The 115,343-nt window shown below is 42.5% G+C and carries 105 protein-coding genes, 1 tRNA gene, 1 other RNA gene and 1 pseudogene (2 of these 108 running past the window's edge); 91 read left to right on the top strand and 17 right to left on the bottom strand.

Translation table 11 applies throughout. The features are described 5' to 3' along the window. Positions 1-714, bottom strand: the start of a protein-coding gene (nrdE, locus tag D8785_RS01755) for a class 1b ribonucleoside-diphosphate reductase subunit alpha (RefSeq protein WP_125374275.1). 1,446 nt of this gene lie to the left of the window's left edge; only the first 714 of its 2,160 coding nucleotides appear in the window; it begins with the start codon at positions 712-714; its stop codon lies beyond the left edge, outside the window. Between the two features lie 131 nt (positions 715-845). Further along, complete coding sequence (gene nrdH, locus D8785_RS01750; protein WP_006596951.1) at positions 846-1,064, bottom strand: glutaredoxin-like protein NrdH; 219 nt, start codon at positions 1,062-1,064, stop codon at positions 846-848. Positions 1,065-1,494: 430 nt separating this feature from the next. On the opposite strand from nrdH, the gene D8785_RS01745 reads away from it, so the two are divergent. The 26 genes from D8785_RS01745 to D8785_RS01615 all read left to right on the top strand — a co-directional run bounded on the left by D8785_RS01745 (position 1,495) and on the right by D8785_RS01615 (position 32,179). Then, on the top strand, positions 1,495-1,758 hold the full coding sequence (locus D8785_RS01745) for a phosphocarrier protein HPr (protein WP_006596636.1): 264 nt from the start codon (positions 1,495-1,497) through the stop codon (positions 1,756-1,758). A gap of 2 nt (positions 1,759-1,760) precedes the next feature. Then, complete coding sequence (gene ptsP, locus D8785_RS01740; protein ID WP_125329618.1) at positions 1,761-3,494, top strand: phosphoenolpyruvate--protein phosphotransferase; 1,734 nt, start codon at positions 1,761-1,763, stop codon at positions 3,492-3,494. 388 nt (positions 3,495-3,882) lie between these two features. Next, positions 3,883-5,784, top strand: coding sequence for a 1,4-alpha-glucan branching protein GlgB (gene glgB, locus D8785_RS01735; RefSeq protein ID WP_125374274.1), 1,902 nt, complete (start codon positions 3,883-3,885; stop codon positions 5,782-5,784). Between the two features lie 117 nt (positions 5,785-5,901). Next, positions 5,902-7,044 carry a glucose-1-phosphate adenylyltransferase gene (locus D8785_RS01730; protein ID WP_048689275.1) on the top strand — a complete coding sequence of 381 codons (1,143 nt, stop codon included), beginning with the start codon at positions 5,902-5,904 and terminating at the stop codon, positions 7,042-7,044. Continuing rightward, a complete protein-coding gene (glgD, locus tag D8785_RS01725; protein WP_125374273.1) occupies positions 7,034-8,170 on the top strand; it encodes a glucose-1-phosphate adenylyltransferase subunit GlgD in 1,137 nt (378 codons plus the stop codon). Before D8785_RS01730 ends, glgD begins: the two co-directional genes overlap by 11 nt. Then, positions 8,170-9,597, top strand: a complete 1,428-nt coding sequence (gene glgA / locus D8785_RS01720) for a glycogen synthase GlgA (RefSeq protein ID WP_125374272.1) — start codon at positions 8,170-8,172, stop codon at positions 9,595-9,597. Before glgD ends, glgA begins: the two co-directional genes overlap by 1 nt. Before the next feature lie 243 nt (positions 9,598-9,840). Next, positions 9,841-15,618, top strand: coding sequence for a ZmpA/ZmpB/ZmpC family metallo-endopeptidase (locus D8785_RS01715; RefSeq protein WP_125374271.1), 5,778 nt, complete (start codon positions 9,841-9,843; stop codon positions 15,616-15,618). A gap of 272 nt (positions 15,619-15,890) precedes the next feature. Further along, positions 15,891-16,091 carry a F0F1 ATP synthase subunit C gene (locus D8785_RS01710; RefSeq protein WP_006596628.1) on the top strand — a complete coding sequence of 67 codons (201 nt, stop codon included), beginning with the start codon at positions 15,891-15,893 and terminating at the stop codon, positions 16,089-16,091. A 32-nt stretch (positions 16,092-16,123) separates the two neighbouring features. Continuing rightward, the gene (gene atpB, locus D8785_RS01705; RefSeq protein ID WP_125374270.1) at positions 16,124-16,840 is read left to right on the top strand and encodes a F0F1 ATP synthase subunit A; all 717 of its coding nucleotides are present in this window, start codon (positions 16,124-16,126) and stop codon (positions 16,838-16,840) included. 15 nt (positions 16,841-16,855) lie between these two features. Further along, positions 16,856-17,350: a F0F1 ATP synthase subunit B gene (atpF, locus tag D8785_RS01700; RefSeq protein WP_125374269.1), complete on the top strand. Its 495-nt coding sequence runs from the start codon at positions 16,856-16,858 to the stop codon at positions 17,348-17,350. Beyond that, the gene (locus tag D8785_RS01695) at positions 17,350-17,886 is read left to right on the top strand and encodes a F0F1 ATP synthase subunit delta (protein ID WP_125374268.1); all 537 of its coding nucleotides are present in this window, start codon (positions 17,350-17,352) and stop codon (positions 17,884-17,886) included. Before atpF ends, D8785_RS01695 begins: the two co-directional genes overlap by 1 nt. Before the next feature lie 15 nt (positions 17,887-17,901). Next, positions 17,902-19,407 carry a F0F1 ATP synthase subunit alpha gene (gene atpA, locus D8785_RS01690; RefSeq protein ID WP_023022746.1) on the top strand — a complete coding sequence of 502 codons (1,506 nt, stop codon included), beginning with the start codon at positions 17,902-17,904 and terminating at the stop codon, positions 19,405-19,407. A 15-nt stretch (positions 19,408-19,422) separates the two neighbouring features. Next, the gene (locus tag D8785_RS01685) at positions 19,423-20,304 is read left to right on the top strand and encodes a F0F1 ATP synthase subunit gamma (protein ID WP_006596944.1); all 882 of its coding nucleotides are present in this window, start codon (positions 19,423-19,425) and stop codon (positions 20,302-20,304) included. A gap of 88 nt (positions 20,305-20,392) precedes the next feature. Beyond that, positions 20,393-21,799, top strand: coding sequence for a F0F1 ATP synthase subunit beta (gene atpD, locus D8785_RS01680; protein ID WP_125374267.1), 1,407 nt, complete (start codon positions 20,393-20,395; stop codon positions 21,797-21,799). Positions 21,800-21,812: 13 nt separating this feature from the next. Next, positions 21,813-22,232: a F0F1 ATP synthase subunit epsilon gene (locus D8785_RS01675; RefSeq protein ID WP_125374266.1), complete on the top strand. Its 420-nt coding sequence runs from the start codon at positions 21,813-21,815 to the stop codon at positions 22,230-22,232. A gap of 242 nt (positions 22,233-22,474) precedes the next feature. Next, positions 22,475-22,705 carry a DUF1146 family protein gene (locus D8785_RS01665; protein ID WP_125374265.1) on the top strand — a complete coding sequence of 77 codons (231 nt, stop codon included), beginning with the start codon at positions 22,475-22,477 and terminating at the stop codon, positions 22,703-22,705. 66 nt (positions 22,706-22,771) lie between these two features. Next, positions 22,772-24,055, top strand: coding sequence for a UDP-N-acetylglucosamine 1-carboxyvinyltransferase (gene murA, locus D8785_RS01660; protein ID WP_125374264.1), 1,284 nt, complete (start codon positions 22,772-22,774; stop codon positions 24,053-24,055). After that, entirely contained in the window at positions 24,045-24,233 is a 189-nt protein-coding gene (locus D8785_RS01655; RefSeq protein WP_125374263.1) for a DNA-directed RNA polymerase subunit beta, read from the top strand. Before murA ends, D8785_RS01655 begins: the two co-directional genes overlap by 11 nt. A 104-nt stretch (positions 24,234-24,337) precedes the next feature. Then, positions 24,338-25,150, top strand: coding sequence for a DNA/RNA non-specific endonuclease (locus D8785_RS01650; RefSeq protein WP_185759610.1), 813 nt, complete (start codon positions 24,338-24,340; stop codon positions 25,148-25,150). A gap of 166 nt (positions 25,151-25,316) precedes the next feature. Continuing rightward, positions 25,317-26,036, top strand: coding sequence for a matrixin family metalloprotease (locus D8785_RS01645; protein ID WP_125374261.1), 720 nt, complete (start codon positions 25,317-25,319; stop codon positions 26,034-26,036). A 2-nt stretch (positions 26,037-26,038) separates the two neighbouring features. After that, positions 26,039-26,410 carry a hypothetical protein gene (locus D8785_RS01640; protein ID WP_125374260.1) on the top strand — a complete coding sequence of 124 codons (372 nt, stop codon included), beginning with the start codon at positions 26,039-26,041 and terminating at the stop codon, positions 26,408-26,410. An 82-nt stretch (positions 26,411-26,492) separates the two neighbouring features. Further along, positions 26,493-28,400 (top strand): ABC-F family ATP-binding cassette domain-containing protein, encoded by a 1,908-nt coding sequence (locus tag D8785_RS01635; RefSeq protein WP_125374259.1) that lies wholly within the window; start codon positions 26,493-26,495, stop codon positions 28,398-28,400. A gap of 57 nt (positions 28,401-28,457) precedes the next feature. Next, on the top strand, positions 28,458-28,811 hold the full coding sequence (locus D8785_RS01630) for a hypothetical protein (protein ID WP_125374258.1): 354 nt from the start codon (positions 28,458-28,460) through the stop codon (positions 28,809-28,811). Between the two features lie 4 nt (positions 28,812-28,815). Further along, positions 28,816-29,688: an XRE/MutR family transcriptional regulator gene (locus D8785_RS01625; protein WP_125374257.1), complete on the top strand. Its 873-nt coding sequence runs from the start codon at positions 28,816-28,818 to the stop codon at positions 29,686-29,688. Between the two features lie 25 nt (positions 29,689-29,713). Beyond that, entirely contained in the window at positions 29,714-30,892 is a 1,179-nt protein-coding gene (locus tag D8785_RS01620; protein ID WP_125374256.1) for an MFS transporter, read from the top strand. A 108-nt stretch (positions 30,893-31,000) separates the two neighbouring features. Then, complete coding sequence (locus tag D8785_RS01615) at positions 31,001-32,179, top strand: MFS transporter (protein WP_125374255.1); 1,179 nt, start codon at positions 31,001-31,003, stop codon at positions 32,177-32,179. Between the two features lie 84 nt (positions 32,180-32,263). Here D8785_RS01615 and D8785_RS01610 read toward each other — a convergent pair whose 3' ends face one another. The 3 genes from D8785_RS01610 to murT are packed head-to-tail and all read right to left on the bottom strand — an operon-like array spanning position 32,264 to position 34,704. Then, positions 32,264-32,566 carry a LapA family protein gene (locus D8785_RS01610; protein ID WP_117744063.1) on the bottom strand — a complete coding sequence of 101 codons (303 nt, stop codon included), beginning with the start codon at positions 32,564-32,566 and terminating at the stop codon, positions 32,264-32,266. A gap of 9 nt (positions 32,567-32,575) precedes the next feature. Beyond that, positions 32,576-33,364, bottom strand: coding sequence for a lipid II isoglutaminyl synthase subunit GatD (gene gatD, locus D8785_RS01605; RefSeq protein ID WP_117744064.1), 789 nt, complete (start codon positions 33,362-33,364; stop codon positions 32,576-32,578). Continuing rightward, entirely contained in the window at positions 33,364-34,704 is a 1,341-nt protein-coding gene (gene murT / locus D8785_RS01600) for a lipid II isoglutaminyl synthase subunit MurT (protein ID WP_023026640.1), read from the bottom strand. Before murT ends, gatD begins: the two co-directional genes overlap by 1 nt. A 181-nt stretch (positions 34,705-34,885) precedes the next feature. Here murT and cdaA point away from each other — a divergent pair, with 181 nt between their 5' ends. The 11 genes from cdaA to whiA all read left to right on the top strand — a co-directional run bounded on the left by cdaA (position 34,886) and on the right by whiA (position 43,193). Beyond that, positions 34,886-35,734 (top strand): diadenylate cyclase CdaA, encoded by an 849-nt coding sequence (gene cdaA / locus D8785_RS01595; RefSeq protein ID WP_125374254.1) that lies wholly within the window; start codon positions 34,886-34,888, stop codon positions 35,732-35,734. Beyond that, the gene (locus D8785_RS01590; protein WP_125374253.1) at positions 35,731-36,471 is read left to right on the top strand and encodes a CdaR family protein; all 741 of its coding nucleotides are present in this window, start codon (positions 35,731-35,733) and stop codon (positions 36,469-36,471) included. The genes cdaA and D8785_RS01590 overlap by 4 nt, the downstream gene beginning before the upstream one ends. A gap of 27 nt (positions 36,472-36,498) precedes the next feature. Then, positions 36,499-37,854 (top strand): phosphoglucosamine mutase, encoded by a 1,356-nt coding sequence (gene glmM, locus D8785_RS01585; RefSeq protein WP_125374252.1) that lies wholly within the window; start codon positions 36,499-36,501, stop codon positions 37,852-37,854. Positions 37,855-37,937: 83 nt separating this feature from the next. Next, positions 37,938-38,210: a hypothetical protein gene (locus tag D8785_RS01580; protein ID WP_125374251.1), complete on the top strand. Its 273-nt coding sequence runs from the start codon at positions 37,938-37,940 to the stop codon at positions 38,208-38,210. A gap of 14 nt (positions 38,211-38,224) precedes the next feature. Further along, complete coding sequence (locus D8785_RS01575) at positions 38,225-38,356, top strand: DUF4044 domain-containing protein (protein ID WP_006596603.1); 132 nt, start codon at positions 38,225-38,227, stop codon at positions 38,354-38,356. A 45-nt stretch (positions 38,357-38,401) separates the two neighbouring features. Beyond that, positions 38,402-39,715 carry a GTPase ObgE gene (gene obgE / locus D8785_RS01570; protein WP_125374250.1) on the top strand — a complete coding sequence of 438 codons (1,314 nt, stop codon included), beginning with the start codon at positions 38,402-38,404 and terminating at the stop codon, positions 39,713-39,715. A gap of 23 nt (positions 39,716-39,738) precedes the next feature. After that, positions 39,739-39,900, top strand: a complete 162-nt coding sequence (locus D8785_RS01565) for a hypothetical protein (RefSeq protein WP_023022771.1) — start codon at positions 39,739-39,741, stop codon at positions 39,898-39,900. A 16-nt stretch (positions 39,901-39,916) separates the two neighbouring features. Further along, positions 39,917-40,294, top strand: a complete 378-nt coding sequence (locus tag D8785_RS01560; protein ID WP_125374249.1) for a RidA family protein — start codon at positions 39,917-39,919, stop codon at positions 40,292-40,294. 111 nt (positions 40,295-40,405) lie between these two features. Beyond that, the gene (rapZ, locus tag D8785_RS01555; RefSeq protein WP_125374248.1) at positions 40,406-41,302 is read left to right on the top strand and encodes an RNase adapter RapZ; all 897 of its coding nucleotides are present in this window, start codon (positions 40,406-40,408) and stop codon (positions 41,300-41,302) included. Then, positions 41,299-42,276, top strand: coding sequence for a YvcK family protein (locus D8785_RS01550; protein ID WP_123160112.1), 978 nt, complete (start codon positions 41,299-41,301; stop codon positions 42,274-42,276). Before rapZ ends, D8785_RS01550 begins: the two co-directional genes overlap by 4 nt. After that, positions 42,273-43,193 (top strand): DNA-binding protein WhiA, encoded by a 921-nt coding sequence (gene whiA / locus D8785_RS01545; protein WP_125374247.1) that lies wholly within the window; start codon positions 42,273-42,275, stop codon positions 43,191-43,193. Before D8785_RS01550 ends, whiA begins: the two co-directional genes overlap by 4 nt. A gap of 42 nt (positions 43,194-43,235) precedes the next feature. Here the strand turns inward: whiA and D8785_RS01540 are convergent, their stop codons facing one another. Further along, positions 43,236-44,204: an NAD(P)/FAD-dependent oxidoreductase gene (locus D8785_RS01540; RefSeq protein ID WP_125374246.1), complete on the bottom strand. Its 969-nt coding sequence runs from the start codon at positions 44,202-44,204 to the stop codon at positions 43,236-43,238. Between the two features lie 204 nt (positions 44,205-44,408). Between D8785_RS01540 and gla the strand changes: the two genes are divergently transcribed. The 3 genes from gla to rpsU all read left to right on the top strand — a co-directional run bounded on the left by gla (position 44,409) and on the right by rpsU (position 45,994). Continuing rightward, positions 44,409-45,278, top strand: coding sequence for an aquaglyceroporin Gla (gene gla, locus D8785_RS01535; RefSeq protein ID WP_125374245.1), 870 nt, complete (start codon positions 44,409-44,411; stop codon positions 45,276-45,278). An 80-nt stretch (positions 45,279-45,358) separates the two neighbouring features. Then, positions 45,359-45,670: a hypothetical protein gene (locus tag D8785_RS01530; RefSeq protein WP_125374244.1), complete on the top strand. Its 312-nt coding sequence runs from the start codon at positions 45,359-45,361 to the stop codon at positions 45,668-45,670. Positions 45,671-45,817: 147 nt separating this feature from the next. Beyond that, complete coding sequence (gene rpsU / locus D8785_RS01525) at positions 45,818-45,994, top strand: 30S ribosomal protein S21 (protein ID WP_000048054.1); 177 nt, start codon at positions 45,818-45,820, stop codon at positions 45,992-45,994. Between the two features lie 103 nt (positions 45,995-46,097). Here rpsU and mscL read toward each other — a convergent pair whose 3' ends face one another. Beyond that, positions 46,098-46,478, bottom strand: coding sequence for a large conductance mechanosensitive channel protein MscL (gene mscL / locus D8785_RS01520; protein ID WP_125374243.1), 381 nt, complete (start codon positions 46,476-46,478; stop codon positions 46,098-46,100). A 228-nt stretch (positions 46,479-46,706) separates the two neighbouring features. Between mscL and dnaG the strand changes: the two genes are divergently transcribed. The 11 genes from dnaG (at position 46,707) to lepB (ending at position 59,097) form a co-directional block, all read left to right on the top strand. Continuing rightward, positions 46,707-48,494, top strand: coding sequence for a DNA primase (gene dnaG, locus D8785_RS01515; RefSeq protein WP_125374242.1), 1,788 nt, complete (start codon positions 46,707-46,709; stop codon positions 48,492-48,494). Positions 48,495-48,496: 2 nt separating this feature from the next. Beyond that, positions 48,497-49,609: an RNA polymerase sigma factor RpoD gene (gene rpoD, locus D8785_RS01510; protein WP_125374241.1), complete on the top strand. Its 1,113-nt coding sequence runs from the start codon at positions 48,497-48,499 to the stop codon at positions 49,607-49,609. Between the two features lie 246 nt (positions 49,610-49,855). Beyond that, positions 49,856-50,185, top strand: a complete 330-nt coding sequence (locus tag D8785_RS01505) for a metal-sulfur cluster assembly factor (protein ID WP_006596590.1) — start codon at positions 49,856-49,858, stop codon at positions 50,183-50,185. A 156-nt stretch (positions 50,186-50,341) separates the two neighbouring features. Beyond that, positions 50,342-51,049: an ABC transporter ATP-binding protein gene (locus tag D8785_RS01500; RefSeq protein WP_125374240.1), complete on the top strand. Its 708-nt coding sequence runs from the start codon at positions 50,342-50,344 to the stop codon at positions 51,047-51,049. Between the two features lie 9 nt (positions 51,050-51,058). After that, positions 51,059-51,859, top strand: coding sequence for an ABC transporter ATP-binding protein (locus D8785_RS01495; protein WP_125374239.1), 801 nt, complete (start codon positions 51,059-51,061; stop codon positions 51,857-51,859). Between the two features lie 76 nt (positions 51,860-51,935). Beyond that, positions 51,936-52,283, top strand: a transfer-messenger RNA (tmRNA) gene (ssrA, locus tag D8785_RS01490). A gap of 131 nt (positions 52,284-52,414) precedes the next feature. After that, positions 52,415-52,502 (top strand) — tRNA-Ser (locus D8785_RS01485). Positions 52,503-52,630: 128 nt separating this feature from the next. Next, a complete protein-coding gene (locus D8785_RS01480; protein WP_125374238.1) occupies positions 52,631-55,732 on the top strand; it encodes a DNA polymerase III subunit alpha in 3,102 nt (1,033 codons plus the stop codon). Positions 55,733-55,816: 84 nt separating this feature from the next. Further along, entirely contained in the window at positions 55,817-56,830 is a 1,014-nt protein-coding gene (gene pfkA, locus D8785_RS01475) for a 6-phosphofructokinase (protein ID WP_125374237.1), read from the top strand. A gap of 59 nt (positions 56,831-56,889) precedes the next feature. Continuing rightward, complete coding sequence (pyk, locus tag D8785_RS01470; RefSeq protein ID WP_125374236.1) at positions 56,890-58,395, top strand: pyruvate kinase; 1,506 nt, start codon at positions 56,890-56,892, stop codon at positions 58,393-58,395. 144 nt (positions 58,396-58,539) lie between these two features. Beyond that, positions 58,540-59,097 (top strand): signal peptidase I, encoded by a 558-nt coding sequence (gene lepB / locus D8785_RS01465; protein WP_125374235.1) that lies wholly within the window; start codon positions 58,540-58,542, stop codon positions 59,095-59,097. A gap of 93 nt (positions 59,098-59,190) precedes the next feature. Here lepB and D8785_RS01460 read toward each other — a convergent pair whose 3' ends face one another. Further along, positions 59,191-60,384: a cation diffusion facilitator family transporter gene (locus D8785_RS01460; protein ID WP_023022808.1), complete on the bottom strand. Its 1,194-nt coding sequence runs from the start codon at positions 60,382-60,384 to the stop codon at positions 59,191-59,193. 185 nt (positions 60,385-60,569) lie between these two features. Here D8785_RS01460 and pcrA point away from each other — a divergent pair, with 185 nt between their 5' ends. From pcrA to D8785_RS01440, 4 genes are all read left to right on the top strand, one after another. Further along, the gene (gene pcrA, locus D8785_RS01455) at positions 60,570-62,855 is read left to right on the top strand and encodes a DNA helicase PcrA (RefSeq protein WP_125374234.1); all 2,286 of its coding nucleotides are present in this window, start codon (positions 60,570-60,572) and stop codon (positions 62,853-62,855) included. Positions 62,856-63,192: 337 nt separating this feature from the next. After that, the gene (locus tag D8785_RS01450; RefSeq protein WP_125374233.1) at positions 63,193-64,467 is read left to right on the top strand and encodes a DUF2130 domain-containing protein; all 1,275 of its coding nucleotides are present in this window, start codon (positions 63,193-63,195) and stop codon (positions 64,465-64,467) included. Positions 64,468-64,840: 373 nt separating this feature from the next. Then, positions 64,841-65,602, top strand: coding sequence for a hypothetical protein (locus D8785_RS01445; RefSeq protein ID WP_125374232.1), 762 nt, complete (start codon positions 64,841-64,843; stop codon positions 65,600-65,602). A 161-nt stretch (positions 65,603-65,763) separates the two neighbouring features. After that, positions 65,764-66,477, top strand: coding sequence for an alpha/beta fold hydrolase (locus D8785_RS01440; RefSeq protein ID WP_125374231.1), 714 nt, complete (start codon positions 65,764-65,766; stop codon positions 66,475-66,477). A 189-nt stretch (positions 66,478-66,666) separates the two neighbouring features. Here D8785_RS01440 and D8785_RS01435 read toward each other — a convergent pair whose 3' ends face one another. Then, complete coding sequence (locus tag D8785_RS01435) at positions 66,667-67,983, bottom strand: FAD-containing oxidoreductase (RefSeq protein WP_125374230.1); 1,317 nt, start codon at positions 67,981-67,983, stop codon at positions 66,667-66,669. Positions 67,984-68,162: 179 nt separating this feature from the next. Between D8785_RS01435 and truB the strand changes: the two genes are divergently transcribed. The 13 genes from truB (at position 68,163) to D8785_RS01370 (ending at position 80,597) form a co-directional block, all read left to right on the top strand. After that, positions 68,163-69,059: a tRNA pseudouridine(55) synthase TruB gene (gene truB, locus D8785_RS01430; protein WP_185759609.1), complete on the top strand. Its 897-nt coding sequence runs from the start codon at positions 68,163-68,165 to the stop codon at positions 69,057-69,059. Between the two features lie 4 nt (positions 69,060-69,063). After that, positions 69,064-69,981, top strand: a complete 918-nt coding sequence (locus D8785_RS01425; protein ID WP_123160127.1) for a bifunctional riboflavin kinase/FAD synthetase — start codon at positions 69,064-69,066, stop codon at positions 69,979-69,981. A gap of 127 nt (positions 69,982-70,108) precedes the next feature. Next, entirely contained in the window at positions 70,109-70,510 is a 402-nt protein-coding gene (locus D8785_RS01420) for a Spx/MgsR family RNA polymerase-binding regulatory protein (protein ID WP_040803090.1), read from the top strand. Position 70,511: 1 nt separating this feature from the next. Beyond that, a complete protein-coding gene (locus D8785_RS01415; protein ID WP_023026658.1) occupies positions 70,512-70,790 on the top strand; it encodes a UPF0223 family protein in 279 nt (92 codons plus the stop codon). Further along, complete coding sequence (locus tag D8785_RS01410) at positions 70,780-71,553, top strand: inositol monophosphatase family protein (RefSeq protein ID WP_125374228.1); 774 nt, start codon at positions 70,780-70,782, stop codon at positions 71,551-71,553. Before D8785_RS01415 ends, D8785_RS01410 begins: the two co-directional genes overlap by 11 nt. Then, a complete protein-coding gene (locus D8785_RS01405; RefSeq protein ID WP_125374227.1) occupies positions 71,550-72,854 on the top strand; it encodes an RsmF rRNA methyltransferase first C-terminal domain-containing protein in 1,305 nt (434 codons plus the stop codon). Before D8785_RS01410 ends, D8785_RS01405 begins: the two co-directional genes overlap by 4 nt. A gap of 130 nt (positions 72,855-72,984) precedes the next feature. Then, positions 72,985-73,851 (top strand): phosphate ABC transporter substrate-binding protein PstS family protein, encoded by an 867-nt coding sequence (locus tag D8785_RS01400; RefSeq protein ID WP_125374226.1) that lies wholly within the window; start codon positions 72,985-72,987, stop codon positions 73,849-73,851. Positions 73,852-73,868: 17 nt separating this feature from the next. Then, positions 73,869-74,780, top strand: coding sequence for a phosphate ABC transporter permease subunit PstC (gene pstC, locus D8785_RS01395; protein ID WP_006596571.1), 912 nt, complete (start codon positions 73,869-73,871; stop codon positions 74,778-74,780). Next, positions 74,770-75,654, top strand: a complete 885-nt coding sequence (gene pstA / locus D8785_RS01390; protein WP_023022836.1) for a phosphate ABC transporter permease PstA — start codon at positions 74,770-74,772, stop codon at positions 75,652-75,654. Before pstC ends, pstA begins: the two co-directional genes overlap by 11 nt. Positions 75,655-75,665: 11 nt before the next feature. Next, on the top strand, positions 75,666-76,469 hold the full coding sequence (pstB, locus tag D8785_RS01385) for a phosphate ABC transporter ATP-binding protein PstB (protein ID WP_023026660.1): 804 nt from the start codon (positions 75,666-75,668) through the stop codon (positions 76,467-76,469). Between the two features lie 29 nt (positions 76,470-76,498). Continuing rightward, positions 76,499-77,257, top strand: a complete 759-nt coding sequence (gene pstB, locus D8785_RS01380) for a phosphate ABC transporter ATP-binding protein PstB (protein WP_003003393.1) — start codon at positions 76,499-76,501, stop codon at positions 77,255-77,257. A 12-nt stretch (positions 77,258-77,269) separates the two neighbouring features. Continuing rightward, positions 77,270-77,923, top strand: a complete 654-nt coding sequence (gene phoU / locus D8785_RS01375) for a phosphate signaling complex protein PhoU (protein ID WP_123159314.1) — start codon at positions 77,270-77,272, stop codon at positions 77,921-77,923. Positions 77,924-78,053: 130 nt separating this feature from the next. Continuing rightward, the gene (locus D8785_RS01370; protein WP_125374225.1) at positions 78,054-80,597 is read left to right on the top strand and encodes a M1 family metallopeptidase; all 2,544 of its coding nucleotides are present in this window, start codon (positions 78,054-78,056) and stop codon (positions 80,595-80,597) included. 53 nt (positions 80,598-80,650) lie between these two features. Here the strand turns inward: D8785_RS01370 and D8785_RS01365 are convergent, their stop codons facing one another. Beyond that, positions 80,651-81,193, bottom strand: coding sequence for a biotin transporter BioY (locus tag D8785_RS01365; protein WP_125374224.1), 543 nt, complete (start codon positions 81,191-81,193; stop codon positions 80,651-80,653). A gap of 208 nt (positions 81,194-81,401) precedes the next feature. On the opposite strand from D8785_RS01365, the gene D8785_RS01360 reads away from it, so the two are divergent. From D8785_RS01360 to D8785_RS01335, 5 genes are all read left to right on the top strand, one after another. Further along, a complete protein-coding gene (locus tag D8785_RS01360) occupies positions 81,402-81,998 on the top strand; it encodes a hypothetical protein (protein WP_125374223.1) in 597 nt (198 codons plus the stop codon). Positions 81,999-82,110: 112 nt separating this feature from the next. Continuing rightward, positions 82,111-82,785, top strand: coding sequence for a response regulator transcription factor (locus D8785_RS01355; protein ID WP_125374222.1), 675 nt, complete (start codon positions 82,111-82,113; stop codon positions 82,783-82,785). Beyond that, on the top strand, positions 82,775-84,148 hold the full coding sequence (locus D8785_RS01350; protein WP_125374221.1) for a sensor histidine kinase: 1,374 nt from the start codon (positions 82,775-82,777) through the stop codon (positions 84,146-84,148). Before D8785_RS01355 ends, D8785_RS01350 begins: the two co-directional genes overlap by 11 nt. Positions 84,149-84,397: 249 nt before the next feature. Next, positions 84,398-84,784, top strand: a complete 387-nt coding sequence (gene gloA / locus D8785_RS01340; RefSeq protein ID WP_023022851.1) for a lactoylglutathione lyase — start codon at positions 84,398-84,400, stop codon at positions 84,782-84,784. A 191-nt stretch (positions 84,785-84,975) separates the two neighbouring features. Further along, positions 84,976-86,361 (top strand): polysaccharide deacetylase family protein, encoded by a 1,386-nt coding sequence (locus D8785_RS01335; RefSeq protein WP_125374220.1) that lies wholly within the window; start codon positions 84,976-84,978, stop codon positions 86,359-86,361. Positions 86,362-86,542: 181 nt separating this feature from the next. Here D8785_RS01335 and D8785_RS01330 read toward each other — a convergent pair whose 3' ends face one another. Both D8785_RS01330 and D8785_RS01325 read right to left on the bottom strand, forming a co-directional pair. Continuing rightward, positions 86,543-87,631 (bottom strand): DEAD/DEAH box helicase, encoded by a 1,089-nt coding sequence (locus tag D8785_RS01330; protein WP_125374219.1) that lies wholly within the window; start codon positions 87,629-87,631, stop codon positions 86,543-86,545. 1 nt (position 87,632) lies between these two features. Further along, positions 87,633-88,610, bottom strand: a complete 978-nt coding sequence (locus D8785_RS01325; protein ID WP_125374218.1) for a Gfo/Idh/MocA family protein — start codon at positions 88,608-88,610, stop codon at positions 87,633-87,635. Between the two features lie 208 nt (positions 88,611-88,818). On the opposite strand from D8785_RS01325, the gene udk reads away from it, so the two are divergent. The 5 genes from udk to D8785_RS01295 all read left to right on the top strand — a co-directional run bounded on the left by udk (position 88,819) and on the right by D8785_RS01295 (position 92,931). Next, positions 88,819-89,454: a uridine kinase gene (gene udk, locus D8785_RS01320; RefSeq protein ID WP_023026667.1), complete on the top strand. Its 636-nt coding sequence runs from the start codon at positions 88,819-88,821 to the stop codon at positions 89,452-89,454. 68 nt (positions 89,455-89,522) lie between these two features. Next, positions 89,523-90,194: a YoaK family protein gene (locus D8785_RS01315; RefSeq protein ID WP_125374217.1), complete on the top strand. Its 672-nt coding sequence runs from the start codon at positions 89,523-89,525 to the stop codon at positions 90,192-90,194. 312 nt (positions 90,195-90,506) lie between these two features. After that, on the top strand, positions 90,507-91,004 hold the full coding sequence (locus D8785_RS01305) for a GAF domain-containing protein (RefSeq protein ID WP_125374216.1): 498 nt from the start codon (positions 90,507-90,509) through the stop codon (positions 91,002-91,004). After that, positions 91,004-92,680, top strand: coding sequence for a DNA polymerase III subunit gamma/tau (dnaX, locus tag D8785_RS01300; protein WP_125374215.1), 1,677 nt, complete (start codon positions 91,004-91,006; stop codon positions 92,678-92,680). Before D8785_RS01305 ends, dnaX begins: the two co-directional genes overlap by 1 nt. 38 nt (positions 92,681-92,718) lie before the next feature. After that, positions 92,719-92,931, top strand: coding sequence for a DUF3272 family protein (locus D8785_RS01295; protein WP_042507443.1), 213 nt, complete (start codon positions 92,719-92,721; stop codon positions 92,929-92,931). Between the two features lie 43 nt (positions 92,932-92,974). Here the strand turns inward: D8785_RS01295 and birA are convergent, their stop codons facing one another. Together birA and D8785_RS01285 are read right to left on the bottom strand one after the other, a co-directional pair. Further along, positions 92,975-93,916 carry a bifunctional biotin--[acetyl-CoA-carboxylase] ligase/biotin operon repressor BirA gene (birA, locus tag D8785_RS01290; RefSeq protein WP_125374214.1) on the bottom strand — a complete coding sequence of 314 codons (942 nt, stop codon included), beginning with the start codon at positions 93,914-93,916 and terminating at the stop codon, positions 92,975-92,977. 29 nt (positions 93,917-93,945) lie between these two features. After that, positions 93,946-94,947 (bottom strand): LacI family DNA-binding transcriptional regulator, encoded by a 1,002-nt coding sequence (locus D8785_RS01285; RefSeq protein ID WP_125374213.1) that lies wholly within the window; start codon positions 94,945-94,947, stop codon positions 93,946-93,948. A 141-nt stretch (positions 94,948-95,088) separates the two neighbouring features. Between D8785_RS01285 and D8785_RS01280 the strand changes: the two genes are divergently transcribed. The 9 genes and pseudogenes from D8785_RS01280 (at position 95,089) to D8785_RS01235 (ending at position 107,193) form a co-directional block, all read left to right on the top strand. Next, a complete protein-coding gene (locus D8785_RS01280; RefSeq protein ID WP_125374212.1) occupies positions 95,089-96,255 on the top strand; it encodes a galactokinase in 1,167 nt (388 codons plus the stop codon). Between the two features lie 16 nt (positions 96,256-96,271). Further along, positions 96,272-97,744, top strand: a complete 1,473-nt coding sequence (galT, locus tag D8785_RS01275; RefSeq protein ID WP_125374211.1) for a UDP-glucose--hexose-1-phosphate uridylyltransferase — start codon at positions 96,272-96,274, stop codon at positions 97,742-97,744. Positions 97,745-97,808: 64 nt separating this feature from the next. Beyond that, positions 97,809-98,807 (top strand): UDP-glucose 4-epimerase GalE, encoded by a 999-nt coding sequence (gene galE / locus D8785_RS01270; RefSeq protein ID WP_023026681.1) that lies wholly within the window; start codon positions 97,809-97,811, stop codon positions 98,805-98,807. Positions 98,808-98,936: 129 nt separating this feature from the next. Then, positions 98,937-99,548, top strand: a complete 612-nt coding sequence (locus tag D8785_RS01265; protein WP_023026682.1) for a DUF1307 domain-containing protein — start codon at positions 98,937-98,939, stop codon at positions 99,546-99,548. 127 nt (positions 99,549-99,675) lie between these two features. Continuing rightward, positions 99,676-100,014 (top strand): annotated as a pseudogene (locus D8785_RS01260) (DUF4767 domain-containing protein); the annotation flags it as partial. Between the two features lie 705 nt (positions 100,015-100,719). Further along, positions 100,720-102,951 (top strand): glycoside hydrolase family 31 protein, encoded by a 2,232-nt coding sequence (locus tag D8785_RS01255; RefSeq protein ID WP_125374210.1) that lies wholly within the window; start codon positions 100,720-100,722, stop codon positions 102,949-102,951. Between the two features lie 68 nt (positions 102,952-103,019). Then, positions 103,020-104,627, top strand: coding sequence for an alpha-glucosidase (locus tag D8785_RS01250; protein WP_123160150.1), 1,608 nt, complete (start codon positions 103,020-103,022; stop codon positions 104,625-104,627). Between the two features lie 324 nt (positions 104,628-104,951). Next, on the top strand, positions 104,952-105,680 hold the full coding sequence (locus D8785_RS01240; RefSeq protein WP_123160151.1) for an ABC transporter ATP-binding protein: 729 nt from the start codon (positions 104,952-104,954) through the stop codon (positions 105,678-105,680). Next, positions 105,673-107,193 (top strand): ABC transporter permease/substrate-binding protein, encoded by a 1,521-nt coding sequence (locus D8785_RS01235; RefSeq protein WP_125374209.1) that lies wholly within the window; start codon positions 105,673-105,675, stop codon positions 107,191-107,193. The genes D8785_RS01240 and D8785_RS01235 overlap by 8 nt, the downstream gene beginning before the upstream one ends. 63 nt (positions 107,194-107,256) lie before the next feature. Here the strand turns inward: D8785_RS01235 and D8785_RS01230 are convergent, their stop codons facing one another. Continuing rightward, positions 107,257-107,589: a glucuronide permease gene (locus tag D8785_RS01230; RefSeq protein WP_125374208.1), complete on the bottom strand. Its 333-nt coding sequence runs from the start codon at positions 107,587-107,589 to the stop codon at positions 107,257-107,259. A gap of 32 nt (positions 107,590-107,621) precedes the next feature. Then, the gene (locus tag D8785_RS01225) at positions 107,622-108,167 is read right to left on the bottom strand and encodes a TetR/AcrR family transcriptional regulator (RefSeq protein WP_125374292.1); all 546 of its coding nucleotides are present in this window, start codon (positions 108,165-108,167) and stop codon (positions 107,622-107,624) included. A 137-nt stretch (positions 108,168-108,304) separates the two neighbouring features. Between D8785_RS01225 and D8785_RS01220 the strand changes: the two genes are divergently transcribed. From D8785_RS01220 to D8785_RS01205, 4 genes are all read left to right on the top strand, one after another. Then, positions 108,305-109,204, top strand: a complete 900-nt coding sequence (locus tag D8785_RS01220) for a cation diffusion facilitator family transporter (RefSeq protein ID WP_125374207.1) — start codon at positions 108,305-108,307, stop codon at positions 109,202-109,204. 111 nt (positions 109,205-109,315) lie between these two features. Beyond that, the gene (locus D8785_RS01215; RefSeq protein ID WP_125374206.1) at positions 109,316-111,841 is read left to right on the top strand and encodes an ABC transporter ATP-binding protein/permease; all 2,526 of its coding nucleotides are present in this window, start codon (positions 109,316-109,318) and stop codon (positions 111,839-111,841) included. Positions 111,842-112,160: 319 nt separating this feature from the next. Further along, positions 112,161-113,255, top strand: coding sequence for a ferrochelatase (hemH, locus tag D8785_RS01210; RefSeq protein ID WP_125374205.1), 1,095 nt, complete (start codon positions 112,161-112,163; stop codon positions 113,253-113,255). Positions 113,256-113,356: 101 nt separating this feature from the next. Continuing rightward, the gene (locus D8785_RS01205; RefSeq protein WP_125374204.1) at positions 113,357-114,394 is read left to right on the top strand and encodes a zinc-binding dehydrogenase; all 1,038 of its coding nucleotides are present in this window, start codon (positions 113,357-113,359) and stop codon (positions 114,392-114,394) included. A gap of 200 nt (positions 114,395-114,594) precedes the next feature. Here D8785_RS01205 and D8785_RS01195 read toward each other — a convergent pair whose 3' ends face one another. Continuing rightward, positions 114,595-115,343 carry the 3' end of a DEAD/DEAH box helicase family protein gene (locus D8785_RS01195; RefSeq protein WP_125374203.1) on the bottom strand. 1,966 nt of this gene lie beyond the right edge of the window, so only the last 749 of its 2,715 coding nucleotides appear in the window; its start codon lies beyond the right edge, outside the window; its stop codon occupies positions 114,595-114,597.

Genomic DNA, 115,343 nt, shown 5'->3' with positions numbered 1-115,343 from the left:
GTAAGAGAAGCTATCTTCGAAGAGTTTCATGACTGGCACGACCCCAGAAGCGGCTCCTTCATAGCCCTTGATTGGTGCACCAGCTTCGCGAAGATTGCTGAGGGAGATTCCAACCCCACCACCGATACGTGAAAGTTGGAGGGCCGAGTTGATAGAGCGTCCGATCGCATTCATATCATCAGTTACCTGGATCAAGAAACAAGAAACCAATTCCCCACGGCGGGCACGTCCAGCATTCAAGAAAGAAGGAGTAGCTGGTTGGTAGCGTTGGTGGATGATTTCGTTTGCGATGTCTTTGGCGATATCTTCATTTCCATCTGCAAAATAGAGAGCATTGAAGAAGACACGATCTTCCATGCTTTCGAGATAGTATTCACCATCATTTGTTTTTAGAGCATACTGGTTATAGAATTTATAGGCAGCCATGAAGGACTTGAATTGGAATTTTTGGTCTTTGATAAATTGATAAAGTTCTTCTAAGAATTCTGGACGATATTTCTTGATAAAGGCTGTCTCGATATAGTTGTGTTCAATAAGGTAGCTGATTTTATCCATTACTGAATCAAAAGACATGGTATTTGGCACAACGTTTTCTTTGAAGAAAGCATCCAAGGCTTCCTTATCTTTATGAAGCATGATTTGACCATTTACTGGACGGTTGATTTCATTATTAAGACGGAAGTAGGTTACGTCTTCAAGTGATTTTAATCCCATAATGTTCCTTTTTCTAATTCAAAAACAAAGGGGAGGCAAGCTCCCCTGTACAAGTAAAAGGGCCAGGGAACACAGTAGTCAAGGACTACAGTTATTCATTCCCTAGACCAATCAGATCCTGTTTGATAATGTTAAGATAATTTCTTGAGCTTAGCTGGTTGGAAGCCAGAGAAGACTTCATCTGCCGTTTGGATAACTGGCGCAGCATTGAAACCAAGGTTCTTCACATGGTCTACAAACTCAGGTTGCTCATCTAGATTAATTTCACGGTATTCAACGTGATTGGTATCTAAAAAACGCTTGGTCATTTTACATTGAACGCAATTATTCTTTGAATAAATTGTCACCATAATGTGATCTAACTCCTCTAAATTCATAAATCTGTATCTAGTATAAACAAAAGGTTTTTCCTTGTCAAGAGTTTTAACTAAATATTGTGCACATAAATTAACTATACTGGAAGATACCACAACATGTAGTATTGTAAGAATTAGTGAAAATGAAGGAAAACGTGATAAAATATAGGTTTTTAAAGTCAAAGGAATTCCTATCTTTTTCCTAAAATTCTATATACTGTGTCCATGAAACTAATTCTATCTATTTAATAGAAGAAAGTAAAAAAAGAAGATCAAAAGAAGAGAAAAATTGAGTGCTTCCTGTAAGTATTTTCAGTAAGTGTGTGATAAAAATCTTGAAAAATAATGAAGAAGATGATATAATAGCAAATTGTAAGGGTTATCACAGATAACTCAAAACTAATTTTAAAAGGAGAGTCAAACTATGGCTTCTAAAGATTTCCACATCGTGGCAGAAACAGGTATCCACGCACGTCCAGCAACTTTGTTGGTTCAAACTGCTAGCAAATTTGCTTCAGATATTACTCTTGAATACAAAGGTAAATCAGTTAACTTGAAATCAATCATGGGTGTTATGAGCCTTGGTGTTGGTCAAGGAGCTGACGTTGTAATCTCAGCTGAAGGTGCTGACGCTGATGATGCTCTTGCAGCAATCGCTGAAACAATGGAAAAAGAAGGATTGGCATAAACATGACAGAAATGCTTAAAGGAATTGCAGCATCTGATGGTGTTGCCGTTGCTAAGGCATATCTACTTGTTCAACCCGACTTGTCATTTGAAACAATCTCAGTTGAAGATACAAATGCAGAAGAAGCTCGTTTGGATGCAGCTCTTGAAGCTTCACAAAACGAGCTTTCTCTTATTCGGGAGAATGCAGTAGCGAGCCTTGGTGAGGAAGCAGCACAAGTATTTGATGCTCACATGATGGTTCTTTCTGACCCTGAAATGGTTGGTCAGATCAAGGAAACAATTCGCACGAAGAAGGTGAATGCTGAGGCTGGTTTAAAAGAAGTTACAGACATGTTTATCACCATCTTTGAAGGAATGGAAGATAACCCATATATGCAAGAACGTGCAGCAGATATTCGCGACGTGACCAAACGTGTTCTTGCAAACTTGCTTGGTAAAAAATTGCCAAACCCTGCGACCATCAATGAAGAAGCAATTGTGGTTGCGCATGACTTGACTCCATCAGATACAGCTCAATTGAACAAACAGTTCGTTAAAGCTTTTGTTACAAACATTGGTGGCCGTACAAGTCACTCAGCGATCATGGCGCGTACACTTGAAATCGCAGCTGTTCTTGGTACAAACAACATTACAGATCTTGTAAAAGATGGTGATGTTTTGGCCGTATCTGGAATCACTGGTGAAGTGGTCATCAACCCAAGTGAAGAACAAATTGCAGCCTTTAAAGCAGCTGGTGAAGCTTACGCGAAACAAAAAGCTGAATGGGCTCTTTTGAAAGATGCGAAAACCGTTACTGCAGATGGGAAACACTTCGAGTTGGCTGCGAACATCGGTACACCTAAAGACGTTGAAGGTGTAAATGAAAACGGTGCAGAAGCAGTTGGACTCTATCGTACTGAATTCTTGTACATGGACTCTCAAGACTTCCCAACTGAAGATGATCAATACGAAGCATACAAAGCGGTTCTTGAAGGTATGAACGGTAAGCCTGTTGTCGTTCGTACGATGGATATCGGTGGGGATAAAGAACTTCCTTACTTCGATCTTCCTAAAGAAATGAACCCATTCTTGGGTTACCGCGCTTTGCGTATCTCAATCTCTGAAACTGGTAACCAAATGTTCCGTACTCAATTACGTGCCTTGCTTCGTGCATCTGTTCACGGTAAATTGCGGATCATGTTCCCAATGGTTGCTTTGTTGACGGAGTTCCGTACTGCTAAAGGTATTCTTGAAGAAGAAAAAGCGAAATTGGTTGCTGAAGGTGTTGCCGTTGCTGACGACATCGAAGTAGGTATCATGATTGAAATCCCAGCTGCAGCTATGCTGGCTGATCAATTTGCTAAAGAAGTTGATTTCTTCTCAATTGGTACAAATGACTTGATCCAATACACAATGGCTGCTGACCGTATGAACGAACAAGTATCATACCTTTACCAACCATATAACCCATCTATCCTTCGTTTGATCAACAACGTGATCAAAGCGGCTCATGCTGAAGGCAAATGGGCTGGTATGTGCGGTGAAATGGCCGGCGACCAAACGGCTGTTCCACTTCTTGTCGGAATGGGCTTGGATGAGTTCTCTATGTCAGCTACATCAGTCCTTCGTACACGTAGCTTGATGAAGAAATTGGACACAGCTAAAATGGAAGAATACGCTAACCGTGCACTTACTGAATGTTCAACAATGGAAGAAGTGCTTGAACTTTCTAAAGAATACGTGAACGTAGACTAATCGATCTGAAGAGTCTGATCACAAAGTTATCACCTTGATAGAGGTGGTAACTTTTTTGTTTTGCCACTTTATTCGTCCTGTAAATGAAGTAGCTGAACAAAAATAAAGTAGATGTTGCTATATCAAAATAAAAAATCTAAATTTTCTAAAAATTTTCGGAAATAGGTTTAATTACTATTGTTTTTATAGTATAATATTGAAAAGATGGTTTGAAAGCTGAACAATTCTGAATTGATTTTAGGAAATTTCAGGGAAAACTTGGAAGTTTTGAATCATTTTCATAAATTTTCATCACATTATTCAAGAAATAATCTTGAATATTTCAACTATTTATAGTAAAATAATACTATTAGGAAGCGCTTTCATAAGAGGCAGGAGAGGTGAGTGAATGGATACGAAACAAGCATTGTACACATTTGGAACCGGAGAGAACTTTCATCTTCAACATTATCTAGGGGCTCATAAAGAGCAAGTAGATGGTGTGGAGGGGTATTGTTTCCGCGTATGGGCTCCAAATGCCCAGGCAGTACACTTAGTAGGTGATTTCACCCAATGGGAAGAAAATGAAATTCCTATGGAGCGAAATGAAGCTGGTGTTTGGGAAGTTTTTACAACTGCACCTCAAGTAGGGGATATTTATAAATACCATGTTACAAGACAAAATGGCCACCGCTTGATGAAGGTGGATCCTTTGGCGGTTCGCATGGAAAAACGGCCAGGAACAGGAGCAGTCATTACAGATATCCCTGAACGAAAATGGAAAGATGGATTATGGATGGCGAGACGAAGAAAACTTGGCTTCAGATCGCGTCCAGTAAATATTTATGAAGTTCATGCCGGTTCTTGGAAACGAAATGAAGATGGAAGCCCCTATTCATTTGCTCAGTTGAAGGAAGACTTGATTCCTTACTTAGTGAAAATGAACTATACCCATGTGGAGTTCATGCCTGTGATGGCTCACCCGCTTGGACTAAGTTGGGGCTATCAATTGATGGGTTACTTTGCTTTAGAGCATACTTACGGAACACCGGAAGAGTTTCAGGATTTCGTTGAGGCCTGTCACTTGAATAACATTGGGGTGATTGTGGACTGGGTACCAGGACACTTTACGATTAATGATGATGCCTTGGCCTATTATGATGGGACACCAACCTTTGAATATCAGGACCATCATCGGGCTCACAACTATGGTTGGGGAGCAATGAACTTTGACCTAGGGAAAAACCAGGTCCAATCCTTCCTTATTTCTAGTGTAAAATTCTGGATTGAGTTTTATCATTTGGATGGAATCCGGGTCGATGCGGTCAGCAACATGCTCTACTTAGATTACGATAGTGGACCATGGACACCAAACATCGATGGTGGAAATCTCAACTATGAGGGTATTCATTTCCTTAAACGAATGAATGCTGTGATTAAACTTGAGCATCCTGATGTGATCATGGCTGCTGAAGAAAGTTCATCTGGAACTAAGATTACTGGTCCAGAAGAATACGGTGGCTTAGGTTTTGACTACAAGTGGAATATGGGATGGATGAATGATATCCTTCGCTTCTACGAGGAAGATCCTATTTACCGGAAATTTGATTTCAATTTGGTGACCTTTAGCTTTATGTATGCCTTCTCCGAGAATTTCTTGTTGCCGTTTTCTCACGATGAAGTGGTGCATGGCAAGAAGAGTCTCATGCATAAGATGTGGGGAGATCGCTACAACCAGTTTGCTGGCTTGCGAAACCTTTTGACCTATCAGATTTGTCACCCAGGTAAGAAATTGCTCTTCATGGGTTCAGAGTTTGGCCAATTTTTAGAATGGAAGTCTGAAGAACAGCTAGAATGGTCCAATCTAGAAGATGACATGAACCGCAAGATGCAAGAGTTTACTTCACAGCTCAATCAATTCTACAAAGATAACAAGATGCTCTGGGAAATTGATGATAGCTATGATGGTATTGAGATTATTGATGCAGATAACCGAGATCAAAGTGTCTTGACCTTTACTCGTAAGGATAAAAAAGGAAATCATCTGCTATGTATCTTTAATATGGCACCAGTAGAGCGTAAGGACTTTACAGTCGGCGTCCCTGTTGCTGGGGTCTATGAAGAAGTTTGGAATACAGAATTAGAGAAATGGGGAGGTGTCTGGAAAGAGCACAACCAGGAAGTGAAGACTCAAGAGGGATTATGGAAAGATTATCCACAAACCTTGACCTTCACCTTACCGGCTCTTGGAGCTAGTGTATGGAAAGTGAAACGAAAACTTCGTTCCAATGTGTCTAAAACAAAAAAATAGTTGTTGGTGATCTACTGATCGCAGTCTATGATCCCATTCCTAAGTCTGTAGAAGAGGCCACAGTGCCTCTCCTCAGAGGTGGGAAGAAGGTCTCGTCAATCCAAAAAGGAGTAATCAATGAAGAATGAAATGCTAGCTCTGATCCTTGCTGGTGGGCAAGGAACTCGCCTTGGAAAACTCACTCAAAGCATTGCCAAACCTGCAGTGCAATTTGGTGGACGTTATCGTATTATTGACTTTGCCTTATCCAACTGTGCCAACTCAGGTATCCACAATGTTGGCGTGATTACTCAGTATCAACCGCTTGCCTTAAACAACCATATCGGAAATGGTTCCAGTTGGGGTCTTGATGGTATTAATACTGGGGTTTCTATCCTTCAACCTTATTCTGCAAGTGAAGGAAATCGTTGGTTTGAAGGAACAAGTCATGCGATTTTCCAAAATATCGACTACATCGATAGCATCAATCCAGAGTATGTGTTGATCCTTTCTGGAGACCATATCTACAAGATGGACTATGACGACATGCTTCAGTCTCACAAAGATCACAATGCCAGCCTTACAGTAGCTGTATTAGATGTACCTTTAAAAGAAGCTAGCCGTTTCGGAATTATGAATACGGATGCCAACAATCGAATTGTCGAATTTGAAGAAAAACCTGCAGAGCCAAAATCAACAAAAGCTTCTATGGGAATTTATATCTTTGACTGGTCTCGTCTTCGCAACATGCTAGTGGCTGCAGAGAAGAGTGACATCGATATGTCTGACTTCGGTAAAAACGTTATTCCAACTTACCTTGAATCTGGAGAAAGTGTCTATGCTTATGAATTCAATGGCTATTGGAAAGACGTGGGAACTATTGAATCTCTCTGGGAAGCGAATATGGAATACATTGATCCAAACAATGCCTTGGACAGCCGGGATCGTCACTGGAAGATCTATTCTCGTAACTTGATTTCACCACCAAATTCCTTTGGCGAACATGCCCAAATTGAAGATTCCTTGGTAGTGGATGGATGCTTGGTAGACGGAACAGTAAAACGTTCTATCCTGTCTACGGAAGCACAAGTTCGTAAAGGTGCAGTCGTTGAAGATTCTGTCGTCATGAGTGGTGCCATTATCGGTCAAGGTGCTGTGATTAAACGTGCTATTATCGGTGAAGGAGCAGTTGTTTCAGAAGGTGTTGTCATCGATGGAACGGAAGAAGTACAAGTCGTTGGATATAACGAAAAAGTGGGGGTAGCAACAGATGAAGATTGATAAGTATTCAGCTATTTTAGGAAACACAGTGGGCTTCCACGATATGTCGTCATTGACAGATCATCGTCCTGTTGCCAGTCTGCCATTTGATGGGAAATATCGTTTGATTGACTTCCCGCTTTCTAGCCTCGCTAATGCAGGAATCCGTAGTGTATTTGGTATTTTCCAGCAAGAAAATATCAGTTCTGTCTTTGACCATATCCGCTCTGGTCGTGAGTGGGGCTTGTCAACTCTTTTGAGCCACTACTACCTTGGAATTTATAACACACCAGTTGAAAGCTCTAATGTTGGGAAAGAGTACTATGAGCAGTTATTAACTTATTTAAAACGCTCAGGGTCTAATCAAACAGTCGCTCTTAACTGTGACGTCTTGGTGAATATTGATTTAAACCAGGTTTTCCATTTGCATAATACCATTGATGCACCTATTACTGTCGTCTACAAAAAGATGCATCATCGTGACATCTCTGACGTAAATGCTATCTTGGAGATTGATGAGACTGACCATGTTACGGGTCAAAGATTGTTTGATGGAACAGATGCAGATGCTCTCTATAATATGTCAACGGATATCTTTATCGTGGATACACCATGGTTGATTGAAAAATTAGAATCAGAAATCCATAAAGAACATCCAGAAAAATTGCGTTATATCCTTCGTGATTTAGCAGTAGAACATGGTGCCTTCGCTTTTGAATACACTGGCTATATTGCCAATATTCATTCAGTTGAATCTTACTATCGTGCTAACTTGGATATGTTGGAAACCAATAAATTCATGTCCCTCTTCTCACCAAACCAAAAAGTTTATACCAAGGTGAAAAATGAAGAGCCTACTTACTATGCTCCTGGTTCGCAAATTAAGAATTCGCAATTTGCCTCAGGAAGTATTGTAGAAGCTTTGGTGCATGATTCTGTCATTTCTCGTCGTGTTCATCTCCATAAGGGGGCAGAAATTCGTAGCAGTCTCTTGTTCCCAGGTGTTGTTGTCCATGAGGGAGCAGTCGTCGAGCATGCGATTCTTGACAAGGGAGTTGTGGTTGAGACTGGCGTTACGATTCGTGGAACCAAAGAGGCACCTCTTGTGATTAAAAAAGGTGCTGTGATTACAGAGGATATTGGATAATGAAATTATTGTTTGTTGCCGCAGAAGGAGCTCCCTTTTCAAAAACAGGGGGCTTGGGAGATGTGATTGGAGCACTCCCTAAATCCTTGGCTAAAAAAGGTCATGATGTTCGTGTCGTCCTCCCCTATTACGACATGGTAGAGGCGAAATTTGGCGAGCAAGTTGAAGATGTTTTACATTTCGAGACCAGAGTGGGATGGAGAAGTGAATATGTTGGTGTGAAACGCATCCATCGTGATGGTGTTACCTTCTATTTTATTGATAACCAGAAATATTTCTTTAGAGGACATGTCTACGGAGATTTCGATGATGGGGAGCGCTTTGCCTACTTCCAATTGGCAACGCTTGAGATGATGGAACGAGTAGACTTTATTCCTGACATCATCCATGTTCATGATTATCATACAGCCATGATTCCTTTCCTACTAAAAGAGAAATACCGTTGGATTCAAGCTTACAATGGAATTAAGTCTGTCTTGACCATTCATAATCTGGAGTTCCAAGGTCAGTTTGACCCAGGAATGTTGTGGGATCTGTTTGGAGTTGGATTTGAGCGCTACGAAGATGGTACCCTTCGTTGGAAGGAATGCTTGAACTGGATGAAGGCCGGAATCCTCTATGCAGATCGTGTGACGACGGTTTCACCAAGTTATAGTTATGAAATCAGGACAGCTGAATATGGTTGCGGCCTTGATCAAATCTTGCGCATGGAATCTGGTAAATTGACGGGGATTGTGAATGGAATCGATACTGACCTCTACAATCCTGAAACAGACCCGCTCTTGACCTATCATTTCAGTAAAGATGATTTATCAGGAAAAGCAGCAAGCAAGCGAGCTCTTCAGGAACGTGTCGGACTTCCGGTTCGTGATGATGTTCCCTTGTTTGGGATTGTTTCTCGTTTGACTCGTCAAAAAGGCTTTGATGTAGTGGTTGAAGAACTCCATAACCTCTTACAAAAGGATATCCAAATCGTTCTTTTAGGGACAGGAGATCCTGGCTTTGAACATGCCTTTTCTTGGTTTGGTCAAGCTTATCCAGATAAACTCTCTGCCAATATTATGTTTGATGTCCAGTTAGCGCAGGAAATTTATGCTGCTTCTGATGTCTTCTTAATGCCAAGTCGTTTTGAACCATGTGGCCTATCTCAAATGATGGCTATGCGCTATGGTACCCTGCCATTGGTTCACGAGGTAGGAGGACTTCGAGACACAGTACAGGCCTATAATGTGCTTGATGGTAGTGGTACTGGCTTTAGTTTTAACAACCTATCTGGTTATTGGTTAAACTGGGCTGTAGACCAAGCTTTGACAGTCTATACTCATGATAAGGCTGCTTGGTATGGTCTCCAAAGAGAAGCTATGAGCCGTGACTTCTCATGGGATACAGCTAGTCAACATTATGCTGATCTCTATCAATCATTATAAGATCAATAAAAAACGCCTATTTAGGCGTTTTTTACTTGTGGAAGGAAGAGTTTACTACTGAAATATAGGAAATCAAAAAAGGGAAGAAATCTGAGTAAGATAAGTTGATAAAAGATGCGAAAAAAGATAAGATAGATAAAGGTAATAATCACGGGAAGCGGTTTTAGGGGAAGTGTTTGTCATCTACAATACAAAACTAGACTTCTTATGATTTGCTAATATTACTATGTAGGAAGTTATAGGATGAAACAAACAAGAAAAGCTGTTGAAAAGATTACGAAGTATTCGATTCGAAAATTATCTGTCGGAGTAGGACCGGTTGCTATTGGAGCCTTTTTCTTTGCAACTAGCTTATTAGGAGCACCATCCGTACAAGCAGATCAACTGACTCGAGAAGCGACAGTTCATTTAGGCTATGTTACGGAAAATGAGTTAACACCCGAAGAACAAGCCCAGGTGATTCATGCTATTCCTGAAGAGTATCAAAATGAAGATACCTTTTATCTGGTGTATAGGAAGAAAACAGCTAGCCAAGGTATACTGCCACAAACAGGCACGACAGAATTGGCGATTGCAGGCCTTAGTATTGCAACTGCCTCCTTTGCAGTTCTTTTGCTGTCCAAGAAACATCGTAAAAAAGTAATGGGACTTTTATTAATTGGTTCCATGGGGCAAAGTCTGCTCTTGTCAATCGATGTCGCGGCCTTGCAAAATATTGAATTACGAAGCTACAATCATACTCTTTCCATTGCAAGCGATAAAGAATTAGCCAATGGTGTTATTCCGATTGAAGGTTATGACTATGTCGGCTATCTTCGATATTCAGCTACTCCTAAATTAGATGGGCAAGCGCCTGTCGTGAAAGGCGAAGAAAAGCCGGCGATCTCTGGTCTCCATCAACCTTCAACGAAAGAGGAGACTCTATCTCAGGTTACACCAACAGAAGGTCCTACTTTCCCTCTAGTGGAAAAGCCAAGAGTTGAAGTATCAACAGAAATTATTCCATTTGAAACTGTAGAACAAGCAGATCCTACTTTGGCAAAAGGTCAAACGACAGTCCTAAGAGCTGGGAAAAATGGGGAACAAACTGTTTTAACAGAAGTGAGTACGGTAAATGGTCAGGAAGTTCGCAAAGTACTTGAAAGAACTGCAACAAAAGAAGCAGTTCCACAAATTGTTGCTATTGGAACAAAGGAGGAGATTCAACCAAGTCCTCAACCTGCTCCAGTTGTAACTGCTAAAGGAACCCAGGAAGAAGGTCATGTAGGTGAAGCTCCTGTACAACCAGAGAACCAAGCCTATACTGGTGTCATTGAAGCTAAAGGAACGCAAGAAGATGGTCATGTAGGTGAAGCTCCTGTACAGCTAGAAGCTCCCACCTATACCGGTGTAGTAGAAGCCAAGGGAACCCAGGAAGAAGGTCATGTGGGCGAAGCTCCGATTCAGCCTGAGAATCCAACTTACCAAATAACGGAAGGAACGGTTACAGAAACAGAAACAGTGGTCCTTCCGTATGAAACCGAATATGTATCAGATGCAAATCGCTATACTGATGAAGAAAGTGTCCTTCAAAAAGGAGAGGCTGGTAGCCAGGAAATTCGTCGTGTCTATAAAACGGTCAATGGCGAGAAAGTTGGAGAGCCTCTCAGCACAACAACTGAAACGGTAAAAGCTCCTGTGACAGAAAAAATTAGTCGTGGGACCAAGGCGATTGAAGGGCAAACAGAGGAAGTTGCTTTTGAGGAAATTCCATTTAAGACGGTAACCGAACAAGACGCCACCCTGCTAAAAGGAAGCGAAACAGTTTCTCAAGCAGGAAAAAATGGGAAGAAGAAAATCACCAAAGTCTATAAGACCATTAAAGGTGTAAAAACTACGGATGCTCCAACGGTTTCGGAAGAAGTAGTTGAACAAGCCCAAGATCAGATCATTAAAAAAGGGACCAAAGAACTAGACAAGCCAACCTTGACCTTGACCCAGGTTGATAAGGAAGAATTGAAGCGTAGTGCCACAGCTATCTATCAGTTAGACAAACCAGAGGGTGTGACCATCAAGTCCATCCAGGCTGTATTGAAGAAGGGTGGTCAAGTTGTGAAAACTTTTGCCCTTTCAGAGTCTGATTTAGCAGCGGCCTTAGCAGACTTAGACTACTACAAGGATTATACGCTTGCAACGACCATGGTCTATGACCGTGGAAATGGGGATGAAGAAGAGGTTCTCAAGGAAGAACCAGTCAGAATTGACCTTAAAAAAGTTGAAGTCAAAAACATCAAGGAAACCAGTCTGATTAGAGTGGATGACCAAGGCCTTGAGAGCGATCGTAGCCTCTTGTCAGAAACACCGTCCGATGTGAAACCTTATTACTTAAAAGTTACCACTCATGATAATAAGGTCACAAAACTGGCCGTTGATAAAATTGAAGAAGTCACAATTGGCGGAAAAGCATTATACAAGGTGACTGCTAAAGCACCTGATCTTATCCAACGAACAGCAGATAAGCAGTTCAGTGAGGACTATGTCCATTACATTGCGAAGCCAAAAGCTCATGAAGGAGACGTCTACTATGATTTCAATGAACTTGTAAAAGCCATGCAAGCCAATCCGACTGGTACCTTTAAGCTTGGTAGCAATATGAATGCGGCGAATGTGCCGGCAGCAGGAAAATCCTATGTGACCAATGCCTTCAAGGGGATTTTGGAAAGTACAGAAGGTAATAAATTTGCTATCCATAACATTACGAGACCATTATTTGGGAACATCGAAGGTGGTTCGGTTAAGAATATCTTGCTTGAAAACGTCGTGATTGACCTGCCTGGAACAGATCGAGTAGCACCAATTGCAAATGTTATCAAGAATAATGCGACTGTCGAAAATGTTAAAGTAACAGGTAATGTTGTTGGGGGCAATGATGTAGCTGGTATTATCAATAAAATTGATGGCAGTGGGAAGGTAAGTAATGTTGCCTTTATCGGAAAACTTCACGCTGCCGGCAATAAAGGAGGATATTTAGCTGGTATTCTTGGTGAAAACTGGAAGGGTGTTGTTGAGAAAGCATACGTTGATGCTGAAATTACTGGTAATAAAGCAAAAGCTGCAGGACTAGTCTATTCATCTCAAAATGGTGCTAATAACTACACGGTCGGTAAAGAAGGGGTCCTCAGAAATTCAGTTGCTAAAGGGTCGATCGAACTGAAAGAAGCTATTCAGTCTGGTGGATTGCTAGGTACCAACTGGGCCTTAGGTGCTATTGAAGACAACATCACCATGATGAAAGTCAAAACAGGTGAGATGGTGTTTGGTCACTCAGATATTGATGCAGATGATTACTTCACCTATTCAAGAACCAAACGTAATTATAGTGTAGAGGACGTGAGTGAAGGTAAAAAATCCTTTAACAATTCACGTAAAATTCCAAGTATCTCCCTTGCAGAAGCTGAGAAGAAAATTGAAGCAATGGGGATTACTGCTAATACATTCACCAGCGACAAACCGATTGAAGACAAGCTCAATAACCTTGTTAACAAAGAGGATCAATATAAGGCAATTGATGGCTACGACGCCGCTCGCGAACTTGCTTACCGCAATATAGCAAAATTACAGCCTTTCTATAACAAAGAGTGGATTGTCGACCAAGGAAACAAATTGGCTGCGGGCAGTCCTCTCTTGACCAAGGAGGTCTTGTCTGTGACGGCCATGAAGGGCAATGATTTTGTAACAGAATTGGCTGATGCCGACCACATTCTGATCCATTACTCGGATAAGACAAAAGACATCTTTACTATTTCGCTGAAAGAATCTAAGGTCAAACAAGTGAAAGAGTACAGCATTGCTGAACTCGGAGAAGTTGTTTATACGCCTAATATCGTTGACAAAGACCGTAGTGATCTTATCAATGCTATAGTTGAAAAATTAAGCCCAGTTGAGCTACAATCAGATCCAATTTACCAAAAACTTGGTAGAACAGGACCAAATAAAGTTAACGCTATAAAAGATCTTTACCTAGAAGAAAGCTTCAAAGAAGTTAAGGATAATCTAGCTAAATTTGTGAAACAGTTGCTTGAAAATGAAGATCATCAATTAAACACAGATGAAGCTGCTAAACGTGCTTTGATCAAGAAAATTGATGACAACAAGGCAGCGGTTCTTCTTGGTCTATCTTATCTTAACCGTTATTACGGAGTGAAGTTTGATAACTTTAATATCAAGCAACTTATGTTGTTCAAACCAGATTTCTATGGTAAAAATGTAAGTGTGTTAGACTTCTTGATTCAGATTGGTTCTAAAGAAAGTAACATTAAAGGTGATAGAACTTTAGAAGCCTATCGCGAAGCTATCGGTGGAGTTATCGGTATCAGCGAGTTAAATAGTTTCTTAGACTATAATATGCGTCTATTCACAAATGATACAAACTTGAACGATTGGTTTATCAAAGCAACCAAAGACAATGTCTATATCGTTGAACCAGCAACAACAACTCCTGAGTTTGCCGATAAGAAACACAGAGCTTACGAAGGTTTAAATAACGATGTGCATGGTAAGATGATCTTGCCACTCTTGAATTTGAAAGATGCACATATGTTCTTGATTTCAACTTACAATACAATGGCTTATAGTTCATTTGAAAAATATGGTAAGTATACTGAAGCAGAACGTAATGTCTTTAAAGCTGAAATCGATAAGGTTGCAAAAGGTCAACAGAATTATCTAGACTTCTGGTCACGTCTATCAATCGATAAAGTTCGTAATCAACTTTTGAAGAGCAACAACATGGTTCCAACACCTGTTTTAGATAACCAAAACTATAAAGATATTAGTACTGATAAATACGGTCACACTAATAGTGGTAAAGATGTTGCTCCTATTCGTGAATTATACGGACCTACAGGCCGTTATCATGCGACTGACTGGCGTATGGGAGCTGTGGCTCGCGTTTATCAGAATCCATATAAAGATGATTCTGTCTTCTTTATGGTGACGGATATGATCAGTGATTTTGGGGTATCTGCTTTCACTCACGAAACGACTCACGTCAATGACCGTATGGTCTACTTGGGTGGTTCAAGACACCGTGAAGGTACTGATTTGGAAGCATTTGCTCAAGGAATGTTACAAACGCCATCCGTATCCAATCCAAATGGTGAATACAAAGCCCTAGGTCTAAACATGGCTTATGAACGTCCAAATGATGGCAATCAATGGTACAACACAAATCCAAATGATCTTAAATCACGTGACGAAATTGATCGTTACATGAAGGGCTACAACGACACTCTTATGCTTCTGGATTATCTTGAAGGAGAGGCTGTCCTCGATAAAGCAAATCAAGATTTAAACAATGCTTGGTTCAAGAAGGTTGATAAGCAATACCGAGGAAATAACACCAAGAACCAATTCGACAAGGTTCGACCTTTAAGTGATGAGGAAAAAGCTATTCCTTTACGCACAGTAGATGACTTAATTACGAACAACTTCATGACCAACCGTGGTCCAGGTAACAGAGTTTATAATCCTACTGACTTTGATTCTGCTTATGTGAATGTTCCAATGATGACTGGTATCTATGGTGGTAATACAAGTGAAGGTGCTCCTGGAGCTATGTCCTTCAAACACAATACCTTCAGAATCTGGGGTTACTATGGCTACGAAAAAGGCTTCCTAAACTATGCTTCTAACATGCTAAAAGCTGAATCTAAAAAAGCTGGTAAAGATACTCTAGGTGATGACTTCATCATTAACAAGATTTCTGAAGGAAAATTCAATAATCTTGAAGAATGGAAGAAAGCTTACTTCAATGAAGTTGTGACAAGTGCCAAAAAAGGAATTAAATCTATTGACATCGATGGTAAAACCTACAATAGCTATGAAGACTTGAAACGTGCATTTGCTGAAGCAGTTGATAAAGATAAAGCAACCCTAAGTAACGGTTCTGTCAAATTCGACAATACTCTTTCACTGAAAGAGAAAGTCTTTAAGAAATTGCTGCAAGAAACGGACAGTTTCAAAACCTCTATTTTTAAATAGGGAGAAAATGCTCATCTGCTTAGCAGGTGAGTTTTTCTATTTTTTATAAAAATGGGTCTCCTGCTGATAAAAATAGTATAAATTNTTATTGAAAACAAAAAATAGACAAAGTGTCTAAAAATGATTAGAATCTTTTGAAAGCTAGTGATAAGAGGAATTTTGAAAGTATTGACAGAATTGCTATAAAACGTTTTCTTTCTAGGCAAACATTTGACTATTATATCTTTTAGGAGTAAACTAAGGGAGTAAAATTTATTTAAGGAGAATTCATCATGAATTTAACATTTTTAGGTCTCTGTTTTGCCTGCTTCGGCGTGTCCATTGCTGAAGGATTGATTATGAGTAATCTTTTCAAAGCTGCTTCTCGTCAGCCAGAAATTATCGGTCAATTACGTAGCCTTTTAATCCTTGGGATTGCCTTTGTAGAAGGTACCTTCTTCGTAACCTTGGCTATGGCCTTCGTTATTAAATAGACTTCTCTATTTAGGAAAGGAGGTGTCAAACCTTGGAAGAAAGTGTGAATCCAACCCTAAATATTGGACCAGTATCCTTTGATTTGACCCTACTTGCCATGTCTCTTGTAACTGTTTTGATGGTCTTTGCCTTTGTCTATTGGGCAAGTCGCAAAATGACCCTCCGTCCTAAGGGCAAACAAAATGCTCTGGAGATGATTTACGACTTTGTCATTAGTTTTACCAAGGGGAACATTGGAGAGCATTATATGAAGGATTATTCTTTGTTCTTGTTTTCTCTCTTTCTCTTTATCTTGGTGGCCAATAATATTGGCTTAATGGCAAAAATCCAAACAACAAACGGTTATAACTTGTGGACTTCCCCAACGGCTAACCTCGGCTACGACTTATCTCTCTCCTTTATGATCACCTTGATCGCTCATGTGGAAGGAGTGCGTCGTCGAGGCTTTAAGGAATACTTGAAGGCCTTTGCGACTCCTGGTTTTATGACCCCGATGAACCTCCTAGAAGAGGTGACCAATTTTGCTTCCTTAGCAATTCGGATCTACGGGAATATTTTTGCCGGTGAAGTATTGGCAGGCTTGCTCTTAGCCTTGTCTCAACAAGCCTTTTATTGGTATCCAGCAGCCTTTATTGGAAGCATGTTATGGACAGCCTTTTCAATTTTCATTTCATGTATCCAAGCCTATGTATTTACCATGTTGTCATCCATGTACATAGGTAAAAAAATAAACGGTGAGGAAGAGTAAGTAGAGGAGTAGAAGATGGATTTAACAATTGGTACCATTATTGGTGACTTTATACTGATCGCTGGTTCCTTCCTCTTATTAATCTTTTTAGTAAAGAAATATGCTTGGGGTAATATTACTAGTATTTTGGATGCGCGTGCTGAAAAAATTACCAACGATATTGACGAAGCAGAGGCAGCCCGTAAAAAGGCTGAGGAACTAGCTGCAAAACGCGAAGCGGAGTTGGCAGGTAGTCGTCAAGAAGCAACAACAATTCTTGAAACGGCTAAGGAAACAGCCGAAAAAAATAAGGCTCATATTCTCAGTGAAGCTAACCAAGAAGCCCTTCGCTTGAAAGAAAAAGCGCAATTAGAAATTTCGCAAAATAAAGAAGAAGCGATGAACAGTATCAAGGGGGATGTCGCAGACCTAACTGTCAACTTGGCAGGTAAATTGCTAAGCCAACAGTTGGACACTGAAGGCCATCGCCAACTGATTGATCGCTACCTAAATGAATTAGGAGATGCCTAATGGACAAAAAGCAATTAATGGTAATTGAGAAATATTCCCAGCCTTTTGTTCAATTGGTATTTGAAAAGAATCAGCAAGATGACGTTTATGAAAAATTAAGTCAAATTAAGGCTGTTTTTGAAGAAACAGGCCTTGCTGCATTTTTAGCTCATATCGGTGTAGAGGATGAAGAGAAAGCGAAGAGTCTTCGACTCTTTCAAAACTCGGATTCAGCGTTACTAGACCATTTGATTGAAGTGGTTATTCTCAATCATCGTGAAGCCTTATTTTATGACATTGTCAGAGTTAGTATGGATCAAATTCAACAGCTGAGCAACTGTTTCGAAGTAACCGTTTCTTCGGTTGCCGGACTGGATCAGGCTCAAAAAGAAAAGTTGATCCCTATTATTGAAAAGAAATTTGGTATCCAAGTTCGTTCTCTGAAAGAAGAACTGGATCCGAATTTGATTGGTGGTTTTGTGGTTTCAGCAAATCACAAGACGCTTGATACCAGTCTCAAACGTCAATTGCAAGTCATAAAAGCAAATTTGAAATAGAAAGTGGTGTGAATTTTGGCGATTAACGCACAAGAAATCAGCGCTTTAATTAAGCAACAAATTGAAAATTTCCAGCCAAATTTTGACGTCACAGAGACCGGAGTCGTTACCTATATTGGTGACGGGATTGCGCGTGCTCATGGCCTTGAAAATGCAATGAGTGGGGAGTTGTTGATCTTTGAAAACGGCTCATACGGAATGGCGCAAAACTTGGAAACGACAGATGTCGGGATTATCATCCTTGGAGACTTCACAGACATTCGTGAAGGAGACTCGATTCGTCGGACTGGTAAAATCATGGAAGTCCCTGCTGGGGACGCCTTGATTGGTCGGGTTGTCAATCCTCTTGGTCAGCCAGTGGATGGCTTGGGAGAAATCGTAACTGATACCTTCCGTCCAGTTGAAACACCAGCTCCTGGTGTTATGCAACGGAAATCTGTATCAGAGCCTCTTCAAACAGGTTTGAAAGCCATTGATGCCCTCGTTCCGATTGGACGAGGCCAACGGGAATTGATCATCGGAGACCGTCAAACAGGAAAAACCTCAATTGCCATCGATACTATCTTGAACCAAAAGGATCAAGATATGATCTGTATCTATGTAGCAATTGGACAAAAAGAATCAACGGTTCGGACACAAGTAGAAACACTTCGTAAGTATGGAGCCATGGATTACACCATTGTGGTGACGGCATCAGCCTCACAACCATCTCCACTCTTGTTCCTTGCACCTTATGCAGGGGTTGCTATGGCCGAAGAGTTCATGTACAATGGCAAACACGTTTTAATCGTCTATGATGATTTGTCTAAACAAGCCGTTGCCTACCGTGAATTGTCTCTTCTTCTTCGTCGTCCGCCAGGACGGGAAGCCTTCCCAGGGGATGTTTTCTACCTTCACAGCCGTTTATTGGAACGTTCTGCGAAAGTATCGGATGAATTGGGTGGTGGATCCATTACTGCGCTTCCAATCATTGAGACACAAGCAGGGGATATTTCTGCTTATATCGCGACTAACGTAATTTCGATCACAGATGGCCAAATCTTCTTGCAAGATAGCCTCTTTAACTCAGGAATTCGTCCAGCCATTGACGCAGGATCATCTGTGTCACGGGTTGGTGGATCTGCCCAAATCAAGGCTATGAAGAAGGTTGCGGGGACTCTCCGTATTGACCTAGCTTCTTACCGTGAGTTGGAAGCCTTCACCAAGTTTGGTAGTGACTTGGATGCCGCTACTCAAGCTAAGTTGAACCGTGGTCGCCGGACAGTAGAAGTCTTGAAGCAACCAGTCCATGAACCATTAACTGTCGAAAAACAGGTAGTCATCTTGTATGCTTTGACACATGGATTCTTGGATAGTGTACCTGTTGATGATATCCTTCGCTTTGAAGAGGAATTGTTTGCCTTTGTAGAAGTGCATCATCCAGAAATCTTTGAAACCATTCGGACGACCAAAGATCTTCCAAGTGAAGAAACAATGGATGCAGTGATTACTGACTTTGTCAACCAATCAAGTTTCAAATAGAAATAGGAGTGGCAGATGGCAGTTTCTTTAAATGATATCAAAAATAAAATTGCATCGACAAAGAATACCAGTCAAATTACAAATGCTATGCAGATGGTATCTGCTGCCAAACTTGGGAAGTCTGAGCAAGCTGCCAAGGACTTCCAAATTTACGCATCTAAGGTTCGTAAGCTATTGACCGACCTCTTACATGGACATGAGGCTGAGAATGCTAAGTACCATCCATTTTTAAAGAGTCGTCCTGTCAAAAAGTCTGCTTATATTGTCATCACTTCTGACCGTGGACTAGTTGGGGGCTACAATGCCTCTATACTCAAGTCTGTCATGGAATTGAAGGAAGAATACCATCCAACGGGTGAGGATTTCGAAGTCATCTGTATTGGAAGTATTGGGGCAGATTTCTTTAGAGCAAGAGGCATCCAACCGGTTTATGAACTACGTGGCCTAGCTGATCAACCAAGCTTTGATGAAGTGCGGAAGATCATTAACAAGACAGTCCAAATGTATCAAAATGAATTGTTTGATGAATTGTATGTCTGTTATAACCACCACGTCAATAGTTTGACCAGTCAATTGCGGGTTGAGCAAATGCTTCCGATCATTGACTTGGACCCCAACGAAGCAGATGAAGATTATATTTTGAATCTGGAGTTGGAATCAGACCGAGATGCGATTTTGGATCAATTGCTTCCACAGTTTGCTGAAAGTATGATTTATGGAGCCATCATTGATGCCAAAACAGCTGAAAATGCTGCCGGTATGATGGCCATGCAAACAGCAACAGACAATGCCAAGAAGGTAATTGATGAATTGACCATTCAATACAACCGAGCTCGTCAGGCAACCATTACGCAAGAAATTACGGAAATTGTTGCAGGAGCGAGTGCGCTTGAGTAGTTGATTCGATGCACATTTTAACAATACAAAAATAAGCTTGCTTATATGTATGACCAAGCTTAGAAACTTAATAGAATAGGAGAATGACATGAGTTTAGGCAAAATTTCTCAGGTTGTAGGTCCTGTCGTTGACGTAGCTTTTGCTGCGGGCGATAAACTCCCTGAGATTAATAATGCGCTTGTAGTCTATAAAAATGACCAACAAAAATCAAAAGTCGTTCTTGAAGTAGCTCTTGAACTTGGGGATGGTGTCGTTCGCACCATTGCCATGGAATCAACAGATGGTTTGACTCGTGGGATGGAAGTATTGGACACTGGTCGTCCAATCTCTGTGCCTGTCGGAAAAGAAACTCTTGGACGTGTTTTCAACGTCTTGGGAGATACCATTGACTTGGAAGAAGCATTTCCAGAAGATGCTCCTCGTGAATCCATTCATAAAAAAGCTCCATCCTTTGATGAGCTTTCTACTTCAGAAGAAATTCTTGAAACAGGGATCAAGGTCATTGACCTCTTGGCCCCTTACTTGAAAGGTGGGAAGGTTGGCCTCTTCGGTGGTGCCGGAGTTGGGAAGACCGTCTTAATTCAAGAATTGATCCACAACATTGCCCAAGAGCACGGTGGGATCTCCGTCTTTACCGGGGTTGGTGAACGGACCCGTGAAGGGAATGACCTGTACTGGGAAATGAAGGAATCTGGCGTTATCGAAAAAACAGCCATGGTCTTTGGACAAATGAACGAACCACCAGGAGCACGGATGCGTGTAGCCTTGACTGGTTTGACCATTGCGGAATACTTCCGTGATGTGGAAGGTCAAGACGTTCTCTTGTTTATCGATAATATCTTCCGTTTCACCCAAGCCGGATCAGAAGTATCAGCCCTTTTGGGACGGATGCCTTCTGCCGTTGGTTACCAACCGACCTTGGCAACTGAAATGGGTCAATTGCAAGAACGGATTACCTCAACCAAGAAAGGTTCTGTTACATCAATCCAGGCCATCTACGTTCCAGCCGATGACTATACAGACCCTGCACCAGCAACAGCCTTCGCCCATTTGGACTCTACGACCAACTTGGAGCGTAAATTGGTTCAATTAGGGATTTACCCTGCCGTGGACCCATTGGCATCAAGCTCGCGTGCCCTTTCCCCAGATATCGTTGGAGAAGAGCACTATGCAGTGGCTTCTGAGGTCAAACGCGTCCTTCAACGTTACCATGAATTGCAAGATATCATTGCTATCTTGGGGATGGATGAATTGTCTGATGATGAAAAGACCTTGGTGGCTCGTGCCCGTCGTATCCAATTCTTCTTGTCTCAAAACTTTAACGTGGCGGAACAATTTACTGGTCAACCAGGTTCTTATGTACCAGTTGCAGAAACTGTTCGTGGCTTTAAGGAAATTTTGGATGGGAAATATGACCACTTGCCAGAGGATGCTTTCCGTGGTGTTGGATCGATCGAAGATGTGATCGCCAAAGCTGAAAAAATGGGATTCTAAGAAGAGGTGAAAGATGAATCAAATGAACGTCCAAATCGTTACACCGGATGGACTGGTTTATGATCATCATGCCGCATTTGTATCTGTCAAGACAATTGATGGTGAATTAGGGATTTTACCTCATCATATCAATACCATTGCGGTTTTGGCTGTAGACCAAGTCAAGGTTCGTCGTGTCGACGATGACAAACATATTGATTGGATTGCAGTCAATGGTGGGATTATCGAAGTAGCGGATAATGTCATTACCATTGTAGCGGATTCAGCTGAACGCGCCCGAGACATTGATATTAGCCGGGCTGAGCGTGCAAAATTGCGTGCGGAAAAGGCCCTTGAAGAAGCCAAAGATCAACATTCTGTTGATATGGAGCGTCGTGCAAAAATTGCCCTTCAACGCGCTATTAACCGGATTAATGTCGGAAATCGATTATAAAAAGTTAAAGAGGCTGGGACAAAAGTCCTAGCCTCTCAATTGTCTTTGGATTGTCGCGCAAGACACAGTGGTTGAGTGGGCTCTACTACGCTGATTTCATCAGCTTTTACAGCCATACTCAACTGTACGGAGGTGGGACGACGAAATCGAATTCTAACGAATGACCGATTTCTGTCCCACTCTCTTTTTTTTTGAATCTAAAGAATATGAAGGGAAACTTTTTCTTATGGTATAATAGGGGTATGATTCAATTGATTTTTACTTTTTGCAGTCACCTATTATTTATTTCTTTTGCCTATCACCTTCTTTCAACGGTGGTTCAGTGGGAGCGTTTTTTAAAGGTAAGTGCTGATACAGCCGTGAAAATTCGTCTTCTAATTCTATTGATCAGCATTAGTTTAGGGTATTTGACCAGTAGCTTCTTTATCAGTATTTATGAATTTAGTCGGCAGTTGTTTAACGGGAACTTTTAGCTTCTTTTTTGATGAATTTATGGTATGATAGTAATCGTGACTGAATGAAATGGAGTAATAACGAGTATGGATAAAATTATTGTAAACGGTGGTCAAAATCGCCTAGTTGGAACTGTGAAGATTGAAGGAGCAAAGAATGCCGTCCTTCCCCTTTTAGCAGCAACTGTTTTGGCCAGTGAAGGAACATCGACTTTGACCAATGTTCCTGTTTTATCTGATGTCTTTACCATGAATAATGTCGTTCGTGGCTTGAACACTCAAGTGACATTTGATGAAGAGACTAATACAGTCGTCGTTGATGCAACTCAACCATTAACAGAAGAAGCGCCTTACAAATATGTCAGCAAGATGCGGGCTTCGATCGTTGTTTTAGGTCCTGTCTTGGCTCGGAATGGTCATGCTAAAGTTTCCATGCCGGGTGGATGTACCATTGGTAGTCGTCCAATTGATTTGCACTTGAAGGGATTGGAAGCCATGGGAGCGAAGATCACTCAAACTGCGGGCTATATTGAGGCAAAAGCAGATTGTCTTCATGGGGCCCATATTTATATGGATTTCCCATCTGTAGGTGCCACCCAAAATATCATGATGGCAGCAACTTTGGCAGATGGAACTACTGTTATTGAAAATGCAGCCCGCGAACCTGAGATTGTGGATTTGGCCTCTCTTTTGAATAAGATGGGTGCTAAGGTGCGTGGAGCTGGAACAGAAACCTTGACGATTGTTGGGGTGGATCGCCTGCATGGAGCAGTTCATAATGTTGTTCAAGACCGAATTGAGGCAGGTACCTTCATGGTTGGTGCAGCCATGACAGGTGGTGACGTTTTAATTGAGGATGCTATTTGGGAACACAACCGCCCTCTTCTTTCTAAGATGCAAGAAATGGGTGTTGAGGTAACGGAAGAAGAAAATGGTATTCGCATTCGCTCAGATGTCTCGAAGTTGAAGCCAGTGACTGTAAAAACCTTGCCTTATCCAGGCTTTCCTACAGATATGCAAGCCCAATTTACTGCTTTGATGGCCATGGCCTCTGGTGAATCGACTATGATTGAAACAGTCTTTGAAAATCGTTTCCAACACTTGGAAGAGATGCGTCGGATGGGCTTACACTCAGACATTATGAGAGATACAGCCCGCATCCAAGGTGGAGCTAGCTTACAAGGGGCTGAAGTGATGTCGACTGACTTGCGTGCTAGTGCGACCTTGATTTTAATGGGACTTGTAGCTGAAGGAGAAACCAAAGTTAGCAAATTAACACACCTTGACCGTGGATATTTTAAATTCCATGAGAAATTGGTGGCTCTTGGAGCAGATGTACGTCGTGTGAAGGAAGATGATGATGAAAACTAAATTAAAAGCAATTGGAAAACAGTTGGGAATCGTCCTATTGGTTCTTACTATTTTAGCGATTGTCTTCGCTCTTGGCTTGGTCATTGGATATGGTGTCATTGGTAATGGGAAGGATCCTTGGTCTATTCTCTCGCCAGATACATGGAAGGAAATCTTTCAGAAATTTACAGGTAAGTAACTATTTATCAAAAGAGGAGCTTGAGATCTTGATCCCAGGCTCTTTCCCATTCAGTAGAAATAGAGGAACCCATTGTGGCAAATAATCAACAAAAACCACTTAAAATGAAAAAATCGGGACAAACCTTACTAGGCTTGGTGGTGGCTGCAGCTCTCTCGATCGGCGGGTATTATTTTNGTCAACCCCAGCCAGTCGCTAGTCACTCTCAAGTTCAAACAGTTGTCACTTCGAGTCAACAAGCAACACCGAGTAAGGAACTAGCGGAGAGTGTTCTGACGGATGGTGTTCGTACGAAACTAGGAAAGAACATTCAATGGAACGAAGCAGGAGCCTTCATCATTAACCAGAATAAAACCAATCTGGATGCGGATGTTGCCAGTCTACCTTATGCAGATACCAAGACAAAGACTGTAAAAGGACGAGAAATTCCAACAGTTGCCAATGCTTTGATGACCAAGGCGACTCGTCAATACCAAAAAAGAGAACAAACGGATATAGATTGGACGCCAGCTGGCTGGCACCAAGTAACCAATTTGGCTGGGGAATATGATCATGCGGTTGATCGGGGCCACCTTCTTGGCTATGCCTTAATTGGCAAGCTAGATGGTTTTGATGCCTCGACAAGCAATCCAAAAAATATAGCGGTTCAAACAGCTTGGGCGAATCAAGCGCGTGATAGTTTTTCGACAGGACAAAATTACTATGAAACCCTTGTTCGGAAGGCCTTAGACAATAATAAGCGGGTTCGTTATCGAGTGACTCTCCACTATGCATCGGATGATGATTTGGTACCAGTCGGCAGTCAAATTGAAGCAAAATCTAGTGATGGTAGTCTAGAGTTTAACGTTTTTGTTCCAAATGTTCAGAGTGGGATTAGTTTGGATTATCGTACTGGAAAAGTAACAGTGCATCGCTAAGCTAAACGGAAAAGAAGAAGCATGAATAGAAGGGTTCGGTTGACTTTGCAGTCAACTGGATCTTTTTCTTTTCCTGACTTCAATCTTTAGTTTATTTTAAGAAAACTAAGGTATACTATTCCCTTCTAGACCCAAATAGAGGTCTTCCTAAGGAAAGGAGGCGCTTGTGAGAACTATTATAGCCATGATTCGTTTTCTAATACGGGCCATTTGGAGTCTTGTTTGGGGCTTGTTTTGGACCCTAGCCCTCAGCTTTGCCCTAGTGGTTGGTGTTCTATTCTTTAGTGGCAAAACCGGTAGAGGGATAGATGGCGTCAGTCGTGCAGCCCAAACAGTAGTCACGCAGGTAGATGCTTACTTTCATCGAACTGGTCCTATGCTAGGTCAGGGGAGCCCATCTGTTCAAGAAGGTCTAGCAACAGATGGTCATACCTCTACAGGAGCAAGGTGGGATCAGGCAACTGCAAAAGTTTATCTCGATCCTGCAATGGATGAGACCTTTACCCTTGCTTATGAGGAAGCTCTTGAGTCTTGGAATCAGACAGGGGCCTTCACTTTCCAACTTGTCACCAGTGAAGAAGAGGCGGATATCCTCCTAACAGAGATGGATGATAGCACGGTTTCTGCAGCAGGTGAAGCAGAATCCCAGACCAATGTTTTAACCCATCGATTTAAACGAGTGACTGTTCGTTTGAATCGCTATTACCTATTAAATAAGCAGTACAACTATTCCCATCAACGGATTGTGAATACAGCTGAGCATGAACTGGGCCATGCCATTGGTTTGGACCACAATGAAGAAGAGTCCGTCATGCAGTCAGCTGGTTCCTTTTATAGCATCCAAGCGAGGGACATTGAGGCTGTTCGTCAACTATACAAGGAGTAAGGATGATCAAACGAATACTGTATCTTATTCGAACCTTTCCAGAACAAGTGGCGCTCTTCGTGTTTAACTCTGGAATCTTTCTATGGATATCCCAAAAAGGGCAAGCAATTTCCCATGAATTAGGCATTCAACAGGCTTGGGAGAACTATGCTCCTGAGGGAGTCCGTCAATTTTTTGGGGACAATAAGGAAGCTGTCCAAGCTTTCTTCTCTAATTCGGCCATTACTTGGCTGATTGGCTCTATGATGATTCTGCTTGTGATTCGCTTTGTGAAGGGAGTCATCAAATGGGGCTTGATATTGCTGGTGATTGGCATCGGACTTTTCCTAGCTTATCAGTACAGTCAAATGGCTTCCAATATCCCAGCGATTTAAAAAGTGAGGTAAGGTCAAGCGCGTCTAGCGTTTGGCCTTTTCTTCAATTGTCAATTTGTCAAAAGTAAGGTACAATGAAACTATGATTATTTTACAAGCCAACAAAATTGAACGCTCTTTTGCAGGGGAGGTTCTTTTTGATAACATCAGCCTGCAAGTGGATGAACGGGACAGGATTGCCCTGGTCGGAAAGAACGGAGCCGGCAAGTCTACGCTCTTGAAGATCTTGGTGGGAGAAGAAGAGCCGACTTCTGGGGAAATCAATAAAAAGCGTGACCTTTCCCTCTCTTATCTGGCCCAGGATAGTCGCTTTGAGTCGACCAATACCATCTACGATGAAATGCTCCATGTTTTTGATGATCTCCGTAAGACAGAGAAAACGTTACGGCAGATGGAGCTTGAAATGGGGGAAAAAACTGGAGCCTATTTGGAGAAACTCATGCAGGATTATGACCGGCTTTCGGAAGAATTCCGTCAGGCTGGTGGCTTTACCTATGAGGCAGATATCCGTGCCATTTTAAACGGCTTCAAGTTCGATGAATCTATGTGGCAGATGAAGATTGAAGAGTTGTCTGGAGGGCAAAATACCCGTTTAGCTCTGGCCAAGATGCTCTTGGAAAAGCCAAATCTTTTGGTACTGGATGAGCCGACCAACCACTTGGATATTGAGACCATCGCCTGGTTGGAAAATTACTTGGTCAATTATAGTGGGGCCCTTCTCATTGTCAGTCACGACCGCTATTTCCTAGATAAGGTAGCAACCATTACTCTGGACTTGACCAAGCATTCTTTGGACCGCTATGTCGGTAATTACTCCAGCTTTGTCGAGCAAAAAGAGCAAAAACTCCTGACCGAAGCCAAGAACTACGAGAAGCAACAAAAAGAAATCGCTGCTCTCGAAGACTTTGTTAATCGCAATTTAGTGCGGGCTTCGACCACCAAGCGGGCCCAGTCTCGTCGTAAGCAGTTGGAAAAAATGGAGCGCCTAGACAAGCCCGAAGCTGGGACCAAGTCTGCCCATATGACCTTCCATTCTGATAAGACCTCTGGCAATGTCGTTTTGACAGTAGAAGAGGCAGCTGTCGGCTATGACGATCAAGTCCTATCAGAGCCCATCAATCTGGATATCCGCAAGATGAATGCGGTCGCTATTGTAGGACCAAATGGGATCGGGAAATCGACTCTTATCAAGTCCATCGTTGGACAGATTCCTTTTATCAAAGGAGAAGCCCGTTTTGGGGCCAATGTCGAGGTAGGCTACTATGACCAGACCCAAAGTAAGCTAACCCCTCACAACAGTGTTTTGGATGAACTCTGGAATGACTTTAAGCTAACACCAGAAGTGGAAATTCGCCATCGCCTGGGAGCCTTCCTTTTCTCAGGCGATGATGTCAAGAAAACCGTCGGCATGCTGTCGGGTGGAGAGCGGGCGCGTCTGCTCTTGGCTAAACTATCCATGGAGAATAACAATTTCTTGATTCTCGATGAGCCGACCAACCACTTGGATATCGATAGCAAGGAAGTACTGGAAAATGCCTTGATTGATTTTGACGGGAGTCTTATCTTTGTCAGCCACGACCGCTACTTTATCAATCGGGTAGCCACCCAAGTCTTAGAACTCTCAGAAGAGGGCTCGACTCTTTACCTAGGAGACTATGATTATTATCTGGAGAAAAAAGCAGAGTTAGAGGCCCTTGCTGCAGCGCAAGCAGAAGCTGAGCCGGCTTCTTCAACGGAAGAAGTCACCAGCAATGATTATCACTTGCAAAAGCAAAACCAAAAAGAGCTCCGTAAAATCACCCGTCGCATTGAGCAATTGGAAGCGGAGATGGAAGAGCTGGATCAAAACATCCAAGCCATCACCGAAACCATGCATAACACCAATAATGCAGACGATTTAGTTCAACTGCAAAGCGAGCTGGACCAACTAACTGTCCAGCAGGAAGCGGTCATGGAAGAGTGGGCAGAACTGGCGGAGCAGGTGGAATAAATGGAAGATCTAGCGGAGAAAGTGTAGTTTTCTAATTTGCCTAAGGAGAACATTGTGATGACTGAAAATGATTGGTTTATGAAGCAGATTAAAGGTGTAGCCGATATAATTGGTACAACTTTGCGCCTGCAGATTCAGAATTTAGATTTGGGGCAGTATGAGGATGAGGAAGGAAAACTCATCAACGGGAATCACTATCTTCAGCAAGTTCTAGAAGAGCAGCGATTTGCAGAGGCCATTTCTTTAGTTGAAGAGCAGATGAAACGCCTACTTCTTCATCAGTATGATCTATTGGTTGATTGGCTGATTTCCTACTTAAGACAATTAGATGTTTCCGTGAAAGAAGATCAAGGATTCTACGAAGGGTACTTGCAAGAGTTAGAAAGGCACTTAAAGGAATTTAAGTGGTAATCAGATGGAAGATTTAGGCAAAGTTTTTCGCGAATTTCGAATCAGTAAAAAATATTCATTGAAAGAAGCTGCAGGAGAAGCTTGCTCGACTTCCCAATTATCCCGTTTTGAATTGGGGGAGTCGGATCTGGCTGCTTCGCGCTTCTTTGACATTTTGGACAATATCCATGTGACGATTGAGAATTTTATGGATAAGGCCAGAAATTTTCAACACCATGAGCATGTTGCTTTGATGGCTCAGATTATTCCATTTTACTATTCAAATGATATTGATGGTTTTCAAAGGCTTCAAGGAGAACAACTTGAAAAGGCTAAACGTTCGACCAATCCCCTTTATTTTGAATTGAACTGGATTTTGTTACAAGGGCTGATTTGCCAGAGAGATGCCAGTTACACGATGAAGCAGAGTGATCTGGACAAGGTGGCGGACTATCTCTTTCAGACAGAAGAATGGACCATGTATGAGTTGATCCTCTTTGGCAATCTTTATAGCTTTTATGATGTGGATTATGTCACTCGGCTTGGTAGAGAAGTGATGGAGCGTGAAGATTTCTACAAGGAAATTGGTCGCCATCGAAAACTGGTCTTGATTCTAGCTCTGAATTGTTACCAGCATTGTTTAGAACACCGTTCTTTTGAAAATGCTAGTTATTTTGAAGCCTATGTTGAAAAGATTATCGGCAAGGGAATTAAACTCTACGAACGCAATGTCTTTCATTACCTCAAGGGATTTGCCCTCTATCAGAAGGGACAAAAGAAAGAAGGCTGTCAGCAAATGCAGGAAGCCATGAATATTTTTGATGTGTTGGGACTACCAGAGCAGGTAGCTTACTATCAAGAACACTTTGATAAATTTGTAATAGATGAATGTTCCTAAATAAGCAAGAGATAAAGGAGATTTTATGAATCGACATGCGGTCCAATTAATTAGTCGTGGAGCGATTAACAAAATTGGAAATATGCTTTATGATTATGGGAATAGTGTCTGGCTGGCCTCAATGGGGACTATAGGAAAGACGGTATTAGGAATCTATCAGATTTCTGAGTTAGTGACAGGGATTCTCGTGAATCCTTTTGGAGGAGTGATTTCAGACCGTTTTTCTCGTCGCAAGATTTTGATGACGACCGACTTGGTTTGTGGACTCCTTTGTTTGGCGATTTCTTTTATCAGAAATGATCGTTGGATGATTGCGGCACTGATTTTTGCCAATATTGTTCAGGTCATTGCCTTTGGTTTTTCTCGACCTGCCAATAAAGCCATTATTACAGAGGTGGTAGAGAAAGAAGAGATTGTAACCTACAATGCGCACTTGGAGTTGGTCTTACAGGTTGTTAGTGTCAGTTCACCTGTCTTTTCTTTCCTAGTTCTACAATTTGCCAGTCTCCATGCGACCCTCTTACTAGATGCGCTGACCTTTTTCATTGCCTTTGTCCTAGTGGCATTCCTTCCGAAAGAAGAAGATAAGGTTCAAGAAAAGAAACAGTTTACGGTGAAAGATATTTTTTCTGATATCAAGGAGGGGTTAGACTATATCTGGCATCAGAAAGACATCTTCTTTCTCCTCTTGGTGGCTTCCGGCGTTAATTTCTTTTTTGCAGCTTTTGAGTTTTTACTTCCCTTTTCGAATCGACTTTACGGAGTCAAGGGGGCTTATGCGACTATTTTAACACTGGGTGCAATTGGGTCTATTCTAGGAGCACTTGTTGCCAATAAAATTGCATCAAGTATGAAAATTCTCCTGTTTTTACTGATTATGGCGGGGGTCGGAGTGTTCATGATGGGCTTGCCTCTTCCGACTTATTTTTCCTTTTCGGGAAATCTGGTCTGTGAATTTTTTGTGACCATTTTCGACATCCACGTTTTTAGTCAAGTGCAAACCAAGGTGGAAGATGATTATCTGGGGAGAGTCTTGAGCACGATTTATACTTTGGCTGTTCTTTTTATGCCCATAGCCAAAGGTTTGATGACTTGGTTACCAAGTGTCCAAGTAGAATCCTTTCTCCTGATTGGAGCTGGAGTTATTCTCTTTTCACTCTTTGCTCAGCTAGTAGCTAAGCAGTTTCAATCAAAAGAACAGTAGGTATCCTTTTATAAAATTGCAATCTATTATTTTTCCCAAATAAGGGACAAAATGAAAACCTCTTTCATGAACTGATACAATAGTTTCAGAAAATGAAGGAGGTTTTTTATGAAGCGACATGCAGTCCAATTAATTACTCGTGGTGCGATCAATAGAATGGGAAATATGCTCTATGATTATGGGAATAGTGTCTGGCTGGCCTCGATGGGGACGGTAGGAAAGACAGTATTGGGGATTTATCAGATTTCTGAACTTGTGACCTCCATTCTAGTTAATCCATTTGGAGGCGTGATCTCGGACCGTTTTTCCCGTCGCAAGATTTTGATGACGACCGACATGGTTTGTGGCCTTCTTTGTTTGGGCATTTCTTTTATCAGAAACGATCGTTGGATGATTGCAGCCCTGATTGTTGCAAATATTGTCCAGGCCATTGCCTTCGCTTTTTCTAGAACTGCCAATAAAGCCATTATCACAGAAGTTGTGGAAAAAGATGAGATTGTGACCTATAATGCCCACTTGGAGTTGGTCTTACAGGTTGTCGGTGTTAGTTCACCTGTCTTCTCTTTTCTTGTTTTACAATTTGCCAGTCTCCACGCGACCCTCTTACTGGATGCACTGACCTTTTTCATCGCCTTTATTCTGGTGGCATTCCTTCCGAAAGAAGAAGCCAAGGTTCAAAAAAAGAAACGGTTTATGGCAAAGGATATTTTTTCTGATATCAAGGATGGATTGCACTACATCTGGCAGCAGAAAGAAATTTTCTTTCTCTTATTGGTGGCTTCCAGCGTCAATTTCTTTTTTGCAGCTTTTGAGTTTTTGCTTCCCTTTTCCAATCGACTTTACGGAGTCAAGGGGGCTTATGCGACCATCTTAACTTTGGGGGCTATTGGCTCCATCATCGGAGCCTTGATCGCTAATAAATTTAAATCAAGCATGGAGATGCTTCTCTTCTTATTGATCTTAACAGGAGTAGGAGTATTCATGATGGGCTTGCCTCTTCCTCCTCTTATTTCCTTTTCTGGAAATTTAGTCTGTGAACTCTTTATGACGATTTTTAATATTCACTTTTTTACCCAAGTGCAAACCAAGGTGGAAGGAGACTATCTGGGCAGGGTCTTAAGCACTATTTTTACCTTGGCCATTCTCTTTATGCCCATCGCCAAAGGTTTGATGACCTGCTTGCCAAGTGTCCGAGTAGAATCCTTTCTCCTGATTGGCGCTGGCGTCATTCTCTTTTCCTTCCTAGCCCAACTCGTAGCAAAGCATCTACCATCAAAAAGTCATTAGATCAGTATGAAAAAAGCACCGACTGGTGCTTTTTTGATCTAGACAAACTGTTTTACAGAAAACAACCGAAGCGATGCTAAAAAATCAATCGGTGCTTTTGTTTTCGATTTGTTCGATTTTTTCTTCTTTTTCACCCGACATCTTTTGTTCTAGTTGTTTTTTCGCAGATTTTAATTCATGTTTTAATGAGAAATTTTTTGGAAGGCTGACTAAGAAAGTCACCAGCGAACCGAGAAGGACACAGACCAGAATCAAAATGATGAGAGGGAGTTTAAATTGGACCAGCAAAAAGTTCACAGTCACCGTTTGCATATTGGCCAAGGAAATAATTGCAATGAGCAGTACAGAAATCAGTAGTGCAACATATTGTAGTTTTCGTTTATTCATTTTGTCTCCTTATTCTTCTAATTCAGCCTTGCTTTTCACATCAGCGTATTCTTCTGCTTTTTCAAGGCTTAAGATATCATTGTAAGTCGCTAGGTCGATGTCTTGCCCATATTTTTTCTTTAGAGCGGTTGTCACCAAGCGATAGGCTAAATTGGCGTTACGAGAGAGGATAGGGCCGTGGAAGTAGCTACCAAAGACGTTTTTGTAATGAACGCCTTCGCACCCATCTTTCTTGTTGTTCCCATTTCCATAGACGACCTTGCCCAGCGGTTTTTCATCCTCTGCCAAGAAGGTCCGACCCTGGTGATTTTCAAAGCCATAGTAGGTTTCATTGAACTCTTCGTTATGGATCTTGATATCGCCAATATAGCGGTTGTTTTCTTGGTTGAGAGTGTAATGCCCCATAATACCAAGACCTTCAATGCGTTTACCAGAAGCTTCAATGTAGTACTGGCCTAGAAGCTGAAAGCCACCACAGATAGCAAGGACTACACCATCGTCGTGAATAAAGCGTTCGAGATCTTCTTTTTTATCTGGCAGATCTTCTGATACAATGGTCTGTTCGTAGTCTTGGCCTCCACCAAAAAAGGCAATATCGTAGACTTCTGGATCAAAGCGGTCTTTGAGAGAAACGATATCCACAGTGACACGAGCACCAAGCTTCTCAGCAACGTACTTGAGCATGAGGATATTTCCATTGTCCCCATAGGTATTCATCAGATTCCCATAAAGATGGGCGATTCTCAATTCGAATTGGTAGGTTTCCTGATCAGGGGATTGTAGTGAAGTGTAGGTCATTAATTCATCTCCTTTCCAATCAGGTGTTCTTGAGCTAGAAGTTCACGGAATTCTAGCATGGCCGTATAGGTGGCTAAAATATAGGCGTGAGGGGTTTCCTGTTGCTGGATGCGTTGGAAGACCTCTTTTAATTCAGCTATTTCTGTAATCTTTTCAGCAGGATAGCCTGTAACCCGAAGTCGCCGAGCAATTTCAGAGTGGCGCACCCCTCCAGCATTGATCTCTGGAATGTCCATTTGAGTGATTTGTTCAAAGTCCGCATCCCAGATCCAGCTGGTGTCGATCCCGTCAGCATAGTTGGCATTGAGAAGCACGGACAAGCTGAATGGATAAGGTGCTAGCTTGATCATTTCAATAGCCTGCGTCGCACCGACTGGATTTTTGATCAGGACCAAGGTACATTCCTTGTCCCCAATCTTAAAGGTTTCTTGACGACCAAAGACAGCCTTACTCTTGTCGAAACCACGCTTAATGACGTCTGGACTTACTTCAAAATAATGGGCAACAGCAACTGCAGCAAGGGCATTATAAATATTATAGAGGCCCCCGATATTGATGTGGTAATTTGTGCCGTTAATCTTGAAGTGAGAAGAAGTATTGGTTAACTCGGTCAATTCATCGACAGCGACTGTCAAAGGAGGACGGTGGAAGCCACAGTTTTCACAGAGGTAATCCCCTAGATTCGCATAGGTATTCAACTGGTAGGTCAAAATGCCATGACATTCTGGACAGACAATTCCTTCCGTATTGTAATGGGCCAACTTGGGAGCAGTTTTTTCTGTATCAAAGCCAAAATATTGAACGGTATTTGGTAGGGGAAGGGTATGGAAAAGAGGACTATCCCCATTCATCAGAACAGTCGCCTGTGGCGCTTTTTTAATCCCGTCCAAAATCATCCGATAAGTTGTGTAAATTTCCCCATAGCGGTCCATTTGATCCCGGAAAATATTGGTTATTACAAACAAGGTCGGAGTGATGTAGTCACAAATTCGAGATAGGCTGGCTTCATCGATTTCAAGAACAGCGATAGGACGACCAGAAGAACCCTTTGCGTTCAAGAAAGTAGTCGTAATCCCTGAAATCATATTGGCTCCACTAGGATTGGTCACGATAGGTCCGAAAGCCTCCTGAAGAATTCCAACAGTGAGAGCTGTTGTCAGTGTTTTCCCATTCGTACCAGTGACAACCACAATTTCGTAGTTCTGGGCCAGGTGTTGTAAAATGTCTTTATCGATTTGAAGGGCGATTTTTCCAGGAAGGGTAGAGCCACGTCCAAGCATACGCAAGAGGTGACTACTCATTTTTCCGGCAATAAGCCCCATACTAGTCTTAATCTTCATAATTCATATTTTATCACAAAAACCAATAGAAGGTTACAGAAAAATCTGTTGAAACATGATATAATGATGTAGAGTAGTTTGAACGCGCTATCTTTTTTCTAGAATCCTTACTGTTGCTAGTAAGCATCCACAATTGTTAGTTGCGCGAAAAGCCTAGAAGAGAAGTGGTAGGTATGAGATTGTGAATATCCAACAATTGTCAAATCCCCAGTATTGGGCCAGTTTATTTCCCACTCCCTGGAGTGTGGTTGTCAACCTTATTGACATTGCCCTGGTAGCCTGGTTATTGTATTATTTTATAAAAGCCATTGTCGGCACTAAAATTATGATTTTAGTCCGTGGTGTTTTGACCTTTTTCTTATTTGAGTTAGTTGCCAATATGATTGGTCTGACGACTATTTCTTGGTTGATCAACCAAATCATCACCTACGGGGTCATTGCTGCGGTAGTGATTTTCTCTCCGGAAATTCGGACGGGATTAGAACGATTAGGTCGAGCAACTGAATTTTTCTCAACCAACCAGATTAGTACAGAAGAAAAATTGGTTCAATCCTATGTAAAAGCCGTTGCTTATATGAGCCCTAGGAAGATAGGTGCCTTGGTTGCTATTCAAGGGAGTAGAACTCTTCAAGAATATATTTCTACTGGTATTCCCCTCGATGCAGATGTTTCGGGTGAACTTCTGATTAATATTTTTATCCCCAATACCCCGCTTCACGATGGCGCAGTGATTGTCACTAATGATAAAATTGCAGTATCTTGTGCTTATCTTCCCTTAACAGAAAGCACGGGAATTTCAAAAGAGTTCGGTACGCGGCACCGGGCAGCAATCGGCTTGTCAGAGGTAAGTGATGCCTTCACCTTTGTTATTTCGGAAGAAACGGGTGGTATCTCTATTACGAGAAATGGAAGTTTTAGACACGACCTCAGTATCGAAGAATTCGAACAAGAATTGCGTACCTTCATTATTCCGGAAGATCAAGAGAAGAAAGATTTGAAATCAAGAATTTTTGGAGGACGCATCAAATGATTCCAAAAAGAAAAATAATCTATATTGTGACCTCTGTCTTTTTCTCAAGTCTCTTGTTCATCAATGCAACCTCTGTTAACTTTCAGAATAACAGTAGTGCGCGTCAAGTGAGTTCTGAAACTTACACGAATACCTTGACCAATATTCCAATTGACGTAAAGTACAATGAAAGTAAATATTTTGTCAGTGGGATTAGTTCAGAAGTGACCGTCTTTCTTAAAGGGTCTAACCGTGTTGCTTTAGCATCCGAAATGCAGGCTAGTACTCGTAAATTTAAAGTGGTAGCCGATTTAAGCGATCTGAAAGAAGGCACGCATGAAATCACTTTAAAGGTCGAAGACCTACCTTCAGGATTGACTGCAACTATCGAACCTCAGAAAGTAACTGCAAAAATTGGTAAGAAAATGACGAAAAAGTTTGATGTTTCCGTCACGATACCGGATAAACAAATTGCTCCAGGGTGGAACCTCTCGCATGTTACATTCTCTGAAGACGAAGTATCTGTAACAAGCGACCAAGATACTTTAGATAAAATTGATCATGTGGAAGCCATCTTTCCTGAAGGAGATCTTTTAAGCAATACCTACACGGCAACCGTATCAATGAAGGCGGTAGATAGTGAGGGAAATGATTTGCCAGTCATTATCTCTCCGTCAGAACTATACATGAAGGTTGAGTTGAAACAGACAAGTTCTAGCTCTTCTTCATCCAGTTCCTCATCAAATAATAGCAATTAATAAAGAATCATCGAAAGGATTATCATAATGGGTAAATATTTTGGAACGGACGGAGTCCGTGGAGAAGCAAACGTCGAATTGACACCAGAGTTGGCCTTTAAGCTCGGTCGATACGGAGGTTACGTTCTCAGCCAACATGAAAAAGAAACTCCGCTTGTTTTCGTAGGACGAGATACCCGTATTTCTGGTGAAATGTTAGAAAGTGCTCTCGTAGCAGGTCTCTTATCTGTAGGGATTAAAGTTTATAAACTCGGTGTTATTGCGACACCAGGTGTAGCTTATTTGGTTCGTTCTGAAGGTGCAAGTGCTGGGGTCATGATTTCAGCCAGTCATAATCCAGCCTTAGACAATGGGATTAAATTCTTTGGGAATGACGGCTATAAATTAGACGATGACCGTGAATTAGAGATTGAAGCCTTATTGGATGCAGAGTCTGATACTCTTCCTCGTCCTAGTGCAGAAGGTCTTGGAACGGTAATGGACTATCCTGAAGGACTTCGAAAGTATCAAGAATACTTGGTTTCAACTGGAACCCAGCTGGAAGGGATGCACGTGGCTCTGGATGCTGCGAATGGTTCAGCATCTACAAGTGCCCGCCAAGTCTTTGCTGACTTAGGAGCACGGTTAACAGTTATTGGAGAAAGCCCAAATGGTCTCAATATCAATGACCAAGTAGGATCTACCCATCCTGAGGCTTTGCAAAAAGCTGTTCGAGAATCTGGTGCGGCTATTGGTTTGGCTTTTGATGGTGATAGTGATCGTTTGATTGCAGTTGATGAAAATGGGGACCTAGTTGATGGTGATAAAATCATGTACATCATTGGGACTTACCTTTCTGAGAAGGGCCTCTTAAAAGATAATACCATCGTAACGACGGTCATGTCCAATCTTGGATTCCATAAAGCCTTGGATGCCAAAGGTATTAATAAGGTTGTGACTGCTGTAGGAGACCGCTATGTAGTTGAAGAGATGCGGAAGTCTGGATACAATCTTGGTGGAGAGCAATCTGGTCACGTGATCGTCATGGACTACAATACCACTGGAGATGGTCAGATGAGTGCTGTTCAATTGACTAAGATTATGCAAGAAACTGGTCGTACTTTATCAGACCTTGCATCAGAAGTGACCATTTATCCTCAAAAATTGGTCAATATCCGTGTTGAAAATAGCATGAAAGATAAGGCGATGGAAGTTCCGGCCATTCGCGCAATTATTGAAAAAATGGAAGCTGAGATGGCTGGGAATGGCCGTATCTTAGTGCGTCCAAGTGGTACTGAACCACTTCTTCGTGTCATGGCAGAAGCTCCGACTGATGAAGAAGTGGATTACTATGTGGATACTATTGCTGCTGTAGTCAAAGATGAAATTGGTCTTGAAGATTAAAACAATAGAAGTAAACTTTCTAAAATAGAGCTTAAAAAGTTGGCTGAAAATATTTACGTTTAGTGATGAGGCCCCTAGACCTTATGGCAACTGTCCTCTTTACAATTACTTTTGTTCAAGCCATTCAAGCAGGAAACACCCAGATGTTGGCTTTGCCTAAAGAATTAACCTTGATTATAGTTGTTTTTAAAAGGCTGGAATTTTCCAGTCTTTTTTATTTGACACATGAAAAAGCGTTTTTAACAAACCTGGATGTAGGATATTTAATCTATACAATAACTCCTTTTCTTCTAGAGGGTGGATGTTTGAAAAATGCCCTTTTTCGTGGTAAAATAGGGCTAATGAATTTATTGTAATTGAGGTAAAAAACGTGGCTTTTGGAGATAACGGAAAACGCAAAAAAACTTTTTTTGAAAAATTGACTATGCTAGTCATTGTGATTATGTTGATTGTAACAGTTGGAGCAATCTTTGCTGCAGCTTTGGGTGCACTATCCTATTAAGGGACTACCAAGCAATACTTGGTTATAAAAGGAAAACGATAAACTATGAGTATGTTTTTAGATACAGCCAAGATTAAGGTCAAGGCTGGAAATGGCGGTGATGGCATGGTGGCCTTTCGCCGTGAAAAGTATGTTCCCAATGGCGGTCCTTGGGGAGGTGATGGTGGACGCGGAGGCGATGTCATCTTCGTTGTAGACGAAGGCTTGCGCACGCTGATGGACTTCCGCTATAACCGGCATTTTAAAGCTCAAAATGGCGAGAAGGGGATGACCAAAGGGATGCACGGACGGGGAGCAGAAGACCTCTATGTGCGAGTACCGCAAGGGACAACTGTACGAGACGCTGAGACTGGTAAGGTCATTACCGACTTGGTTGAAAATGGACAGGAGTATATTGTAGCCCATGGCGGACGTGGAGGACGCGGAAACATCCGTTTTGCAACTCCTAAAAATCCAGCACCTGAGATTTCAGAAAATGGGGAACCAGGTCAGGAACGTGAACTCGAATTAGAACTCAAGGTCTTAGCAGACGTTGGTTTGGTTGGCTTCCCATCAGTAGGGAAATCAACACTTCTTAGTGTGATTACTTCAGCTAAGCCAAAAATTGGGGCTTATCATTTTACAACGATTGTTCCAAATTTGGGCATGGTTCGGACGCCGTCAGGTGAGTCCTTTGCAGTCGCAGACCTCCCTGGATTGATCGAAGGGGCTAGCCAAGGTGTCGGTCTGGGTACCCAATTCCTTCGCCACATCGAGCGCACCCGTGTTATCTTGCATGTCATCGATATGTCAGCGAGTGAAGGACGAGATCCTTATGAAGATTACGTTCAAATCAACAAGGAGCTTGAAACCTACAATCTTCGCTTGATGGAGCGACCACAGATTATTGTCGCTAATAAAATGGATATGCCAGAGAGCCAAGAAAACTTGAAAGAGTTCAAGAAAAAACTGGCTGCCAATTACGACGAGTTTGATGAATTGCCACAGATCTTCCCAATCTCTAGTTTGGCACATCAAGGCTTGGACAATTTGTTGGAAGCAACAGCAGACTTGTTAGATAAAACACCAGAATTCCTCTTGTATTCAGAAGAAGATATGGCGCAAGAAGAAGTCTACTATGGCTTTGACGAGGATCAACCAGCCTTCGAAATCAATCGAGATGATGATGCTTCTTGGATCTTGTCTGGTGATAAGTTAGAAAAACTCTTCAATATGACCAATTTTGATCGGGATGAGTCTGTCATGAAATTTGCGCGCCAATTGCGTGGAATGGGTGTCGATGAAGCCCTTCGAGCACGTGGTGCTAAAGACGGCGATATCGTTCGAATCGGTAAATTTGAATTTGAATTTGTTGACTAGTTAGAGCTAAAGAGGAGAAGAAGATGGGAGATAAACCTATATCCTTTCGTGATAAAGACGGAAATTTTGTCTCTGCTGCAGACGTTTGGAATGCAGAAAAATTGGAAGAACTCTTTAATAAGTTGAATCCCAATCGTAAGTTACGGTTAGAACGGGAAAAGCTAGCAGCATCCAGTGAAAATTAGGAATGAGGAGAATAAAATGGCAAAAACAATTCACACAGACAAAGCCCCAGCAGCAATTGGTCCCTATGTTCAAGGAAAAATAGTGGGCAATCTCTTATTTGCAAGTGGGCAAGTTCCCCTTTCACCAGAAACAGGTGAAATTGTTGGTGAAACCATTCAAGAACAAACCCAACAAGTCTTGAAAAATATTGCTGCTATCCTTGAAGAAGCTGGAACGGACTTTGATCACGTAGTGAAAACCACCTGCTTTTTAAGTGATATGAATGATTTTGTACCTTTTAACGAAGTATACAAGACAGCATTTTCAGGTGAATTTCCAGCACGTTCTGCAGTAGAAGTGGCTCGCTTGCCACGCGATGTCAAAATCGAAATCGAAGTGATTGCAGAAGTTTAGTCTCAAAAGAAGGGATGCATTCGGGTAAAAAGAATGCTGGAGTGAGAGCCATCGACTGACCAACTGGAAAGAGATGCCCTCCTCCTTTTTTGTAAGGAAAAGGTGATTAGGATGACAGATAAAGAAAATACAATTCAACTGGTCATTGTAACAGGAATGAGTGGAGCAGGAAAGACCGTAGCCATTCAGTCCTTTGAAGATATGGGCTATTTCACCATCGACAATATGCCACCAGCTCTCTTGCCGAAGTTTATTGAGCTGATTCAACACTCGATGGACAATAACAAGTTGGCTCTCGTAGTGGATATGCGAAGCCGGTCTTTCTTTGCAGAAATTCGCTCCATTTTGGATGAATTAGAGAATCACAAAGGCATTGATTTTAAAATTCTCTTTTTGGATGCGACCGATAGTGAATTGGTTGCTCGCTACAAAGAAACCCGTCGTAGTCATCCACTGGCTGCTGATGGGCGTGTCTTGGATGGGATTACTCTAGAACGTGAACTTTTGGCTCCGCTTAAAAACATGAGTCAAAATGTCATTGATACGACGGAATTAACTCCCCGTAATCTTCGTAAAGTGATTGCTGAACAATTTTCCAGACAAGATAGCCAGCCTGAGTTTCGGATTGAAGTCATGTCCTTTGGCTTTAAGTATGGTCTGCCTTTAGATGCGGACTTGGTCTTTGATGTTCGTTTCCTACCTAATCCTTACTACCAACCAGAGCTACGGAACCAAACAGGGCTAGATGATGATGTCTATAACTATGTCATGGATCACAAAGAATCAGAGGAGTTTTATCGTCATCTTTACGAGTTGATTGCTCCCATCTTGCCAGCATACAAACGAGAAGGGAAGTCTGTCTTGACTATTGCTATGGGATGTACAGGAGGTCAACACCGTTCAGTCGCCTTTGCGGCACGGCTCGGACGTGATTTAGCTAAAGATTGGACAGTTAATATGAGTCATCGCGACAAAGACCGACGGAAAGAAACGGTGAATCGTTCATGAGAAAACCAAAAATGACCGTCATCGGGGGAGGTACAGGGATTTCCGTCATCTTGAATAGCTTACGGAAAAAGGATGTTGAAATTACAGCCATTGTGACAGTGGCGGATGATGGTGGTAGCTCTGGAGAACTCCGAAAAAATATTCATCAATTGACACCGCCAGGCGACTTGCGAAATGTTCTAGTAGCCATGTCTGACATGCCTCGCTTTTATGAAAAAGTCTTTCAATATCGTTTTGCGGAAGACGATGGGCCACTAGCTGGTCATCCTCTAGGGAATTTGATTATTGCCGGGATTTCTGAAATGCAAGGCTCAACCTATAATGCCATGCAATTGCTTACTAAATTTTTCCATACGACAGGAAAAATCTATCCTTCCAGCGATACACCGTTGACCCTTCATGCCGTCTTTATGGATGGGTCAGAGGTCGCTGGAGAGAGTGAAATCGCCCATCATGAGGGCATGATTGATTATGTCTATGTCACCAATACCTATAATGATGAGACGCCGAAAGCGAGTCGAAAAGTAGTAGATGCGATTTTAGAAAGTGATATGGTTATTTTAGGGCCTGGTTCTCTCTTTACATCAATCCTTCCTAATCTGGTGATTGAAGAAATTGGACAAGCCTTGCTTGAGACAAAAGCTGAGGTGGCTTATGTCTGCAACATCATGACCCAACGGGGAGAGACAGAACACTTTACTGACAGTGACCATGTATCTGTCCTTCATAAACACTTGAAGAAGCCTTTTATTGATACTGTTTTGGTCAATATTGAAAAAGTACCTCAAGAATATATGAACACGAATCGATTTGATGAATATCTGGTTCAAGTAGAACACGATTTTGCAGGTTTAAAAGCTCAAGTGCCCCGAGTTATTTCAACCAATTTCCTTCGTTTGGAAAATGGCGGAGCCTTCCATGATGGAGAAGCTGTTGTGGATGAACTGATGCAAATGGTACAGGTGATTAAATGAGTTTTACCATTAAAGTAAAAGAAGAGCTCTTGACCCTTCACCGCTTTGAGAAAAGTGAGTTATCTGCTCTGATTAAGATGTCAGGTAGTTTGGGCTTGAGTATGGGGGGCTTAAGTTTGTCTTTGACAACGGAGAATGCTAAGATTGCCCGCCATATCTATGAATTAATTGTAGAGTTTTATCAGGTCAAATCGGACATTCGTCACCACCAAAAAACCAATTTGAAAAAGAATCGCGTCTATACTGTTTCTATTGATGAAAAAGTCGAAGAGATTCTTGCAGACTTGCATTTGGCTGATTCTTTCTTTGGTATTGAGACTGGCATTGACCCAAGAATCTTAGAAGAAGATGAAGCGAGTCGAGCTTATCTGAGGGGAGCTTTCTTAGCAAGTGGGACTATCAAGGATCCGGAATCAGGACGCTATCAATTAGAAATTAGCTCTGTTTATTCTGACCATGGCCAGGATTTGGCCAGCCTGATGCAACACTTTTTGTTAGATGCCAAGACCATAGAACGCAAAAAAGGAGTTGTAACCTATTTGCAGCGGGCTGAGGATATTATTGATTTCCTCATCTTGGTAGAAGCGAAGCAGGCCTTGGAAGAATTTGAGTCTGTCAAGGTCATGCGAGAGGCGCGCAATGATCTTAATCGAGCCAACAATGCTGAAATGGCCAATATCGCGCGGACGGTCACAGCTAGTATGAAGACCATCAACAATATCGTCAAAATCATGGATACTATTGGATTAGGTGGTCTTCCTGTCGAACTTCAGGAAGTTGCTTATGTTCGAATTCAGAATCCCGACTACTCTATCCAACAAATTGCGGATGCCTTAAAAACGCCCTTGACCAAGAGTGGCGTCAATCATCGCTTGCGTAGAATCAATAAGATTGCAGAAGAATTGGATAATTTGTAAGCAAAAAAAATCCTTTGAATCAAAAGATTCAAAGGATTTTTCTTATAAGCTAGTCGAGTGAACTGGTTGAACTTTCTTATCTGGATAAATGTAATTAATGGCGTTATTCACTGCTGTAGGGGCTTCGCCTAAGCCGGTTGCAATTAAATCAATTTTCCCATCATAGAAGCAACAGTCGCCACAAGCATAGATTCCTTCACGACTGGTCTCCTGTTTGCGGTTCACGAGGATTTTATGACGTTGGAGATCCAAGCCCCATTCTTTTAATTTGCCGACTGACGATTTGAAGCCGTAGTTGACAAAGAGTTCATCGATAGGGAGTAATTGGGTTTCATCTGATTTGACCTTGGTGATTTCCAGGTGGCTGGCACGGCCATTTTCTCCGATTAAGCGACTAGGAACATAAGGAGTTTGAATAGAAACAGAAGAAGCCTTTAATTCCTCAACGCTATGTTCGAGAGCTCGGAAATTATCACGACGATGGACCAGAGTTGTAGGTGCGATTTTTTCAAAGGCCAGGGCCCAATCGACAGCCGAATCTCCTCCACCTAGAATAGCAACTTGTTTGCCAGCATATTGTTGGATATTTGAAACATGGTAGTGGACGTTCTCAAATTCTTCAGCCCCATCCACTTCTAATGGACGGGGTTTGAAGGCACCGCCACCCATAGCAATAATGACAGCACGACTGAAATGTTGGCCTTTATTGGTTTCAATTAGGAAGTGCTCCTCGTTTTTATGAATGTCCAAAACAGTTTCATTCAAACAAATGTCAGTCTCGAATGTTTTTAATTGACCGATCAACCGATTGGACAATTCTTCCCCTGTTAGGTTGGTAAAACCAGGGACATCTAGGATACGTTTCTCAGGATAGAGAATAGCAGGTTGACCACCTAGTTGAGGGAGGGAATCAATCAATTTCACTTTTACTTGACGCAGATGGCCATAGAAGGCAGCAAAGAGCCCTACAGGGCCACCGCCGATAATGGTAATGTCATAGATTTCAGACATGGTATCTCCTTTGTGATGTGTAACTAATCCTATTGTATCATAATTCGGAGTTAAATAGAAAGTGGAGGAGAGTACAAGGATTAAAAAGGATGAATCAGGAGATTGAGATATATTTTTTAAAAATAATGTTCGGTTTATTTACAAGTGTTCGATATTCTGATAGAATAAATTATTATTATTTTTTTATAAGGAGATTATTCAAAAATGCAATTTGATTTTTGGGTTAAAGTTGCGACCGAATTTATTGCAACAGCTTTATTGATTATTTTAGGAAATGGTGCCGTTGCAAACGTTGAATTGAAGGGGACCAAAGGGCATCAAAGTGGATGGCTCGTGATTGCAATTGGATATGGAATAGGTGTTATGATGCCAGCCTTGATGTTTGGTAATGTATCAGGAAACCATATCAACCCTGCTTTTACGATTGGACTTGCAGTTAGTGGCCTCTTCCCTTGGGAAAATGTTTTATACTACATCGTTGCTCAAGTTCTTGGAGCCATGTTTGGACAATTGGTTGTCGTTGCGACTCACCGTCCATATTACCTTCAAACTGAAAATCCAAACAATATCTTGGGAACTTTCTCAACGATTTCTAGCTTGGATAAAGGAACTCCTGAATCACGTAAAGCAGCAACTATCAATGGTTTTATCAACGAGTTTGCAGGATCATTCGTCCTTTTCTTTGGAGCCCTTGGCTTGACAAAACACTTCTTCGGTGCTGAGGTTGCTGGTCTAGCTCAAAGAGCAGCGACTGAGCAAGGAGGGATTTTTGATGCTTCTTCAACAGCTGCAAAATTGGCTTTGTCACAAGCACATGCTCCTGGTCTAGGAATTGCTCACTTGGCACTTGGATTCCTCGTTATGGCTTTGGTGACATCACTTGGTGGTCCTACAGGACCTGGTTTGAACCCTGCACGTGACCTTGGTCCACGTTTGGTTCACGCCTTCCTTCCAAAATCTGTCTTAGGTGAACACAAGGGAGATTCAAAATGGTGGTACGCTTGGGTACCAGTTGTAGCACCAATCTTGGCTGCAATCGTTGCCATTGCCCTCTTTAGCTTCCTTTATAAGTAAGACCAGAACACTTTTCGTAGACATTACGGAAAGTGTTTTTATCTTTCGTTAAGTAAAAAGTTTTTATAAAGGGAGTAGGGATGAAAGAAAAGAATTTAATCAAAGATAATCGAAGAGCTGATCATTTTAGTTTTCTATACTACTTGCATGAGAAGAAAGTGTTTCATTCGGAGTCACTTGCTGCTCTTTGTCAGTATCTAGTAGGATTGGAATCAGTTAATATCGAGCAACTAAGGGATTTGCGCTGGATAGAAACTCAAATTTTGCGTCATCTGGTCTATCATTTTGATGAGAATGACCTTAGTAAAATTAGTAATCTCCCAATGGATTATTGGGAGGAATTAGAAGCATTTGAACAAGTAGTATCAAACCTTTATGATCGTTATGAATGACAGGAGTTCAGAAAAGAATGAATCCTCGAACAGATTTGATAAACGTTTAGCTAGTGACAAGAGATGAATTCCTTTAACTTTTTCTTGACAATCTATAGAATTCCGTGTAGAATAGAATAGATCTTGAACTTGAAGGGAGTGAAAAACATGTCAAAAACAGTAGTACGTAAGAATGAATCTCTTGACGATGCTCTTCGTCGTTTCAAACGCGCGGTTACTAAAGCTGGTACTCTTCAAGAAACACGCAAACGTGAATTCTATGAAAAACCTTCTGTAAAACGTAAACGTAAATCAGAAGCAGCTCGTAAACGTAAAAAATTCTAATTGAATACAAGAACAGACTTCGGTCTGTTTTTTGTTTTCTCTAGAAAAATCGAAGACAAAAAAAGCCGACCTTCAAATTAGAAGATCGGGTCTTTTTGTTTAATTATTTGTTTGCAAGCAAGTCGCGGATTTCAGCAAGCAACTCTTCTTGAGTAGGAGCAGCAACTTCTTCTTCAGTAGCTTCTTCCTTTTTACCAAGGTTTTGAGCTTTTTCAGCAGCTTTCACTACGAAGAAAAGAACAGTACCGATAACAAGGAAGTTGATAACAGCGCTCAAGAAGCTACCGTAAGCAACACCATTCCATGTCAATTCAGCAATTTTTTCAACACCAGCAGCTTTCAAAGCTGGGTTCAAAATAAGTGGAGTGATGATGTCGTTTACAAATGATGTAACGATAGCTCCAAATGCAGCTCCGATAATAACTGCAACAGCAAGGTCAACAACGTTCCCACGAAGGAGAAAAGCTTTCAATTCTTTTAACATATCCTAAATATGTCCTTTCATAATAAATTTTACAGAGCATAGTATAACTGAAAATTTTTTCGTATTCAATAAATATGCTCAAATTTTTTTAAAAAGTTGATTTAAGAAAAATAGAGGCTTTCAAAACTATAGAAAAATAGGGTGAAAATCAATCTGAATGATTTACAATTGACAAAAATTAGTTTAAAATAGTTAATGATATTCTATGGTAAAATGGAGGCACTGTTTATGGTTGACAAACAACTGATTTCAGAAATTAAAAACAGTGTGAATATTGTAGATGTAATCGGAGAAGTCGTTCAATTGACAAAGGCAGGACGAAACTTTTTAGGTCTCTGTCCTTTTCATGGTGAAAAGACGCCTTCTTTTAATGTAGTCGAGGATAAACAGTTCTATCATTGTTTTGGTTGTGGCAAATCAGGCGATGTTTTTAAGTTTATCGAAGACTATCGTGGTGTCTCCTTCATGGAAGCTGTTCAAATTGTTGGAGATCAGGTAGGCATTCAGGTGCAAGCTCTTGCTCCATCTCAGTCCAGGGCACAGCAAGCAGATGGAAAACAACCCTTTTATGAGATTCATCAAGAGGCTGCCAAATTCTATCATGCGATCCTGATGACGACAAAGATGGGAGAGGCTGCTCGGCAATACCTTTATGATCGTGGTCTTGATGATGAGGTGCTTCGGCATTTTCAAATTGGACTAGCACCAGCAGAAGGGAATTATCTGTATCAGAGTGTTTCTGGAAAGTTTTCAGAAAACATTATGGCCGAGTCGGGTCTCTTTCATATTAGTGATATGGGGACTATGTATGATGCTTTTCAAGATCGCATCATGTTTCCCTTATCGGACGATACTGGCCGAGTCATTGCTTTTTCTGGTCGACTTTGGCGTGAACAAGCTGAAGGGACAAAGCCTCAGGGGAAATATAAGAATAGCCGTAGTACGCTCCTCTTTAATAAGAGTTATGAGTTGTACCATTTGGATAAGGCCAAGCAGGTTGCGAAGAAGAACCATGAACTTTACCTGATGGAAGGATTCATGGATGTCATCGCAGCCTACCGGGCTGGGATTGAGAATGCGGTTGCTTCCATGGGGACAGCTCTCACGCAGGAACATGTGGCCCATCTCAGCAAATTTACCAAAAAAGTGATTTTGGCTTATGATGGAGATAAAGCGGGAAAGCTAGCGACAGCAAAGGCTATAGAGGTTCTGGAAAAACAGGAGGTAGAGGTTGTCCAAATTCCTGATCAGATGGACCCTGATGAGTATCTCAAAAAGAATTCACCGCAAGCTTTAGCAGACTTATTGGAAAAAACACGTCTTAGCCGCGTAGAATTTCTCATGGATTATTGGAAGCCAGACAATATTGAAAATTTGCAGGCGCAGATTGAATTTGTTGAGAAAATGGCTCCTTTAATTGCTCAGACACCTTCTGTAACGGCACAAAACACCTACATTTATAAATTAGCCGACCTCTTAGTTGATTTTGATTATTTGCAGGTGGAACAAACGGTTAATGCTAGTCGTCTTCAGATGCGGAGTCAGCGTCAGGATCAAGGGCCAATCCATACACAGGCTCCAGTTGCTAGTCCAACTATTGTACAGAAGCAGTTGCCTCGCCTGGTTCGGGCTGAGAATCATCTTCTTCATCGGATGAACGCTTTTCCTTATGTTTTGAATGAATATCGTCTTCGGACAGATTTTTCATTTGATACCCCTGCCTTGCAAACCTTGTACCAACTTCTTTGCAAAAATGGAGAAGTGACATCGCAGGATTTGTCAGAGCAGACAGAGGAAGTCCAACGAGCCTGGTATCTGATGTTAGAAGAAAATTTACCGGATGAAATAGCGGAGAATGAGCTGGAAGAAGTGGAAGAAACGAGAAAACGTGAGCTTCTCCGTAAAGAAAGTCAACAAATAGGGAAAAAAGTTCGAGAAGCGTCTCACAGTGGAGATGCAGATCAGGCTTTATTGGAACTCGAGCGACTAATCGCTCAAAAAAGAAGAATGGAGTAGGAATGGCGAAAGAACAAAAAGATATCACAACTTTAGATGTCCAAATTGCAGAGTTTATTCGTAGTCATAAGAAAAGTGGTACTGCAACAGATGATGAAATCAATGATCAATTGGTCATTCCTTTTACTTTGGATGCCAATGGAATTGATGATTTGTTGCAACGGATTCAAGATGCTGGGATTTCCATCACTGATAAAGAAGGAAATCCAAGTGCGCGTGTCCTGAACAACGAAGAAGAAGAACCAGAGTTGACAGATGAGGAATTGCTTGGAAGCAACTCTGCTAAAGTCAATGACCCAGTACGGATGTACTTGAAGGAAATTGGGGTCGTTCCTCTTTTGACCAATGAAGAAGAGCAAGAATTGGCTATCTTGGTGGAACAAGGAGATTTGGAAGCTAAGCAACGTTTGGCAGAAGCCAACCTTCGTTTGGTTGTTTCTATTGCGAAGCGCTATGTTGGTCGTGGGATGCAATTCTTGGATTTGATCCAAGAAGGAAACATGGGCTTGATGAAGGCCGTTGATAAGTTTGACTATACCAAAGGATTCAAGTTCTCTACTTATGCGACTTGGTGGATTCGTCAGGCTATCACCCGTGCCATTGCAGACCAGGCTCGTACCATTCGTATTCCTGTCCACATGGTAGAAACTATTAACAAGTTGGTTCGTGAACAACGCAACCTCTTGCAAGAATTGGGACAAGATCCTACACCAGAACAAATTGCGGAACGCATGGATATGACACCTGATAAGGTGCGCGAAATCTTGAAGATTGCCCAAGAACCTGTTTCTCTTGAAACACCAATTGGGGAAGAGGACGATAGCCATTTGGGAGATTTTATCGAAGACGAAGTGATTGAAAATCCAGTAGATTACACCACTCGTATGGTACTACGCGAACAATTGGATGAAGTCCTTGATACTCTTACCGACCGGGAAGAAAATGTCCTTCGTTTACGTTTTGGTTTGGATGATGGTAAAATGCGGACCTTGGAAGATGTTGGGAAAGTCTTTAACGTGACCCGTGAACGGATCCGTCAGATCGAAGCCAAAGCCCTCCGCAAACTGCGCCACCCAAGCAGAAGCAAACCATTGCGTGATTTTATAGAGGATTAAAAAGATCCTGTGGATCTTTTTAACGGCCACCCAAAAACAAGAGAGTGGCCAGATTCAGTGGACCTTTTTAACCCGAGCCGAGAAATTCGGAAGCGAGGAATGCCCAGTTGACATTTTTAACGGTCGCCTAGACATAAAAAAGCGACCCAGGTTCGGGCGGTCTTTTATAGAGTACCCTTAATATTGGGGTTCCCGTAAACAAAGAAATTCTTCTTAGGGATGAACCCAAGGATGAAGGAGTGAAGAATGAGTTATACGACTGAAGAAATCGAACAAATTAAAAACCGTATTCTTGAAAATCTAGAGCAGGTTATCGATCCGGAATTAGGTATTGATATTGTCAACCTTGGTTTGGTCTACGAAATTCGGTTTGATGGTGAAACTGGTGAAACAGAAATCGATATGACCCTAACCACTATGGGTTGTCCATTGGCAGACTTGCTGACGGATCAGATTTATGATGCCTTAACAGGAATGGAAGAAGTGACTAAGGTAGATGTAAAATTGGTCTGGTATCCAGCTTGGACGGTTGAAAAGATGAGCCGCTATGCGCGGATTGCTTTAGGAATCAAATAAGATTACTTTAAAGGAGGGACGGATGTTTCTCCTTTTTTTGGATAGATGATTTGATTATCAAATAGTACGAATATTCGATTTTCTTTTCCGATTATATCTTGCAATCACTTCTTAGTAAGGTTATAATAGAATCATTATTAAATTAAGGAGAAGATTATGAATCAGTACCCTTTGGTCTACTTAGACCATGTTCAAAAAGTGTATGGTAAACATATTGCCTTATATGATGTGAGTGTCAATATTCAACCGGGTCGTATCATTGGTTTGTTAGGACCAAACGGAAGTGGGAAAACCACCATTATTAAATTAGTGAATGGGCTCTTGCAACCTACTTCAGGTAATGTCTACATCCATGGCCAAGTACCGTCTGCAAAAACCAAACAAGTCGTTTCTTATTTACCAGATACAACTTATTTGGATGAGAATATGAAGATTTCAGAAACCCTTCGTTTCTTCCAAGACTTCTACAAGGATTTCAATGTGCAACGTGCTTATCAATTGCTAAATGATTTACATTTACATCCCGAGCAAAAATTGAAACAACTCTCTAAAGGGAATAAAGAAAAAGTTCAATTAATTTTGGTTATGAGCCGCGAAGCGGATTTGTACATTCTTGATGAACCAATTGGTGGAGTGGACCCTGCTGCGCGTGACTACATCCTTAGAACCATCATTCAAAATCGTCGTCCAAATTCATCCGTATTGATTTCAACTCACTTAATTGCGGATGTTGAACAAGTCTTGGATGAAGCACTCTTTATCAATCAAGGTCGTATTCTATTGCATGAAAATACAACTGTCCTTCGCAATCAATACGGTAAATCGATTGATGAGATCTTCCGTGAACAATTTAGAATGTATTAGGAGGTTCTTATGTTTGGGAAATTAATGAAATATGAAATAAAAGCAACCTATAAGTGGTATCTCATTATTTCGGGTGTGCTTGCTATTCTCGCTATTTTTGCTGGTTTATTAGCTTCTAGTGTTATTACTGGCGCAGCAAGTTATACAGCAGATACAACCTATACGATTGTGGGAATTGTTGCTCTGGTTATTTTTGCGGGTTACATTGGGTTGACCTTGACCAACTATATCATTATTATTCGTCGTTTTTACAATAATATTTTTGGTCGAGAAGGTTATTTGACCTGGACTTTGCCAACTGGCTCTCATACCGTTTTACTTGCAAAAGCTACATCTGCTTTGATTTGGAGTATCTTCTGTTTTATTAGCTTGGTCCTTTCTTTGGTTATTTTCCTAGGTGTAATTGGACTTTCTCAACAACAGAATATCTTTGAGGTGCTTGGTTTACTTCTTGAACGTATTGGTGGCCCTCTGTTTTGGCAAACCTTGTTTTTCCAATTGTTAGCAACCATTTCAGGGATTCTGATGCTCTATTGTGCGATTTCACTGGGCCAACTCTTTATTAATCATCGTGTCGTAATGGCCTTTGTCTTTGGTTTTATTCTTTGGGTTGTTCTTAGCATCATTGGAAGAATGTTTCCTACTGTGGAGTTAACCAGCCTTTCATATCTGTCAAGTGGCTATTATGATACCCTTAGTGATGTATTGGCTGTTAACTTTATTCCGGCTTATATCTATGAACTAGTGAAAATTGTAGCGATGTACTTTACCGTTCATTATGTAACAAAATTCAAATTGAACTTGCAATAAGAATGAAAGAGGAAGGAATTCCTCTTTTTCTTTTGCCATTTTACCCAAAAAATGATACACTGGACTATATCATTTTGGGGTCGTTACGGATTCGACAGGCATTATGAGGCATATTTTGCGACTCGTGTGGCGACGTAAACGCTCAGTTAAATATAACTGCAAAAAATAACACTTCTTACGCTCTAGCTGCCTAAAAACCAGCAGGCGTGACCCGATTCGGATTGCTCGTGTCTGATGACAGGTCTTAATTTTAGCGAGATACGATCAAACTTTGTCTAGCAGTTTGATAAGAGATAGATAGACTCGCAGTTTCTTGGCTTGAGTTATGTGTCGAGGAACTGTTAAAGCAATACATAACCTATGGTTGTAGACAAATATGTTGGCAGATGTTTGGACGTGGGTTCGATTCCCACCGGCTCCATTTTTATATATGTAAACGACAAGTCCTTGTCGTTTTTGTTTCTTTAAAATCTATCAAACAATGATATCTTGTGAGCGATTCCTAAATTTTTTGTTGACAGGAGGAGCGCTTTTCCGTATAATGGATACTAGTTTGGAAGATTACTCAAGAGGCTTAAGAGGCCGTGTTGGAAACGCGGTAGGCGTGTAACAGCGTGCGTGGGTTCGAATCCCATGTCTTCCGTAAGAGAAAGGAAAGCAGATCAGTTGATCTGTTTTTTTTGTTAGGCAGGATTGGCAATGGGTAAGAGTGTCTTCTTTGTCGGATTTCCTGTATAATAGAAGGTAAGAACGGACGAAAAGGAGTGCAAGGTGATTACACAACTGGACACAAAATCGGTTTATACCTTTATGGACAGTTTAGTCTCTATTCGAGACTATATTCAGCGTGCCAAAGAAATGGGTTACCAACAAATTGGTCTCATGGATATTGATAATTTGTATGGGGCTTACGAGTTTTTAGAAGAGTGCCAAAAAGCTGGTATAGGAGCTGTCCTAGGTCTTGATTTGGAAGTTGATTTACCAACGGGTCCTTTGTCTATCCGTTTGCTTGCGTTAGGTACCGTAGGTTATAAACATTTAATCAAGATTTCCAGCATGAAAATGATGGGGACAACTGACTGGTCGGCCTTTCAACACTTGTTGGATGATCTAGCCATCATCGTTCCCTATTTTGAAGGGATTGAGTATTTAGACTTGGGCCAAGACTTTGCGATTGGTGTCTTTCCAGATACTCCAGCGAAACAGTTTTCTCGTCCTGTTTTCCCCCTCCATACAGTCCGCTATTTTTCTACGAGTGATTTGGAAAGTCTTCAGATGCTCCATGCCATTCGTAATAATTGCAGTCTGAAGGAAGTAGGAGCTGTTGACGCTTCTATGATGTTACTGCCACCAGAAAAGTTGGAGCGGGCCTTTGCTCATAATTATCCAGATAGTATTTCTTATCTAGAGAAGACCCTTGCGACTGTTCATTATGAGATTGATACGCAGTTGAAGCTTCCCCGTTTTAATCCAGAGAAACCAGCAGTCGAGGAATTGCGTGAGTTGGCTGAGGAGGGCTTGAGAAGCAAGGGGCTGGACCAGACGGTTTACCAAGAGCGTTTGCGTCATGAATTAGCTGTCATCCATCAGATGGGCTTTGATGACTACTTCTTGATTGTCTGGGATTTATTACGGTTTGGACGAAGTCAAGGTTACTATATGGGGATGGGCCGTGGATCAGCAGTTGGTAGTCTAGTAGCCTATGCCTTGGATATTACAGGGATTGATCCAGTCAAGAACAATCTTCTCTTTGAGCGTTTTTTGAACTTAGAGCGCTATACAATGCCAGATATTGATATTGATATTCCAGATGTCTATCGTCCCAAATTTATCCAGTATGTTAAAAATCGCTACCGTAGTCCTCACGTGGCTCAAATTGTGACCTTCTCAACTTTTGGGGCCAAGCAAGCCATTCGGGATGTTTTTAAGAGATTTGGGACCCCAGAATATGAGTTAACCAACCTCACCAAGCGGATCGGCTTGCGGGATACCTTAGCCTCTGCTTATGAAAAGAATTTAGCATTTCGTCAAGCCATTCAAAGTCGCCCAGAATACCGTAAAGGATTTGAAATTGCGAAGAGGATTGAAGGGCAACCGCGTCAGACGTCGATTCATGCGGCAGGCGTTGTCATGAGTGGAGAGGACCTCACCAATCAAATTCCGATCAAGATGGGTGAGGAGATGAATCTGACCCAATATGATGCCCATGGTGTTGAAGCTAATGGCTTGCTCAAGATGGACTTCTTAGGACTACGAAATTTGACCTTTGCTCAACGGATGCAGGAAGCAGTGAAGGAAAAATATCAAAAGGATATTAAAATCGAGGACATTCCTCTAGAGGATCCAGAAACAATTGCTTTATTTGCTGCAGGCAATACCAAGGGTATCTTCCAGTTTGAGCAAGCGGGAGCTATTCGTTTGATGAGACGAGTTCAACCTAGCTGTTTTGAAGAAATTGTTGCGACGACTTCCTTGAACCGGCCAGGAGCTAGTGACTATATTGATAATTTCGTTAAACGTAAGCATGGCAAGGAAAAGGTCGATATGATCGATCCTAGTTTGGAAGAGATTCTAGCACCAACTTATGGCATCATGCTCTATCAGGAGCAAGTCATGCAGGTGGCCCAGACCTTTGCTGGCTTTAGTCTAGGAAAAGCCGATATCCTCAGACGGGCCATGGGGAAAAAGAACGTGGCAGAAATGCATCGGATGGAAGATGACTTTATCAAAGGGGCTATCGCTCTTGGACATAGTGCAGAAAAAGCCAAGCAAGTGTTTTCCATTATGGAAAAATTTGCTGGCTATGGCTTTAATCGTTCCCATGCCTATGCTTACTCAGCCCTGGCCTTCCAATTGGCCTACTTTAAAGTCCATTATCCAGATGTCTTCTTTGACATTATGCTCAACTACTCTAGCAGTGATTACTTGACCGATGCATTGCAATTCAACTTCCAAGTGGCTCCTTTGACCATTAATACCATTCCTTATAAAGATAAGTTCCAAGATCAGAAGATTTATCTAGGAATGAAGAATATCAAAGGTCTTCCAAAAGATCTAGCCTTTTGGATTATTGACCAACGTCCGTTTGAGAGTATTGAAGATTTTATCTTGCGCTTGCCCAGTCAGTACCACAAACTTCCTCTTTTAACGCCACTGGTAGAATTGGGCTTGTTTGACTGCTTTGAAAAGAATCGAAGAAAAGTCCTTCAGAACCTTCCTAATCTATTTGTTTTTGCAGATGAGTTGGGTAGTTTATTTGGCGAAGCTAATTATTCCTGGATGGATGCCGAGGACTACAGCAAGGCTGAGAAGTATGAAATGGAGCAAAGGGTCATAGGGGTCGGTCTCAGTCCTCATCCTCTAGTGGAAATTCTAGCCGCAAGTAGCCAACCAGTACGGCCGATCGCTTCTTTAAGCGAAGGAGAACAGGCCACCATCCTAGTCGAAGTCCAATCAATCCGGACGATTCGAACAAAAAATGGGGAAAATATGGCCTTTCTACAAGTTTCCGATCTCCAAAAGAAGATGGATGTCACTCTTTTTCCGGAAACTTATCGCCAGTATAGTTCAAAAATAAGAGAGAAGGGCTATTACTATCTCAAGGGGAAAATAAAGTCTAGAGATGGTCGACTCCAAATGATTTTGATGGAAACAGAAGAAGCTACCAATCAGCGTTTTTGGATTCAATTGTTTGATCACCAAGAGGATCGGGCAGTTTTAGATATTTTAAAAGCCTATCCGGGTCCCTATCCTGTTGTTATTCGCTATGAAGAGGAGAAAAAGACCATCCAATTAAAAGGAGTTTCCGTCCAGAAAAACGAGAAGTTAGAAAATGATCTGGCAAGTATTGCTATGAAAACGATTTATCGATAAAATCTACGGAAAATAGGAGAAATTTGAGCCTCTTTGTGTTATAATCATTAAGAATGTAAAAGAAAAAAAGGAGCAAATATCGAAATGAAACGTATTGCTGTTTTAACCAGTGGGGGAGATGCCCCTGGAATGAATGCTGCTATCCGTGCAGTTGTTCGCCAAGCAATTTCTGAAGGAATGGAAGTATTTGGTATCTATAATGGATACGCTGGTATGGTTGCTGGTGATATCCATCAATTGGATGCTTCATCAGTTGGGGATATTATTTCTCGTGGTGGAACGATGCTTCATTCAGCCCGCTATCCTGAATTTGCTGAACGCGAAGGTCAATTAAAAGGGATTGAGCAGTTGAAGAAACATGGAATCGAAGGTGTCGTCGTTATCGGTGGTGATGGATCATACCACGGAGCGATGCGTTTGACAGAACATGGCTTCCCAGCTGTAGGACTTCCTGGTACAATCGATAATGATATCGTTGGTACAGATTTTACAATTGGATTTGATACAGCTGTTACAACTGCTATGGATGCGATTGATAAGATCCGGGATACATCGTCTAGTCACCATCGTACCTTTGTAATCGAGGTAATGGGACGTCATGCAGGGGATATTGCCCTTTGGTCAGGTATTGCTTCAGGAGCTGATGAGATCATCATTCCAGAAGAAGGCTTCAAAATCGAAGATGTCGTTGAAAGCATCAAGATGGGCTACGAGAAAGGTCGTACACACAACATTATCGTCCTTGCAGAAGGTGTGATGTCTGCTGACGAATTCGGTAAAGCCTTGAAAGATGCCGGAGATACAAGTGATCTTCGTGTAACAGAACTTGGACATATCCAACGTGGTGGTTCACCAACTGCGCGTGACCGTGTCCTTGCTTCACGTTTGGGTGCACATGCTGTTAAGTTGTTGAAAGCTGGTATCGGTGGTGTAGCTGTTGGTATCCGCAATGAACAAATGGTGGAAAACCCAATTCTTGGTAGTGCAGAAGAAGGTGCCCTCTTTAGCTTGACTGAAGATGGTAAAATCAAAGTGAACAACCCTCATAAGGCTGACTTAAACCTTGCAGAGTTGAACCGTAGCTTATCTTCTATTTAATTTTATTTGTTAAAATTTGTCCAAAAAGACAGTGTATTTTAAAAGGAGTCATAGAAATCATGAACAAACGTGTAAAAATCGTTGCAACCTTAGGTCCTGCGGTAGAAATCCGTGGTGGTAAAAAATTTGGTGATGATGGATATTGGGGTGAAAAACTTGATGTTGAAGCTTCAGCACAAAACATTGCTAAATTGATCGAAGCTGGTGCAAATACTTTCCGTTTCAACTTCTCACACGGTGACCACCAAGAACAAGGTGACCGTATGGCAACTGTTAAACGTGCAGAAGAAATCGCTGGTAAAAAAGTTGGTTTCCTGCTTGATACAAAAGGTCCAGAAATCCGTACAGAGTTGTTCGAAGGCGATGCTAAAGAGTACTCATACAAGACTGGTGAAAAGATCCGTGTTGCTACTAAACAAGGAATCAAATCAACTCGTGAAGTGATTGCTTTGAACGTTGCAGGTGCGCTTGACATCTATGATGACGTTGAAGTTGGTCGCCAAGTATTGATTGACGATGGTAAATTGGGTCTTCGTGTTGTAGAAAAAGACGATGCAAGCCGTGAATTTATCGTTGAAGTTGAAAATGACGGTGTGATTGCTAAACAAAAAGGTGTCAACATCCCTAACACTAAAATTCCTTTCCCAGCTCTTGCTGAACGCGATAACGACGATATCCGCTTCGGTTTGGAACAAGGTATCAACTTCATCGCGATCTCATTCGTACGTACTGCAAAAGACGTAAACGAAGTTCGTGCTATCTGTGAAGAAACTGGTAACGGTCACGTTCAATTGTTTGCGAAGATCGAAAACCAACAAGGTATCGATAACTTGGATGAAATCATTGAAGCTGCTGATGGTATCATGATCGCTCGTGGTGACATGGGTATCGAAGTACCATTCGAAATGGTTCCAGTTTACCAAAAAATGATCATCACAAAAGTAAACGCTGCTGGTAAAGTTGTTATCACTGCAACAAACATGCTTGAAACAATGACTGAAAAACCACGTGCAACTCGTTCAGAAGTATCAGACGTATTTAACGCTGTTATCGACGGAACTGACGCGACTATGCTTTCAGGTGAGTCTGCAAATGGTAAATACCCACTTGAGTCTGTTCGTACAATGGCTACTATCGACAAGAACGCTCAAACTCTTCTTAACGAATACGGACGTTTGAACTCAGATTCATTTGAACGTAACTCTAAGACAGAAGTTATGGCTTCAGCTGTTAAAGATGCAACAAACTCAATGGATATCAAATTGGTCGTTACTCTTACTAAGACTGGTCACACTGCACGTTTGATTTCTAAATACCGTCCAAATGCTGATATCTTGGCATTGACATTTGATGAATTGACTGAACGTGGATTGATGTTGAACTGGGGTGTTATCCCAATGTTGACAGATGCTCCATCATCAACTGACGATATGTTCGAAATCGCAGAACGTAAAGCAGTAGAAGCAGGTCTTGTACAATCTGGTGACGATATCGTTATCGTAGCAGGTGTGCCACTTGGTGAAGCTGTTCGTACAAACACTATGCGTATCCGTACAGTACGTTAATCTAACTAACAAACCTTGTTCTCTAAGTGTAAAATCTTGGAGACAGGGTTTTTTTCGTCCAAGTTTCTGACGATTTAGGAATGTGGGCCTTTTTTATTGTCTAATAAAATGGTATAATGGAAGGAACTGAAAGGGGGGATAGGAATGTCAAAAAGGGATTTGATTCGGAATATTATCATCATTGGAATATTGGGCTTGGTACTCATTACTTTGCGCCTATTTGTTTTTCAACCATTGTGGGTATCTGATCAAATGGCCAATGCCTCCGTTAAGAAAGATGATTTAGTATTAGCGACAAAGAAGGGAAAAATTGATCGGACAGATTTGGTCCTCTATCATGTAAAAGAGAAACAATATCTTGGACGTGTCATTGCTATAGAGAGCGATGAGGTCAGTTATGTGGATGATGTCTTTTATTTGAATGGTGTAGCTACAGAAGAGCCGTATTTGGATAAAATGAAGACCAAACATTTAGCAGCCCCAAGTGGTGATTATTTTACAAATGATTTTTTCTCTAGAGAACTTAAGGGAACCAAGGCTGGAAAAGTACCAAGTAATAGTTATTTAGTCTTAAATGATGATCGTAACAATACTAAAGATAGTCGTGAATTTGGTTATATTCAAGAAGGTCAGATTGAAGGGGTAGTTGATTTCCGCTTGTATCCTTTAAATAAATTCGGCTTTATTAAAATAGAAGAATAGTCCAGAAGGACTATTTTTTTCGTACAAAAAAACTACTGCAGAATATGTGAACTGCAGTAGCTTTTTAGCTTCATTCATCCCCGTTAGAGGGCCCTAGTTTTCCTTTTTACTGGTAATTTGATGAAAGACCTTTTGCCAATGTTCATGGCGACGCCAGAGACTGGTATGGATCTGGTTATTTAATTCATAGCGAATCAACTTAGTCTTTTGACTGATGGATTCGATTTCGAAATTCTTAAAGGGAATCTGATGCTCTTCCTGCAAACGGACCAGGTCCTCCTTGTGGCTTTCTTGGCCAAACTCATCGATGAGGGTGAAGTTGTCTGCTAAGAGGGTTGAATATTCTTGTTGAGCTTGCAAGCGCTCTTCGTAGGTTTTTAGTTTGAGAAGGACATTGTCCAAAATCTCATCTTCTGGGATGGAACTTGGTTCCACATGGACATCAATGTCAAAGACTCCAAATTCTTCCTTGAGAAGGCGCTCGACCTCTTCGGTAATGGCATGGCTCTCATAAACAGAAAGGTCTGGATTCATTTCGATGACGACATCTAGGTAGATATTGCTTCCGTAGGTCCGTCCTCGTTGGGATTTGACCCGGCTGACCTTTGGCAATTCTAGAATAGCAGCCTTGTATTTATCAAGAAGACTTTCATCAAATCCATCTGAGAGGCTGAAGGAGGATTCAATGAAAATATCGTAGGCTGTTTTTAGAATAAAGAAAGTAATAACGATGGCCACTAATTGGTCCACAATCGGATAGTTAAGAGCACTAGCTCCAATCGCAACAGAGGTTCCTAAAGAAGTGACCACGTCAGACAGGTTGTCTTTAGCAGCAGCATTGAGGGCCTTGGATTGGGCTTTCTTAGCTAAAGTGCGGTTATATAGATAGACCGCAAACATGACTAGGGCTGACCCAACTCCAACAATGGCCCCTAAAGGATCAATGACCGATGTTTCCCTGCTGAGGATTTTTTGAACCGTATCTCGTAAGACATCAAAGCCCACATAAAACATGATGATGGAAGTCACCAGACTAGCTAGATCTTCAATCTTCCAATGACCGAATCGGTGGTCGCGGTCAGCTGGCTGGCGGGCCATGCGAATGCCAATGAGAAGGGCGACATTGCTGATAATATCTGATAAGTTATTAAAACCATCGGCAACCAAACTGGAGGAGTGAAGGAGGTGGCCTGTTGCTAATTTGGCAGCGGAAAGGATCAGGTAGGCTACAATACTGATCAGGGCTCCACGTTCGGCAAGTTTTAAATTACTTTGTGATTGATTCACTGATAACTCCTCCAGACTTCTGTAGATTTCCTCATAAGCGGTTATCGAAGAGGAAAAATTCGTTCTTCTTAAGGCTTTATTATAGCTTTTTTGAGCGCAAAATTCAAATGAAGCCGACCATTTTCCAAATGAGAAAGGGCGAAAATGTGGTATAATAGAACGATTGAATGAATGAGGAGTATGAGATGAATCCTTTATTGAATGGTATGAATGATCGCCAGGCAGAGGCGGTTCAAACGACAGAAGGCCCCCTCTTGATCATGGCGGGGGCTGGTTCTGGTAAGACACGTGTCTTGACCCACCGGATCGCTTATTTGATCGATGAAAAAATGGTCAATCCTTGGAATATTTTGGCCATTACCTTTACCAATAAAGCTGCTCGCGAGATGAAGGAGCGGGCTTATCAGTTAAATCCAGCGACTCAAGATTGCTTGATTGCGACCTTTCACTCCATGTGTGTGCGCATCCTTCGTCGAGATGCGGATCACATTGGCTACAATCGTAACTTTACCATTGTCGATCCGGGTGAGCAACGGACCTTGATGAAGCGCATCTTGAAGTCCTTGAATTTGGATCCTAAGAAATGGAATGAACGAACCATCTTGGGGACCATTTCCAATGCCAAGAATGACCTGATTGATGAAGTGGCTTATGCTGCTCAAGCGGGGGATATGTACACCCAGATCGTTGCCAAGTGCTATGAGGCTTACCAAAAGGAATTGCGTCAGTCAGAAGCAGTGGACTTTGATGATTTGATCATGCTGACCTTGCGTCTCTTTGACCAGCATCCTGATGTGCTGACCTATTACCAACAGAAGTTCCAATACATCCATGTGGATGAGTACCAAGATACCAACCATGCCCAATACCAATTGGTCAAACTACTAGCTTCACGCTTTAAAAATATCTGTGTGGTTGGGGATGCTGACCAATCAATTTATGGCTGGCGGGGAGCGGATATGCAAAATATCTTGGATTTCGAAAAGGATTATCCTGATGCCAAGGTCGTTTTGTTAGAGGAAAATTATCGCTCCACTAAAACCATCCTACAAGCAGCGAACGATGTTATCAAAAATAATCGTAACCGTCGTCCTAAGAATCTCTGGACTCAAAATGCTGACGGCGAAGAGATTGTCTATTACCGGGCTAATGATGAGCAGGATGAAGCGGTTTTTGTGGCCAAAACCATTGAAGAGCTCAGTCGGAAAGCTAACTATAAACACCGTGACTTTGCGGTTCTCTACCGAACTAATGCCCAATCCCGGACCATTGAAGAAGCACTGCTCAAGTCCAATATTCCTTATACCATGGTAGGGGGTACCAAGTTCTATAGCCGGAAAGAAATTCGAGATGTCATTGCTTATCTGAACTTGATTGCCAACCTCAGTGACAATATTAGTTTTGAGCGGATTATCAATGAACCTAAGCGTGGAATCGGACCGGGTACGGTGGAGAAGATTCGCGATTTTGCCCAAATGCAAGGGTCTTCACTCCTGGATGCTTCAGCCAATATCATGCTCTCTGGCATCAAAGGAAAAGCGGCCCAGGCTATCTGGGATTTTGCCAATCTCATTCTTGATTTGAGAGAAAGATTGGACCAGCTGACCATTACAGAATTGGTCGAAGAAGTCCTTGACAAGACAGGCTATATGACAACCTTAACCAATCAGGGAAATTTGGAAAGTCAGGCCCGCATCGAGAATATCCAAGAATTCCTGTCTGTTACCAAGAATTTTGATGAAAATGGTGAGTCTGTTGAAGATGAATCTGGTGTGGAAACCTTAAGTCGTTTTTTGAACGACTTGGCCCTGATTGCTGATACAGATGATGGCGCGCAAGAGACTTCGGAAGTGACCTTGATGACTCTTCACGCGGCTAAAGGACTGGAGTTCCCAGTGGTCTTCTTGATTGGGATGGAAGAAAACGTCTTTCCTCTTAGTCGAGCAGCAGAGGATCCAGATGAGTTGGAAGAAGAACGTCGTCTGGCTTATGTAGGAATCACGCGGGCAGAGAAGATTCTCTTCTTGACCAATGCCAATTCTCGTTTGCTCTTTGGACGGACCAGCTACAACCGTCCGACGCGCTTTATCAATGAGATTAGCTCAGATTTATTGACCTACCAAGGTTTAGCGCGTCCGGCTAACACGAGCTTTAAGGCTTCCTATAGCAACGGCGGCGGAACGACCTTTGGAAAAGGAATGAGCCTGTCGCAAGCCCTTCAAGAGCGCAAGAGACAAGCAGCCCCAAGCACCCTCACCTCCTCAAGCCTTCCCTTTGGCAATGGCAACCAAGCTGGTGTCAAAGAAAGTGTCGCTTGGTCCATTGGCGACATTGCTGTTCACAAGAAGTGGGGAGAAGGAACCGTCCTTGAAGTCTCAGGTAGTGGCAATACCCAAGAGCTTAAGATTAACTTCCCAGAAGTGGGTCTCAAGAAACTCTTGGCCAGCGTCGCTCCGATTGAGAAGAAATAAACAGAAACCAGTAAGCTAAGCTTGCTGGTTTTGCCTTTTTATAAAACTTCCCTTAGGTGAGGACGGACGGTAGCGACTCCCTTTGGGATTCCATACCTTAGATTTGAGCCTTCCGTCTCAAATCTACCGAGCAACAGAAACAAATTTGTTTCTGTTGCTTTTCTCACGGCGGGAAGTTTCAATGCTTAGCCTTCTGCTTCCCCAAATGCTCTCATGTCCACTATTCCTGTTAGAAACTTTATTGCCAAGGGAAATAGTAGAAGCAAGCTTTGTTTGCTGGTTTTGATTTTACTGCTAGCATGATATAATATACTAAGAATAGAGAAAGAGGCAGGCTATGAACGAAATCAAGTGCCCCAACTGTGGGGAAGTTTTTACAGTCAATGAAAGTCAATACAGCGAGCTCTTGTCCCAAGTGCGGACGGCGGAGTTTGACAAGGAAATTCATGAGCGGATTCGGCAGGAGTTGGCTTTAGCTGAGCAAAAGGCCCTCAATGAGCAACAAGAGAAGTTAGCAAAAAAGGACCAAGAAATTGCCCAGTTACAAAACCAGATTCAACAGTTTGATACTGAAAAAGAATTGGCTAAAAAAGAGGTGGAGCAAATTGCTAGCCAAAGTCTGCTAGAGAAAGAAAAAGAGGTTCAGGCACTGGAGAATCAATTAGCCACCTTGCGCTTGGAGCATGAAAACCAACTACAAAAGACTTTATCTGACCTAGAAAAAGAACGTGATCAGGTCAAAAATCAGCTCCTTTTACAAGAAAAGGAAAACGAACTTTCTCTGACTTCAGTTAAACAAAACTATGAGGCCCAGCTTAAGGCGGCTAATGAGCAGGTTGAGTTCTACAAAAATTTCAAGGCCCAACAATCAACCAAAGCTATTGGGGAAAGTCTGGAGCAGTATGCGGAGAGTGAGTTCAACAAGGTTCGCAGTTTTGCCTTCCCTAATGCCTATTTCGAAAAGGACAACAAGGTCTCTGCTCGTGGTTCTAAAGGGGACTTTATCTTCCGTGACTTTGATGAAAATGGTCTAGAATTCATTTCCATCATGTTTGAGATGAAGAATGAAGCCGACGGCACAGAGAAAAAGCATAAGAATGCAGACTTCTATAAGGAATTGGACAAGGACCGTCGAGAAAAGAACTGTGAGTATGCTGTTTTGGTAAGTATGCTTGAAGCAGACAACGACTACTTCAACACAGGGATTGTCGATGTCAGCCATGAGTATGAGAAGATGTATGTGGTCCGGCCTCAGTTCTTTATCCAGTTGATTGGTCTCTTACGCAATGCAGCCCTTAACTCCCTTAAATACAAGCAGGAACTAGCACTGATCCGTGAACAAAATATTGACATTACTCACTTCGAGGAAGACCTAGATGCATTCAAGGTTGCCTTTGCCAAGAACTACAATTCAGCCTCAGTCAACTTTGGCAAGGCCATCGATGAAATCGACAAAGCCATCAAGCGGATGGAAGAAGTCAAGAAATTCCTCACCACATCCGAAAATCAACTCCGACTTGCCAATAATAAGCTGGATGATGTATCAGTCAAAAAATTGACTCGGAAGAATCCAACCATGAAGGCCAAGTTTGAAGCTTTGAAGGATAAGTAAGTATTTGTGAAACATTTAAAAATAAGTTTATCTTGTAAATCATGGTTAGTATTTAAAGATTAACAGTACTATTTAAAGGGATATATTATGTTCTTAACGCTCAACTAAAAGGAGATGAAGCTCGTGCCCGTAGTTTGTTTGAAAGCATCGCCCATGAAAATCCAGAACTCTTTTATGTTCAGGAAGCTCAGAAATATTTAGAAGGAGAAAACTGATGTCAGAACGTACCGCTTTACCGATTGGGAGTGTTGTTCGTGTTAGAGAAGGTGTGAAGTCTGACATGATAATAAATTGTTGTCCAATTATTTAAAAAGCAGAGGCAAAAATGAAACTAGGACCATTTGGATTGGGATTATTAATAGGGTGGTAAAACATGGAAATACAATTAAAATTACGTGGAAACTCAGAAGGATTTATCCTTCAGTCAAAATTACCTGATGATGAACATTGGACTGAAAGAATTGAAATCGTTCAAGAAGAGGAAGGTTACCGTCTATATGCAAAAGATGTAGAAATTCTTGTCTTGAAAGAATCAGAATATATTTCTAAAAGAAAAAGAATAGTCGCAAGAGGGTTAAATAAGGATTTGATTTATTATGAAGAAAAAAGATTTGAACATTTATGGGAACAAGCATACTGGCATGGAGTTTTTCAATTCAATTTAAATAACTATGAAATGACGTGTGTAGGTTCAGGTAGTAAAGGAGATATTTCACCTGTCACAAAAGATGGCATTCCGATTGCCGTTTATGCTGCAAGTAATATTGCAATTGCTGGAAAGAGAAATTTTTCTCTCTATACTGAAAATATTGACGAAATTGACAATTTACTGATGTTTTACGTAATTGATTATATTAGGGGGTATGACTTTTTAGATATTGATTCTTTATCTGCAAGATATCGTTTCTTTTATCGATTCGATAAACGCTCAGCTATTACGAAGGAACATTTAGATATGCTTCCAGAGGAGAGAAGACCTTCTAAGTTAGAGGCGTTTATCATTTATTTTTTATCAGCCTTCTTTGTTGTGGGTATCAGTTTGGTATCATTACGCCCTTTGTTCTCACTTATAGTAATACTACTGATACATTCTATTTATAATATCATTAAGAACTGGAGAGACAGAGGTGAATAGTAGGGTATTTAGCTATAGATTTGTTATTGATGATACATAAAAAAATCTAAAAAAGGTTCTAATTGCCTGATTAAAGGCATGAGAGGATGGTTTAAATGATACTGGAACGAATTAAAAAACTTTATTAACCATATGATGAGAAAGGGAAGCAGCCCCTAGTAATCATAACAGGCTTGGGGGATGGGTTGCAGACAGCCAAAGGAAAGGCCCAGCTCTTTTCTCTATCGTATCGATTACTTGCCAAACATTACAAAATCTATGTTTTTTCTCGGATTAATGAGCTAAGACAAGGCTATACGACACGGGATATGGCAGCCGATGTAGCAGAAGCAATGGAAGTGTTGAATATTACTAGTGCTTATGTTATGGGGATTTCACAAGGTGGAATGATTGCCCAATGGTTGGCAGTTGATTTTCCTGAAAAGGTTCAAAAGCTCATCCTAGCTGTGACAACAGCTAAACCGAGTCAACTTGCTAAAGAGAGAATTGAGTATTGGCAAAAACTTAGTCAATCCGGAAATTTTAGAGACCTCATGCTGGATATCGCCTATCATTCTTATACACAAAAAAGCTATCGAAGGTGGCGCTTTCTTTCTAACATTATGGGTCGTTTGGGGCGAATCAAAGATGAGAAACGAATTGCCATTCAGTCTCAGTCTTGCCTGGAACACGATAGTCTTGAGTTCTTAAAAGAAATTCAATGCCCGACCTTGGTTCTTGGTGCACTTGAAGATGATGTGATCGGTGTGAAGGGATCTAAGGAACTGGCAAAAGGGATTGTGGGTTGCCAGCTCCTTATTCTTAAGCATTCTGGTCATGCTCTGTATGAAGAAAATAAGTTATTTCAAGAGATTGTTTGTGGATTTTTACACTAAAAAGAGGCTGGGACAAAAGTCCTAGCCTCTCAATTATTTTTGGATTGTTGAGCAAGACGCAGTGGTTGAGTGGGCTCTATTACGCTGATTTCATCAGCTTTTACAGCCCTACTCAACTGTGCGGAGGTGGGACGACGAAATCGAATTCTAACGAATTACCGATTTCTGTCCCACTCTCTTTTATGCTATTTAAATTGCAAAGAGATCGTTTAGGTTTTCTGCCATGGTTGGGTGGGTAAAGATTTGCTTCGCAATGTAGGTATAAGGGATCTTGTTGTCCATGGCCATGGTGATCAGGTTGATGAGTTCACCTGCAGCTTCTCCGAAGAGAGTGGCTCCAAGGATTTCCTTGGTTTCTGGATTGACCACGGCTTTGAAGGCCCCGCGGAGGTTTGCATTGACATGCCCACGTGGCATGGCAGCAACTGGCAATTCTTTAACAGCCACTGGAAGTCCCTTGTCGCGTGCTTCTTGCTCAGTCAAGCCGACTTGGGCCAATGGAGGAGCAATGAAGAGGGTTGTCGCATAATTTCTACGTGTCTCGAGATTGTAGCTTCCATCACCTGTGAGATAGTTGAAGACAATGCGGAAGTCATCGAGTGACATATAGGTGAATTGAGGACCACCATTGACATCCCCAACTGCAAAGACGCCAGGAACGTTGGTTTCCAAATGACGGTTGACTTGAATCGCTCCACGATCAGTGACTTTGATATCTGTATTTTCAAGACCAAGTCCAGCTGTATTCGGCTTGCGTCCGGTTGCGTAGAGGAGGATATCGAACTCGAAGTCTCCTTTATCGGTAACAACGGTTACGCTAGCTTCACCATCCTTGATTTCTTGGGTATGAACACCTTGCAAGAACTGAATGCCATCTTCTTCAAGATAACCTTTTGCAAGAGCTGCAATGCTTGGTTCAATCCGTGGCAAGAATGTCTCAGAAGCGTCTAGTACTGTTACTTGGCTGCCCAAGGTATTGTAGAGATGGGCAAATTCCAATCCGATTGGTCCACCGCCAAGGACACCTAAGCGTTTTGGCAGATTTTCCAAACGTTGAATACCGGTTGAATCCACAGCGAATTTGCTTTCAGCTAGTCCCGGGATTGGAAGGATAGTTGGCACTGCACCAGTATTGATAATAATGGTTTCTGCTGTCAATTCTTCCTTTTCCTCACCGGCTTGAATTTCGATGACCTTGTTGGAAACGAAACGAGCTGTTGCATCGATAATGTCTACACCAGTTCCAGCAATCGTTGCGTAGTTCTTGCCGTTGAGACGAGTGGTGACCGCATTCTTTTCGCTCATGGCTTGTTCAAAATCCAAGCCTTTTTCCGCTGCGACAATCAAGGTCTTCGTTGGAATACAAGCGATATTGATACAAGTACCACCATACATAGACTTGCTCTTTTCAATTAGAGCGACTTTTTTCCCTTGGCTTGATAATTTCGCTGCTAGTGTTTTACCAGCTTTACCAAATCCAATAACAATAACATCATACGTTAACATATGTTACACCTTCTTTCGTTTTCTATTGTATCAAACCCATTTTAAAAAGTCTGAAATCTGCTACGGGATTTTTAGGAGCTCATGGGAATGGGGAATCAGGGACAAGGAGATCCTTTTCATGGTATAATAAAGGGTCGGTGACCGTCATGGTCACACATGAGTTAGAAAGAGCAATTCAGATGGACGGAATTATTAATGTAAAAAAAGAAGCAGGGATGACTTCGCATGATGTGGTCTTTAAACTGCGGAAAATCTTAGGAACCAAGAAGATTGGCCATGGGGGAACTCTGGATCCTGATGTGGTGGGGGTGCTTCCGATCGCAGTTGGCAAGGCAACCCGAATGGTTGAATTTATGCAGGATGAAGGCAAAATCTATGAGGGAGAAATCACTTTGGGATTTTCTACCACGACGGAGGATGCCAGTGGAGAAGTCGTCGAGCGGACCCCAGTGGAATCCCCTATAGATGCAGAAGTGGTAGATCGTATGATGGTCCAAATGGTGGGCGAAATAGAGCAGGTACCACCTATGTATTCTGCGGTCAAGGTCAATGGGCGTAAGCTCTATGAGTATGCGCGTGCAGGAGAAGAAGTGGAACGGCCGGTTCGGCAGGTGACCATTTATGAATTCACGCGCACAAGCGAAATTCGTTATGAAGAAGGACTAGCCCGCTTTCGCTTCCGGGTTAAATGCAGCAAGGGGACCTATATCCGAACCTTGTCTGTGGATTTAGGGCAGAAACTGGGCTATGCGGCCCATATGTCTCATCTGACACGTACCAGTGCTGCTGGCTTGTCCTTAGAAAATGCCCTAACCTTGGAAGAACTTGCTGAAAAAGTTGCTCAAGGAGATTTGAGCTTCCTTCATCCACTTGAAATTGGAACCGGAGATCTGGAAAAAGTGGAGCTGACAGACCAAGAGGTCGGCGAAGTCCAAGTGGGACGCTTTATTCCGGTTGAGAGTGACTCCAAAGAATTGGCTGCTTTTTACCAAGGAAAATTAGTGGCCATTTTAGAAAAAAGAGAAGAACTTTACAAACCTCGCAAGGTTTTTCTGACAGAAAGTGTGTTACAATAAATTCATGAACATTTGTTATGTAACTAGTGAAAAAGAAATAAAAGCTCAAGCAGATACAGTTCTTGTCTTGGGCTATTTTGACGGTCTTCACAGAGGGCATCAGGAGCTCTTTCGGACAGCTCGTGCCATTGCGGATGAGCAAGGACTTCGAGTAGCTGTCTTGACCTTTCCAGAATCTCCAAAATTGGCCTTTGCCCGTTACCAACCAGAATTACTCCTCCACCTTCAAAATCCAGAGGAACGCTTTAAACGAATGGAAGAACTTGGAGTCGATGATCTTTATCTCATTGATTTTACCAGTGATTTTGCGGCTCATACGGCTGAAGAATTCGTTGCAACCTACCTAACAACACTTCGAGCGCGTGTCTTAGTGGCAGGATTTGATTATAGCTTTGGTAGCGATAAGAAAGTAGCTAGTGATTTAGAAACCTATTTTAAGGGCCAAGTCATAGTGGTTCCCCCTGTCCTAGACCAGGGAGAAAAAATCAGCTCAACCCGTATTCGGCAGGCCATTTCATTAGGCCAGGTCAAAGAAGCAGCCGATCTCTTGGGATATCCTTTATCCAGTCGTGGTATCGTCGTTCATGGGGATGCACGAGGCCGAACCATTGGTTTTCCAACAGCCAATCTTGCACCTATCGATCGGACACATCTTCCTCAAGATGGTGTTTATGTCGTCGAAGTAGAAGTGCTAGGGAAGCGTCACCGGGGGATGGCCTCTGTAGGAAAAAACTCGACCTTTGATGGGACAGAACTTCGCTTTGAAGCCAATATCTTTGATTTTTCAAAAGATATTTATGGACATACTATTCGGATTTTTTGGTTAGACAAGATTCGAGAAATGGTGAAATTTGACAGTGTAGAGGCGCTTGTGGAGCAACTGCGTCAGGATGAGATCATAGCTCGTCAATGGACCAGATAACTTTTGTTAGAAATTCTCCCTTTAGGGGAGAATTTTCTTTGTCTAAATTCAAAAATCACTATGCAAGCACCGAATAATTTTGTATAATAGAGTTAGCTAAGTGTGTCCAAAAAAAGAAGAGAAGAACATGATTACATTATTTTTGTCTCCGAGTTGTACATCCTGTCGCAAGGCCCGGGCTTGGTTAGAAAAACATGAGGTTCCTTTTAAGGAACACAATATTATGACGAGTCCTCTAACAACTGAGGAGTTGCGTAATATTTTAGCACTAACTGAGAACGGTACAGACGATATTATTTCAACTCGTTCTAAAATTTTTCAGAAGTTAAATGTTGATGTAGAGGATTTATCGATTTCTGCTTTGATCAAGTTGATTGAGGAAAACCCTAGTCTTTTGCGTCGCCCAATTATTCTAGACAAGAAACGGATGCAAATTGGTTTCAATGAGGATGAAATCCGCGCATTTCTCCCTCGTGGATATCGTAAGGAAGAGTTAAGATCTGCTACATTAAGAGCGGAGATCCATTAATATGAATAAGAATTATAGTTACCCACTCGATTTATCGTGGAGCACTGAAGAGCTTGCTTCGGTGCTTTCTTTTTTTAATCAGGTTGAACAAGCCTATGAACAAAAGGCAGATGCCCGCATCTACCTAGAAGCCTATAAGGCCTTTAAGAAAGTTGTCCCAAGTATTGGCGAAGAAAAGCGTTTGGGCAAGGAATTTGAAGAGGTCAGCGGCTACTCACTTTATCGCGCGACCAAGGTTGCGAAAGAAAAAGGGGAAGGATGGTTTTCGATTGATCAATAAATTAGAATTTGCTAAGACCATTGTCAAAGAAGCAGGAAGCTATCTAAGAGAACACTTACATGACCAGCTAGCGATTACTGTCAAAACAAATCCGACGGATTTGGTGACGCAGATGGATCAGGAAGTGCAAGCAACCCTGGTTGGTAAGATTTTGGAAGCTTATCCAGAAGACCAAATTTTTGCTGAAGAAGATGAACTTCGTGCTCCTATTTACTCCGGCAAGGTCTGGGTGATTGATCCCATTGATGGGACCAATAATTTTGTGACCCAAAAAGAAGATTTTGCTGTCATGGTTGCCTATTTTGAAGAAGGGATTGGCCAGTTTGGCTTGATCTATGATGTCATGCGCGACCATCTCTTTTTTGGTGGAAAGGATTTTGGAGTCTTTTGCAATGACAAAGAACTGAAACCATTTCAAAATCGGCCTCTTGGGGACTTATTAGTGGCTTCCAATGTCGGCATGCTCAAGTCCAACGCTTGGGGCATGGCGGATCTGGGAGCAGAGTGTTTGGGGATTCGGGTCTATGGGAGCGCTGGTATCAGCTTTACCAAGATTCTATCTGGTGGCATTTTAGGCTACTTTAGCTACATCTGGCCTTGGGATTATGCCGCTGCAGCCATTATGGGCGAGTGTCTAGGCTACTCGGTCTTGACCTTGGAAGGGAAAGAACCCAACTATGAGACCTTGGAGCCTATTATGATGGTGCCGACTTGTAGGCTAGATGAGATTCAACCTTTTTTGACGAAAGGAAAAAACGCATGACCTTTCCTCAAGGATTTAAAGAAAAGTATACCCAATTACTTGGAGAAGAGGCTGAGGCCTTCTTTCAAACCTTTGACGAGCCAGCGATATCTGCCTATCGAACCAATCCATTAAAGGCAGTGCAAATCAAAGGTGATGAGCCTATTCCAGGCATGCCTTGGAGTTACTATGGCAAGGTTTCGGGGAAATCCGTTTCCCATGTCACAGGTCTGGTCTACTCGCAAGAACCTGCTGCCCAAATGGTGGCTCAAGTAGCGCATCCCAGTCCGGGTATGAAGGTCTTGGATCTTGCAGCCGCACCTGGTGGGAAGACGACCCACTTGCTCTCTTATTTAGATAATCAAGGCCTCCTCGTTTCTAATGAAATTCACAAGGGACGCTCCAAGATTCTGGTAGAGAATGTCGAACGCTTTGGTGCTCATAACGTCGTGGTGACCAATGAATCAGCTGAACGTTTGGCAAAGGTCTTTCCAGCCTATTTTGATCTGATTGTTTTGGATGCACCTTGCTCTGGCGAAGGAATGTTCCGGAAGCAGCCAGATGCCATGGACTACTGGCATCCTGATTATCCAGCCCAATGTGCTGGTCTTCAAAGAGAAATCTTAACAGACGCGCTCAAGATGCTGGCACCAGGGGGGCAGCTGGTTTATTCGACCTGTACCTGGGCCCCAGAAGAGAACGAAGAGATTGTTTCTTGGCTTTTAGAAGAATATGAGCTAGAATTGCGACCGATTGAAAAAATCAATGGTATGGTAGAAGGGATCGGACATCCTGAAACGGCCCGTATGTATCCTCATCATTTCAAGGGTGAAGGACAATTTGTTGCTAAATTCCTTTATCATGGAGAGCCTGAAGTTAAGAAGATCAAGGAAGGACGTTCCAATCTAACGGCTGAGCAGAAGAAGTTGTGGCAAACTTTTGCCAAGGACTGTTTAGCTATCGACTTGGAGGGTCTCTACCAATGTTTTGGAGATCAGCTTTATCTCTTGCCTTCTGGACTTCCTGATTTAAAAAAGGTCAAGATTGCTCGCAATGGCTTGCACCTTGGAACCTTTAAGAAGAATCGCTTTGAACCTAGTTTTGCTTTGGGCCTAGCTCTGAAACCAGATCAAGTGAAGAAATCAGTCAGCTTGTCGGATCCAGACTTTAGTAAGTACGTGGCTGGAGAGACCATTCAGTTGGAGCAAGATTACGCAAATGGATGGTATCAGGTTCTGGCTGGAGGCAATGGTTTGGGCTTTGCAAAAGTAACGGGACGAACGTTAAAAAATTTCTTTCCAAAAGGCTTGAGATTTAGATAAATTATTAGGAAATGCAGTCTTTCTATGTTATAGTGGAAATAGAGTGGTTCTTGCTAGAATACTAGAAGATGACCAAGTGTTTAGAGATAACATTTAAACGATATTTGATTTTGATTCAAGGAGACTTACATTGAATAAATGCAAAAAGCTAGTCCTTGGGCTAGCAACAGTAGCACTTGCAGCTTCTCTGTCTGCCTGTGCATCTTGGATTGATCGTGGAGAAGCGATTACAGCTGTTGGATCGACAGCCCTACAGCCGTTAGTTGAAGGGGTGGTAGATCGTTATGTTGAAGAACATCCCGGTAAGATTGTCAATGTCCAAGGAGGCGGATCTGGTACAGGTCTTTCTCAGGTCCAATCGGGAGCTGTGGATATTGGAAATAGTGACCTCTTTGCGGAGGAAAAAGATGGAATCGATGCTTCTAGCTTGGTAGACCATCAAGTGGCAGTAGCAGGAACAGCCATCATTGCCAATAAGAATATTTCCGTAGACGATTTGACAACTGAACAATTGCGTAAGATTTTTACTGGTGAATATACCAACTGGAAGCAATTGGGGGGTGAGGATCTCGAAATTACCATTGTGAACCGGGCAGTAGGATCTGGTAGCCGTGCCGTATTCGATGACATCATCATGAATGGGAAAGATCCTAAACAGGCTCAGGAACAGGATTCCAATGGAATGGTGAAAAACATTGTTTCCCAGACTCCAGGTGCCATTTCTTATTTGGCTTTTACCTACGTGGATGATAGTGTCAAAACTATGAAGCTAAATGGCTATGAACCAACTAAGGAAAACGTGGTGAATAATAACTGGCCAATTTGGTCTTACGAACACATGTATACCAAGGGAGAGCCAAGTAAATTGGCCAAGAAATTCTTGGATTATATGATGACAGATGAGGTCCAGCAGGAAATCGTTGGTAAGATGGGCTATATCCCAATCAATGATATGAAAGTCATCCGTGATCTTGACGGTAACATTACGAAGAAATAAGAAGAATTAGGTAAAACATGAACGAAGTAGCAAAAAAAATGCTCGCAAAGTCCAATAATTCTCGTTTGGAAAAATTTGGGAAAACCATTACCTTCTGTTGTATGAGTTTAATTGTCTTTGTTGTAGCTTTGATTTTGATTTTTGTAGCCCAAAAGGGATTATCGACCTTCTTTGTCAACAAGGTCAATGTCTTTAGTTTCCTTTTCGGATCCACTTGGAATCCGTCAGGGAAAGAATTTGGGGCTTTGCCAATGATCTTGGGTTCCTTCATTGTAACCCTTTTGTCTGCTTTGGTGGCGACACCTTTTGCCATTGGTGCGGCAGTCTTTATGACAGAAGTGTCTCCTAAGGGAGCTCGTCTTTTACAACCAGCCATTGAGTTATTGGTAGGGATTCCTTCTGTTGTATACGGATTTATTGGTTTGCAAGTAGTGGTTCCATTTGTTCGTTCCATCTTTGGTGGAACAGGATTTGGAATCTTGTCAGGGGTCTTTGTCCTCTTTGTCATGATTCTTCCAACTGTGACTTTCATGACAACAGATAGCTTACGAGCAGTACCTCGTCACTATCGGGAAGCGAGTATGGCTATGGGAGCGACTCGCTGGCAAACCATCTGGCATGTCACCTTAAAGGCAGCTCGCTCGGGTATTTTTACGGCAGTTGTCTTTGGGATGGCGCGTGCCTTCGGGGAAGCCTTGGCTATTCAGATGGTAGTCGGAAACTCAGCAGTTGTTCCAACATCTTTAACAACTCCAGCTTCCACCTTGACCTCCATTTTGACCATGGGTATTGGAAATACTGTTATGGGAACAGTTAACAACAACGTTCTCTGGTCACTTGCTTTGGTGCTCTTGCTGATGAGTTTGGCATTCAACAGCGTTATCAAATTGATCACGAAAGAAAGAGGTAAGAAGAACTATGCACGCTAAAAAAATAGATAAGATAGCGACAGGGGTTCTCTATGCTATTGCTGGAATTATTGTCACTATTCTTGCTTCTTTGATTCTCTATATCTTACTTAGAGGGTTGCCGCATGTGTCTTGGACTTTCTTGACCAGCAAATCCTCTTCTTACCAAGCAGGTGGAGGGATTGGGATTCAGCTTTATAATTCCTTCTTCCTCTTAGTCATTACCTTGATTATTTCCTTCCCACTTTCTTTGGGGGCAGGGATCTACTTGTCAGAGTATGCCAAGAAGGGCCCATTGACCAATTTGGTTCGGACCTGTATTGAAATCTTGTCTTCCCTTCCATCAGTTGTAGTCGGTCTCTTTGGCTATTTGGTCTTTGTAGTGCAGTTCCAATATGGCTTCTCGATTATTTCTGGTGCCTTGGCCTTGACAGTCTTTAACTTGCCACAGATGACACGGAACATTGAAGATAGTTTGCAAAACGTCCACCATACACAAAGAGAAGCTGGGCTTGCGCTTGGAATCTCTCGTTGGGAAACCGTGATTCACGTAGTGGTACCAGAAGCCTTGCCAAGTATTATTACGGGTGTCGTACTGGCTTCTGGACGGATTTTCGGGGAAGCAGCGGCCTTGATTTATACAGCTGGACAGTCTGCTCCAGCTTTGGATTGGAGTAACTGGAACCTCTTCAGTGTGACCAGTCCAATCTCTATTTTCCGTCAAGCGGAAACACTAGCGGTCCACATTTGGAAGGTCAATAGTGAAGGAACCATTCCAGATGCTATTGAAGTATCCGCTGGATCTGCAGCCGTTTTGTTGATCTTCATTTTGATATTCAACTTTGGAGCACGTAAGCTCGGTACTTACCTCCATAAGAAATTAACCTCAGCATAAAAGGAGAAGAAATGTCAAAATACAATTGGGATGAGAGACACATCATTACTTTTCCTGAAGAAAAGGTGGTCCTATCTACCAAAGATTTGCATGTCTATTATGGAAATAACGAGTCCATCAAAGGCGTCGACATGCAGTTTGAAAAGAATAAGATTACAGCCTTGATTGGTCCCTCTGGATCAGGGAAGTCCACCTATCTTAGAAGTTTGAACCGAATGAACGATACCATTGATATTGCGCGTGTGACTGGTGAGATCTGGTACGAAGGGATTGATGTCAACCGACCAGATATCAATGTCTATGAAATGAGAAAGCATATCGGGATGGTCTTCCAACGACCAAATCCATTTGCGAAGTCTATCTACCGCAATATTACCTTCCCTCACGAACGGGCAGGAGTCAAAGATAAGAAGGTCTTGGATGAAATCGTAGAAAAATCCTTGAAGCAAGCAGCCCTCTGGGATCAGGTCAAGGATGACTTGCACAAGTCTGCTTTGACACTTTCAGGTGGTCAACAGCAACGCCTTTGTATTGCCCGTGCCATCTCCGTTAAACCAGAGATTTTGCTCATGGATGAGCCAGCCTCAGCCTTAGACCCGATCGCAACAGCGCAATTAGAAGAAACCATGCTGGAGTTGAAGAAGGATTACACGATTGTCATCGTGACACACAGTATGCAACAAGCAGCGCGTGCTAGTGATTATACCGGTTTCTTCTACCTTGGAAACCTCATCGAGTACGATAAGACTTCGAATATTTTCCAAAATGCGAAATTGCAATCGACCAACGATTATGTATCGGGTCACTTTGGATAAAGGAATATGACAACAAAAAGGAAAATAGAATGACAGAACCAATTTTGCAAGTCAAGGACTTGTCGGTTTATTACAATAAAAAGAAGGCTTTAAATAGTGTTTCTTTGGATTTTGCTCCAAAGGAGATTACAGCCTTGATTGGTCCTTCAGGATCAGGGAAATCTACCCTTTTAAAAGCCATTAACCGCATGGGGGACCTGAACCATGAGGTCACAACTACAGGAACCATCCTCTATAATGGCCATAATATCTACGGACCACGGACCGATACGGTCGAATTGCGCAAGGAAATCGGAATGGTCTTCCAACAGCCCAATCCCTTTCCAATGTCCATTTATGATAATGTGACCTATGGCTTGATGATTAATGGTGTCAAGGACAAGGCTGTTTTGGATGAAGCGGTTGAAACCTCACTGAAACGTGCTTCCATCTGGGATGAGGTCAAGGATCGCCTGCATGATTCTGCTATCGGACTTTCCGGTGGTCAGCAGCAGCGGGTTTGTGTAGCGCGGGTCCTTGCGACCAGTCCAAAGATTATTCTTTTAGATGAACCAACTTCAGCGCTGGACCCGATTTCAGCTGGTAAGATTGAAGAAACCCTGTATGGACTAAAAGACCGTTACACCATGCTCTTGGTGACTCGATCCATGCAGCAAGCGAGTCGGATTTCCGATAAAACAGCCTTTTTCTTGGATGGCGATTTGATTGAGTACAATGATACCAATGAAATGTTCTTGAACCCAGCTAAGAAAGAAACAGAAGACTATGTCTCTGGTAAATTTGGATAGGAAGAAAATAAAATGTTACGAGTTCAATTTGAAGAAGATTTAGAAAAATTGCATAACCAATTTTATGCAATGGGAAATGAAGTGTTGACCCAAATCAATCGTACGGTTCGTGCTTTCGTCACACATGACCGTGAATTGGCCCGCCAGGTTATCGAAGATGATGCGGATATCAATGAATACGAAGTGAAATTGGAGCGCAAATCTTTTGAGATTATCGCCCTTCAACAGCCAGTTTCGCAAGACCTTCGCGTGGTCATGACGGTCTTAAAAGCAGTCTCTGACTTAGAGCGGATGGGTGACCATGCGGTTTCAATCGCGAAAGCAACTATTCGAATGAAGGGGGAAGTCCGCATCCAATCTGTTGAAGAGGAGATCAGCAAGATGGGTCGTGAGGTCAAAGACTTTGTCGAATCCACACTGGATGTTTACCTCAAAGGTGATGTAGATTTGGCCTATGAAGTAGCTAGCCGAGACGAAGTGATCAACCATTACTTCGATAGCATTCAAGAATTAGCAACAGAAGAAATTCGGAAGAATCCTGAGTCCATTGTAACCGGACGTGATTACTTCCAAGTGATCAACTACTTGGAGCGTATTGGTGATTATGCTAAAAATATCTGTGAGTGGGTTGTCTACTTCGAAACAGGGAAAATTGTGGAATTATAAGAAAATAAAGTCTGAGGTCATCATCTCAGACTTTATTTTCTTATAGATCTTGTTTTGCCTCCTCTTACCTTACAGACCTTTGGATTTATGTTAGAATAGAAGATGAGAATAAATGAAGAAGGAGTTACTCATGCAAGCAGTTGCACATTTTATTGATACATTTGTACCTGAGCACTATGATCTATTCTTAGATTTGAACCGCTCAAACAAAACTTTCTCAGGGAAAGTGACTATTACCGGAGAAGCAAAGAAGACTCGCATTTCTCTTCACCAAAAGGATTTGACCATCCAATCTGCACAAGTAGATGGGCAAGATTGTGCCTTTACAGTCAATGACGAGGAAGAAGCGGTCTTTGTCGAAGTTCCTGCTACAGGTAAAGTAAACCTTACCCTTACTTATACAGGGAACATTACCGATAATATGACAGGGATTTATCCGTCTTACTACACAGTAGATGGCCTTAAAAAGGAAGTGATCTCTACTCAATTTGAGAGCCACTTTGCGCGTGAAGCCTTCCCAAGTGTGGATGAACCAGAAGCCAAAGCGACCTTTGATTTGGCTGTGAAATTTGACCAAGAAGAGGGAGAAATTGTTCTTTCTAACATGCCTGAAATCGATGTCGAAAGTCGGAAAGAAACAGGTATTTGGAAGTTTGATACAACTCCTCGTATGTCTTCTTATCTCTTGGCCTTTGCGGCGGGAGATTTGCAGGGTGTGACAGCTAAGACCAAGAATGGAACCCTAGTCGGTGTCTACTCTACCAAAGCTCACCCATTAGAAAACTTGGACTTCTCATTAGATATTGCCGTTCGTGCTATTGAATTCTACGAAGACTACTATGGAGTGGCTTACCCAATCCCTCAATCCCTTCATATCGCCCTTCCAGACTTCTCTTCAGGAGCTATGGAAAACTGGGGCTTGGTCACCTACCGCGAAGTTTATCTCCTTGTAGATGAGAACTCGACAGCTCAGAGCCGTCAAACAGTAGCCTTGGTGGTGGCTCACGAATTGGCTCACCAATGGTTCGGAAACCTCGTAACGATGAAGTGGTGGGATGACCTCTGGTTGAATGAAAGCTTCGCCAATATGATGGAATATGTCTGCTTGGATGCCATCGAACCAAGCTGGAATATCTTTGAAGACTTCCAAACAACTGGTGTACCTGCTGCCTTGAAACGCGATGCGACTGATGGTGTTCAATCCGTCCATGTGGAAGTGAAACACCCAGACGAGATCAACACCCTCTTTGACCCAGCGATCGTTTACGCCAAGGGTAGCCGTCTCATGCACATGCTTCGCCGCTGGTTAGGCGATGACGCCTTCCGCAAGGGTTTGAAAATCTACTTTGAAAAGCATCAATATGGAAATACCATTGGGCAAGATCTTTGGGAAGCCTTGGGCCAAGCTTCTGGTCGGGATGTAGCAGCCTTTATGGATTCTTGGTTGGAGCAACCTGGATACCCAGTTGTTTCAGCTTCTGTAGAGAATGATACCTTGATCATCCGTCAAGAACAGTTCTTTATCGGAGAAAAAGAAGAAAAAGGTCGCAAGTGGGTTGTTCCGCTAAATAGCAACTGGTCAGGTATTCCAGATACTTTGGAAACAGAAGTCTTAGAAATTCCAAGCTACAGTGCCTTGAAGGCAACTAATAGCGGTGCTCTTCGTTTTAATACAGAAAATACGGCCCACTATATCAGTGACTACCGTGGGGAATTGTTGGAAGACATCCTTGCGAACCTTGCTAACTTAGATAGCACTTCAAAATTACAAGTGGTTCAAGAACGTCGTCTGTTAGCTGAAAGTGGGCAAATTTCCTATGCAAGTCTCTTGCCAGTGATTGAGCATTTGACAGAAGAAAGTTCCTTCTTGGTTGTTTCTGCCGTTTCAAGCGTCTTGACTGGAATCAGTCTCTTTGTGGATGAAGGAACTGAAACAGAAGTTGCCTTCCATGAGCTGTTGAAACAGATGAACCGTTACAACTTTGAACGCTTGGGACTAGAAGCTAAGCCAGGTGAAGCAGAAGAAGACGAAAAAGTTCGTCAGCTCATGATTGCCAATATGATTAAGGCTAATGATGAAGCTGCACAAGTCCAAGCGAGTGCTATCTTTGAAGCGCATGCATCTGATCTAGAAAAACTTCCAGCTGCCATTCGTCTGCAAATCTTGATCAACCAAATCAAGCATCAGGAAACCAAGGCACTTAGCCAACAATACCTAGATACCTATGTGAAGACAGTGGATGGAAACTTTAAACGCCAGTTGGCAGCAGCTCTTTCTTACTCCAAGGATGAGGAAACCTTGGAAGCTCTATTGAAGGAGTGGAAGAACAAGGATGTGGTGAAACCGCAAGACTTGGCTATGAGCTGGTACTTCAATTTCTTGCATCATGACTTTACCCAAGGAAGAACCTGGACTTGGGCACGTGAGAATTGGGATTGGATCAAGAAGGCACTCGGTGGTGATATGAGCTTTGATAAGTTTGTTATCTACCCAGCCAACTGTTTCAAGACCCTTGAACGCTTGAATGAATACAAGGCCTTCTTTGAACCTCAATTAGAAGATATGGCGATTAGCCGCAATATCAAGATGGGAATCAAGGAAATCGCCGCTCGTATCGATCTTATCGAGCGTGAGAAAGCCGCCGTTGAAGCAGCACTTCTAGCTACAAAATAAAGAAAAAGCTCCTAGAGAAGGCTTTGCAGATCTGCAAACCTCTCTAAGAGTTTTTATTTTTCTTTTTTGAAATAAGGGAGATACTTAAGATTTCTATAAAGAATGACCGCGAAAATCGTTGTCAATGTCATCTTAATCAAGTCTGGTAGCACAAAAGGTAGGACAACCAATTTTACTGTGATATCCAAACTCTGGTGAGTGATGAACATAAATCCTAAGGCACCGCCAATAAAGAGAACGACTTCTCCCAAGGCGTTAGCAAGGAAAATACGAATGGGCTGTCCCTTTTGGCCAGCGAAGATAGAGGTAACCAAAGCACGAAGAGGAAAGAAGAAAAGGAATCCGGCAGTGGGACCGTAGAAGGAGCTGATACCTCCGTGACCACCTGCAAAGACGGGAAGGCCAATAGCACCTAAGAGGAGGTAAATCACAACGGAAAGAGTGGCTTCTTTTGGACGGTAGATGCTGGCGATTAATCCAATCGCTAAAGTCTGAAGCGTGATAGGAATGGGTCCCAGTGGGATTGTAAAAGGTGATAGGGCAGCAATCAGAGCTGCTCCAAGAGCAATTAATGTCATTGATTCAATTTTTTTCAAAACAGTAAACCTCGATTTATTTTTATGGTAACTATTCTACAAAAAAGAAGGCAAGCCTGTCAAGTCCTCTTTTCAGCTGTTACAAATGTCTCCTTGATCATTTTAGGAAAGTTTAAGAAAAAATTTAGTCACGGTTAAGGAAGAGTCGGTAAACTATCCCTATCTAAACAAAGGCCTTGTTTAAATAAAAATATAAGGAAATGAAAGAATGCAAGCTTCGAATAAACAAAAGCAAGAAAGAACTGAAAAAATGATTGTTCTTAAGAAAAGTCCTAAGTGGTGGGCAACTGCCGCAGCAACAGGAGGACTCGTCGTAGGAATGACAAGTGGATTTGGATTGGGAATGTTGGCGACAGCTAATACTACTCCCCTACGCCAACAAGCAACAGTCGCTACACAAAATGGCAACCAACCTTCCCAAAATCCTCAAGGACAAAATAGTCAAGGAAATGGACAAGGACAAAATGGACATTTTAACTCACAAGCTTTTAATGATCAAAATGGTGGACCTGGGCAAGGTGAGATAAATGGTCAACCTCCTCAAGGTGGTGGACCTCAAGGTCAGCAAGGACAAGATGGATTTAGAGGTGGACCGGGTGGTAGGCCCCCGCAAGATGGGCAGAATGGTGGACCAGGGCAAAGTGAGATGAATGGTCAAGCGCCACAAGATGGTGAACCTCAAGGTCAAGAAGACAGCCAACAAAATGGGAAATCCAATAAAAAGTCCTCCAAGAAGTCCTCTTCAAAAAAATCGTCAAGCAATACAAAAGATTCATCAAAGGATGAGACAGGGACAGCGGGCTAAGAAAAAAGTGAAATCGCTATCTGAATGGTACTGAATGAAGCCTGGTCATGTTATAATAGAGTAGAAAATACTCATCATCCCTGTATGGAAGAATGAGAAGGAGAAAGTAAATATGATTAAGATTTTATTAGTCGAAGACGACCTCGGTTTGTCTAATTCAGTATTTGATTTTTTAGATGATTTTGCAGATGTCATGCAAGTCTTTGATGGGGAAGAAGGCCTTTATGAAGCTGAAAGTGGCATCTATGACCTGATTTTACTTGACCTCATGCTTCCTGAAAAAGATGGTTTCCAAGTTCTGAAAGAATTAAGAGATAAGGGTGTCTCCACTCCAGTGTTGATTATGACAGCCAAAGAGAGTTTGGACGATAAGGGCCATGGTTTTGAGTTGGGAGCAGATGACTATCTGACCAAGCCATTCTACTTAGAGGAACTTAAGATGCGAATTCAAGCATTGTTGAAGCGCGCTGGTAAGGTCAATGAAAATACCCTTTCTTATGGGAATGTGACAATTAACCTCTCGACCAACTCTACGCTTGTTGAAGGGAAAGAAGTAGAACTATTAGGAAAAGAATTTGATCTTTTGGTCTATTTCCTTCAAAATCAAAATGTCATCCTGCCAAAAACACAAATCTTTGATCGACTTTGGGGATTTGATAGCGATACGACCATTTCGGTTGTCGAAGTGTATGTTTCTAAGATTCGTAAGAAGTTAAAAGGTACAGACTTTGCAAAAAATCTCCAAACATTGCGTAGCGTGGGGTATATTCTGAAAGATGCTCAATAAAATTAAAAAAACTGTCAATGCGGATGACTTTTCTTATTTCATCCGCTATTTCGGACTCTTTACCTTGATTTTCTCAACCATGACCTTGATTATTATTCAGGTGATGCGTTCCAGTCTTTATACAACGGTTGACGAGAATTTAAAAATGCTCAGTAAAGATCGCTATTCGATTATCAGTTTGGCAAACCGTACAGGCAATGGGATGGGAAAAGACGGGCCTGCTGATGACCAACCAGAAGATGATGAACTTGGTTCCGAGGATGGCCCTAGACCATCGGTCACCTCCAATAGCACGGCTATCCTTTTGAATGATAAATTTGAAAATGTGACAACGGATAATGGTTTTCTAGATCTAAAAACAGTAACTTTTAGTCGCAGTTATTTAAACAAGATCAAGCAGATTCAAATTACCAATCATTATAAGCAGAAGGAAAGTTACCGGGCTTATTTGGTAGATATTGATCCCGATGATTATATCTATGGGGTGAAATATGCCGTGATCATGACCAACATCAGCCAGTTGGAGCAGACCAGTGAAAAACATGAGAGTCAAATTGCCTTGGTCATGATTTGTTTCTGGGGCATTTCCCTCTTTGCAAGTATCTTCCTGGCTAAGATGAGTGTGAAACCTCTCTTAGAGAGCATGAATCGGCAGAAAGCCTTCGTCGAAAATGCTTCTCATGAATTGCGGACGCCTTTAGCGGTTTTGCAAAATCGTTTGGAAACCTTATTCCGCAAACCAGAAGCAACGATTATGGAATCCAGTGAGAATATTGCCTCCTCTTTGGATGAAGTTCGTAATATGCGCTTATTGACGACCAATCTCTTAAACTTAGCCCGTCGAGATGATGGGATTAAACCAGAGTTTAGCGAGATCACACCATCCTTTTTTGACCAAACTTTTGCCAATTATGAAATCATTGCGGAGGAAAACGAAAAAATCTTTGAATATGAGAATCTGGTGGATAGGAGTCTGGTGACTGATAAGGTCCTATTGAAACAACTGATGACCATTTTGTATGATAATGCCCTCAAATATACAGAGGAAGAAGGGAAAATACGCTTTATCGCCCAATTCAAGGATCGTTATCTCTATCTTCGAGTAGAGGACAATGGTCCAGGAATTGCTGACGAAGATAAAAAACGGATTTTTGATCGTTTCTATCGAGTGGATAAGGCGCGAACCCGTCAAAAGGGTGGTTTTGGTTTAGGCTTATCCTTAGCCAAGCAAATAGTAGAAGCCTTCAATGGTACCATTAGTGTTCGAGATAACAAGCCTAAAGGTTCTATTTTCGAGGTAAAACTAGCAACTAAGTCAGAAAGTAAAAAGAGATCCAGTTCTAAATCAACGAAGAACAAGTAAGAGAGTGGTACAAAATTCCTAGCCTCTTAATTGTCTTTGGATTGTCGAGCAAGACGCAGTGGTTGATTGGGCTCTACTACGCTGATTTCATCAGCTTTTACAGTCCTACTCAACTGGTGCGGAGGTGGGACGACGAAATCGAATTCTAACGAATGACCGATTTCTGTCCCACTCTCTTTTTCATCCATTTCAATTAATCGCTATTTTGGTCTGACTAGTGTATAATAGTAAAAAAGAAAGAGGTGTCTTATGGCTTCAAAAATGTTACACACTTGTTTACGTGTTGAGAATTTAGAAAAATCAATTGCCTTTTATGCAGATGCATTTGGTTTTAAGGAATTGCGTCGCAAAGATTTTCCTGAATACAAATTTACGATTGTTTATCTTGGTTTAGAAGGGGATGACTATGAGTTGGAATTAACTTACAACTATGATCATGGTCCCTATGTAATTGGAGATGGTTTTGCTCACGTAGCCCTGAGTACCCCAGACCTTGAAGCCCTTCATGCCGAGCATAAGGAAAAAGGTTACCAAGTAACAGATCCAAAAGGCTTGCCAGGAACACTTCCAAACTATTACTTTATTGTGGATCCAGATGGCTACAAAGTTGAAGTGATTCGTGAAAAGTCCTTATAATCAGCAATCACATCACATAGGATAAAGAGCAGGTGAGAACTGACCTGTTCTTTTTTGTGTTTGAAATTGGCTATTACTAAATGACAGGGGATAGGGTAGTCCCCCTAATTTCCTATTGTTTTTTAGGATTTAATTTCTAGATTTGAGAGTTTTCTACTGTTTTTTGGTGATAAAATTGCTATAATAAGAATATGAAGAATTCCTACTTGAAAATGTTTATCCTCGTTCTTCTTAACCTCCTTTTTATCGGAGGAATCTATCTGGTTTATCAGAAGATTGAGGAAGCACGCGCCATCAAAAATTATAATCAACAGCTTTCTAAAGTCATTCAGGAAGAAAAAGCAGTTGAAAAAGACAAAGATACCAGCCTTCAAAAAGGGATGGTTGGACAATCTTATGTTGCTGCTTACTACCCGAAAAATAATGAAGAACCCATCGCAGTGGTTAAAGAGAGAATTTTGGCTGACGTTGGCTCTCTTCCTCAAGAAGAGAAGAAGAACCAGCAAGCAAAAGAGCTTTTGTTCTACCATACCGAACGCTCAGAAGAACCATTTGTAGGGGTTCATCCTTATCAGGTGAAGAAGACCCAGTACAAGTGGAAGAACGGCAAGTTCATTAAAGATGGGATTGACAAACTACCTCTCCTCTATCTAACGGATGAGGGGACGGTCTTCCAATTTTCCCAATTGTTTACGGATACAGATCTAGCCAAAGAAACTCTCTTAACAGAATTGCGTGCCCAGTTGGTCTTCCTTCAGTTAGGAGAAGATAGAATTGAAGAGCTGATGCAAACCGTCTCAGCAAGTGATATGGCAAGCTGGCAGTTCACCTATAATAAAGGTGTGCTGTCCATCACGCTTCCAGTAGATATTGAAGGTATGGAAACTTTTGATGTTCCTCTTTCCAAACTCTATGATGTGATTGATTCTGCTCGTCTGAATCCTGAAGATTTTCAATCTTATGAGGCCTACCAAACTCAACGTCATGCTAAGATGGTTGCCTTAACATTTGATGATGGTCCAGATCCAACGACGACCCCTCAAGCCCTAGATATCTTGAACAAGTACCATGTTAAAGCGACTTTCTTTATGCTTGGGAAGAATGTCTCTGCCTATCCTGAAGTGGCTAAACGGGTACGTCAGGAAGGACATGAAATCGGGATCCATACCTGGAATCACCCTGTCTTAACCAAGTTGCCTTTGGAATCTGCCCAAAAAGAAATCATGGATACTAAGGAAGTCATTCAAAAGGTCACTGGAGTGCAAACGAAAATTACTCGTCCGCCTTATGGTTCGATTAATAGTGCCATTCAATATGCAGTGGATCAGGCCTTTATCATGTGGGATGTGGATACTCTGGATTGGAAGACCCATAACACACAAGCCATCTTGGCAGAAGTGAAAAAACAAGTCAAACCAGGATCGATCATCCTGATGCATGATATTCACCAAACATCTATCAATGCTCTTCCAGCCGTGATTGAATACCTTCAATCGCAAGGTTACACCATCGTGACGGTTGATGAACTCTTAAACCACCAAGTGGAAAGTCATCGACTCTATTACAATCGTAATTAAAAAGAGAGTGGGACAGAAATCGGTAATTCGTTAGAATTCGATTTCGTCGTCCCACCTCCGCACAGTTGAGTAGGGCTGTAAAAGCTGATGAAATCAGCGTAGTAGAGCCCACTCAACCACTGCGTCTTGCTCGACAATCCAAAAATAATTGAGAGGCTAGGACTTTTGTCCCAGCCTCTTCTTATTCTTCACCTATATAAAGTTGAGCTCCCTTGAGAATCAAGGGACGAACGGGGGTTAATTTTTTTAAACTTTTCAACTCTTCGGGATGGCTGACTAAGGTGATGACATAGCCCTCTTTGCCCATGCGTCCGGTCCGCCCAGATCGGTGGATGTAGGTTTCGGCATCTCGAGGGACTTCATAATTGACGACACATTCTAGAGAGTCGATATCAATTCCTCGTGCCACCAAATCGGTTGCAAGAAGGAGTGTCAGCTGATGGTCCTTAAAGCGTTCCAGAATGACTTTACGGAACTTGACATTAACGTCACTAGCAAGTGAGACGGCGCTAACTTCCCGGTATTGGAGTTTTTCTTCGGCGCTTCCCAGGTCTGACAAGCTGTTGAAGAAAACGAGACCACGAAAGTCTTCGACATTGGAGAGTTTTCTGAGGAGTTCGACCTTTTCTCGCTTGTCCACTTCTATATAAAAGTGCTGGATATTGTCCAAGTTTTGTCCTTCTACTTGAATGGTTAGGGTATTGGGTTCGATTTGTTCTGGATCAAACTTGGTCGTTGCACTCATATAGATAAATTGATGATCTCGGGGCGCGTAGTGGCAAATCTTATCGACAAAGTGATACTGAGAGTCGCTAAAAAGTTGGTCAAATTCATCCAGGATGATGGTATCGACATTCATCATCTTGATTTTCTTTAGCTTGATCAATTCAAAGATACGGCCTGGAGTACCAATGAGGATTTCGGGTCCTTTTTTTAGGCGTTCGATTTGCCGTTTTTGACTAGAGCCAGAGAGGAACAGTTGGGCACTGAGTCCGAGAGGTTCCGCCCATTGTTTGGCAACCTCAAAGATTTGTCCTGCCAACTCTGTGTTGGGTGAGAGGATCAACAATTGTTGCGCTTTTTTAGGTTTTAGCTTGAGAAGACTAGGGAAGAGATAGGCCAGAGTCTTTCCAGTTCCTGTCGGGCTGACTCCAAGTACGTTCTCCCCTTGGGTAATAGGATCAAAGAGGCGTTCTTGGATTTCAGTAAGTTGTTCAAAGTCAAGGGTTTTGAGTTGCTCTTGCCAGAGCGGTGGAAATGCTAGTGTCATATTAGTTTTCGTCCTTAAAGTGTATTCCAGCATCTTGGCGCATAGCGTAGAGGGCTTGGTGGACCATCTGTCCAGTTTGGAGCCAAGTCTGGTAAAGTGTCTGGTTGCCTTCTGTCATCATGCTAGCAAAGGCCTGGGCTTCTTCTAACATGTTATGAGGGGTAGGAGTGATTGGAAGCGGGTAGCTGTTTCCAGAATGGTCTTGAAAAAGAGCCTGACTAACGGCTTCGATCCCACTAATGAAGAGGGTGCCGTCTGTCGTGTAGATCTCCGCAGGAAGATTGCTGGTTACATCTTTGCCGGCTTGAATGCCAATGACAAAGTCAGAATACACCAAGCTGCCATGTCCGTTCAAATCGATCGAACTAGGCAATTGCCGCGCCCGATAGGTTACTGATTCAGGTTGACCAAAGAGGCCAATTGCAAAGTAGAGAGGATAGACACCCAAATCCATAAGGGCTCCACCTGCAAATTGATCGGAAAAAATATTGGGAATATTCCCTTTTAAGAACTCAGGCATTTTAGAAGAGTATTTGGCATAGGTCATGTGGCCACCTAAAATGGTTTTGTCTTTGAGAAAGTCTTGGATGGTCGTAAAGGCTTTTTCATGATAGTTGCGAGCAGCTTCAAAGAGATAGACCTGGTGTTCATTAGCTAATTTGACCAGCTCTTTCCATTCCTTGGGAGTGGTGACAGCCGGTTTTTCAAGGATGATATGTTTCTTAGCCAAGAGGGCTAATTTAGCCTGAGGATAGTGAAGTGAATTGGGACTAGCAATGTAGATAACATCCAGGTCACTATCTAAAAAGGCAATCAGGTCATCATAGAGAGCTACTTGTCCATAGGGTTGAGAGAAGCTACGAGCTTTCTCCAAGGTCCGTGAATAGACCGCACTTAACTTATATTGGGCAGTTTTGTTAGCTGCATCTAGGAAGGAGTGGGAAATAGCACTGGTGCCAATGATACCGAGTTTTAGCATGGCAGCTCCTTTCAATCAGGTATTTACTGGTTTCATTATATCATGTTTCACCTTAAAAAGATGGAATGGGCCTTTCTAACTGGGGTAGCACGAGGAAAGGATGTTTACTTGACTTGTGGATGGAAATCCATAGAAAAATGGTTCAAGTCGTGGTCAAGAGGTTGCTTTTGTGATAGAATAAATAGGATTATAGAAAATGGAGGAGAAGATGCGAAACAGACCAATTATTATCGGTGTAACAGGTGGTTCTGGTGGGGGGAAAACCAGTGTTTCTCGTGCAATTTTATCCCACTTCCCAGATGAAAAGATTGCTATGATTGAACACGACTCTTATTATAAGGATCAAAGTCATTTAACCTTTGAAGAGCGGATTCAGACCAACTACGACCATCCCTTTGCCTTTGATACCGATCTCATGATCGAGCAAATCAATGAGTTGTTGGCTGGCCGTCCAGTGGATATCCCAACTTACGACTACGCAGCGCATACGCGTAGCGCTAAGACTTATCGCCAGGAGCCTCAGGATGTTTTTATCGTTGAGGGGATTTTGGTCTTGGAGGACAAGCGTCTTCGTGACTTGATGGATATCAAGATTTTCGTTGATACCGATGATGATGTGCGGATCATTCGCCGGATTAAGCGGGATATGGAAGAGCGTGGTCGGAGTTTGGACAGTGTCATCGATCAGTACTTAGGAGTGGTGAAACCGATGTACCACCAGTTCATCGAGCCAACCAAGCGCTATGCGGATGTCATCATTCCAGAAGGTGTGACCAATACCGTAGCCATTGATTTGATTACGACCAAGATTGAAAAGATCTTGAGCGAATCACGTGAAGGATAAAAATAATAAGTGATGAGAGGTTAGAAAGTAGTGTTCCAGCCTCTTTTCCATGACAAATAGGGAGAAAAATGAAAAAGTTAAGAAGGGAGTTTCACTCCAGAAGTAAGGCCTTTGCCTGCCTACTGACCATGTGTGCAGGCTTTTCAGATGCCTACACCTTTATCGAAAGAGGAGGGACCTTAACGGCGGGCCAAACTGGGAACGTTGTCTTTCTATCCGTTGGTTTAATTGGCCATGAAATCGCGGATGTGGAGGTCAAACTAGCAACCATGTTGGCCTTTATGATCGGGATTTTCTTGATGACCGTCTTTCAACGCTTCTTTAGTCATTCCGTTTGGCGACTCAGTACCTTGGTGCCCATGGTTTTGACGACCTTAGTGGCAGGATTTCTTCCCAAAGAAGTGCCCAATGTCTATATTGTGCCATTCTTTGGGCTGAGCTTGGGGATTGTAGCCATTTCCTTTGGAGAAGTAGATGGTTACACCTACAACTATTCCTTTATGACAGGGAATCTCAAGAAGACCATGGTCGCTTACGGGAATTTTGTACGGGATCGAAAGATAGAGTTTTTCTGGGAATCTCTCTTTATGACTTCCTTGATTGGAAGTTTTGTGGGTGGAGCTATTCTATCTACCTTCCTCATCCAATATTACGGACTTCGGACCATCTGGTTTGTTTCCCTTGTTCTGACCATTTTTCTTGCTTATCGTGCCATTCAATATGTTCGAAGGGATATCTAGTTACATTCAAATAGTTTTATCAATCGAGGCTGGGACAAAAGTCCTAGCCTCTCAATTGTCTTTGGACTGTTGAGCAAGACGCAGTGGTTGAGTGGGCTCTACTACGCTGATTTCATCAGCTTTTACAGCCCTACTCAACTGTGCGGAGGTGGGACGACGAAATCGAATTCTAACGAATGACCGATTTCTGTCCCACTCTCTTTTTGATTGGGAACTGTTGTTGGATACTTCTAGTGGGTGTTTGGTTTTTACCAAGGCTTGCTCCATGGTAAATACTTAATTTTCTAGCTAAAGTTTGGTATAATAAAGGTTATGAATATGCAGGAAAAAGAATCACGTTACCAACTTTTACTAGCACAGTTAGAAGCTCTTTTAGAAGGTGAGAGCAATGCCTTGGCCAATTTAGCCAATGCCAGTGCTCTGCTCAATCAGGCTCTACCTCATTCAGTCTTTGCTGGCTTTTACCTCTATGATCAAAAGGAGCTGATTTTAGGCCCCTTTCAAGGTCAGGTTTCCTGTGTCCATATTGCCATAGGAAAAGGCGTCTGTGGAGAAGCAGCAGAGAAAAGAGAGACACTGGTCGTTGAGGATGTGACCCAGCATGCCAATTATATCTCTTGTGACAGTCGGGCCATGAGTGAGATTGTGGTGCCCATGGTCTTGAAGGACCAGTTACTGGGAGTTTTAGATCTAGATTCAGATCGGGTGGGAGATTATGACGATTTGGATTGCCTTTATTTGGAACGTTTTGTAGCCATCTTGCTAGAAAAAACGAATTGGAATTTTAGGATGTTTGGAGTAGTAGACTAATGTATCAAGCCCTCTATCGTAAATACCGAAGCCAGACCTTTGGCCAACTTGTCGGGCAGGAGGTTATTGCGACGACCCTTCGACAAGCTGTCGAACAGGGAAAAATTAGCCATGCCTATCTCTTTTCTGGCCCTCGTGGGACGGGGAAGACCAGTGTGGCGAAAATTTTTGCCAAGGCCATGAACTGCCCCAACCAAAAAGGGGGAGAACCTTGTAATGATTGCTATATCTGTGAAGCCATTACCAATGGCAGTTTAGAGGATGTCATTGAGATTGACGCCGCCTCTAATAATGGAGTGGATGAGATCCGTGATATTCGTGACAAATCCACCTATGCGCCTAGCTTGGCCCCTCATAAGGTCTATATCATTGACGAGGTGCACATGCTCTCGCCAGGCGCTTTTAATGCCCTTCTTAAGACCTTGGAAGAACCGACAGAAAATGTAGTCTTTATTTTAGCAACAACAGAGTTACATAAGATTCCAGCAACTATTCTTTCGCGGGTTCAGCGCTTTGAATTCAAATCTATCAAGACTCCGGCTATCCAAGATCACCTAAAAGCTGTTTTGGACAAAGAAGGGATTGATTACGAAGAAGAAGCTGTAGCCATTATTGCCCGTCGTGCTGAAGGTGGGATGCGGGATGCCTTGTCCATTTTGGATCAAGCCCTCAGTCTGACAGGTGAAGCCCAATTGACCACGGCAACAGCAGAAGAAATCACAGGCTCCATCAGTCAAGAAGCATTAGATCTCTATGTTGCAGCCTTGTCAGCACAAGATGCAACAGCTGCCTTGGACCAGTTAAACCTGATTTTTGATAATGGGAAAAATATGGCTCGCTTTGTGACGGACCTCTTGCAGTATTTGCGGGATCTCTTAATCGTTCAGACAGGTGGGGAAAATCTTCATGTCAGTGAGCGTTTTAACCAGAATCTAGCCATTCCGCAAGCCACCCTCTTTGCTTGGATTGATCTCGCAACGAATAGTTTAGCTGATATCAAAAATAGCCTGCAACCGAAGATTTACACGGAGATGATGACCATTCGTCTAGCAGAATACAAGGGTGAGAGCCCTTCGGCTAGCCCAGTGGCTCTTCCAGCAGATTTCTTGGCGCAAGTAGACCAGCTCAAAAGAGAAGTCGAGTCTCTGAAGAATCAGTTGTCCCAAGTAGGTAGTGGGGCTCCTGTGGCTAAGTCCGCCCCAGATCGTCCTCAGAAGTCTAGCAAGGGCTATCGAGTGGATCGTAATAAGCTTCAAGCCATCTTACAAGAAGCGGTTGAAAATCCAGATTTAGCCCGTAACAATCTCATTCGCCTACAAAACGCTTGGGGGGAAATTATTGAAAGCCTAGCAGGAGCCGATAAGGCTTTGCTGGTTGGTTCCCAACCGGTTGCGGCCAATGAACGTCATGCGATTTTAGCCTTTGAGTCTGCCTTTAATGCTGAACAGACCATGAAGCGAGATAACCTCAATACCATGTTTGGCAATATTTTAAGCAATGCGGCAGGTTTTTCTCCGGAGATTCTGGCTATTTCCATGGAGGAATGGACCCAGGTTCGTGCGGAATTCTCTAAGAAAGCGCGTGGTCACAAGGAAGAGGTCGAAGTGGCAGAAGAGTCTGTCATTCCGGAGGGCTTTGATTTCCTCTCTGATAAAATTACGGTCCAAGAAGACTAGCCTGTGCTTTTTCCAGAAAATCGTGGTAGAATAACAATATGAATAAACGTCAATTTTGGAGTATGGCTATTTTTACAGCCTTTGAAACCTATTTTTTTAATGATGCTGTGATGAGAGAAAGCTACCTGGCAGCAGTCTTTTGGGCTCTCTTGATATTGAGAAATTTACAAGTCAGCTATATCTTAGGGAAATTGGTCGAAAGTATCGATCAACAGCTCAATCAGAAAAAACGAGATAAGTATAAAAAATAAGCACCCAGGGGTGCTTATTTTTTTTTTGAGTTGTTGGTCTATTTTACAAATCCCATTGCTTGAGGGAGATTTCGCCACTGTTGAGCCAGCGTTCTTGGCCGTCCGTCAGTTGGACTAGTAGTTGTCCATTGTCCGAGATATCCTTGGCCAGGCCTTGGTAGCTGGTCTGATTTTGTTCGAAGCAGACTTCCTTACCTAGGACTAGTGAGCGCTGCTTGTAGAGGTAGATTAGCTCCTCTTCTGGTGTGTTGAAAAATTCCTTCCAAATCTCAGTAATCAGTTCATTGCGGCTAATGGGAGGCTGGGAGTCAAAGAGGGACCCTGCCTTGTTCTGCAGTTCCGTAGGAAAATTGGTGATGGAAAAATTGAGACCGACTCCAATTATGACATCTGTAATAAGGCCTGTTTCGATGGAGCTAATAGCTTCAGTCAGAATGCCTCCAACCTTTTTCCCTTTGTAGTAGATATCATTGACCCACTTAATATCGATATCCATTAAGGCCAGATTTTTCAGGGCCTTGTAGATGGCCGCTGCGACCATGAGGGTATAGGCAGGAGCTTGATCAAAGGGGAGGTTGGGCTTGAGATGGAGAGACATGTAGATCCCCCCTTGAGAAGGGCAGAAGTAGTCGCGCCCAAAACGTCCCTTACCTGCTGTCTGGAAAGGAGCCAGATAAAGAGTAGAAGATTGTCCTCCAGCTTCCATGGCATTCTTGGCATCTAGCTGAGTGGATTGGCACTGGGGATTATAGGAGACTGTTAGAGGACAATGCTCCTCGATAACTTGGGGAATGAGGAGGTCTCCGGATAGGATCTTGTAGCCTCGATTTTTGACGGACTCAATCACGATGCCTTCTTTTTCTAAACGCTGAATGGCCTTCCAGATTGATGTGCGAGACAGTCCCATTTCTTGGGCTAGTTGCTCGCCATTGACATAATCTTGAGCTTGGGCTAAGGTTTGGTATAAAATTTCGTGTGTTTTCATAAGTTTTGATTTTCGGAAAGGATGGCGGATCATCCATTCTTTGTGCTTTCTCTAATAGTTAGCTTGGTTCCTAGCATAGTGAGGGTTGGTATTTCTCTTGGAGATAGGACTTGTTTATTTAGGACATCCATAGCGGTTCGTCCCATTTCTTCTGTAAAAACAGTGATGGTCGAGAGGGGAGGAAAGACTTGCTTGGCTAAACTTGTATCATTAAAGGAAATGAGTTGGATATCATCAGGGACCTTGATACCGGCCTCTTGAAAAGCTCGGAGAGCCCCAATGGCCAAACTATCACTCGCAGCAAAATAGGCATCTGGTAAGGGTGAGTCAGACTGAAGCCGAGAGGAAATGAGGTCATAGCCTGATTGAGCTGTAAAACTTCCTGTGAGGATGAGTTCAGGGTGGTAAATACTTCTTTCAATACAATAGTTTCGATAGGCTCGTCGCCGAGGATCTGGGATACTTTCCAATAGGTCAGTTGTTTTTTCCTCACCAGTTAGGAGGCCAATTGTTTGACAGCCTTGTTTTCGTAAATAGGAAAGGGCAGTCTGTACAGCATTTTCAAATTCAGTCGTGACACAAGGGTGTCCTTGGTTAAGGGTGTTACTATCGACAAAAACCAGAGGCTTGTCTAGACGTTCTAACTCGACAATTTGAACCCTACTAAACTTTCCAATACAAAGGACTCCAATAACTTCCTCACCTAATCGAAAAGGAATATCATTGAAATAGCGGAGAATCCCATAGTCGAAATCCTGTGCTCTTTTTTCAATGCCTAAGCGGATGTTGTAGTAGTAGAGGTCGTCCAGCTCTCCCTCTTCACTTTTCCATTGGATGATGACAATTTGTTGTTTTTCTTTTTTAAAGTTCCCACTTTTCTGATGTCTGGTGTAGCCTAGTTCGTCAGCAACAGTCAAAATTCTGTGGCGTGTTTCCTCCGTTACAGAAAGACTGGCATCTTGGTTTAGAACACGAGAGACAGTGGCGATGGATACGTCTGCGAGGTTAGCAATATCCTTTAATGTGGCCATTCGTTTTCTCCTTCTTCCTTCTAGTATATCACAGGTTTCGTCATGTTGATAGATTTTACTAAAATTTTAGTAAAATTATTGATTTGTTGTATGAAAGGGGTTACACTAGAGGTAAATAACTATATAAGTGAGGTAATCTCAATGAATACTCAAGAACTTCGGGAAGCTTTTCAAACAGTCTTTGGAGCAGAAGCGGATCATACCTACTTCTCACCAGGTCGAATCAATCTGATCGGTGAACACACGGACTATAACGGAGGGCATGTCTTCCCGGCAGCCATTACGCTTGGTACCTATGGAGCAGCAAGAAAGCGCGAAGACAAGGTTTTGCGTTTCTTCTCTGCTAACTTTGAAGACAAGGGGATCATTGAAGTCCCGCTTGAAAATCTTCATTTTGAAGAGGAGCACAATTGGACCAACTATCCAAAAGGCGTGCTTCATTTCTTGCAGGAAGCTGGTCACACCATTGATGTTGGCATGGATGTCTATGTTTACGGTAATATTCCAAATGGATCTGGCCTTTCTTCTTCAGCCTCACTAGAGATGCTGACAGGAGTCATTGCTGAAACCATTTATGGTCTTAAAGTGGATCGGGTAGAACTGGTTAAGATCGGAAAACAAACGGAAAATCATTTTATTGGGGTCAACTCTGGCATCATGGATCAGTTTGCCATCGGTATGGGGGCTTACCAACGGGCCATTTATCTGGATACTAACACTTTGGAATATGATTTGGTGCCTCTTGATTTGAAAGACAATGTCGTCGTGATTATGAATACCAATAAACGCCGGGAATTGATTGATTCGAAATACAATGAACGTCGTGCGGAATGCGAAACAGCTGTCTCTGAACTCCAAGAAAAACTAGACATCCAAACCTTGGGTGAATTGGATGTCTGGGATTTTGATACCTATAGCTACTTGATCAAGGATGAAAATCGCATCAAACGAGCTCGCCATGCTGTACTCGAAAACCAACGGACTCTCCAAGCTCGTAAGGCTCTTGAGGAGGGAGATTTGGAAGCCTTTGGCCGATTCATGAATGCTTCCCACGTATCCTTGGAGCATGATTACGAAGTGACCGGCTTGGAATTGGATACTCTAGTTCATACAGCTTGGGAACAAGAAGGAGTACTTGGTGCTCGTATGACGGGTGCAGGATTTGGAGGATGTGCCATCGCCCTTGTCAACAAGGACAAGGTTCAAGCCTTTGAAGAAGCTGTTGGCAAACGCTATGAGGAAGTTGTCGGCTATGCTCCAAGCTTTTACATTGCTGAAGTAGCAGGAGGCAGTCGCATTTTAGATTAGGAGAGAAGGAGACAAAATGGCACAAGGAATTCTAGATGCATTTGTGACAGAAGTGATTGCAGTGAGTCACTTTGAAGAGCTAGATCGGATCTATCTAAAAAATCGGATCATGAGCTTGGTCGGAGAAGAGGGCGTGGACCAACCAGTTAAAAAAGAAGGATTGTTGGCGCTTAAAGACCAACTCATCGAGCTCGCCCTTGCTAACGGTCAGATTGAGGAAACCATGGCAGCTCAGGATAGTCTGGGAGCCGAGTTAATGAATTTGATCACTCCCAGTCCTAGTCAAGTCAACCATCATTTCTGGAAGACTTACCGTCAGTCCAAGGAAGACGCGATTGCTGATTTCTATGCCCTCTCTAAGCGCAACGACTACATCAAAGTAGAGGCCATTGCTCAAAATATCGCCTTTGAGGCAGAAACTCCCTACGGTTCTCTTGAAATCACCATCAATCTGTCAAAACCTGAAAAAGATCCTAAAGACATTGCAGCGGCACGTCAGGCCAAAGCCAGTCATTATCCAGCCTGCCAATTGTGTTTTGAAAATGAAGGTTATCAAGGTCGCCTAGATCATCCTGCCCGTGCCAATCATCGGATCATTCGTTTTGATATGGACGGTCATGACTGGGGCTTCCAGTATTCCCCTTATGCCTACTTCAATGAACACTGCATTTTCCTCGATAGCCAACACGTTCCTATGGCCATTAGCCGCAAAACCTTTGAGCGACTTTTGACCATTGTAGAGACTTTTCCAGGCTATTTTGCAGGGTCCAATGCAGATCTACCCATTGTAGGGGGATCCATCCTGACTCATGACCATTACCAAGGGGGACGACATACCTTCCCTATGGAGCTGGCTTCTGTTGAGGATAGCTTTAGCATTGAGGGCTTTGAGGCTGTATCGGTAGGGATTGTCAACTGGCCCATGTCCGTGCTTCGTTTGCAATCAGATGATAAGGCGCAATTGATTGACCTGGCGGACCATATCCTAAAGACCTGGAGAGGTTACTCGGATCCAGCCGTGCAAGTCCTAGCCACATCCGACGGTCAACCCCATCATACCATTACCCCCATTGCACGAATCCGTGATGGGCATTATGAACTGGACTTGGTGCTCCGTGACAACCAAACCTCACCAGAGCATCCAGATGGCATTTACCACCCACATGCGGATGTGCAACACATCAAAAAAGAAAATATCGGTCTGATCGAAGTCATGGGCTTGGCTATCTTGCCTCCTCGGCTTAAGAAAGAGCTCAAGCAGGTCCAAGATTATCTGCTTGGACGAGAAAGCAGTGTGGTTCATTACCACCAAGACTGGGCTACTGACTTGAAAGCCACTCACCCACCCATTACAGAAGAAGCAGAGGCTGAGGCCATTGTCCGTGAATCGGTCGGCCAAATCTTTGCGCGGGTGCTAGAAGATGCGGGTGTCTACAAGCGGACAGCAGAAGGGCAAGCAGCCTTTAGACGCTTTGTCGCGACACTTTAAGTATGGAGAAGACGGGGAAATTTGGTACAATAAGATAGAAGACAAAGAAGCGAAAGGAAAACAAATGGCAATACTCGTACTCGGAGGAGCTGGCTATATCGGTTCCCACATGGTAGACCGCTTGGTCAATGAAGGACAGGAAAAAGTCGTGGTGGTGGATAGCCTGGTCACAGGCCACCGCGCAGCGGTGCATCCAGATGCCGTCTTTTACCAAGGAGACCTGGCGGATCAAGACTTCATGCGCACTGTTTTTAAGGAACATGCAGATATTGACGCCGTCATCCACTTTGCGGCCTATTCCCTAGTCGCTGAATCCATGGCAGATCCATTGAAATATTTTGACAACAATACGGCGGGCATGGTCAAACTCTTGGAAGTCATGCAGGAATGTGGGGTTCACTACATCGTCTTTTCTTCAACCGCAGCCACCTACGGCATTCCAGAAGAAATTCCGATCCTTGAAACCACTCCGCAAAAACCGATTAATCCCTATGGCGAAAGCAAGCTCATGATGGAAACCATTATGCGCTGGGCCGATCAAGCCTATGGTATCAAGTATGTCCCCCTTCGTTACTTTAATGTGGCTGGTGCCAAACCAGATGGATCCATTGGCGAAGACCATGGACCAGAGACCCATCTCCTGCCAATCGTCTTACAAGTGGCCCAAGGCAAACGTGAAAAGATCGCCATTTTTGGAGATGACTACAATACACCAGATGGCACCAATGTTCGGGACTACGTCCATCCATTTGATTTAGCTGATGCCCATCTACTAGCTGTGGAGTATCTGCGTAATGGCAATCCATCTACCGCCTTTAATCTGGGCTCATCGACAGGATTTTCTAATCTTCAAATCGTTGAAGTAGCCCGCAAGGTGACGGGACATCCGATTCCACTTGAGATTGCAGACCGCAGACCAGGAGATCCAGATACCCTGATCGCATCTTCTGAGAAGGCGCGTGCGATCCTCGGATGGCAACCAAAATTTGACAATATCGAAACCATCATCCAAACAGCCTGGGCATGGCATTCCAGCCACCCAGATGGTTACAATGATCGATAAGGAGGGGACTGCGAATATCATTTTTGAGGGTTTTCTTATAACATCTATATCTAGAGTTGTTCTTGCCAAATGACTTGTTTCAGACGTCAGTCATTTCCTTAAACATCATAAAATAGTGAGGGATTCAAAATGAATAAAACTGTAAAAACAGTAGCCATCTTATTGTCAGCTGGTCTTCTCTTAGTTGCTTGTGCGCCAAAAGAGAACCCAAAATCTACCGCTCAAACGTCCACTAAAGCGACGACGAAAGCGACAACTGAATCATCAACTAAAGCAAAGACCAAAGATTCATCAACTAAAACAAAGACCAAAGATTCATCAACTGATGAGGTTAAAGAAGAGGACTCAAGAGCAGGTGCTCAAAAAACAGTCCTTGAAACGAGTGATGAAGCAGGTAAGTCAACCGTAACCTTGTATTACAAGGGAGATACTTTATTAGTACAAGAAAAGGTTGATGATTATAATATTTCAAAAATGGATGGAGATAACCCTCTTGAAGAAATGAAAGAAGCCGTTGCCATAAGCCAAGAAAAATTCAAAGATCTGATGGGGCATGGATTTGAACTAACTTCCGAATACAAAGACGGTATCTTCTATATCTACAATACAATTGATTACACGAAAATCGATTTGCAAAAGCTAAAAGAAATCGTTCCAGGCTTTAATCCTCTAAATGACAGTACAGTTAGTTATTCTGTGACGAAAGAAAGTCTCATTAACAGTGGTATGGTCGAAAAATAATGTTTTAATATTCTAAGCGGTTCTGCACCCCAAAAAGTTAGACAGAAAAACTAACTTTTGGGGTGTTTTGTTATGAAGGTCTCTTTGTTTGTTAGAGCAGGAGGATATCGGAGAAATTTAATGGAACTGGGGGGAAAGACTTGGTCAACCCAATTACCAAAAGGGGATCGCAGGAGGAGATGTGGGGGCTGACCATCTCTATACACTTAGGGATGATGGACCAAGTGAGAAAATGAATGCCGAGTATACGGATACAGGTCTCGGTAATGCCCAGTACCGAATTGTAGAGCGTTATAGCAATTGGGATAAATACCCGGATGTTCATAGTTACTTCTTTGCGATAACCAATACAGGAGAAACGATTGTCTTTCATTCACCGACGACTAATGGTGGAGTCATGTACTTAAAACCAACAGAAAATACAGAAATTCAAACGGAGTTTAAACGTTTGGTGGAAGAAGAATAGTCAATCATAATAGAGAGAGTGGGACAGAAATCGGTCATTCGTTAGAATTCGATTTCGTCGTCCCACCTCCGCACAGTTGAGTAGGGCTGTAAAAGCTGATGAAATCAGCGTAGTAGAGCCCACTCAACCACTGCGTCTTGCTCGACAATCCGCTGTGAGAAAAGTGTTTGAAACATGATTGTTTCAAACACTCGGGAGTTTTAAGACTATAAATTAAAAAGCGAAGTGGCTTAAAACTAATTGAACACGGGCTGCGGACCGTGTCAAAAGCGCAAAATACATTAGTACTAAATCCAAGACACAGTAGCTGATTGAATTCTTCTCTCACCTTTTAGCTCGGAAGAATCCTAATTAGCCTTGTGGGGGCAGGACAACGAAGCAATCCTATACAACAGTGCTTCTGTCCAGCTCCCTATTTTGACTTTATCCGCAGACGCCCTTTGTATCTTGATTTAGTCATGGAACTTCCTGGATTGCTGAAATCATCCACTGGATAATTTCACCTAACGTCCGTCCTCAAGGTCGTCAAGAATCTCTTGATCAATTGGGGAAGTTGATCTTATAAAATTTTAGGAAAGGCTTTGTCAAGTGTTGACAGGCCTTTTTTTGAGTGCTATAGTAAAATCGTAAACGCTTACACAGTAGAACGAAGTAGATGAAAAGATGGGCAAGTTAGATGCCTTATAAAAAGAGGAGAAAAAACAAATGGCAGGACCAGTGATAGTTGGAGAGCACTACCGAATCTCCGTGTTAACGGAATCTTTGGTGCGCTTGGAATATTCAGAGAATGGTGTTTTTGAGGATGGACAGACGCAAGTTGTGCAAGATAGAGATTTTGGACCAGTTTCTTGTGAGATCACAGAGACCGAAGAGGTCCTCGATCTGCATACGGAGCATCTCCACCTTCATTTTGAAAAGGGACCTTTTGCACCGGATCGGCTTTTTATCGAACTCAAGGGCCAGTATGCAGTCTATGGTAGCCGATGGCACTATGGGGATCGGCCTGAGACCTTAAAGGGGACCAGTCGGACGCTCGATGAGGTCGATGGAGCTATGGAGTTGGAAGATGGGATTTTAAGCAAAGCAGGCTATGCTCTTTTGGACGATTCTGCTTCTTATTTGTATGATGTCGAAAGCGGATTTAGAGCACGGTCATGTCCAGAAGTGGATTTGTATTTCTTCGGTTATGGGCGCGATTATCTAGGGGCCTTGAAAGATTTTTACCATCTGACGGGACAGCCACCCCTCTTGCCACGATATGCTCTGGGAAACTGGTGGAGCCGGTATTGGCCTTATACCAGTCAGGAATACACAGATTTGATGGATCGTTTCAAGGCTGAAGGGGTACCTCTAGCTGTCAGCGTGATCGATATGGACTGGCACAAGACGGAGATTCCTGCTCGCTTTGGAAGTGGTTGGACGGGCTATAGTTGGAACCGGGACTTGATTCCTGATCCAGCTGCCTTCTTACATGGTTTGCATAAGCGTGGTTTAAAGGTGACCTTGAATGTTCATCCAGCAGACGGAATTCGAGCCTTCGAGGATGCTTATCCCATGGTCGCAAATCGCTTGGGACTCAATACTGAAAAGGAAGAAGTAGCCAGCTTTGACTTTTATAGTCCAGCCTTTCGTGAAGCCTATTTCGAAGATGTCCACCATCCCTTAGAAGATCAAGGAGTGGACTTTTGGTGGATTGATTGGCAACAGGGAAGTCATGGCAAGATGGATCCACTTTGGTTGTTAAATCATTATCATTATCTAGACAATTGTCGAACAGGTCAAGCTGGTCTCATCTTATCACGTTATGGGGGGCCTGGAAGCCACCGGTATCCAATCGGTTTTTCAGGGGATACCATTGTGACTTGGGAATCCCTAGCCTTTCAACCCTATTTTACCAGCACAGCTTCAAATATCGGCTACACGTGGTGGAGTCACGATATTGGTGGCCATATGCGGGGTTACTATGATGAAGACTTGGCTCTTCGCTGGTTGCAGTTTGGGGTCTTCAGCCCGATCAATCGTCTCCATAGTTCTTGTAATGCCTTTAACAGCAAGGAACCGTGGTTTTACTCGCCTGAGACCTGTCGCTTGATGAAGCGGTATTTGCGCCTGCGCCACAGCTTACTACCTTATCTTTACACCATGAATGTGGCGACGCATGAAGAAGGACTGCCTTTGGTTCAACCCCTTTATTACCATTATCCAAACCAAGAAGATGCTTATGAGGCTAAAAATCAATATTTCTTTGGCAGTGAACTCATGGTGGCGCCAATTACAGAGGCTCTGGATCCTGTCTATCATAGTGCTTCTGTGAGTGTTTGGTTCCCAGAAGGAGTATGGTATGATTTCTTCCATGATTGGAAGTACGAAGGAAAAGGCAAACTCACAGTCTTTAGAGCTAGCCAGGATATTCCGGTCTTTGCGCGTGCAGGAGCCATCATCCCTATGGATGCACAACCGCAGACAGGGGTAGAGCTTCCAGAAATGCTGGACTGGCATCTCTTCCCAGGTGACAATCGTTCCTTCGTACTCGTTGAAGGAGAAGGAGATAACCGGGTTGAAACCCGCCTAACTGTCAATTGGGATGAAAGAAAGATTAGGCTGGATTTAACAGGTGATCTAACGCTGCTTCCTGAAAAGAGACAGCACCGGTTCTTCCTCCATACCTTTGAGACAGCCCCTATCTTAGTGGACAATCACAGTCAGGAGATTGCGATGGGTGTGTTGCAATCGCGTCCTACTGCCAAAGAAGATCGGATGTTTGAGCTCTTGAAATCTGCCAACCTGGCCTACGATAGGAAGAATGAATTGTTTGTGGCTTGTTCAACAGCCAAGGATTGGAAACAGTTGATGAAGATCATTACGCCTTTAGAGGAAGGTTTGCGTCAACGTCTCTTTGAAGTGATTTATTCCAGTGAAGAGAATGAAGACTTGTAAATTCTTGCAATTTCACCCCTATTTTTGTAAGATGAAAGTGATTTCATAAGCATGAAGGAGAAGAAAAAATGGAACAAAAATGGTGGCATAATGCCGTAATTTACCAAGTATATCCCAAAAGTTTCAAGGATAGTAATGGCGATGGGATTGGAGATCTCAAAGGGATCACAAGCAAGTTAGACTACTTAGAAAAATTAGGGATTACAGCCATCTGGCTTTCGCCGGTCTACAAGAGTCCCATGGATGATAACGGCTATGACATTTCAGATTATGAGGGTATTGCCTCCATCTTTGGGACGATGGAAGATATGGAAGAATTGATCGCAGAAGGCCATAAGCGCAAGATCAAAATCATCATGGACTTGGTGGTCAACCATACCTCTGATGAGCATGCTTGGTTTATCGAAGCGCGTGAAAATCCAGACAGCCCTAAGCGGGATTTCTATATTTGGCGGGATGAGCCAAATGGTATTATTTCTGCTTTTAGTGGTTCTGCTTGGGAATTTGATGAGGCCTCTGGTCAATATTATCTGCATAACTTTAGCAAGAAGCAACCAGACCTCAACTGGGAAAACGAGGAGCTTCGTCATCAGATTTATGACATGATGAATTTCTGGATTGACAAGGGCATTGGTGGCTTCCGTATGGATGTCATCGATATGATCGGCAAGATCCCAGATCAGGAAATCATCAGTAATGGTCCCATGCTCCATCCTTACTTGAAAGAGATGAATCGCGCTACCTTTGGAGACAAGGATTTGCTTACGGTAGGGGAAACGTGGGGGGCGACACCTGAGATTGCCAAGCAATATTCCAATCCAAAAAATCAAGAATTGTCCATGGTTTTCCAATTTGAACACATCGGTCTTCAATACCAACCAGGGCAACCAAAATGGTACTACGCCAAGGAATTGGATGTGCCTAAATTGAAGGAAATTTTCACCAAGTGGCAGACAGAATTGGGGACAGAAGAAGGCTGGAATTCGCTCTTTTGGAACAACCATGATCTCCCACGAATTGTGTCCACTTGGGGGGATGATGGCGACTATCGGGTCAAATCTGCCAAGGCTTTGGCTATTCTGCTTCACTTGATGAAGGGAACTCCTTATATCTATCAAGGCGAAGAAATTGGGATGACCAATTATCCATTTGAGACCCTTGAGGACGTAGAAGATATCGAGTCAATCAACTATGCCCATGAAGCCTTAGAAAAAGGTCTACCGCTTGAAGTGATCATGGATCAAATCCGCCATATTGGTCGGGACAATGCACGGACACCGATGCAGTGGAATCATGAAGCAGAAGCTGGCTTTACGACAGGTCGTCCATGGCTTGCGGTCAACCCAAACTATAAAGAGATCAATGTAGAGGCTGCCCTGGCAGATCCAGACTCTATATTCTATACCTACCAAGCTCTCATTGCCTTACGAAAAGAGCAGCCTTGGCTTGTAACGGCTCATTATGAATTGGTGGACGCAGCAGACAAGGTCTTTGCCTATAAGCGGGTAGAAGGAGAGCAAGCCTATTTGGTTGTTGTCAATCTTTCAAGCCAAGAGCAAGAGTTACCGCTGGTTAATGGAGTTGAGAAGGTCATCATTGCCAATACCAAGGTAGAGCAAGTGCTTGAATTCGGCAAATTAGCCCCTTGGGATGCCTTCTGTGTCAAGTTGGCCTAATGAAGGTAAGAAAAGAGAGTGGGACAGAAATCGGTCATTCGTTAGAATTCGATTTCGTTGTCCCACCTCCGCACAGTTGAGTAAGGCTGTAAAAGCTGATGAAATCAGCATAGTAGAGCCCACTCAACCACTGCATCTTGCTCGATAATCCAAAGACAATTGAGAGACTAGGACTTTTGTCCCAGCCTCTTTTTCTTATATATAATTTCAAATCAAAATCGTTGACAGATGTAATATCTAGTATTACAATGTTATGATAATGATTACACTCTTATAAAAAGTGAGATAAGAATCTTAGCTTTTAAGAAGATGGTGAGGAAGAACATGATTGAATACAAACATGTAGCCTTAGGCTACACTGAAAAAGAGGTTCTTAGAAACGTCAACCTCTGTATTGAGCAGGGAGAATTTATGGTCTTGGTAGGACCTTCAGGATCTGGAAAAACCACCATGCTTAAGATGATCAATCGGCTTTTGGAGCCGACAGATGGCAATATCTATATGGATGAAAAACGCATCAAGGACTATGATGAACGAGAGTTACGTCTCAGTACCGGTTATGTCCTTCAGGCCATCGCTCTATTTCCAAACCTAACTGTCGCTGAGAATATTGCTCTCATTCCTGAAATGAAGGGCTGGAGCAAGGAACAAATTGCCTCTAAAACAGAAGAACTCTTGGACAAGGTGGGTCTGCCCGCTACAGATTATGCTCATCGCTTACCAAGCGAGTTATCAGGTGGGGAGCAACAGCGGATTGGTATTGTGCGGGCCATCATTGCAGAACCAAAGATTCTATTGATGGACGAGCCCTTCTCAGCTTTAGATGCTATTTCTCGCAAGCAGCTACAGGCTCTTACCAAAGACTTGCACAAAGAATTTGGTATGACGACTATTTTCGTTACTCATGATACGGACGAGGCATTGAAATTAGGCGATCGGATTGCGGTTCTACAAGAAGGAGAGATTGTACAGGTGGCGAATGCTGAGACCATTCTAGCCCAGCCAGTCAACGACTTTGTTGCGGATTTATTTGGAGGTGTTCACCATGTCTAAACTACTTGCAACCTTCCAAGAACGCTTTGGAGACTGGGTCACTGCACTGGGACAACATTTGCAACTGTCATTACTGACCTTGCTCCTTGCTATCTTTCTAGCTGTTCCACTGGCTATTTATTTAAGTAGTCGCAAGAGAGCGAGCAACTGGGTCCTACAGTTAGCTGGAATCTTCCAGACCATTCCTTCCATGGCCCTTTTGGGACTCTTCATTCCCATCATGGGGATTGGGACGCTTCCGGCCTTGACAGCTCTGGTTATCTACGCCCTTTTCCCCATCCTTCAAAATACCATTACCGGTTTGCAAGGGATTGACCCAAGCCTCGAAGAAGCAGGGATCGCCTTTGGGATGACCAAGTGGGAACGACTCAAGAAGTTTGAGATTCCCTTGGCCATGCCCGTCATCATGTCTGGGATTCGGACAGCAGCTGTGATGATTATCGGGACGGCTACCCTTGCTGCCTTGATTGGAGCAGGGGGACTTGGTTCCTTTATCCTTCTGGGGATTGACCGCAATAATGCCAGTCTGATTTTGATTGGGGCCTTGTCTTCTGCCTTCTTAGCCATCGCCTTTAACCTGCTTCTCAAATGGATGGAAAATGCCAAATTGCGGACCATCTTTGCGGCCTTTGCTGTGCTAGTTATTGGATTAGGAGCTTCTTATACACCAAGTCTTCTTCCCAAACCGAAAAAAGAAAACCTGGTCATAGCTGGTAAATTAGGTCCAGAACCTGAAATTCTAGCCAATATGTACAAGATTTTGATCGAAGAAAACACGGACATGACAGTGACCGTCAAGCCAAATTTTGGCAAGACCACCTTCCTATATGAAGCTCTGAAAAAAGGGGATATCGCGATCTATCCAGAGTTTACAGGGACCGTGACCGAAAGTCTCCTCAAGCAGGCGCCGCAAGTCAGTCATGATCCAGAAGCAGTCTATCAAGCGGCCCGAGATGGGATCAAGAAACAAGACGATCTGGTCTTGCTCAAACCCATGGCTTATCAGAATACCTATGCTGTCGCAGTGCCTAAGAAAATTGCCCAAGAGTATGGCCTCAAGACCATTTCCGATTTGAAAAAGGTGGAAGGACAACTCAAGGCGGGATTTACGCTAGAGTTTAATGATCGAGAAGATGGGAACAAGGGCTTGCAGAAGGTCTATGGTCTTGATCTACAAGTATCCACCATGGAGCCGGCCCTTCGCTACCAGGCTATCCAGTCCGGTGATATCCAGATAACAGATGCCTACTCAACGGATGCCGAGCTTGCTCGCTATGACCTCGTGGTCCTCGAAGATGACAAGCAACTCTTCCCTCCATATCAAGGGGCCCCACTCATGAGAGCTGAATTACTCGAAAAACATCCAGAATTGGAGGCTGTTCTTAATAAACTGGCTGGAAAAATCACAGCAGATCAAATGAGCCAGCTCAACTACCAAGTCGGTGTGGAAGGCAAGTCGGCTAATCAAGTAGCGCGTGATTTTTTGATTCAGGAAGAGATGATCAAGAAATAGATTTTTAAAGGAGTATTAGCTTAATTTATGAGTATGAAAAAAAGGATCAAAAGATCCTTTTTTTCATACTAAGGCTAACAAGATAGTAAGTACCAGAGCGATTCCAATCCGAATGACATGATGGGCTAGATGGAAGTTTTCTTTGTGCTTGCCATTCCAATAGGCTCCATAGCAAATCAAGCCACAGCCAATCATCCAAAGAGATAGTGCGACAATTGGCAAAAAGAAGTAGAGGATGAGAGATAAGGTTGCAAGACTGCTTCCGATAAGGAGAAGCCGATTTCCTAGAGTGTTCTTGCCCTTTCTTAATTCTGAAAGGCTGGCTAATAAATGAAGAAGAGCAAAAGCAAGGGCTAAGAAGGCTGTAAAAATACCAAGAAGAATAAGGAGGTTCATAAGATTACCTTTCTAGCTAGAATAATGATGAGTTATTTTTGTTTCCTTGTCATTTCCATGACGTCTAAATAGAAGCTAACAACTTCTTTCTCGTTACAAGATTTCCCTTTTTTCAACCACCAAGTCAGAGTTTCGATGAAGTTAGTAACGACAAAGTGCTTGAGGTAAGAAGTGGGAATCCTAGGATGGGCTGTTTTTAAATCATCCGCCACCATCGGAAAGACATGGGCTTCTAATTCCTTATGGAGTTGACGGAGAAAATAGTCATTTTTAGATAGGAGGAGGCTGGTCACGTGATCTTGGTTTTCTCGGAAATGATGAAAGATGTGAGCCAAGTAATCTTCTGCCGAGACATGAGCTTCTCGTTCAAATAAATGATGAAAGAGGTAGTGGCAGAGTTCGTCTAGCAAGAGCTCCTTGCTCTCATAGTGACTGTAGAAGGTAGAGCGTCCCACATCTGCCAGATCAATAATATCTTGAACAGTCGTCGCTTGGTAGCCTTTGCTATTTAACAGTTGTAAGAAGGCTGTATAGATCGCTTTTTTTGTTTTAGCAATTCGTCGATCGGTTTGGCTCATATAGACAATTTGAACAAACTGTTCAATAACGTACACAGAGAACGGTTTGCTTCTATCCTTTCTAAATAGAGTGGGGGATAATACTAGTGAGAGAATCATCTATTCCCATTATACCATATACTAAAGGAGGTCAAAAATTGAGTTCAAAATTTGCCGTTTGGCTAGCCTTTCTCTTAAATTTTAGCTTTGCCATTATCGAATTTATCTTTGGTGGTCTCTTTGCCTCCAGTGCGATCTTAGCGGATGCCGTCCATGACTTGGGAGATGCCTTGGCTATTGGCATTTCTGCTTTTCTAGAAAGTATCTCTAACCGAGAGGAGGACAGTCGCTATACCTTGGGCTACAAGCGTTTTAGTCTCTTAGGTGCCATCCTGACGGCAGTCATCCTCATTACCGGTTCCACTCTCGTTATTTTAGAAAATATCAGCAAATTCATTGAGCCCCAAGTAGTGGATCATGAGGGCATGCTCTGGTTGGGCGTCATCGCCATTGCTATCAATTTAATGGCTAGCCTCATTGTCCGGAAGGGGCAGACCAAGAATGAATCCATCCTGAGTCTCCATTTCCTTGAGGATACACTGGGTTGGCTAGCTGTAATTGTCGTCGCAATTATTTTGCGTTATACGGACTGGTATTTCCTTGATCCACTCTTGTCCCTTGTCATTTCCTTCTTTATCTTATCAAAAGCCCTTCCACGTTTTTGGTCTACGCTTAAGATTTTCTTAGATGCTGTGCCTGAAGGAGTGGATATCAAGAAGATCAAGAGTGATTTGGAGAAATTGGAGTATGTGGCTAGTGTGAATCAGCTTAATCTCTGGACCATGGATGGTTTGGAAAAAAACGCCATTGTCCATGTTTGTCTCAAGCAGATAGAAGACATGGAAGCGAGTAAAACAGCTATCCGTCATCATCTAAAGCACATTGGCTTTCATAATATTACCATTGAAGTGGATAGCGATCAAGATAGTCATGCCTGCCATAAACGGGATATCCATGCCATAGAGAGTCAGAGCGGACATGATCATCACCAGCATTAATGGAAATCTATTATTCCTTTGTTGAGGACATTTTAGAAATTATCTATTTAATATATTGATTCTAAAATCAAATTGTGATATACTACTCATATTTCTGAAAGGATCGAGCATATGTTACAGCTACAACATATTTCAAAAGTTTATCATACAGCGAATCAAGAGTTTCACGCGTTGAAAGATATCTCGATTCGCTTCCGTGAAAATGAGTTCGTCTCAATTCTCGGGCAATCGGGTTCAGGGAAAACCACCTTGTTAAATATCATCGGTGGACTCGACCAATACACATCGGGTGATTTACTCATCCAAGGAAAATCAACAAAGCAATTTAAAGACCGCGATTGGGATAGCTACAGAAACCACACCATCGGATTCGTCTTCCAGTCCTATAATCTCATCGGCCACCAAACGGCACTCTCAAACGTCGAGATTGCGATGACCCTCTCTGGTGTTTCCAAAGCGGAACGTAAGAAGCGTGCCATCGAAGCGCTCGAACGCGTTGGATTGAAAGACCACTTATATAAGAAACCAAACCAAATGTCTGGGGGACAAATGCAACGGATCGCGATTGCGCGTGCTCTTGTCAATAATCCAAAAGTAGTTTTAGCCGACGAACCGACTGGAGCGCTCGATTCTGAGACTTCCCTTCAAATCATGGAATTATTAAAAGACATCGCTAAGGAACGTCTGGTGATCATGGTGACGCATAACCCGGAGCTGGCAAAGACGTACTCCACTCGTATCGTACAAGTATTAGATGGAAGTATCTTAAGCGACTCGAATCCGTATGATCCTACAGAAGAAACCAAACAAGGCGACATTCAGTTCACGAAGACAAAGATGAGCTTTATGACAGCTTTAGTCCTTTCGTTTAATAACTTATTGACGAAGAAAGGTCGGACATTCCTGACAGCCTTTGCTGGTTCTATAGGGATTATCGGGATTGCCCTTATTCTAGCCCTCTCGAACGGTGTGAGCGACTACGTAAAAAAGGTGCAAGAAGACACTCTCGTCTCTTTGCCATTGACAATTAGCGAGCAGAACCAGAGTAATCTTATGGCAACCTCACCAGACTTGAGCGAAAAGCCGTATAGGGATAAAAACGAACTAGGTGTCAATACGCTTTTAACGAATCTATTGAAAAAACAAATAGGGAAAAATGACCTCGCTTCCTTCAAGACTTACTTGGATAAACACGCTTCCAAAGTCTCAACCCTTACAAAAGACATTCGTTACCAATACAATTTACAACCGTACATTTATGCTAGTGACACCTCCAACGGTCCAAAGAGTATTCTTCCGTCAAACCTAGCGGGCGAAGTTGATACGGCGAACCAAACGATTAAAGGCTACTTGCAAAATATCGACTATTGGAGCCAACTTTCAAGTGACGAGGAGATGCTTAAGGTGCAATATGACGTGCTAGAAGGTCGTCTTCCAAAGGATAAATCTGAAATCGTCCTGATCGTGGATGAAGAGAACCAAATTAGTGACCTGCTCCTTTATAGCTTACGCATTAAAGACCCTAGCGAATTGAACGATGTGAAGAAACTCGACGAACTCAAATCACAAACGTATCAGTATAAGGATTTCATCGGAAAAACATTTAAAGCCGTTGTCAACACAAACCGCTTCGTGAAAGAGAACAACCAATGGATGAATAAAATTGACGACGAAGCCTATATGAAGACACAAATCGAGAATGGTCTCGAGCTTAAAATCGTCGGCGTTCTCCGTCAAAAAGAAGGCACCAGTTCGGGTGTGAACTCTCCTTCTGGCGGTGTGGCTTATACAAGCGCCCTTATCGATTACACTTCTGAGCAAATTCAAAACAGTGACATCGTAAAAGAGCAAGAAGCCAACCCAACCATTAATGTATTTACTGGAAAAGAATTTGCCAAAGATCCAAAACCATTCAATTCGGCTGATTTAACCGAAGAAGAAAAAATCCAGTTGGTAAAATTGACGCCTGAACAACAAGCGCAATACATCCAACAATACAACGAAAACTCGGCTGCCACTTACGAGGAAAACCTCGCAAAATTGGGTGTCATCGACAAATCCAAACCGGCTGCCATCGAGTTCTACACCTCTTCGTTCCAACAAAAACAAGAGTTGAAGGACTTCATCAACGCCTATAACACGGCCAAAAAAGACGCCGGTGAAGACGATAAAGTGCTCTCCTACTCCGATGATATTCAAACCATCATGTCTTCGATTACGACAATGGTGGGCGTGATTACAACCGTACTTGTTGGTTTCGTAGCCATCTCGCTCATCGTATCATCAATTATGATTGCAATTATTACCTACATCTCGGTTCTCGAGCGTACAAAAGAAATCGGAATTCTACGTGCAATGGGGGCTTCGAAGAAAGACATCCGTCGCATCTTCACAGCCGAAACAGCCATCGAAGGATTTATCTCCGGGGTGCTCGGTATCGCCATTACACTCCTTGCGACGATTCCAATCAATGCAGTTGTTTCTAAAATGACCAACGTGGAAAACGTGGCACAATTACCATGGGAAGCAGCACTTATCCTCATCGGTATTTCGATTGTATTAACGATGTTGGCAGGTCTCATCCCTTCACGCATCGCCGCGAAGAAAGACCCAGTGGAATCTTTGCGTAGCGAATAGAAGCTGTAAACAATAAAGTGGATAGAAAAATGTTTCTTTATCCACTTTTTCTATTGTGTAGAAATTTTTAGAAAGAGATTCAAACCTTCTCTCCTTACATGAAAGATGGTCATTTCAAATAGATGTTGTTTTCAAAGAATAATACAGTATCGGATTGGACATAAAAAGATATTTGTTCCACTTTCTTTGAATGATTTCTTTTAATAGCTTGTGTATTTACCTAGAAAATTAGTTTCTTCTTCCAAATGATTTATAAAAGAGTTTCCTAAAGAAATCCTTTTCATGCTAAAATAGAACAAACGTGGAACAAGGAGTAATTATGAGTAAAAGAGCTGTGTTGATGATGACTTTTGGGTCACCTGAAGAGATTACCTATGAAGGAGTAGCGGAGTTTTTCACGAATATCCGGCGTGGTGTTCGTCCTGAACCACATGAAATTCAGACTTTATATGACAATTACGTACGAATTGGCGGAACTCCACTCCAAAGGATAACTAGAGAAGAAGTGGATTTGGTTGCTTCTGCTCTTGGAGAACACGCATCAGTATACTTTGCTAATAAATTTTCCCGCCCTTTTATCACTGATGTAATCAAAGAGATGGAGAATGACGGAATTGAAGAATGTTTGTGCTTGATTTTAGAGCCCCATTATTCTTACTATTCTGTCATGGGATATGAGAAGTTTTTAGAAAGTGAGCAGATTAGGTTCCAAATTATCAAGGAGTGGTACCAAGAACCTTCACTTCTCCACTATTGGGCGGATGAGATTCGAAATATTTTAGATCAAATTAGAGATGACAGCTATAAGGTGATTTTTTCAGCTCATAGTGTCCCAGTTTTGGCACTTGATTTTGGCGATCCTTATATCGATCAGATTTATGACAATACTCGCTTGATTGTGGAAATTTTAGGCCTTGAAGAAGACCAGTATACCAATACATGGCAGAGTGAAAGTGATATTGGTATTCCTTGGATTAAGCCTGATGTCTTAGAATACCTTCGTGATGAGAAGGAACACCCTGACCACTATATTTTTGTCCCGATAGCTTTTATTAGTGAGCATATTGAGGTTCTTTTTGATAATGATGTGGAGTGTAAGGAGCTTTGTCATGAGCTTGGTGTGGCCTATCACCGTCCTCCTATGCCAAATAGCGATTCTCGTTTGATTAAAGCCCTTCTTTCAACCATTCAGTCTCATATAGATGGTGACTATAGTGACTATCAACCTCAACTAGAGACTTTTGATGAGTTGGAAGCTCCTTCAAGTACAGGTCAGATTTTGGAAGCAGAAAAAGATATTCAGATGCCTGATTTCGTCAAAAAATTGATTGCTAAAAAAGGTCGAGAGAATGTCAAGATGCCATATCTAGTTAAGAAAATGCTTGAAAAGAAGTATGGAAAAAAATATGATTAAGTAACTAAATATGACCGTAATTGGGAGTGTTTGATGTGAGCGATTTCTTGTTAAAAAGTGTATACTATAGTTAAGTAAGCAATAGAAAGTAGGTTGTTCCTATGAAGAAAACAGTCTATACAAAAGCTGGGCGAGTGGGTCTAATAGAAGTGGAGCGACCAAAAATCGAAGCACCAGATGATGTCATTCTCCGCATCGTTCGCACCTGTGTCTGTGGATCTGATCTCTGGAGCTACCGCAATCCAGATATTGAAGCAGGCCACCAAAATAGTGGTCACGAAGCTATTGGGATCGTGGAAGAAATCGGTGAGGCTATTACAACGGTCAAACCGGGTGACTTTGTGATCGCCCCTTTCACCCATGGCTGTGGGGAGTGTGATGCTTGTCGTGCGGGCTATGATGGGACTTGTGACCGCCATATTGGGACCAACTGGTCTGACGGGGTGCAAGCGGAGTACATGCGCTTCGACTATGCCAACTGGGCTCTTGTCAAAATCCCGGGGCAACCGTCTGATTATACTGAAGCCATGCTCAAATCCTTCTTGACACTAGCAGATGTCATGCCGACGGGTTACCATGCAGCGCGTGTAGCCGATGTGAAACCGGGTGACAAAGTCGTGGTCATCGGAGATGGAGCCGTAGGGCAATGTGCGGTGATTGCTGCTAAGATGCGAGGAGCATCGCAAATTGTCCTCATGAGCCGTCACGAAGACCGCCAACAAATGGCTTTGGAATTTGGTGCAACAGCTGTTGTAGCAGAGCGGGGTGAAGAAGGAATTGCCAAGGTTCGTGAAATCCTTGGAGGAGGAGCAGATGCCGCCCTTGAATGTGTCGGTACTGCAGCAGCTGTCGATCAAGCCCTTGGGGTCCTTCACAATGGGGGGCGTTTAGGTTTTGTAGGTGTGCCTCACTATAATAATCGTGCGCTTGGATCAACCTTTGCCCAAAACATTTCCGTGGCAGGTGGAGCAGCCTCTGTCACTACCTATGACAAGCAGTTCTTGCTCAAGGCTGTCCTTGATGGCGACATCAATCCAGGACGCGTCTTCACCCATAGCTATAGCTTGGACGAAATTGATCAAGCCTATAAAGATATGGATGAACGCAAGACCATTAAGGCTATGATTGTGATTGAATAACGAAAAGAGAGTGGGACAGAAATCGGTCATTCGTTAGAATTCGATTTCGTTGTCCCACCTCCGCACAGTTGAGTAGGGCTGTAAAAGCTGATGAAATCAGCGTAGTAGAGCCCACTCAACCACTGCGTCTTGCTCGACAATCCAAAGACAATTGAGAGGCTAGGACTTTTGTCCCAGCCTCTTTTTAGTTAAATGAACTCTTATTTCAAATCTGACATCACTTGCTTCTTGGTGAAGGTGCGCTCTTGTTTGTTGGCGAGTGCCTTGATGCGTGCATCTAAAAGAATAGAACGGCCTTCAGCGCTCCGGGTATAGACGAGGTCATACTTGCCTAGGCTCTTTCGGATCTGCTCAAGAAAGGCTTGTGCATCCTCTTTTCGTTTGTCAAAGAGGCTTGGGACGGCAAAATATTCTGTCTGATCGGACACTTTTTCCTGTGTTTTCAGGATGTAACGTTGATTTTCAATGGGAGCGAAAAATTCGATCATGGTTTGCGAAAAGAGTTCCTTCTCCCGCATGGTTCCGCCCTTCAAATAAATCAGCGTGTTGATAGCATCCTTTCTGTCTCGTACTACTTGGATGCGGGTTTCCTGGGTTTGAATCTGTCCCGAAAGAAGCAGGGCTTGGTGAATAGCCTGGCCAAAGACCTCTAAGCGTTTGTAAGGACTCTTATAGAGATAGTAGCGAAGCCAAGCAAGGAGTGAGAGAACAGCTAAGAAGAAGAGAAGAATCAGAGAAGCTGAATTCCTTCCTCCTCTATGTGAATAGTAAATAAGGTTGGCGAAAGCATCGGTCAAAGCGCAGGCTGTAAGCCACCGTGCCAGCTTTCTAGCATCAAAAAATAGAGCCAGAGGTAGGAAGTGTTTGTCCACTTGGACCTCATTTGCAATCTCCATATTCTCTAAAATAGGAAGGGCTTTTTGCCAGCCATCTCTGAGTTCTTGACGAT

Source organism: Streptococcus australis (assembly GCF_003943615.1).
GTDB classification, from domain to species: Bacteria; Bacillota; Bacilli; order Lactobacillales; family Streptococcaceae; genus Streptococcus; species Streptococcus australis_C.
Note: the sequence above shows the minus strand (reverse complement) of the source record. Positions and strands in the feature narration are given on the sequence as shown.

Excerpts from the sequence above, each read along its gene's own strand:
- nrdH (WP_006596951.1), bottom strand. The coding sequence starts at position 1,064 with ATGGTGACAATTTATTCAAAGAATAATTGCGTTCAATGTAAAATGACC.
- D8785_RS01745 (WP_006596636.1), top strand. The coding sequence starts at position 1,495 with ATGGCTTCTAAAGATTTCCACATCGTGGCAGAAACAGGTATCCACGCA.
- ptsP (WP_125329618.1), top strand. The coding sequence starts at position 1,761 with ATGACAGAAATGCTTAAAGGAATTGCAGCATCTGATGGTGTTGCCGTT.
- glgB (WP_125374274.1), top strand. The coding sequence starts at position 3,883 with ATGGATACGAAACAAGCATTGTACACATTTGGAACCGGAGAGAACTTT.
- D8785_RS01730 (WP_048689275.1), top strand. The coding sequence starts at position 5,902 with ATGAAGAATGAAATGCTAGCTCTGATCCTTGCTGGTGGGCAAGGAACT.
- glgD (WP_125374273.1), top strand. The coding sequence starts at position 7,034 with ATGAAGATTGATAAGTATTCAGCTATTTTAGGAAACACAGTGGGCTTC.
- glgA (WP_125374272.1), top strand. The coding sequence starts at position 8,170 with ATGAAATTATTGTTTGTTGCCGCAGAAGGAGCTCCCTTTTCAAAAACA.
- D8785_RS01715 (WP_125374271.1), top strand. The coding sequence starts at position 9,841 with ATGAAACAAACAAGAAAAGCTGTTGAAAAGATTACGAAGTATTCGATT.
- D8785_RS01710 (WP_006596628.1), top strand. The coding sequence starts at position 15,891 with ATGAATTTAACATTTTTAGGTCTCTGTTTTGCCTGCTTCGGCGTGTCC.
- atpF (WP_125374269.1), top strand. The coding sequence starts at position 16,856 with ATGGATTTAACAATTGGTACCATTATTGGTGACTTTATACTGATCGCT.
- D8785_RS01695 (WP_125374268.1), top strand. The coding sequence starts at position 17,350 with ATGGACAAAAAGCAATTAATGGTAATTGAGAAATATTCCCAGCCTTTT.
- D8785_RS01685 (WP_006596944.1), top strand. The coding sequence starts at position 19,423 with ATGGCAGTTTCTTTAAATGATATCAAAAATAAAATTGCATCGACAAAG.
- atpD (WP_125374267.1), top strand. The coding sequence starts at position 20,393 with ATGAGTTTAGGCAAAATTTCTCAGGTTGTAGGTCCTGTCGTTGACGTA.
- D8785_RS01675 (WP_125374266.1), top strand. The coding sequence starts at position 21,813 with ATGAATCAAATGAACGTCCAAATCGTTACACCGGATGGACTGGTTTAT.
- D8785_RS01665 (WP_125374265.1), top strand. The coding sequence starts at position 22,475 with ATGATTCAATTGATTTTTACTTTTTGCAGTCACCTATTATTTATTTCT.
- murA (WP_125374264.1), top strand. The coding sequence starts at position 22,772 with ATGGATAAAATTATTGTAAACGGTGGTCAAAATCGCCTAGTTGGAACT.
- D8785_RS01655 (WP_125374263.1), top strand. The coding sequence starts at position 24,045 with ATGAAAACTAAATTAAAAGCAATTGGAAAACAGTTGGGAATCGTCCTA.
- D8785_RS01640 (WP_125374260.1), top strand. The coding sequence starts at position 26,039 with ATGATCAAACGAATACTGTATCTTATTCGAACCTTTCCAGAACAAGTG.
- D8785_RS01635 (WP_125374259.1), top strand. The coding sequence starts at position 26,493 with ATGATTATTTTACAAGCCAACAAAATTGAACGCTCTTTTGCAGGGGAG.
- D8785_RS01630 (WP_125374258.1), top strand. The coding sequence starts at position 28,458 with ATGACTGAAAATGATTGGTTTATGAAGCAGATTAAAGGTGTAGCCGAT.
- D8785_RS01625 (WP_125374257.1), top strand. The coding sequence starts at position 28,816 with ATGGAAGATTTAGGCAAAGTTTTTCGCGAATTTCGAATCAGTAAAAAA.
- D8785_RS01620 (WP_125374256.1), top strand. The coding sequence starts at position 29,714 with ATGAATCGACATGCGGTCCAATTAATTAGTCGTGGAGCGATTAACAAA.
- D8785_RS01615 (WP_125374255.1), top strand. The coding sequence starts at position 31,001 with ATGAAGCGACATGCAGTCCAATTAATTACTCGTGGTGCGATCAATAGA.
- D8785_RS01610 (WP_117744063.1), bottom strand. The coding sequence starts at position 32,566 with ATGAATAAACGAAAACTACAATATGTTGCACTACTGATTTCTGTACTG.
- gatD (WP_117744064.1), bottom strand. The coding sequence starts at position 33,364 with ATGACCTACACTTCACTACAATCCCCTGATCAGGAAACCTACCAATTC.
- murT (WP_023026640.1), bottom strand. The coding sequence starts at position 34,704 with ATGAAGATTAAGACTAGTATGGGGCTTATTGCCGGAAAAATGAGTAGT.
- D8785_RS01590 (WP_125374253.1), top strand. The coding sequence starts at position 35,731 with ATGATTCCAAAAAGAAAAATAATCTATATTGTGACCTCTGTCTTTTTC.
- glmM (WP_125374252.1), top strand. The coding sequence starts at position 36,499 with ATGGGTAAATATTTTGGAACGGACGGAGTCCGTGGAGAAGCAAACGTC.
- D8785_RS01580 (WP_125374251.1), top strand. The coding sequence starts at position 37,938 with ATGGCAACTGTCCTCTTTACAATTACTTTTGTTCAAGCCATTCAAGCA.
- obgE (WP_125374250.1), top strand. The coding sequence starts at position 38,402 with ATGAGTATGTTTTTAGATACAGCCAAGATTAAGGTCAAGGCTGGAAAT.
- D8785_RS01565 (WP_023022771.1), top strand. The coding sequence starts at position 39,739 with ATGGGAGATAAACCTATATCCTTTCGTGATAAAGACGGAAATTTTGTC.
- D8785_RS01560 (WP_125374249.1), top strand. The coding sequence starts at position 39,917 with ATGGCAAAAACAATTCACACAGACAAAGCCCCAGCAGCAATTGGTCCC.
- rapZ (WP_125374248.1), top strand. The coding sequence starts at position 40,406 with ATGACAGATAAAGAAAATACAATTCAACTGGTCATTGTAACAGGAATG.
- D8785_RS01550 (WP_123160112.1), top strand. The coding sequence starts at position 41,299 with ATGAGAAAACCAAAAATGACCGTCATCGGGGGAGGTACAGGGATTTCC.
- whiA (WP_125374247.1), top strand. The coding sequence starts at position 42,273 with ATGAGTTTTACCATTAAAGTAAAAGAAGAGCTCTTGACCCTTCACCGC.
- D8785_RS01540 (WP_125374246.1), bottom strand. The coding sequence starts at position 44,204 with ATGTCTGAAATCTATGACATTACCATTATCGGCGGTGGCCCTGTAGGG.
- gla (WP_125374245.1), top strand. The coding sequence starts at position 44,409 with ATGCAATTTGATTTTTGGGTTAAAGTTGCGACCGAATTTATTGCAACA.
- D8785_RS01530 (WP_125374244.1), top strand. The coding sequence starts at position 45,359 with ATGAAAGAAAAGAATTTAATCAAAGATAATCGAAGAGCTGATCATTTT.
- rpsU (WP_000048054.1), top strand. The coding sequence starts at position 45,818 with ATGTCAAAAACAGTAGTACGTAAGAATGAATCTCTTGACGATGCTCTT.
- mscL (WP_125374243.1), bottom strand. The coding sequence starts at position 46,478 with ATGTTAAAAGAATTGAAAGCTTTTCTCCTTCGTGGGAACGTTGTTGAC.
- dnaG (WP_125374242.1), top strand. The coding sequence starts at position 46,707 with ATGGTTGACAAACAACTGATTTCAGAAATTAAAAACAGTGTGAATATT.
- rpoD (WP_125374241.1), top strand. The coding sequence starts at position 48,497 with ATGGCGAAAGAACAAAAAGATATCACAACTTTAGATGTCCAAATTGCA.
- D8785_RS01505 (WP_006596590.1), top strand. The coding sequence starts at position 49,856 with ATGAGTTATACGACTGAAGAAATCGAACAAATTAAAAACCGTATTCTT.
- D8785_RS01500 (WP_125374240.1), top strand. The coding sequence starts at position 50,342 with ATGAATCAGTACCCTTTGGTCTACTTAGACCATGTTCAAAAAGTGTAT.
- D8785_RS01495 (WP_125374239.1), top strand. The coding sequence starts at position 51,059 with ATGTTTGGGAAATTAATGAAATATGAAATAAAAGCAACCTATAAGTGG.
- pfkA (WP_125374237.1), top strand. The coding sequence starts at position 55,817 with ATGAAACGTATTGCTGTTTTAACCAGTGGGGGAGATGCCCCTGGAATG.
- pyk (WP_125374236.1), top strand. The coding sequence starts at position 56,890 with ATGAACAAACGTGTAAAAATCGTTGCAACCTTAGGTCCTGCGGTAGAA.
- lepB (WP_125374235.1), top strand. The coding sequence starts at position 58,540 with ATGTCAAAAAGGGATTTGATTCGGAATATTATCATCATTGGAATATTG.
- pcrA (WP_125374234.1), top strand. The coding sequence starts at position 60,570 with ATGAATCCTTTATTGAATGGTATGAATGATCGCCAGGCAGAGGCGGTT.
- D8785_RS01450 (WP_125374233.1), top strand. The coding sequence starts at position 63,193 with ATGAACGAAATCAAGTGCCCCAACTGTGGGGAAGTTTTTACAGTCAAT.
- D8785_RS01445 (WP_125374232.1), top strand. The coding sequence starts at position 64,841 with ATGGAAATACAATTAAAATTACGTGGAAACTCAGAAGGATTTATCCTT.
- D8785_RS01435 (WP_125374230.1), bottom strand. The coding sequence starts at position 67,983 with ATGTTAACGTATGATGTTATTGTTATTGGATTTGGTAAAGCTGGTAAA.
- truB (WP_185759609.1), top strand. The coding sequence starts at position 68,163 with ATGGACGGAATTATTAATGTAAAAAAAGAAGCAGGGATGACTTCGCAT.
- D8785_RS01425 (WP_123160127.1), top strand. The coding sequence starts at position 69,064 with ATGAACATTTGTTATGTAACTAGTGAAAAAGAAATAAAAGCTCAAGCA.
- D8785_RS01420 (WP_040803090.1), top strand. The coding sequence starts at position 70,109 with ATGATTACATTATTTTTGTCTCCGAGTTGTACATCCTGTCGCAAGGCC.
- D8785_RS01415 (WP_023026658.1), top strand. The coding sequence starts at position 70,512 with ATGAATAAGAATTATAGTTACCCACTCGATTTATCGTGGAGCACTGAA.
- D8785_RS01405 (WP_125374227.1), top strand. The coding sequence starts at position 71,550 with ATGACCTTTCCTCAAGGATTTAAAGAAAAGTATACCCAATTACTTGGA.
- pstC (WP_006596571.1), top strand. The coding sequence starts at position 73,869 with ATGAACGAAGTAGCAAAAAAAATGCTCGCAAAGTCCAATAATTCTCGT.
- pstA (WP_023022836.1), top strand. The coding sequence starts at position 74,770 with ATGCACGCTAAAAAAATAGATAAGATAGCGACAGGGGTTCTCTATGCT.
- pstB (WP_023026660.1), top strand. The coding sequence starts at position 75,666 with ATGTCAAAATACAATTGGGATGAGAGACACATCATTACTTTTCCTGAA.
- pstB (WP_003003393.1), top strand. The coding sequence starts at position 76,499 with ATGACAGAACCAATTTTGCAAGTCAAGGACTTGTCGGTTTATTACAAT.
- phoU (WP_123159314.1), top strand. The coding sequence starts at position 77,270 with ATGTTACGAGTTCAATTTGAAGAAGATTTAGAAAAATTGCATAACCAA.
- D8785_RS01370 (WP_125374225.1), top strand. The coding sequence starts at position 78,054 with ATGCAAGCAGTTGCACATTTTATTGATACATTTGTACCTGAGCACTAT.
- D8785_RS01360 (WP_125374223.1), top strand. The coding sequence starts at position 81,402 with ATGCAAGCTTCGAATAAACAAAAGCAAGAAAGAACTGAAAAAATGATT.
- D8785_RS01355 (WP_125374222.1), top strand. The coding sequence starts at position 82,111 with ATGATTAAGATTTTATTAGTCGAAGACGACCTCGGTTTGTCTAATTCA.
- D8785_RS01350 (WP_125374221.1), top strand. The coding sequence starts at position 82,775 with ATGCTCAATAAAATTAAAAAAACTGTCAATGCGGATGACTTTTCTTAT.
- gloA (WP_023022851.1), top strand. The coding sequence starts at position 84,398 with ATGGCTTCAAAAATGTTACACACTTGTTTACGTGTTGAGAATTTAGAA.
- D8785_RS01335 (WP_125374220.1), top strand. The coding sequence starts at position 84,976 with ATGAAGAATTCCTACTTGAAAATGTTTATCCTCGTTCTTCTTAACCTC.
- D8785_RS01330 (WP_125374219.1), bottom strand. The coding sequence starts at position 87,631 with ATGACACTAGCATTTCCACCGCTCTGGCAAGAGCAACTCAAAACCCTT.
- D8785_RS01325 (WP_125374218.1), bottom strand. The coding sequence starts at position 88,610 with ATGCTAAAACTCGGTATCATTGGCACCAGTGCTATTTCCCACTCCTTC.
- udk (WP_023026667.1), top strand. The coding sequence starts at position 88,819 with ATGCGAAACAGACCAATTATTATCGGTGTAACAGGTGGTTCTGGTGGG.
- D8785_RS01315 (WP_125374217.1), top strand. The coding sequence starts at position 89,523 with ATGAAAAAGTTAAGAAGGGAGTTTCACTCCAGAAGTAAGGCCTTTGCC.
- D8785_RS01305 (WP_125374216.1), top strand. The coding sequence starts at position 90,507 with ATGAATATGCAGGAAAAAGAATCACGTTACCAACTTTTACTAGCACAG.
- dnaX (WP_125374215.1), top strand. The coding sequence starts at position 91,004 with ATGTATCAAGCCCTCTATCGTAAATACCGAAGCCAGACCTTTGGCCAA.
- D8785_RS01295 (WP_042507443.1), top strand. The coding sequence starts at position 92,719 with ATGAATAAACGTCAATTTTGGAGTATGGCTATTTTTACAGCCTTTGAA.
- birA (WP_125374214.1), bottom strand. The coding sequence starts at position 93,916 with ATGAAAACACACGAAATTTTATACCAAACCTTAGCCCAAGCTCAAGAT.
- D8785_RS01285 (WP_125374213.1), bottom strand. The coding sequence starts at position 94,947 with ATGGCCACATTAAAGGATATTGCTAACCTCGCAGACGTATCCATCGCC.
- D8785_RS01280 (WP_125374212.1), top strand. The coding sequence starts at position 95,089 with ATGAATACTCAAGAACTTCGGGAAGCTTTTCAAACAGTCTTTGGAGCA.
- galT (WP_125374211.1), top strand. The coding sequence starts at position 96,272 with ATGGCACAAGGAATTCTAGATGCATTTGTGACAGAAGTGATTGCAGTG.
- galE (WP_023026681.1), top strand. The coding sequence starts at position 97,809 with ATGGCAATACTCGTACTCGGAGGAGCTGGCTATATCGGTTCCCACATG.
- D8785_RS01265 (WP_023026682.1), top strand. The coding sequence starts at position 98,937 with ATGAATAAAACTGTAAAAACAGTAGCCATCTTATTGTCAGCTGGTCTT.
- D8785_RS01255 (WP_125374210.1), top strand. The coding sequence starts at position 100,720 with ATGGCAGGACCAGTGATAGTTGGAGAGCACTACCGAATCTCCGTGTTA.
- D8785_RS01250 (WP_123160150.1), top strand. The coding sequence starts at position 103,020 with ATGGAACAAAAATGGTGGCATAATGCCGTAATTTACCAAGTATATCCC.
- D8785_RS01240 (WP_123160151.1), top strand. The coding sequence starts at position 104,952 with ATGATTGAATACAAACATGTAGCCTTAGGCTACACTGAAAAAGAGGTT.
- D8785_RS01235 (WP_125374209.1), top strand. The coding sequence starts at position 105,673 with ATGTCTAAACTACTTGCAACCTTCCAAGAACGCTTTGGAGACTGGGTC.
- D8785_RS01230 (WP_125374208.1), bottom strand. The coding sequence starts at position 107,589 with ATGAACCTCCTTATTCTTCTTGGTATTTTTACAGCCTTCTTAGCCCTT.
- D8785_RS01225 (WP_125374292.1), bottom strand. The coding sequence starts at position 108,167 with ATGAGCCAAACCGATCGACGAATTGCTAAAACAAAAAAAGCGATCTAT.
- D8785_RS01215 (WP_125374206.1), top strand. The coding sequence starts at position 109,316 with ATGTTACAGCTACAACATATTTCAAAAGTTTATCATACAGCGAATCAA.
- hemH (WP_125374205.1), top strand. The coding sequence starts at position 112,161 with ATGAGTAAAAGAGCTGTGTTGATGATGACTTTTGGGTCACCTGAAGAG.
- D8785_RS01205 (WP_125374204.1), top strand. The coding sequence starts at position 113,357 with ATGAAGAAAACAGTCTATACAAAAGCTGGGCGAGTGGGTCTAATAGAA.